The sequence below is a fragment of the Polaribacter sp. 20A6 genome (assembly GCF_011378915.1).
Lineage (GTDB): Bacteria > Bacteroidota > Bacteroidia > Flavobacteriales > Flavobacteriaceae > Polaribacter > Polaribacter sejongensis.
This window is the reverse complement of the sequence record NZ_WTPZ01000003.1, coordinates 403,698-519,040: the sequence shown is the minus strand read 5'-3', so window position 1 is coordinate 519,040 and position 115,343 is coordinate 403,698. Positions and strand designations below refer to the sequence as shown.

111 protein-coding genes and 1 other RNA gene (2 of these 112 cut by a window edge) are annotated in these 115,343 nt (G+C 30.6%); 43 read left to right on the top strand and 69 right to left on the bottom strand.

The window, feature by feature from the left end:
- The 3 genes from GQS57_RS09620 to GQS57_RS09610 form a co-directional block, all read left to right on the top strand.
- Positions 1–402, top strand: partial view of a GNAT family N-acetyltransferase gene (locus tag GQS57_RS09620; RefSeq protein WP_165732631.1) — the 3' portion only. The gene continues 45 nt to the left of window position 1, outside the view; the window shows 402 of its 447 coding nt (coding positions 46–447); its start codon lies beyond the left edge, outside the window; the stop codon is at positions 400–402.
- 157 nt (positions 403–559) lie between these two features.
- Complete coding sequence (locus tag GQS57_RS09615; protein ID WP_165732630.1) at positions 560–1,462, top strand: DMT family transporter; 903 nt, start codon at positions 560–562, stop codon at positions 1,460–1,462.
- Between the two features lie 291 nt (positions 1,463–1,753).
- Positions 1,754–3,136, top strand: coding sequence for an NAD(P)/FAD-dependent oxidoreductase (locus GQS57_RS09610; protein WP_165732629.1), 1,383 nt, complete (start codon positions 1,754–1,756; stop codon positions 3,134–3,136).
- A gap of 159 nt (positions 3,137–3,295) precedes the next feature.
- Here GQS57_RS09610 and GQS57_RS09605 read toward each other — a convergent pair whose 3' ends face one another.
- Entirely contained in the window at positions 3,296–4,795 is a 1,500-nt protein-coding gene (locus GQS57_RS09605; protein WP_165732628.1) for an aminotransferase class V-fold PLP-dependent enzyme, read from the bottom strand.
- A gap of 8 nt (positions 4,796–4,803) precedes the next feature.
- Entirely contained in the window at positions 4,804–6,783 is a 1,980-nt protein-coding gene (locus GQS57_RS09600) for a cytochrome c biogenesis protein CcdA (RefSeq protein WP_165732627.1), read from the bottom strand.
- A gap of 632 nt (positions 6,784–7,415) precedes the next feature.
- On the opposite strand from GQS57_RS09600, the gene GQS57_RS09595 reads away from it, so the two are divergent.
- Positions 7,416–8,657, top strand: a complete 1,242-nt coding sequence (locus tag GQS57_RS09595; RefSeq protein ID WP_165732626.1) for a DEAD/DEAH box helicase — start codon at positions 7,416–7,418, stop codon at positions 8,655–8,657.
- A gap of 105 nt (positions 8,658–8,762) precedes the next feature.
- On the opposite strand, the gene GQS57_RS09590 is transcribed toward GQS57_RS09595, so the two are convergent.
- From GQS57_RS09590 to GQS57_RS09580, 3 genes are all read right to left on the bottom strand, one after another.
- Entirely contained in the window at positions 8,763–9,368 is a 606-nt protein-coding gene (locus GQS57_RS09590; RefSeq protein WP_165732625.1) for a thioredoxin family protein, read from the bottom strand.
- 17 nt (positions 9,369–9,385) lie between these two features.
- Entirely contained in the window at positions 9,386–9,892 is a 507-nt protein-coding gene (locus GQS57_RS09585; RefSeq protein ID WP_165732624.1) for a TlpA disulfide reductase family protein, read from the bottom strand.
- Between the two features lie 110 nt (positions 9,893–10,002).
- Entirely contained in the window at positions 10,003–10,782 is a 780-nt protein-coding gene (locus GQS57_RS09580; protein ID WP_165732623.1) for a S1/P1 nuclease, read from the bottom strand.
- Positions 10,783–10,904: 122 nt separating this feature from the next.
- Between GQS57_RS09580 and GQS57_RS09575 the strand changes: the two genes are divergently transcribed.
- Genes GQS57_RS09575 through GQS57_RS09555 form a run of 5 tightly spaced genes read left to right on the top strand, consistent with a single transcriptional unit; the run spans position 10,905 to position 13,565 of the window.
- Entirely contained in the window at positions 10,905–11,765 is an 861-nt protein-coding gene (locus GQS57_RS09575) for an SPFH domain-containing protein (RefSeq protein ID WP_165732622.1), read from the top strand.
- Between the two features lie 39 nt (positions 11,766–11,804).
- Positions 11,805–11,972, top strand: coding sequence for a DUF4177 domain-containing protein (locus GQS57_RS09570; RefSeq protein ID WP_165732621.1), 168 nt, complete (start codon positions 11,805–11,807; stop codon positions 11,970–11,972).
- A gap of 1 nt (position 11,973) precedes the next feature.
- Positions 11,974–12,474: a hypothetical protein gene (locus GQS57_RS18860; RefSeq protein WP_205860247.1), complete on the top strand. Its 501-nt coding sequence runs from the start codon at positions 11,974–11,976 to the stop codon at positions 12,472–12,474.
- Position 12,475: 1 nt separating this feature from the next.
- Positions 12,476–13,399, top strand: coding sequence for a S9 family peptidase (locus GQS57_RS09560; protein ID WP_165732620.1), 924 nt, complete (start codon positions 12,476–12,478; stop codon positions 13,397–13,399).
- Between the two features lies 1 nt (position 13,400).
- On the top strand, positions 13,401–13,565 hold the full coding sequence (locus tag GQS57_RS09555) for an Arc family DNA binding domain-containing protein (RefSeq protein ID WP_068364181.1): 165 nt from the start codon (positions 13,401–13,403) through the stop codon (positions 13,563–13,565).
- A 107-nt stretch (positions 13,566–13,672) separates the two neighbouring features.
- On the opposite strand, the gene GQS57_RS09550 is transcribed toward GQS57_RS09555, so the two are convergent.
- Together GQS57_RS09550 and GQS57_RS09545 are read right to left on the bottom strand one after the other, a co-directional pair.
- Positions 13,673–14,074, bottom strand: coding sequence for a hypothetical protein (locus tag GQS57_RS09550; protein WP_165732619.1), 402 nt, complete (start codon positions 14,072–14,074; stop codon positions 13,673–13,675).
- 18 nt (positions 14,075–14,092) lie between these two features.
- The gene (locus GQS57_RS09545) at positions 14,093–14,521 is read right to left on the bottom strand and encodes a hypothetical protein (RefSeq protein ID WP_165732618.1); all 429 of its coding nucleotides are present in this window, start codon (positions 14,519–14,521) and stop codon (positions 14,093–14,095) included.
- Positions 14,522–14,974: 453 nt separating this feature from the next.
- Here GQS57_RS09545 and GQS57_RS09540 point away from each other — a divergent pair, with 453 nt between their 5' ends.
- The 3 genes from GQS57_RS09540 to GQS57_RS09530 are packed head-to-tail and all read left to right on the top strand — an operon-like array spanning position 14,975 to position 17,694.
- Positions 14,975–15,649, top strand: coding sequence for a DUF2490 domain-containing protein (locus GQS57_RS09540; protein ID WP_165732617.1), 675 nt, complete (start codon positions 14,975–14,977; stop codon positions 15,647–15,649).
- A gap of 2 nt (positions 15,650–15,651) precedes the next feature.
- Positions 15,652–16,959, top strand: a complete 1,308-nt coding sequence (locus GQS57_RS09535; protein ID WP_165732616.1) for a DUF819 domain-containing protein — start codon at positions 15,652–15,654, stop codon at positions 16,957–16,959.
- Positions 16,960–16,998: 39 nt separating this feature from the next.
- Positions 16,999–17,694 carry a DUF4369 domain-containing protein gene (locus tag GQS57_RS09530; RefSeq protein ID WP_165732615.1) on the top strand — a complete coding sequence of 232 codons (696 nt, stop codon included), beginning with the start codon at positions 16,999–17,001 and terminating at the stop codon, positions 17,692–17,694.
- 169 nt (positions 17,695–17,863) lie between these two features.
- On the opposite strand, the gene GQS57_RS09525 is transcribed toward GQS57_RS09530, so the two are convergent.
- The 36 genes from GQS57_RS09525 to rpsL all read right to left on the bottom strand — a co-directional run bounded on the left by GQS57_RS09525 (position 17,864) and on the right by rpsL (position 40,474).
- Positions 17,864–18,778 (bottom strand): dimethylarginine dimethylaminohydrolase family protein, encoded by a 915-nt coding sequence (locus GQS57_RS09525; RefSeq protein ID WP_165732614.1) that lies wholly within the window; start codon positions 18,776–18,778, stop codon positions 17,864–17,866.
- A 66-nt stretch (positions 18,779–18,844) separates the two neighbouring features.
- Entirely contained in the window at positions 18,845–20,131 is a 1,287-nt protein-coding gene (locus tag GQS57_RS09520) for a citrate synthase (RefSeq protein ID WP_165732613.1), read from the bottom strand.
- Positions 20,132–20,308: 177 nt separating this feature from the next.
- A complete protein-coding gene (eno, locus tag GQS57_RS09515) occupies positions 20,309–21,598 on the bottom strand; it encodes a phosphopyruvate hydratase (RefSeq protein ID WP_165732612.1) in 1,290 nt (429 codons plus the stop codon).
- 127 nt (positions 21,599–21,725) lie between these two features.
- Positions 21,726–22,844 carry a glutamine-hydrolyzing carbamoyl-phosphate synthase small subunit gene (carA, locus tag GQS57_RS09510; protein ID WP_165732611.1) on the bottom strand — a complete coding sequence of 373 codons (1,119 nt, stop codon included), beginning with the start codon at positions 22,842–22,844 and terminating at the stop codon, positions 21,726–21,728.
- A 94-nt stretch (positions 22,845–22,938) separates the two neighbouring features.
- The gene (gene rplQ / locus GQS57_RS09505; protein ID WP_165732610.1) at positions 22,939–23,412 is read right to left on the bottom strand and encodes a 50S ribosomal protein L17; all 474 of its coding nucleotides are present in this window, start codon (positions 23,410–23,412) and stop codon (positions 22,939–22,941) included.
- A gap of 60 nt (positions 23,413–23,472) precedes the next feature.
- Entirely contained in the window at positions 23,473–24,465 is a 993-nt protein-coding gene (locus tag GQS57_RS09500; RefSeq protein ID WP_165732609.1) for a DNA-directed RNA polymerase subunit alpha, read from the bottom strand.
- Between the two features lie 94 nt (positions 24,466–24,559).
- Positions 24,560–25,165, bottom strand: a complete 606-nt coding sequence (gene rpsD, locus GQS57_RS09495; RefSeq protein ID WP_165732608.1) for a 30S ribosomal protein S4 — start codon at positions 25,163–25,165, stop codon at positions 24,560–24,562.
- 83 nt (positions 25,166–25,248) lie between these two features.
- A complete protein-coding gene (gene rpsK / locus GQS57_RS09490; RefSeq protein WP_036825729.1) occupies positions 25,249–25,632 on the bottom strand; it encodes a 30S ribosomal protein S11 in 384 nt (127 codons plus the stop codon).
- Positions 25,633–25,709: 77 nt separating this feature from the next.
- Complete coding sequence (rpsM, locus tag GQS57_RS09485; RefSeq protein ID WP_165732607.1) at positions 25,710–26,075, bottom strand: 30S ribosomal protein S13; 366 nt, start codon at positions 26,073–26,075, stop codon at positions 25,710–25,712.
- Complete coding sequence (gene ykgO, locus GQS57_RS09480; protein ID WP_004568720.1) at positions 26,075–26,191, bottom strand: type B 50S ribosomal protein L36; 117 nt, start codon at positions 26,189–26,191, stop codon at positions 26,075–26,077. Before ykgO ends, rpsM begins: the two co-directional genes overlap by 1 nt.
- Positions 26,192–26,204: 13 nt before the next feature.
- Entirely contained in the window at positions 26,205–26,420 is a 216-nt protein-coding gene (infA, locus tag GQS57_RS09475) for a translation initiation factor IF-1 (RefSeq protein WP_004568721.1), read from the bottom strand.
- 1 nt (position 26,421) lies between these two features.
- Positions 26,422–27,744, bottom strand: a complete 1,323-nt coding sequence (gene secY / locus GQS57_RS09470; RefSeq protein ID WP_165732728.1) for a preprotein translocase subunit SecY — start codon at positions 27,742–27,744, stop codon at positions 26,422–26,424.
- Between the two features lie 13 nt (positions 27,745–27,757).
- Positions 27,758–28,207: a 50S ribosomal protein L15 gene (gene rplO / locus GQS57_RS09465; RefSeq protein WP_165732606.1), complete on the bottom strand. Its 450-nt coding sequence runs from the start codon at positions 28,205–28,207 to the stop codon at positions 27,758–27,760.
- Positions 28,208–28,221: 14 nt separating this feature from the next.
- A complete protein-coding gene (gene rpmD / locus GQS57_RS09460; protein ID WP_036783629.1) occupies positions 28,222–28,404 on the bottom strand; it encodes a 50S ribosomal protein L30 in 183 nt (60 codons plus the stop codon).
- 11 nt (positions 28,405–28,415) lie between these two features.
- Positions 28,416–28,940 carry a 30S ribosomal protein S5 gene (gene rpsE / locus GQS57_RS09455; RefSeq protein WP_165732727.1) on the bottom strand — a complete coding sequence of 175 codons (525 nt, stop codon included), beginning with the start codon at positions 28,938–28,940 and terminating at the stop codon, positions 28,416–28,418.
- 3 nt (positions 28,941–28,943) lie between these two features.
- Complete coding sequence (rplR, locus tag GQS57_RS09450) at positions 28,944–29,294, bottom strand: 50S ribosomal protein L18 (protein WP_165732605.1); 351 nt, start codon at positions 29,292–29,294, stop codon at positions 28,944–28,946.
- A gap of 11 nt (positions 29,295–29,305) precedes the next feature.
- Positions 29,306–29,851: a 50S ribosomal protein L6 gene (rplF, locus tag GQS57_RS09445; protein ID WP_165732604.1), complete on the bottom strand. Its 546-nt coding sequence runs from the start codon at positions 29,849–29,851 to the stop codon at positions 29,306–29,308.
- A gap of 9 nt (positions 29,852–29,860) precedes the next feature.
- The gene (rpsH, locus tag GQS57_RS09440; RefSeq protein WP_068451535.1) at positions 29,861–30,259 is read right to left on the bottom strand and encodes a 30S ribosomal protein S8; all 399 of its coding nucleotides are present in this window, start codon (positions 30,257–30,259) and stop codon (positions 29,861–29,863) included.
- Between the two features lie 164 nt (positions 30,260–30,423).
- Complete coding sequence (rpsN, locus tag GQS57_RS09435) at positions 30,424–30,693, bottom strand: 30S ribosomal protein S14 (protein ID WP_165732603.1); 270 nt, start codon at positions 30,691–30,693, stop codon at positions 30,424–30,426.
- 3 nt (positions 30,694–30,696) lie between these two features.
- Positions 30,697–31,248 (bottom strand): 50S ribosomal protein L5, encoded by a 552-nt coding sequence (gene rplE, locus GQS57_RS09430; RefSeq protein ID WP_165732602.1) that lies wholly within the window; start codon positions 31,246–31,248, stop codon positions 30,697–30,699.
- An 8-nt stretch (positions 31,249–31,256) separates the two neighbouring features.
- Positions 31,257–31,559 (bottom strand): 50S ribosomal protein L24, encoded by a 303-nt coding sequence (gene rplX, locus GQS57_RS09425; RefSeq protein ID WP_068451526.1) that lies wholly within the window; start codon positions 31,557–31,559, stop codon positions 31,257–31,259.
- A gap of 13 nt (positions 31,560–31,572) precedes the next feature.
- Positions 31,573–31,941 (bottom strand): 50S ribosomal protein L14, encoded by a 369-nt coding sequence (gene rplN, locus GQS57_RS09420; RefSeq protein WP_068451523.1) that lies wholly within the window; start codon positions 31,939–31,941, stop codon positions 31,573–31,575.
- A 1-nt stretch (position 31,942) separates the two neighbouring features.
- A complete protein-coding gene (gene rpsQ / locus GQS57_RS09415) occupies positions 31,943–32,200 on the bottom strand; it encodes a 30S ribosomal protein S17 (protein WP_065320234.1) in 258 nt (85 codons plus the stop codon).
- Positions 32,201–32,220: 20 nt separating this feature from the next.
- Positions 32,221–32,412, bottom strand: a complete 192-nt coding sequence (gene rpmC, locus GQS57_RS09410) for a 50S ribosomal protein L29 (RefSeq protein WP_100947456.1) — start codon at positions 32,410–32,412, stop codon at positions 32,221–32,223.
- Positions 32,413–32,423: 11 nt separating this feature from the next.
- Positions 32,424–32,855 carry a 50S ribosomal protein L16 gene (gene rplP, locus GQS57_RS09405; RefSeq protein WP_165732601.1) on the bottom strand — a complete coding sequence of 144 codons (432 nt, stop codon included), beginning with the start codon at positions 32,853–32,855 and terminating at the stop codon, positions 32,424–32,426.
- Positions 32,856–32,877: 22 nt separating this feature from the next.
- Positions 32,878–33,603: a 30S ribosomal protein S3 gene (gene rpsC, locus GQS57_RS09400; protein WP_158841427.1), complete on the bottom strand. Its 726-nt coding sequence runs from the start codon at positions 33,601–33,603 to the stop codon at positions 32,878–32,880.
- Between the two features lie 11 nt (positions 33,604–33,614).
- The gene (rplV, locus tag GQS57_RS09395) at positions 33,615–34,019 is read right to left on the bottom strand and encodes a 50S ribosomal protein L22 (RefSeq protein ID WP_068451511.1); all 405 of its coding nucleotides are present in this window, start codon (positions 34,017–34,019) and stop codon (positions 33,615–33,617) included.
- A gap of 6 nt (positions 34,020–34,025) precedes the next feature.
- A complete protein-coding gene (gene rpsS / locus GQS57_RS09390; protein WP_068451508.1) occupies positions 34,026–34,304 on the bottom strand; it encodes a 30S ribosomal protein S19 in 279 nt (92 codons plus the stop codon).
- A 6-nt stretch (positions 34,305–34,310) separates the two neighbouring features.
- Complete coding sequence (gene rplB / locus GQS57_RS09385) at positions 34,311–35,135, bottom strand: 50S ribosomal protein L2 (protein WP_165732600.1); 825 nt, start codon at positions 35,133–35,135, stop codon at positions 34,311–34,313.
- A gap of 12 nt (positions 35,136–35,147) precedes the next feature.
- Positions 35,148–35,438, bottom strand: coding sequence for a 50S ribosomal protein L23 (rplW, locus tag GQS57_RS09380; protein ID WP_165732599.1), 291 nt, complete (start codon positions 35,436–35,438; stop codon positions 35,148–35,150).
- A 9-nt stretch (positions 35,439–35,447) separates the two neighbouring features.
- Entirely contained in the window at positions 35,448–36,077 is a 630-nt protein-coding gene (gene rplD, locus GQS57_RS09375) for a 50S ribosomal protein L4 (RefSeq protein WP_165732598.1), read from the bottom strand.
- Positions 36,077–36,694 (bottom strand): 50S ribosomal protein L3, encoded by a 618-nt coding sequence (gene rplC, locus GQS57_RS09370; RefSeq protein WP_165732597.1) that lies wholly within the window; start codon positions 36,692–36,694, stop codon positions 36,077–36,079. The genes rplD and rplC overlap by 1 nt, the downstream gene beginning before the upstream one ends.
- Positions 36,695–37,035: 341 nt before the next feature.
- Entirely contained in the window at positions 37,036–37,341 is a 306-nt protein-coding gene (rpsJ, locus tag GQS57_RS09365) for a 30S ribosomal protein S10 (protein ID WP_004568745.1), read from the bottom strand.
- Positions 37,342–37,358: 17 nt separating this feature from the next.
- Positions 37,359–39,476 carry an elongation factor G gene (gene fusA, locus GQS57_RS09360; protein ID WP_165732596.1) on the bottom strand — a complete coding sequence of 706 codons (2,118 nt, stop codon included), beginning with the start codon at positions 39,474–39,476 and terminating at the stop codon, positions 37,359–37,361.
- Positions 39,477–39,481: 5 nt separating this feature from the next.
- Positions 39,482–39,961, bottom strand: a complete 480-nt coding sequence (rpsG, locus tag GQS57_RS09355; protein WP_087522435.1) for a 30S ribosomal protein S7 — start codon at positions 39,959–39,961, stop codon at positions 39,482–39,484.
- A gap of 138 nt (positions 39,962–40,099) precedes the next feature.
- Positions 40,100–40,474: a 30S ribosomal protein S12 gene (gene rpsL, locus GQS57_RS09350; protein ID WP_018943587.1), complete on the bottom strand. Its 375-nt coding sequence runs from the start codon at positions 40,472–40,474 to the stop codon at positions 40,100–40,102.
- Between the two features lie 176 nt (positions 40,475–40,650).
- On the opposite strand from rpsL, the gene GQS57_RS09345 reads away from it, so the two are divergent.
- The 7 genes from GQS57_RS09345 to rlmB all read left to right on the top strand — a co-directional run bounded on the left by GQS57_RS09345 (position 40,651) and on the right by rlmB (position 54,170).
- Complete coding sequence (locus GQS57_RS09345) at positions 40,651–42,315, top strand: ShlB/FhaC/HecB family hemolysin secretion/activation protein (RefSeq protein ID WP_165732595.1); 1,665 nt, start codon at positions 40,651–40,653, stop codon at positions 42,313–42,315.
- A gap of 116 nt (positions 42,316–42,431) precedes the next feature.
- Entirely contained in the window at positions 42,432–45,674 is a 3,243-nt protein-coding gene (locus GQS57_RS09340) for a SusC/RagA family TonB-linked outer membrane protein (protein WP_165732594.1), read from the top strand.
- A gap of 12 nt (positions 45,675–45,686) precedes the next feature.
- Positions 45,687–47,126 carry a SusD/RagB family nutrient-binding outer membrane lipoprotein gene (locus tag GQS57_RS09335; protein ID WP_165732593.1) on the top strand — a complete coding sequence of 480 codons (1,440 nt, stop codon included), beginning with the start codon at positions 45,687–45,689 and terminating at the stop codon, positions 47,124–47,126.
- A gap of 687 nt (positions 47,127–47,813) precedes the next feature.
- A complete protein-coding gene (locus GQS57_RS09330) occupies positions 47,814–51,032 on the top strand; it encodes a SusC/RagA family TonB-linked outer membrane protein (protein ID WP_165732592.1) in 3,219 nt (1,072 codons plus the stop codon).
- A 21-nt stretch (positions 51,033–51,053) separates the two neighbouring features.
- Positions 51,054–52,526 carry a RagB/SusD family nutrient uptake outer membrane protein gene (locus GQS57_RS09325; protein ID WP_165732591.1) on the top strand — a complete coding sequence of 491 codons (1,473 nt, stop codon included), beginning with the start codon at positions 51,054–51,056 and terminating at the stop codon, positions 52,524–52,526.
- 64 nt (positions 52,527–52,590) lie between these two features.
- Positions 52,591–53,325, top strand: a complete 735-nt coding sequence (locus GQS57_RS09320; protein WP_165732590.1) for a hypothetical protein — start codon at positions 52,591–52,593, stop codon at positions 53,323–53,325.
- An 83-nt stretch (positions 53,326–53,408) separates the two neighbouring features.
- Entirely contained in the window at positions 53,409–54,170 is a 762-nt protein-coding gene (gene rlmB / locus GQS57_RS09315; protein ID WP_165732589.1) for a 23S rRNA (guanosine(2251)-2'-O)-methyltransferase RlmB, read from the top strand.
- A gap of 95 nt (positions 54,171–54,265) precedes the next feature.
- On the opposite strand, the gene GQS57_RS09310 is transcribed toward rlmB, so the two are convergent.
- Positions 54,266–54,952 carry a rhomboid family intramembrane serine protease gene (locus GQS57_RS09310; RefSeq protein WP_165732588.1) on the bottom strand — a complete coding sequence of 229 codons (687 nt, stop codon included), beginning with the start codon at positions 54,950–54,952 and terminating at the stop codon, positions 54,266–54,268.
- 76 nt (positions 54,953–55,028) lie between these two features.
- Between GQS57_RS09310 and GQS57_RS09305 the strand changes: the two genes are divergently transcribed.
- Entirely contained in the window at positions 55,029–56,300 is a 1,272-nt protein-coding gene (locus GQS57_RS09305; protein ID WP_165732587.1) for a replication-associated recombination protein A, read from the top strand.
- Between the two features lie 121 nt (positions 56,301–56,421).
- On the opposite strand, the gene GQS57_RS09300 is transcribed toward GQS57_RS09305, so the two are convergent.
- Both GQS57_RS09300 and GQS57_RS09295 read right to left on the bottom strand, forming a co-directional pair.
- On the bottom strand, positions 56,422–57,174 hold the full coding sequence (locus GQS57_RS09300; RefSeq protein ID WP_165732586.1) for a hypothetical protein: 753 nt from the start codon (positions 57,172–57,174) through the stop codon (positions 56,422–56,424).
- Between the two features lie 136 nt (positions 57,175–57,310).
- Positions 57,311–57,994, bottom strand: coding sequence for a YjjG family noncanonical pyrimidine nucleotidase (locus GQS57_RS09295; RefSeq protein ID WP_165732585.1), 684 nt, complete (start codon positions 57,992–57,994; stop codon positions 57,311–57,313).
- Between the two features lie 74 nt (positions 57,995–58,068).
- Between GQS57_RS09295 and GQS57_RS09290 the strand changes: the two genes are divergently transcribed.
- Together GQS57_RS09290 and GQS57_RS09285 are read left to right on the top strand one after the other, a co-directional pair.
- Complete coding sequence (locus GQS57_RS09290) at positions 58,069–59,202, top strand: glycosyltransferase family 4 protein (RefSeq protein WP_165732584.1); 1,134 nt, start codon at positions 58,069–58,071, stop codon at positions 59,200–59,202.
- Between the two features lies 1 nt (position 59,203).
- A complete protein-coding gene (locus GQS57_RS09285; protein WP_165732583.1) occupies positions 59,204–60,457 on the top strand; it encodes an oligosaccharide flippase family protein in 1,254 nt (417 codons plus the stop codon).
- On the opposite strand, the gene GQS57_RS09280 is transcribed toward GQS57_RS09285, so the two are convergent.
- The 6 genes from GQS57_RS09280 to GQS57_RS09255 all read right to left on the bottom strand — a co-directional run bounded on the left by GQS57_RS09280 (position 60,450) and on the right by GQS57_RS09255 (position 67,781).
- Positions 60,450–61,550, bottom strand: a complete 1,101-nt coding sequence (locus tag GQS57_RS09280) for a GNAT family N-acetyltransferase (protein ID WP_165732582.1) — start codon at positions 61,548–61,550, stop codon at positions 60,450–60,452. The two genes, GQS57_RS09285 and GQS57_RS09280, sit on opposite strands and share 8 nt — an antisense overlap.
- On the bottom strand, positions 61,551–62,519 hold the full coding sequence (locus GQS57_RS09275) for a polysaccharide deacetylase family protein (RefSeq protein WP_165732581.1): 969 nt from the start codon (positions 62,517–62,519) through the stop codon (positions 61,551–61,553).
- Between the two features lie 7 nt (positions 62,520–62,526).
- Entirely contained in the window at positions 62,527–63,402 is an 876-nt protein-coding gene (locus GQS57_RS09270) for a hypothetical protein (protein WP_165732580.1), read from the bottom strand.
- A complete protein-coding gene (locus tag GQS57_RS09265) occupies positions 63,402–64,706 on the bottom strand; it encodes a polysaccharide deacetylase family protein (RefSeq protein ID WP_165732579.1) in 1,305 nt (434 codons plus the stop codon). Before GQS57_RS09265 ends, GQS57_RS09270 begins: the two co-directional genes overlap by 1 nt.
- 93 nt (positions 64,707–64,799) lie before the next feature.
- Positions 64,800–65,486, bottom strand: a complete 687-nt coding sequence (gene radC, locus GQS57_RS09260) for a DNA repair protein RadC (RefSeq protein WP_165732578.1) — start codon at positions 65,484–65,486, stop codon at positions 64,800–64,802.
- Between the two features lie 99 nt (positions 65,487–65,585).
- A complete protein-coding gene (locus GQS57_RS09255) occupies positions 65,586–67,781 on the bottom strand; it encodes a tetratricopeptide repeat protein (protein WP_165732577.1) in 2,196 nt (731 codons plus the stop codon).
- A gap of 396 nt (positions 67,782–68,177) precedes the next feature.
- Between GQS57_RS09255 and trkA the strand changes: the two genes are divergently transcribed.
- The 4 genes from trkA (at position 68,178) to GQS57_RS09235 (ending at position 73,345) form a co-directional block, all read left to right on the top strand.
- A complete protein-coding gene (trkA, locus tag GQS57_RS09250; RefSeq protein ID WP_165732576.1) occupies positions 68,178–69,524 on the top strand; it encodes a Trk system potassium transporter TrkA in 1,347 nt (448 codons plus the stop codon).
- A 2-nt stretch (positions 69,525–69,526) separates the two neighbouring features.
- Entirely contained in the window at positions 69,527–71,029 is a 1,503-nt protein-coding gene (locus GQS57_RS09245) for a TrkH family potassium uptake protein (protein WP_165732575.1), read from the top strand.
- A gap of 89 nt (positions 71,030–71,118) precedes the next feature.
- Positions 71,119–72,258 carry a hypothetical protein gene (locus GQS57_RS09240; protein ID WP_165732574.1) on the top strand — a complete coding sequence of 380 codons (1,140 nt, stop codon included), beginning with the start codon at positions 71,119–71,121 and terminating at the stop codon, positions 72,256–72,258.
- Positions 72,248–73,345 carry a nucleotidyltransferase family protein gene (locus GQS57_RS09235; RefSeq protein ID WP_165732573.1) on the top strand — a complete coding sequence of 366 codons (1,098 nt, stop codon included), beginning with the start codon at positions 72,248–72,250 and terminating at the stop codon, positions 73,343–73,345. The genes GQS57_RS09240 and GQS57_RS09235 overlap by 11 nt, the downstream gene beginning before the upstream one ends.
- Here GQS57_RS09235 and murC read toward each other — a convergent pair.
- A complete protein-coding gene (gene murC / locus GQS57_RS09230) occupies positions 73,329–74,681 on the bottom strand; it encodes a UDP-N-acetylmuramate--L-alanine ligase (protein WP_165732572.1) in 1,353 nt (450 codons plus the stop codon). The two genes, GQS57_RS09235 and murC, sit on opposite strands and share 17 nt — an antisense overlap.
- Before the next feature lie 130 nt (positions 74,682–74,811).
- Between murC and GQS57_RS09225 the strand changes: the two genes are divergently transcribed.
- The 4 genes from GQS57_RS09225 to GQS57_RS09210 all read left to right on the top strand — a co-directional run bounded on the left by GQS57_RS09225 (position 74,812) and on the right by GQS57_RS09210 (position 82,896).
- The gene (locus GQS57_RS09225; RefSeq protein WP_165732571.1) at positions 74,812–80,931 is read left to right on the top strand and encodes an alpha-2-macroglobulin; all 6,120 of its coding nucleotides are present in this window, start codon (positions 74,812–74,814) and stop codon (positions 80,929–80,931) included.
- Between the two features lie 95 nt (positions 80,932–81,026).
- Positions 81,027–81,470 (top strand): hypothetical protein, encoded by a 444-nt coding sequence (locus GQS57_RS09220; protein WP_165732570.1) that lies wholly within the window; start codon positions 81,027–81,029, stop codon positions 81,468–81,470.
- A gap of 164 nt (positions 81,471–81,634) precedes the next feature.
- A complete protein-coding gene (locus tag GQS57_RS09215; protein ID WP_165732569.1) occupies positions 81,635–82,081 on the top strand; it encodes a hypothetical protein in 447 nt (148 codons plus the stop codon).
- A 332-nt stretch (positions 82,082–82,413) separates the two neighbouring features.
- Positions 82,414–82,896, top strand: coding sequence for a hypothetical protein (locus tag GQS57_RS09210; RefSeq protein ID WP_165732568.1), 483 nt, complete (start codon positions 82,414–82,416; stop codon positions 82,894–82,896).
- Positions 82,897–82,929: 33 nt separating this feature from the next.
- Here GQS57_RS09210 and GQS57_RS09205 read toward each other — a convergent pair whose 3' ends face one another.
- From GQS57_RS09205 to GQS57_RS09195, 3 genes are read right to left on the bottom strand one after another with little or no spacing between them, the layout of a single operon-like run.
- A complete protein-coding gene (locus GQS57_RS09205; protein ID WP_165732567.1) occupies positions 82,930–83,286 on the bottom strand; it encodes a TfoX/Sxy family protein in 357 nt (118 codons plus the stop codon).
- 8 nt (positions 83,287–83,294) lie between these two features.
- Complete coding sequence (locus tag GQS57_RS09200) at positions 83,295–83,810, bottom strand: DUF4136 domain-containing protein (protein ID WP_165732566.1); 516 nt, start codon at positions 83,808–83,810, stop codon at positions 83,295–83,297.
- A gap of 8 nt (positions 83,811–83,818) precedes the next feature.
- The gene (locus GQS57_RS09195; RefSeq protein ID WP_165732565.1) at positions 83,819–84,808 is read right to left on the bottom strand and encodes a M28 family peptidase; all 990 of its coding nucleotides are present in this window, start codon (positions 84,806–84,808) and stop codon (positions 83,819–83,821) included.
- A 67-nt stretch (positions 84,809–84,875) separates the two neighbouring features.
- On the opposite strand from GQS57_RS09195, the gene kdsA reads away from it, so the two are divergent.
- Positions 84,876–85,694 carry a 3-deoxy-8-phosphooctulonate synthase gene (gene kdsA / locus GQS57_RS09190; RefSeq protein ID WP_165732564.1) on the top strand — a complete coding sequence of 273 codons (819 nt, stop codon included), beginning with the start codon at positions 84,876–84,878 and terminating at the stop codon, positions 85,692–85,694.
- Positions 85,695–85,812: 118 nt separating this feature from the next.
- Here the strand turns inward: kdsA and GQS57_RS09185 are convergent, their stop codons facing one another.
- The gene (locus GQS57_RS09185; RefSeq protein ID WP_165732563.1) at positions 85,813–86,181 is read right to left on the bottom strand and encodes a DUF1801 domain-containing protein; all 369 of its coding nucleotides are present in this window, start codon (positions 86,179–86,181) and stop codon (positions 85,813–85,815) included.
- A gap of 37 nt (positions 86,182–86,218) precedes the next feature.
- Here GQS57_RS09185 and GQS57_RS09180 point away from each other — a divergent pair, with 37 nt between their 5' ends.
- Positions 86,219–86,773: a hypothetical protein gene (locus tag GQS57_RS09180; protein WP_165732562.1), complete on the top strand. Its 555-nt coding sequence runs from the start codon at positions 86,219–86,221 to the stop codon at positions 86,771–86,773.
- Here GQS57_RS09180 and GQS57_RS09175 read toward each other — a convergent pair.
- Positions 86,770–86,991 carry a DUF3820 family protein gene (locus GQS57_RS09175; protein WP_165732561.1) on the bottom strand — a complete coding sequence of 74 codons (222 nt, stop codon included), beginning with the start codon at positions 86,989–86,991 and terminating at the stop codon, positions 86,770–86,772. The genes GQS57_RS09180 and GQS57_RS09175 overlap by 4 nt on opposite strands.
- A complete protein-coding gene (locus GQS57_RS09170) occupies positions 86,991–88,196 on the bottom strand; it encodes an NAD(P)-dependent oxidoreductase (RefSeq protein ID WP_165732560.1) in 1,206 nt (401 codons plus the stop codon). The genes GQS57_RS09175 and GQS57_RS09170 overlap by 1 nt, the downstream gene beginning before the upstream one ends.
- A gap of 223 nt (positions 88,197–88,419) precedes the next feature.
- On the opposite strand from GQS57_RS09170, the gene ssrA reads away from it, so the two are divergent.
- Positions 88,420–88,813, top strand: a transfer-messenger RNA (tmRNA) gene (gene ssrA, locus GQS57_RS09165).
- Between the two features lie 98 nt (positions 88,814–88,911).
- The gene (locus GQS57_RS09160) at positions 88,912–89,703 is read left to right on the top strand and encodes a hypothetical protein (protein WP_165732559.1); all 792 of its coding nucleotides are present in this window, start codon (positions 88,912–88,914) and stop codon (positions 89,701–89,703) included.
- A 153-nt stretch (positions 89,704–89,856) separates the two neighbouring features.
- On the opposite strand, the gene GQS57_RS09155 is transcribed toward GQS57_RS09160, so the two are convergent.
- Positions 89,857–92,613: an outer membrane beta-barrel protein gene (locus GQS57_RS09155; RefSeq protein ID WP_165732558.1), complete on the bottom strand. Its 2,757-nt coding sequence runs from the start codon at positions 92,611–92,613 to the stop codon at positions 89,857–89,859.
- 527 nt (positions 92,614–93,140) lie between these two features.
- Here GQS57_RS09155 and GQS57_RS09150 point away from each other — a divergent pair.
- Entirely contained in the window at positions 93,141–94,226 is a 1,086-nt protein-coding gene (locus GQS57_RS09150; RefSeq protein ID WP_165732557.1) for a glycosyltransferase, read from the top strand.
- On the opposite strand, the gene GQS57_RS09145 is transcribed toward GQS57_RS09150, so the two are convergent.
- Genes GQS57_RS09145 through GQS57_RS09135 form a run of 3 tightly spaced genes read right to left on the bottom strand, consistent with a single transcriptional unit; the run spans position 94,227 to position 96,596 of the window.
- Positions 94,227–95,039: a 2OG-Fe(II) oxygenase gene (locus GQS57_RS09145; protein WP_165732556.1), complete on the bottom strand. Its 813-nt coding sequence runs from the start codon at positions 95,037–95,039 to the stop codon at positions 94,227–94,229.
- Positions 95,032–95,910 carry a glycosyltransferase family 2 protein gene (locus GQS57_RS09140; RefSeq protein WP_165732555.1) on the bottom strand — a complete coding sequence of 293 codons (879 nt, stop codon included), beginning with the start codon at positions 95,908–95,910 and terminating at the stop codon, positions 95,032–95,034. The genes GQS57_RS09145 and GQS57_RS09140 overlap by 8 nt, the downstream gene beginning before the upstream one ends.
- Complete coding sequence (locus GQS57_RS09135; RefSeq protein WP_165732554.1) at positions 95,910–96,596, bottom strand: cell division ATP-binding protein FtsE; 687 nt, start codon at positions 96,594–96,596, stop codon at positions 95,910–95,912. Before GQS57_RS09135 ends, GQS57_RS09140 begins: the two co-directional genes overlap by 1 nt.
- A 164-nt stretch (positions 96,597–96,760) precedes the next feature.
- Between GQS57_RS09135 and GQS57_RS09130 the strand changes: the two genes are divergently transcribed.
- The 7 genes from GQS57_RS09130 to GQS57_RS09100 are packed head-to-tail and all read left to right on the top strand — an operon-like array spanning position 96,761 to position 106,625.
- On the top strand, positions 96,761–99,820 hold the full coding sequence (locus GQS57_RS09130; protein WP_165732553.1) for a tetratricopeptide repeat protein: 3,060 nt from the start codon (positions 96,761–96,763) through the stop codon (positions 99,818–99,820).
- Complete coding sequence (locus GQS57_RS09125; RefSeq protein ID WP_165732552.1) at positions 99,820–101,583, top strand: hypothetical protein; 1,764 nt, start codon at positions 99,820–99,822, stop codon at positions 101,581–101,583. Before GQS57_RS09130 ends, GQS57_RS09125 begins: the two co-directional genes overlap by 1 nt.
- Positions 101,584–101,622: 39 nt before the next feature.
- Positions 101,623–102,339, top strand: coding sequence for a hypothetical protein (locus GQS57_RS09120; RefSeq protein ID WP_165732551.1), 717 nt, complete (start codon positions 101,623–101,625; stop codon positions 102,337–102,339).
- Positions 102,329–103,141, top strand: a complete 813-nt coding sequence (locus GQS57_RS09115) for a hypothetical protein (RefSeq protein WP_165732550.1) — start codon at positions 102,329–102,331, stop codon at positions 103,139–103,141. Before GQS57_RS09120 ends, GQS57_RS09115 begins: the two co-directional genes overlap by 11 nt.
- 49 nt (positions 103,142–103,190) lie before the next feature.
- Positions 103,191–104,624 carry a M20/M25/M40 family metallo-hydrolase gene (locus tag GQS57_RS09110; protein ID WP_165732549.1) on the top strand — a complete coding sequence of 478 codons (1,434 nt, stop codon included), beginning with the start codon at positions 103,191–103,193 and terminating at the stop codon, positions 104,622–104,624.
- Positions 104,625–104,628: 4 nt separating this feature from the next.
- Positions 104,629–104,991, top strand: coding sequence for a MauE/DoxX family redox-associated membrane protein (locus tag GQS57_RS09105; protein WP_165732548.1), 363 nt, complete (start codon positions 104,629–104,631; stop codon positions 104,989–104,991).
- A gap of 17 nt (positions 104,992–105,008) precedes the next feature.
- Positions 105,009–106,625, top strand: coding sequence for an amidohydrolase (locus tag GQS57_RS09100; protein WP_165732547.1), 1,617 nt, complete (start codon positions 105,009–105,011; stop codon positions 106,623–106,625).
- Positions 106,626–106,662: 37 nt separating this feature from the next.
- Here the strand turns inward: GQS57_RS09100 and GQS57_RS09095 are convergent, their stop codons facing one another.
- Positions 106,663–108,879 (bottom strand): FUSC family membrane protein, encoded by a 2,217-nt coding sequence (locus tag GQS57_RS09095; RefSeq protein WP_165732546.1) that lies wholly within the window; start codon positions 108,877–108,879, stop codon positions 106,663–106,665.
- An 85-nt stretch (positions 108,880–108,964) separates the two neighbouring features.
- Positions 108,965–109,198 (bottom strand): CDGSH iron-sulfur domain-containing protein, encoded by a 234-nt coding sequence (locus GQS57_RS09090; protein WP_165732545.1) that lies wholly within the window; start codon positions 109,196–109,198, stop codon positions 108,965–108,967.
- A gap of 114 nt (positions 109,199–109,312) precedes the next feature.
- On the opposite strand from GQS57_RS09090, the gene GQS57_RS19175 reads away from it, so the two are divergent.
- Entirely contained in the window at positions 109,313–110,152 is an 840-nt protein-coding gene (locus GQS57_RS19175; protein ID WP_306771850.1) for an FKBP-type peptidyl-prolyl cis-trans isomerase, read from the top strand.
- Between the two features lie 74 nt (positions 110,153–110,226).
- On the opposite strand, the gene GQS57_RS09080 is transcribed toward GQS57_RS19175, so the two are convergent.
- The 4 genes from GQS57_RS09080 to trpB form a co-directional block, all read right to left on the bottom strand.
- On the bottom strand, positions 110,227–113,394 hold the full coding sequence (locus GQS57_RS09080; RefSeq protein WP_165732544.1) for a S41 family peptidase: 3,168 nt from the start codon (positions 113,392–113,394) through the stop codon (positions 110,227–110,229).
- Between the two features lie 87 nt (positions 113,395–113,481).
- Positions 113,482–114,246: a tryptophan synthase subunit alpha gene (trpA, locus tag GQS57_RS09075; protein WP_165732543.1), complete on the bottom strand. Its 765-nt coding sequence runs from the start codon at positions 114,244–114,246 to the stop codon at positions 113,482–113,484.
- Entirely contained in the window at positions 114,243–115,034 is a 792-nt protein-coding gene (locus GQS57_RS09070; RefSeq protein WP_165732542.1) for a DUF3050 domain-containing protein, read from the bottom strand. The genes trpA and GQS57_RS09070 overlap by 4 nt, the downstream gene beginning before the upstream one ends.
- A protein-coding gene (gene trpB / locus GQS57_RS09065) for a tryptophan synthase subunit beta (protein WP_165732541.1) crosses the window boundary here: on the bottom strand, positions 115,034–115,343 show its final stretch. The gene runs 875 nt beyond the window's last position; only the last 310 of its 1,185 coding nucleotides appear in the window; its start codon lies beyond the right edge, outside the window; the stop codon is at positions 115,034–115,036. The genes GQS57_RS09070 and trpB overlap by 1 nt, the downstream gene beginning before the upstream one ends.

Sequence of the window (115,343 nt, the reverse complement as noted above, 5' to 3'; positions counted from 1 at the left end):
TTAGCACTTGAGCAACTTGTTTTTAATGCAGGTAGTTACCCTGCTTTTGTAATACGTCAATTGTTTGACATTTCTAACAGTTTATTTATAGTAGCCAAAGAAAATAATAAAATTTTAGGCTTTGCAGTAGGTGCATTAAACACGAATAACCAAAAAGCTTGGGTTCTATCATTAGGTGTACATCCAGAAGCTAGAGGTAAACAAATAGGAAAGAAACTAACGAACAAGGTGGTCAACCTTTTAAAGGATGAAAATTGTTTAGAAATATGCTTAACAGTTCATCCTGATAATGCTTCAGCAATTAATATTTATAAAGAGCTAGGTTTTAAAGGCGAAACAATTATAGAAGACTATTTTCTAGAGAATGAAAAAAGAATTATTATGACTCTAAAAAATAGCTAAACCCACAAATTGGATTAAAAAATGATTTAATGTCTATCTATTACAATTAGAAAGATGCAACAGAAATTATTATCAAAACACCTACTATATAGACTTATACAATGTGCTATTTATAAGAAATAGTTATTAGAAAAAACTGCTTTACTACTTTAATATTATGAAAAATTTTGTAAATAATAAATGGTTTTTATTACTTGTAATTGCATTGACATGGGGAAGTTCCTTTATGTTGATAAAAAAATCATTGGTAGTTTTTACACCTTATGAAATTGGAGCAATACGAGTTGTTGGCTCTGGGTTACTATTAGGCGTTATTGGTATTCCTGCACTTTTTAAAATGTCGAAAAAGACAATTTTATGGGTAACAATTGCTGGTTTCTTCGGTAATTTTTTACCGATGTTTTTGTTTCCAATTGCCCAGACTAAAGTAAGTAGTTCTTTGGCCGGTATTTTAGATTCTTTGGTTCCTATTTTTGTGTTGGTTTTTGGCTTTTTGTTATTTGGAATTAAAAGTAAAAAAACACAAATGCTTGGTGCCGTAATTGGTTTTCTAGGAGCTGCAAGTATTATCTATTTTTCTGAAGCAAATGCAGAAGATTCTAACTTTTGGTATGTTATGTTGGTTGTACTTGCCGGTGCTTCTTATGGCGTAAATGCAGTGGTTATAAAAGAAAGAATCCCGAATTTAAATGCTATAAAATTAACTGCTACTGTCTATTCTATTTGGGCAATTCCATCTTTGGTCATTTTATACTTTACTGGTTTTGTTCAAAATTTTGAAATGAAACCAGAATTTACAGAACCTTTAAGTTATTTGGCTTTTTTAACCGTTTTTGGTACCGCAATTGCCATGTTATTATATTTTAAATTAATACAAGACACCTCTGCCGTTTTTGCAAGTACCGTAAGTTATTTGCTGCCAATTGTTGCGGTGATTTGGGGCATTTTAGATGGAGAAAAATTTACTTTTTGGTATGTTTTTGGTGGCGCACTAATTTTAATCGGAATTTACTTAATTAGAGAGAAAAAGAAAGATCCAAAATTAGTTCCTCGTGGGTAAATTTTAAAATCTTTAAGCTGTTTCTACAATCAATAATACAGATCTACCTATTAAGTTAATCAATGCTATTATTAGGGAAAACCTTATAAAAATTGTACCTTTATCACTTCTGGAAAAACAACCTTAATTCCATAGAATAAACAGTTACCTACTGCTTAAATTCAATCTAAAAGGATTCTGAGTTATTTCCAATGCTACAAAAACGTAGCTATTTACTAAATTATAAATTAATAATTCCTTGTACTGTTTCTTGAAACATGTACAAATTAAAAATGTATACATATTATGGATATGAGTAAAAAACGCGTCGCAATTATTGGTGCAGGACCAAGTGGTTTAGCACAATTAAGAGCTTTTGAAGCTGCTAAAAAACAAGGTTTAGAAGTTCCGGAAGTTGTTTGTTTTGAAAAACAAAGTAATTGGGGTGGTATGTGGAATTTTTCATGGAGAACAGGTGTTGGTAAATATGGAGAACCTGCGCATGGAAGTATGTACAAATATTTATGGTCTAACGGCCCAAAAGAGTGTTTAGAGTTTTCTGATTATTCTTTTGATGAGCATTTTAAGAAACCTATTTCATCTTACCCACCAAGACCTGTTTTGTTTGATTACATACAAGGTAGAATCAAAAAAAACAATGTTAGAGATTACATTCGTTTTAATACAACCGTACGTTGGATAAACTATAATGAAGACACTAAAAAGTTTAAAATTGTTTTAGATAATTTAAAGATTGATAAAACATATTCAGAAGAATTTGATTACCTCGTAGTTGCATCTGGGCATTTCTCCACTCCAAATATGCCTTATTTTGCAGGCATAGAAGAATTTACAGGACAAGTTATGCATGCTCATGATTTTAGAGGAGCAGATCCATATAAAGACCAAAACTTATTAATTATTGGTAGTAGTTATTCTGCTGAAGATATTGGTGTACAATGCCATAAACATGGTGCAAAATCGGTAACTTTAAGTTACAGAAGCAAACCTATTGGTGTAAATTGGCCTGAAGGAATTACAGAAGTACCATTGTTAAAATACTTTAAAGGAGATACAGCATTTTTTAAAGACGGTACCTCTCAAAAATTTGATGCCGTTATTATGTGTACCGGCTATCAACATAAATTTCCGTTTTTACCAGATGAATTACGTTTAAAAACAAAAAACAACTTATACCCAGACCACTTATACAAAGGTATTTTCTTTAATGACACTCCTAATTTAATTTATTTAGGAATGCAAGATCAATACTACACCTTTAATATGTTTGATGCACAAGCTTGGGTTGCAAGAGATTTTATAATGGACCGCTATAAAATACCAACTAAAGCAGAAAGACGATTAGATATTAATAAATGGTTAGTAGAAAATGAAAGGTTAAAGTCTAGCCATGATCATGTAGATTTTCAAACTGCCTATATTAAAGAATTATTAGCATTGTCTGATTACCCAGGTTTTGATGTAGATAAAGTTGCAGAAATGTTTAAAGAATGGTTAAAAGATAAAGATGAAAATATTTTAACCTATCGTGATAAAACTTTTAAAAGTGTAGTAACAGGTACTATGGCAGAAACGCATCATACGGAATGGATGGATGAATTAGATGATAGTAAAGAACGTTACCTATTTGAAGACCAAAAAGAAAAAGCTTTAGAAGAAAAAGAGCCCGTTTAGATTTTTTTATAGTGATAAAAAAACACCTCACATATTTCTAATCTGTGAGGTGTTTTTTTTTAAAATATTACTTTAAATTTTCTTGATAAAGTAAATAAGATTAGAAGCAAAAATCAATTTAACAACATCTATTTTAAAGGTTCAATAGCTCCTTAAAATTTATAATGAAAACCATTTTTTAACCAACTCTTTTTCAATAGGAGGAACAGTCTTGTGTAAAAAATCATTTTTTAGATTATCATACTTATAATCTTTAGACCATTCTTCAATATTTTCTGACAGTTCTTTTAAAGAATTACAAATAAAGCTTAACTCTTCTGATGTAATTGTTGGGTGAATTGACAAGCGAATCCAACCTGGTTTATCCGTACTGCAGCCAAGTAAAATTTCATCTTTTATTCTATTAGATGTTGCTTGATCTACATTTAATAAAAAATGTCCGTAAGTTCCTGCACAAGAACAACCTCCTCTAGTTTGAATTCCGAATCTATCATTTAATATTTTTACAACCATATTAAAGTGATGTTTTTCAAAATAAAAAGAAAAAATACTTAGTCGGTCTTTATGGTTTGGTGCTAATATTTTTACTCCCGAAAGGCTTTCTAAAGTTTCAAATACTACTGCATTAATTTCATCTTCCCTTTTCTTAATGTTTACAACGCCCATTTTGTCTTTCAACTGAATAGAAAGCGCAATTTTTATAGCCTGCATAAAACCTGGTGTTCCACCATCTTCTCTTGTTTCTACATCCACAAAATAATCATGCTGCCCCCAAGGATTTGTATAACTTACTGTACCTCCACCTGGGTTATCTGGCACCACGTTTTTATACAATTTTTTATTAAAAACTAAAACTCCAGAAGTTCCTGGACCTCCTAAAAACTTATGAGGAGAAAAGAAAATCGCATCTAACTGTTCATCTTCATTTTCTGGGTGCATATTTATATCTACATAAGGAGCACAACAAGCAAAATCGACAAAACAGAGTCCGTTGTATTTATGTATTAATTTTGCAACTTCATGATATGCCGTTTTAATTCCTGTAACATTAGAACAGGATGTTATAGAAGCAATCTTTATTTTTCTGTGTTCGTATTTCTTAATACACTCTTCAAATTTCTTTACACATAACAGACCTTCATCATCACAAGGAACTACCTCAACATCTGCAATTGTTTCTATCCATGATGTATGGTTAGAGTGATGCTCCATATGAGAAACAAAAACAATAGGTCTAATTTCATCTGGAATATGAGTATGCTCTTTTAAATTTTCTGAAACTTTTAATCCTAAAATTCTTTGAAATTTATTAACAACACCTGTCATTCCTGTACCAGAAGTAATTAAAACATCATTATCATTTGCATTAACATGACGCTTAATAATACTTCTAGCCTCATGATATGCTAAAGTCATAGCAGCACCAGAAGTTGATGTTTCTGTATGTGTATTTGCTATAAACGGTCCAAATTCATTTATTAACTTTTCTTCAATTGGACGGTATAGTCTTCCGCTTGCGGTCCAATCTGTATATATTAATTTTTGCTCCCCATACGGAGATTGAAAAGTCTGGTTAATACCAACGATATTTTTTTTAAACTGATTAAAATAATTTTCTAAATCAGATTTTACTATGTTGTTTTTATTTGCTGAAATCATAATTAAAATTATTTAAATTTTTTAATACCTTCTTTCATCCAGTTATAATAGTCATCGCTATTAGGAGTATATCCTACTGGCGCATTTAAATCTTCTTCATCATGATTCATTAAAACATAAAAAGGTTGCGTATTGGTCTTGTACTTAATGGTTTGCATTTCACTCCATTTCTGACCAATATACTTTAGTTTTTTACCAGGTCTTAATTTGCTTTCTACCACTTCGTCATCCGCTAACTTTCGTTTATCATCAACATATAAAGAAATTAGAATTACGTCATTTTTAAGCATTTTTAAAATATTTGGTTGCACCCAAACATTTTGCTCCATTTTTCTACAATTTACACAAGCATGTCCTGTAAAGTCCATCATTACTGGCTTCCCTACTTTTTTAGCATACGCCAAACCTTTATCATAATCGTTAAATGATAAAATATTATGTGGAGGCATTAAATGTGCTCCATCAGGAATTTCTGTCTGAGAGGCATCTCCAGAACCTAGTTTCATATAACCTACTCCGTAAGGAGATTCGCTATAATGCTGTGGTGGTGGAAAAGCGCTAATTAAATTTAAAGGTGCTCCCCATAAACCTGGTAACATATACAATGTAAAAGTTAATGAAAATAATCCCAAACCTAATCTACCAACAGAAATATGTTTTATCGGAGAATCGTGTGGTAATTGTATTTTTCCGAAAAGATATAAAGTTAACCCTCCAAAAACGGCAATCCAAATAGCAATAAACACTTCTCTTTCTAACCAGTGTAATTGAAGTACTAAATCTGCATTCGATAAGAATTTGAAAGCCAAAGCAAGTTCTAAGAACCCTAAAACTACTTTTACGGTATTTAACCAACCACCAGATTTTGGCAAAGAATTTAACCAACCAGGAAAAGCAGCAAATAATGCAAATGGTAAAGCAATTGCTAAAGAAAAACCTAACATGCCCACTATTGGACCTATTTGACTTCCACCAGCTGCAGCTTCTACTAATAAAGTACCAACAATAGGGCCTGTACAAGAAAAGGATACAATAGCCAATGCTAAAGCCATAAAAAAGATACCTATTAAACCACCTCTATCTGCTTGAGAATCTACTTTATTTGCCCAAGAATTTGGTAACATAATTTCGAAAGCTCCTAAAAAGGACGCTGCAAAAACCAATAATAAAACAAAGAAGATAACGTTAAACCACACATTTGTAGAAAGTGCATTTAATGCATCTGCTCCGAAAAGAAGACTGACTAAAACACCTAATAAAACGTAAATTACAATAATTGAAAGTCCGTAAATAATGGCATTTTTAATTCCTGCAGCCTTTGTTTTACTTTGTTTTGTAAAAAAGCTCACTGTCATTGGTATCATCGGGAATACACAAGGCGTTAACAATGCAGCAAAACCAGATATAAAGGCAATTAAAAAGATTGAAATTAAACCTCTTTGATTATTGTCTTCACTTGGTGTGTTTGTCGTGGTACTTTTTATAACACTTTCTTTTTCTGATGTTATACTTGCAGTTGAAATATCTTTTGTAACAGTTGTATTATTAAAATTAAATTCTAAATCTATATAAGTAGGCGGCAAACATCTGCTATCATCACAAACCATAAACTCTACTTCTCCTATTATTGCAGTAAGTTCTGTACTTGTAATTTTTACTTTTTGCTTAAAAGTTGCACTGTCTTCAAAAAACTTAATAACCATATTAAAAACAGGGTCATCTATCGTATGTCCCTCTTCTTCTACAACATTATCTATTAAAGAATAACCTTCATTTTCTTCAAAAGTAAATGAAGTAGGTATTGGTCCATCTTCTGGCACATTTTGTGAGTATAAATGCCAACCTCTATCTATACTTGCCTTTGCTACAAGATTGTATTCAGTTTCTGATACTTTTTCTACAGAAGTAGTCCATTTTACAGGTTCAAAAACTTGAGCGTATGATGTAAACCCAAGCGTTAATAATAAAATTAAAATTATTTTCTTCATCTGTTTCTATTTGGTATTTAGTATCAGTTTTATTTTTAAAACTTTTAAGTTAAAGGAGAATAATAAGGTCTTACTAATTACGTTTTAGATAAGTAGTGAGTACTTTTTTTTTAAAGCACCAATATTAATATTTCTAAGGAAGTCTACAAAGTATTATAGGTTAATTATATTATAATTTTCCTTATAAAACACTTCTAATAAATCCATATAAAAAAGATTAAAACTAGTCTGCTTCTTATATTCTTTTTAATAATTTGACTTCCTTTTTTTAAAACCTTTTTATGGTAAATTTACCTTGTGTTACTATTCTAATTTCTAGAAGTTAAACAGCTACTAAGATATCAACTTTATCTGAATTAGAATTAAATTGTATGCAAATCTTAGCTTAATAATACCACACATACACTTGGCTAAATTAAGAATAACAACAAGTTAAACTAAAAACACATACATCACTCTAATCAACTTTCTCTCCTAAACATTAAACTTACATTAATATAAACACCTTTAAAATTCGAGTCCGTTTTATGCTTAATCCATTTATATACGTAAATAAAACGTTCATTATTCAAAATTTTATAAATACAAAATGCATTGATACAATTAAACTATCTTTGCATAAAAAATAATCAATGCAGTTTTCTGAATTACCTTTACATAAATCCATCTTAAAAGCAGTTGCTGAAGAGCGATTTCACAGACCAACACAAGTACAAGAAAAAGCAATTCCTTTAGTTTTAGCTAAAAAAAACGTAATTGTTTCTGCACAAACAGGTACTGGAAAAACTGCTGCTTTTGCTTTGCCAATAATTCAGCTTTTATTAGATAAAGAAGTAGAAGAGGATAAAAAAGCTAAAAAGAAGATAAAATCATTAATTATAACACCAACTCGTGAGTTAGCAATACAAATTTTAGAAAATTTTGTGAGCTACAGTAAATACACCGATTTAAAAACTACCGCTGTTTTTGGTGGTGTATCTTTAGAACCTCAAAAAGAAATATTAGGTGAAGGTGTAGATGTTTTGGTTGCAACTCCTGGTAGATTAATTGATTTACAATTACAAGGAAACATCGATTTAAGTGCTATTGAAATTTTTGTATTAGATGAAGCAGATTTAATGTTAGACATGGGCTTTATTGCCGATGTTAAAAAAATAGAAGCATTATGTCCTAAGCAAAAACAAACATTACTTTTCTCTGCGACAATTCCAGAAAAAATAGATGAATTGGCTAAAAGGATTTTAAAAAGTCCTATTAAGATTGAAATAAATCCAGAAGAAACTACGGCAAAAAACATTGGTCAGTTATTGTATTATCTTCCAAAGAAAAACAAAACCGATTTATGCTTGCATTTGCTAAGAAACACCATAAACGGGAAAATAATTATTTTTAGACGTACCAAGTTTGGTGTAGATAAATTAGAGGAATCGCTACTTAAAAATGGCTATAAAGTTACAAGTATTCATGGTGATAAAACCCAAGCAATACGTAACAAAGCTATTGAAGATTTTAAAGATAAAAAAGCAAATATTTTAATTGCGACAGATGTTGCAGCACGTGGAATTGACATTACAAATGTAGATGCCATTATTAATTTTGATATTCCTAACATACCAGAAACGTATATTCATAGAATTGGTAGAACAGGTAGAGCTGGTAAATCTGGAATTGCTTTTTCTTTCTGTTCTCCAGATGAAAATGCTTATATTAAATTAATTGAAACGTTAATTGAAAAAACAATTAAAGTTATTGCAGAACATCCTTATCCTATTGCACCACCAAAACACAGAAAAAAACAGCCAAATACGGAAAGTAAACATAATAAAGGAAGAAAGTCTGAAGCTTCTAAGAAGAATAAAAAACGTTGGTATTAAACTTAGCTCACCTTTTAAAATTATAGCATAAAAAAACCCCAAGTGAAAACTTGGGATTTTTTGTAAATAGAGGAAAAAGTTCAATTAATCTCTAAATCATTTCTCTTATAATACTTTTATTGAACAACCAATTGCTCTAGTGTTTCTTTTTGTAGGCTTTTTTCCAGACAATAAAGCATCTACAACATTTTCTACATATTTTTCAGTTACAGCATCCTCATCTCTAGAACTATTATCTATTGCTCCAATATATTCAACTTTCATACTTGGTTTGCTAACCACAAATACATGCGGTGTTTTAGTTGCTCCAAATTTTGGATATACTTTTTGTTCTTCATCTAATAAATAAGGAAACGTGAATCCTTTCTCTTCTGCCCTAACCTTCATATCTTCTAAACTATCTCCTTTAGAAGCCTTCGGATCATTCGGATTGATAGCAATTACAGGGTAACCTAATTTTTTATATTTTAAATCTAAAGCGATTATTCTATCTTCATTAGCTACAGAATACGGACACGTATTACACGTAAAAATGATAACAAAACCCTTTGCTTCAGAATAATCTGATAGAGAAACCATTTTATCATCAATATTCTTTAACGTGAAATCTTCTATAGTGTTACCTACTTGGTAACCATCTGCCATTTTTATTGTAAAGGCACTTGCCACAAGAACTACAAATAGGACTAAAATCGATTTTGTAAATTTCATATTGTTACTTTGTAAGTTTATAAAATAGTTTTCAATTCAGACTCTAGTTCTTCATAATCGAAAGATTTCTCGTAAAACGTTCTTCCTTTTGCATTGTAAATTAATGTAGCTGGTATGGCTCCAGACCAAGTAGAATCTATGGCTTTAATCCAAACATCTTCATTAATATCATTTAATAAAACAACTTTAGACTGTAAATTATGTTTATTGATAAAAGGAATCAATCTTTTATCTACTTGTTTCGGAAAGTCTAAACTCACCAAAATGACTTCTACATTTTTAGCTGCGTATTCTTTGTTTAATTTTTCAAATGCCGGTAATTCTTTTACACAAGGAGCACACCAAGTTGCCCAAAAATTAACAACGTATGTTTTACCATCATTTTTTTCTAACAAAGGTTTCAATTCATTGTATGTATAAGACTTTACTGAAGTTACTTTTTGTGATTCTTCTTTTACTTCTCCTTTTTTACAGGAAAATAAAAGGGACAAAAATAGCAAAGAATAAAAACCGTTTTTAAACATTTTATAAAATTACAAAGAAGATATCTCACTAAAAAACAATTAACTAATCCTTAACAAAAAAGCCTCATAAAACTAAGTTTATGAGGCTCTAATACTAATCTATTTTTCTGTTAGAAAATTTCGTTTAAAATTTTAGCCAAACGAATTCCTCCTTTTTGTAATTGAGTTCTTACAGTTCCTAAATGATTATAAGAATATCTGTATTTTAAATTCTCACCAACTTTTACAGATTTATAAACTTCTTTTGTAACCTCATGAACTTCATCTACCCAATCTACAACAGTTCCTTTTTCAATTGCTTTAATTTCTGCTTTTGATAAATCTTTGGCGTTTTCAGCCAATTCAATATAACTCATGTTGTATTCTTCTATTATTTTAGAATCCCAAACCGAGTGTAAATTTGTCCCCTTACCAAACCACTGAAGCTGTATAGTATTACCACCTTTGTCTTCTCTTTGTCCAACATGCATTGGTTGGTGTAAATCTCCAACTAAATGTACCAACATTTTTAAATAGAAAACTTTATCTTCTTCAGAACTATTGTCATCCTTTAAAACCTCTATACATTTATAGATACCAGTAACCATATCTCCTGCCGGATTTTTTTCTGCATCTGCATACTTTTCATCTAAGCCCATATTTACATAATGCCAAGAATAAAATTCGTTGTATTTTTTATCAGATTTTATCTCATCACCAAAGGTGGATACAAATGCCAAACTTTGTCCTTTTAACAATTTATCAATTTTTCTTTTGGCTTTGTTTGTTAAATGATTTTCGGCAATTTTCCCCGTAGTTCTATGTCCTGTTGGTCCCCAAAAAACAGTTTCTTCTGCTGAAAAATTTGAGAATAAAAATATCGATAGTATAAAAAGTACTTTAATCTTCATTTTGTGTTTTTAAAATTATGTTTCAACAAATTTATAAAATTATTCTTCACCAAATTTGTAAATCTTAAAAATAATACTATATCTTTACGATATCATTTTAATATCATTATAAAACAACTCATATGAAAGCAGAAAAAATTATTAAACCAGCAAACGGTTATTTAATGTTATTAATCGTACTACTATTATTTATTGGCGGAATTGTATTATCTGCAATGGAAGAAACAATTGTATATATGATTGTTAGTCTAATTGGCTTTATTGGTTTCTTCGGATTTATTCTTGTAAACCCAAATACTTCTAAAGTAATTTTACTGTTTGGTAAATATGTTGGTACTATTAAAGCGAATGGATTGTATTGGGCAAATCCTCTTTATAAGAAAAAAACAATTTCTTTAAGAGCTAGTAATTTCGATTCTGAACGTTTAAAAGTAAACGACAAATTAGGAAATCCAATTATGATTTCTACCATTTTGGTTTGGAGAGTTACAGATACGTATAAAGCTGCTTTTGATGTTGATAATTACGAAAACTTTGTACGTGTGCAAACAGATGCGGCCGTAAGAAAATTGGCAAGTATGTATCCGTACGATAATTTTGCAGATGAAGGTCATGACGAAGATATTACCTTACGTTCTAGTGTTAATGAAGTTTCTGAAGCTTTAGAAAAAGAAATTGACGAACGTTTAACAATTGCAGGTATTGAAGTTTTAGAAGCAAGAATTGGGTATTTAGCCTATGCTAATGAAATTGCTTCTGCCATGTTAAAAAGACAACAAGCAACTGCTATTGTAGCTGCAAGACATAAAATTGTACAAGGTGCTGTGGAAATGGTAGAAATGGCTTTAAACGAATTAAGTAGAAAACAAATTGTTGAGTTAGATGATGAACGAAAAGCTGCAATGGTAGGTAATTTATTGGTTATTTTATGTGGAGATAAAGAAGCGTCTCCTGTTGTAAATGCAGGAACTTTGAGTCATTAAAACACCGTAGATCTAAATAGAATCTCAAAAAAATAACATATGAAAGAGTACAAGTTTTTAAAACAAAAAATAAGTTGGTCTAACAGCCAGAAAAATTTTGAAGACGAAATAAATGACCACGCTAAACAAGGTTGGCGCGTAATTAATGTTTATGCAAATACCAATGGTGGCGTTTATGCCGTTTTAGAAAAAGATAAAAATCGTTAAAATGAAAATTTTTAAAGAAGAACAACACTTTAGACAAACGTGGTTAGTGGTAGTATTAATTATTGCCTCCATTGTACCTGTTACAATGATGATAAAAAAATACTTAAAAGAAGATACAACGTTATCTACTCAAGAGTTTTTAATTACAATTGGGGTTATTATAGTATCAATTTCATTATTTTTTTTCTTTAAATTAACCACTAGAATTGATGAAAAAGGAATCCATTACCAGTTTTTTCCTTTACATTTTAAAGTGAAAACAATTCCTTGGAATACCATTTCTAGAGCATATGTTAGAACGTATTATCCTATAAGCGAATTTGGTGGTTGGGGATTAAGAGGTGGCTTCTTTTTTAATAAAGGAAAAGAAAAAGCAGTAAATGTTTCTGGTGATATTGGCATTCAACTTATATTAAAAAACGGTAAGAAATTATTAATTGGTACTCAAAAAAAAGAAGAAGCTAAAAGAGTTTTAGAAACTTATAATTCAAAAATTAACTAATATGATTCGTTTTATTACTTATTTCATAATCATAACTTTAGGAACCTTAACTTCTTCTGCACAGTTAAAAACTGAAGAAATTTTAATAAAAAATGGAGAGATAGAGCTTCCAGGAACCTTAACTTTTATGGAAGAAAAAACGCCTTTAATAATTTGGATTCATGGTTCTGGACCTATAGACAGAAACGGAAATCAGCCTGCACAAAACGTAAAAGCAAACTATATTAAACAGTTTAGGGATTCTATCAATAAAGAAAATATTGCATTTTTTAGTTATGATAAAAGAACGGCTAACAAGAATAACAGCAAGTTACTAGCACATACAAAAATTACAGATTTCGTACTGGATGCAGAAAAAGTAATTACACATTTTAAAAATGAAAACCGTTTTTCTAAAATTATTTTAGTTGGCCATAGTCAAGGTTCATTAATTGCAATGATGGCTTCTAAAGAGGTCGATAAATATATTTCTATTGCTGGTACAGGAGAACAAATTGATGAAACAATTATAAAACAAATCACAAAAAACAACGCTCCACTAGGTGTTGCAGCCAGAAAACAATTTGATACTTTAAGAGTAAAAGGTAAAATTGAAACTGTACACCCGTTTTTAATGAGCATATTTGGCAAACCAAATCAGGCTTTTTTATACGATTGGATGCAATTGAATCCTAAAACTGAAATTAAGAAACTACATATTCCTATTTTAATTATTAATGGTGATAAAGATATTCAGGTAAGCATAGAAGATGCTAAAATGTTGCATGCTGCAAATACAGATTCAAAATTGGTAATTATAGAAAACATGAATCATGTTTTAAAGGACATTCAAAAAGAAGAAGACAATATAAAATCTTACTATTCTTCGGAATACCAAATCTCAGATAAACTAATAAAAACCATTAGTTTATTTATAAAAAAATAACATGGCAAAGAAAAAAGCATTCGCGTTGCGAGTAAATGAAGACATGATAAAGGCTATTGAAAAATGGGCTGCAGATGAATTTCGTTCTACAAACGGACAGATAGAATGGATGCTTATGCAAGCACTTAAGGAAGCTAAAAGAGAACCTAAGAAAAAAGAAGAGTAAATTAATATCTTTTAAATGCTAAGGACAAACTGGTGTAATAATATCAACTACTCTATTTTATAGTCTACTTATTTTAAAAAAAACATCAAATTCCATAATAATAAATTTCAATTTTTATATTCACCACATAATTTGTGATAAGATATCTCTTTTAGTTTCTCTATTATTTCTTTATCGATTGGAAATACATAATCATCTTGAAACCAAACAATTCTTAATGAAGAAAAATCTTTACCAGCATCTTTTAAGTTTTTATTTGACCGAACTGTAATTCTGCAGGTAACTTTAGGTATTGAATAATTATCTTCTGAAAGATATGAGATATGAGTCTGCTGAGGTTCTATAACATAAATTTCATTAAAGCGTTTGTCTTTGCCTTCTCTATAAATAATCTCAGCATTATAACTTTGATTCGGAAAGCCTTCCAACAAATTACTATAAGTTAAATTTTGATCAATACTACTTATACAAACCTCTAAATCACCATCCACAATTATTTTATCACTCATCTTTTTGAAATTCAATTTTTAATAAGAATATTTATTACACACCAAACTATAAGGTATCTCCTTGATTTTTTTAAGAATCTTATTTTCTATAGGCAATGCAAAATCATCTTGAAACCAAATAATAGTAAGACTAGAAAAATCACAATTATCTATTACCCCATCAAACTTCACATAAGCTCTACAAATAACAGCAGGTAACCTACGTTTGTATATTTTAAAAAACGGTATCTTTATTCTAGGTGGTTCTAATAAATAAGTGCCCTTCCCTCCACCAGATCTATTTTTTTCTAAATTTAGAATATTCGCATTTATTAGCTTATTTGGTTTTTCTGACTTTAACCCACTATATGTTTTTTCTTGATCTAAACTATAAATAAGCACCTCTTTATCTCCTTCAACTATTAGTCTTTTGTTTTTAACTTTAAATATTTCTGTATAAAAATCCATTTTTTAAGTTATTATTTAGCTTTTTGACACCTATATTATTAGTTGTTAATTACTTTGAATTTAAAACTAATAATCTCCCTTACTTACAATACAATCTCAGAAACTACCGCTTAGACACACCATACCACAACTATATATTAGTTTGATATAACCATGAAAATAAAACAAGTTTTGAAACAGAAACATTCTTACCGAAAGCGAATTGCATAGCTTCCCAAATATAAGAAATTAAGGTAACGCTTTAAAAAGAAGTTCATTTGAATTAGAGTATTACCAAATCGATTTAAATTAATCGTCTAATATTACAAAAATAGATAAATTGATTTCCCCAAAAATTAAAACAACATAAACATTAAAAATCAACGCTCAATTTTAATTGAGCGTTTAGTATTTTGTATATTGCCTACTTGATAAAAATCAATTAAAATCTAATTTTTTTGATCTAATTAATTTATGAATAATAAAATACTAATTATCTGTTTAATACTTTACTGTTTTCAAGTAAATGCACAATCTTCCGCTGAAAGCAAATTAGGTACTTGGTATATGTACAATGGTTCTTATAAACTTTCTAAAAACATCAAACTTACCACCAATGCCCATTTTAGGTATTATGAACTAGCATCAGAATATCAACAAGAAATTTATAGGTTGGGAGTCAATTATGCTTTTAATAATAAAATGAACGTTACAGCTGGTAGTGTATATTCCATAACTGACACTTCTTACAAAAAAGATGCTGCAGATTTATATGAATATCGTTTTTATCAAGATTTAAACTATAAAGATAATTGGAATAAAATTAGAGTAAAACATCGTGTACGATTAGCACAAAGATTTAAAAGAAAAAACGCAACAAATGAGGTTGCCCACAGAATACGATATGGCTTATTTTTAAACTATCCAATTTCTAAAAATTGGGAAACTTACACTTTTAGCGAGCTTTTTATAAAATTTGCAACCAAAGCTTATAGTCAAAATAGAACGGGTGCAGGTATTCTTAAAAAAATCGATGATAATCTAAAACTAAAATTAGGTTACTTTTACACAAAATTTTCAAATAGTGATCTTCATAGGTTACAAGTAGGAATAATTTTAAAAACAGACTTTACAAAAAAAACAATTTAAATATGACAACACCCACTTTTACAAATGACGCAATCGTTTTTGGAATCTTAATGTTATCACTCGGTTTCGTTTTCTATACGGAAAATATAAAAAGTGGTTTCTGGCATAAATTTTACAAGATTGTACCAGGTTTATTTATGGCATATTTCATTCCTGCTATTTTTACTACTGCCGGCATCATATCCCCAGAATGGGAAACATTAAGCACGGCAGGAGAAGTTGTAAAAGGAAAATCGCAATTGTATTATATTTCTAGTCGATTTTTATTGCCTGCTGCCTTAGTTTTAATGACACTAAGTATCGATTTAAAAGCTATTTTCAACCTAGGTTCTAAAGCATTAATTATGTTTTTTACGGGAACTGTAGGTATTATTATTGGAGGACCAATAGCTATTTTATTAATTTCAATTTTCTCTCCAGAAACGGTTGGTGGCTCTGACTTTGATGCTGTTTGGCGTGGTCTATCTACACTTGCAGGAAGTTGGATTGGTGGTGGTGCAAACCAAACAGCCATGTTAGAAATTTACAAATACAACCCTGCAAAATATGGAGGAATGGTGTTTGTAGATATTGTAGTTGCTAATGTTTGGATGGCTATTCTATTAATAGGAATTGGTAAAAAAGATAAAATAGACAAATGGTTGGGTGCAGATACTTCTGCCATTGAAGATTTAAAAGATAAAGTTTCTTTATTTGCTAAGAAAGTAAAAAGGAATCCTTCTGTAACAGACTTTATGATAATTCTTGCTATTGCTTTTGGTACTGTTGGTTTTGGTCATTTTACTGCAGCATATTTAAGTTCTTTTTTTAGTGATTTAGTTGCAGGTATAGAGTCTGAAACATGGAGAAACATCTTTACTTTCTTAGGTTCTAGTTTCTTTTGGTTGATTAGCATTTCTACCGTTATTGCAGTAATCTTATCTTTTACAAAAGCAAAAAATTACGAAGGAGCAGGTGCAAGTAAAATTGGAAGTGTATTTATTTACATTTTGGTTGCTACCATTGGGATGAAAATGGATTTAGCAATGATTTTTGACAATGTAGGATTAATTGCTATTGGTCTTGTTTGGATGTCTATTCATGCTGGTTTATTAGTATTAGTAGCTAAATTAATAAAAGCACCTTATTTCTTTTTAGCACTTGGTAGTCAAGCAAATGTTGGTGGTGCAGCTTCTGCCCCAATTGTGGCACAAGCTTTTCACCCTTCTTTAGCAACAGTTGGTGTTTTATTGGCTGTTTTTGGATATGCAATAGGAACAATAGGTGCTATTTTGTGTACCATTTTAATGGAATTATCCGCAACACTTTAAATAAAAATGAGCATATTTGCAGACGAAAATTTTAGATTTATGAAGAAAATTATTACGCTTTTAGTCCTTTCAATTTTAATTACAGCTTGTTCTTCTAAAAAAGAAGGAAATATGACTGTTCAAGGGCAAATTAAAGGTCTTAAAAAAGGGACTTTATACCTTCAAAAAATGAAAGATACATTGTTAGTATCTGTAGACTCTGTTAAATTATTAGGGAGTGATAAATTTACTTTAACCGATAATGTAGAATCTCCTGTACTGTACTATTTAACGTTTGACGGAAATACAAGTAATAAAAGAATTTTATTTTTTGGTGAAAAAGGAATTATTACCATTAATGATAACGTAGAAAATTTTGGATATACTCCAGAAATAATGGGTTCTAAAAATCAAGAGATTTTAGAAAAATTTAATAAAGTTAAAAGTAAGTTTCAAGAGCAGCGATTAGAATTCATCAAGAAAGACTTTGATGCTAAAAAAGCAAACGACCAAGAATTAATTACTCAACTAGAGAAAGACTATCAAAATCTAGTAAAAAGAAGAGTTTTATATACTACCAATTTTGCGCTTACAAATGCAGATTTAGAAGTAGCTCCTTACATTGGTTTAACAGAAATGTATGATGCTAGTTTAAAAATGTTAGATACGGTGAATAATTCTTTATCAGATAATGTAAAAAACTCAGATTACGGAAAACGTTTTCAAGAATACTTAAATTCTATCAAAGAAAAATAGAGAAAATATTTTTCTCCTATAAACAATAAAAACGAGCAATTTGCTCGTTTTTTTGTTTTAATAAAGGCAAGAACACTAATTAAATTATTGTAGAAAAATTCCAGATCTGTTTTAACTATAAAATAATTACATTTTAAGACACTATTATAAACAGCTGAAACATCTATATTTAATCTCTTATTAAAGGCAACGTAGAACATCTAAGCAACCCTTCTTGTTTTGCTATTTCTGAATATGCTACTTCCTCTACGATAAAACCATTTTCTCTAAGCCAAGTGTTTAATCTTGTAAAGTTTTTTTCAGAAATAATAACTTCTTCAGAAATTGAAAAAACATTACTATTCATACTATACATTTCATCTTTAGTTATCTCAAAAATGTTTTCCTTTCCAAAGAAATTTACCAACCATTCATATTCTCTTTCAACTAAAAAACCGTTTTTATGAAGAATAGCCTTGTCTTTTCCTATTGGTTGAAAACAGCAGTCTAAATGCAACGCATTATCTTTAGCGTTCGTATTCGATTTTCTTAACTCAAAAGATTTTACTATTTTTTCAGGAAATAATTCTTGAAGCGCAATTATAGCATCCATATTTGTACGTGCTGTAATATAATCGGCATAATCACTTCCAGAATAGGTACCAACAAAAATATATTCATTCCACGGCATTACATCACCACCTTCTACATGACATTCTTTGGGTAAAACAACCACTTTAGAAGGATCTATTTGTGAGATAACTTTATCTATCGCTTTATATTCTTTTTCTCTGTCTGGTAGAATATTAGCTTCTATAAAAGTGTCTTCTATTACAAAAGCAATATCTCTAGCAAATATTTGATTGTAATTTTCAATTATATCTGGTCTAAATACTTCTACATCATACTTTTTTAAAACTTCCGCAACAGCTTCCATCTCTAAGTTCATTGCAGATTCTTTAGGATATGTACCCGCTAAAACGTGTTCTATACTCTTAGGATCATAACAGTCTTCAACTTTTGGTACTCCTCCATTACTTTTGGCAGTACCTAAAATTACAGCTCTTAATCTAGCTGTTTCGTTTTTTATATTTAGTTCTAACATAGATAATATGGATAAAAAAAAGCTCCATAAAATTATGAAGCTTTGATTTTGTAAATGTAATAAAATTTATCTTTTTTCTAAACCTACAAAAGGTCTTAAATTTTCTCCTGTATAAATTTGACGTGGTCTACCTATTGGTTCTTTTTTAAGACGCATTTCTTTCCATTGAGCAATCCAACCTGGTAAACGTCCTAAAGCAAACATTACCGTAAACATTTCTGTTGGAATTCCCATAGCTCTGTAAATAATACCTGAATAAAAATCTACATTCGGGTATAATTTTCTTTCTACAAAATAAGGATCATTTAAAGCTTCTTGCTCTAAACTTCTTGCGATATCTAAAATAGGATCTTCAACTCCTAAATCATTTAAAACATCATCTGCTGCAGCTTTAATAATTTTAGCTCTAGGATCGAAGTTTTTATAAACTCTATGTCCAAATCCCATTAAACGGAAAGGATCATTTTTATCTTTTGCTTTGGCCATGTACTTTTTAGTATCACCACCATCAGCTCTAATTCCTTCTAACATTTCTAATACCGCCTGGTTTGCTCCACCATGTAATGGCCCCCAAAGTGCAGAAATTCCTGCAGAAAGAGAAGCAAATAAACCAGCGTGAGAAGAACCTACAATTCTTACTGTAGAAGTAGAACAGTTTTGTTCATGATCTGCATGTAAAATCAATAATTTATCTAATGCATCTTTAACAATTGGGTTTATTACAAAATCTTCATTAGGTTGTTTAAACATCATAAACATAAGATTCTCTACATATCCTAAAGATTTTTGTCCATAATTTAAGTGCATTCCTTTTTGCTTACGCATAGTCCAAGCTACTAGAACTGGAAATTTAGCCATAATACGTACAATAGCATTATACATATCTTCACTAGACTCAATGTTTACAGAAGATGGGTTAAATGCCGTTAATGCGCTTGTTAAAGAAGACAAAACTCCCATTGGGTGAGCTGTCTTTGGAAAAGCTTCTAAAATCTTTCTAACATCATCATCAACTAAAGAATGGTCTCTAATATCATTATGAAATTTATCTAATTCCGTTTTTGTAGGTAAGTTACCAAATATTAAAGCATAAGAAACTTCTAAAAAGTCTGCTTTTTCAGCTAACTCTTCAATTGAATAACCTCTATAACGTAAAATTCCTTTTTCTCCATCTAAAAAAGTAATAGCACTTTCACAAGAGCCTGTATTCTTATAACCAGGATCTATAGTTATAACTCCATTAGTTGCACCTCTTAAGGTTTTTATATCTATGGCTAATTCATTCTCTGTTCCTTTTACGATCGGAAACTCATAAGATTTATCCCCAATTTGTAATTTAGCTGTATCTGACATTTAATGATGATTTTTAAGTATTGTTAAGTTTGACGAAGATACCAAATTTTAGAGCATTTTAAAAGGAGCTATTGATAGTTTTTAGATATTTTAAAATAAAGGTAATTTATATAAGAATTAAACAAAAAAAACCTCATAATTTCTTATGAGGTTGTAATATCTATAAAAAAATAATTCTTATAAGTTAAAAGCTTTTTCTCCTGGGAAATAAGCCGTTGCTCCTAATTCTTCTTCAATACGTAATAATTGGTTGTATTTTGCCATTCTATCAGAACGAGAAGCAGAACCAGTTTTAATTTGTCCACAGTTTAATGCTACTGCTAAATCTGCAATAGTATTATCTTCTGTTTCACCAGATCTATGAGACATTACTGAAGTATAACCTGCATTTTTAGCCATATTTACAGCTGCAATAGTTTCAGTTAAACTACCAATTTGGTTTACTTTAATTAAAATTGAGTTTGCAATACCGTTTTCAATTCCTTTAGCCAAACGCTCTACATTTGTTACAAATAAATCATCACCAACTAATTGAACTTTATCCCCAATTAATTCAGTAAGGTATTTTGTACCATCCCAGTCATTTTCATCCATTCCATCTTCAATAGAAATAATAGGATATTTACCAGCTAGTTCAGCTAAATAATCTGCTTGTTCTTTACTAGTTCTAATTTTACCAGTTTCACCTTCAAACTTAGTATAGTCGTATTTTCCATTCACATAAAACTCTGCAGCAGCACAGTCTAAAGCAATTTTAATTTCTTCACCAAAAACATACCCAGCATTTTTAACTGCTAAAGCAATAGTTTCTAAAGCATCTTCAGTACCACCTGCTAAGTTAGGAGCAAATCCTCCTTCATCACCAACAGCAGTAGATAAACCTCTATCGTGTAAAACTTTCTTTAAGTTATGGAAAATTTCAGAACCCATTTTTAAAGCTTCAGTAAAAGTTTTCGCTTTAACTGGCATAATCATAAATTCTTGAAATGCAATCGGAGCATCTGAATGAGAACCACCATTAATGATATTCATCATTGGTAATGGTAAAGTATTAGCAGAAACACCACCTACATATCTATATAAAGGCATACCTAACTCATTAGCAGCAGCTTTAGCGGCAGCTAAAGAAACTCCTAAAATAGCATTTGCTCCTAATTTAGATTTATTTGGTGTACCGTCTAAATCAATCATTAATTGATCTATTGCATTTTGTTCAAATACAGAAGTACCTAATAATTCTGCTGCAATAATGTTATTTACATTAGATACTGCTTTTAAAACACCTTTACCCATGTAATCTTTACCACCATCACGTAATTCTACAGCCTCATGTTCTCCTGTAGAAGCTCCAGATGGAACTGCTGCTCTACCTAAAATTCCGTTTTCTGTAGTTACATCTACTTCTACTGTTGGATTACCTCTTGAATCAAAAATTTGACGTGCGTGAACGCTAATTATTATACTCATTTTATTTATTATTTAATTAATTTATGTCTTTTATTTATACTGCTAATTTACAAAAAACCACTCATAAATGAGTGGTTTTAAATAGTTACTTACGAAAACGTTTTCAGATGAAATAAATTAACAGATGTTAACTTATCACTGCTTTAGCCTTCGTAATATTTTCTATAAATTGATCGAATAAATACTCAGAATCGTGTGGTCCTGGGCTTGCTTCTGGATGATATTGTACAGAAAAAACATTCTTTTCTTTCATACGAATTCCGGCAACAGTATGATCATTCAAATGAACATGTGTAATTTCTACATTGTCATTAGCTTCTGTTTCTTCTCTATTGATGGCAAAACCATGATTTTGTGAAGTAATTTCTCCTTTCCCTGTCAATAGGTTTTTTACAGGATGATTAATCCCTCTATGACCATTGTGCATTTTATAAGTAGAAATTCCGTTAGCCAAAGCAATTACTTGATGCCCTAAACAGATACCAAATAAAGGTAAATTTCTTTTGATGATTTCTTTAGCAACTTCTTGTGCTTCAATTAATGGTTCTGGATCACCAGGTCCATTAGAAATAAAATAACCATCAGGATTAAAAGCTGATAAATCTTCAAATGTAGCATTGTAAGAAAACACTTTTATGTAAGCTCCTCTTTTTGCTAAATTTCTTAAAATATTCTTTTTAATTCCAATATCTAAAGCAGATATTTTAATTTCAGCATTCTCATCACCTACAAAATAAGGTTCTTTTGTAGATACTTTAGAAGCCAACTCTAAACCTTCCATACTAGGGACTGCAGCTAGTTGCTTTTTTAAATCTTCAATATTATCTACATCTGTAGAAATAATAGCATTCATAGCCCCATTATCTCTAATATACGCCACTAAAGCTCTAGTATCAACATCAGAAATAGCTACAAGATTGTGTTTAGTAAACCAATCTTTTAAATTACCATTAGAGTCAACTCTAGAATGCGTAAAACTAAAATTTCTACAAATTAAACCTGAAATTTTTATTCCATCAGATTCAACTTCGTTGTCATTTACCCCATAATTACCAATATGTGCATTTGTTGCAACCATTAATTGACCAAAATAAGAGGGGTCTGTAAAAATTTCTTGATACCCAGTCATACCTGTATTAAAACAGATTTCTCCAGTAGACGTTCCTTCTATTCCTACGGATTTACCATAAAAAATTGTTCCATCTGCTAATAAAACAAGCGCTTTTTTTCGTGTTTGATATTTCATTGATAGTTGTTGTGTTTCTTAATGCAAAAATATAAAAAAAAGGGATAAACGTAAACGCTTATCCCTTTTATATAATTTAAAAAATTTTCATTTTTTATTCTTCAGATTTTTCTTCTGTTGCTGTTCCTTCTACTTGTGGAGCGTCTGCTTTTTTGCTTCTTCCTCTACGTGTAGTTTTCTTAGCTTTTTTACCATTAGGATTGTAAATTTCGTTGTAATCAACTAATTCAACCATTGCCATAGGAGCATTATCCCCTTGACGATTTCCTAATTTAATAATACGAAGATAACCTCCTGGTCTATCTGCTACTTTTACAGAAATTTCTTTAAATAATTCTGTAACTGCATATTTATCACGTAAGTGAGAAAATACAATACGTCTGTTGTGAGTAGTATCACTTTTAGACTTTGTTATTAATGGTTCTGCAAAAACTCTTAATGCTTTTGCTTTAGCCACTGTAGTGTTAATACGTTTATGTTCTATTAAAGAACATGTCATATTAGCTAACATTGCCTTTCTGTGTGAAGTAGTTCTTCCTAAATGATTATGCTTTTTTCCGTGTCTCATGACCTTTGTTTTATAATTTCATCTTGCATCAACTCGTTATGAGGAGCAAATTATGAAAAATTAATCTCTATCTAATTTGTATTTTGTTAAATCCATACCGAAACTTAAACCTTTAACAATCACTAGTTCTTCTAGTTCTGTTAATGATTTTTTACCAAAGTTTCTAAACTTCATTAAATCACTTTTGTTAAAAGAAACTAAATCTCCTAATGTATCTACTTCTGCAGCCTTTAAACAATTTAAAGCTCTAACAGATAAATCCATGTCGATTAATCTAGTTTTTAATAACTGACGCATGTGTAATGATTCCTCATCATACGTTTCTGTTTGTGCAATTTCATCTGCCTCTAAAGTGATACGCTCATCAGAGAATAACATAAAGTGGTGGATTAATATTTTTGCAGCCTCAGTTAATGCATCTTTTGGATTGATTGATCCATCAGTATCGATATCGAAAACTAATTTTTCATAATCCGTTTTTTGCTCTACACGAAAATTTTCGATTGCATACTTTACATTCTTAATTGGTGTGTAGATAGAATCAGTAAAGATTGTTCCTATTGGTGCTGAAGCTTTTTTATTCTCTTCTGCAGGTACAAATCCTCTACCTTTTTCTATAGTAATTTCTGCATTTAACTTTACAGATTTATCCATGTTACAGATTACTAAATCTGGATTCAATACTTGAAAACCAGAGATAAATTTCTGTAAGTCTCCTGCAGTAAACTGTTCTTGACCAGATAATGAAATAGATACAGTTTCTCTATCTGTTTCTTCTATTTGTTTCTTAAAACGTACTTGTTTTAAGTTTAAAATAATTTCTGTAACGTCTTCTACAACTCCAGATACAGTAGAAAATTCGTGCTCTACACCATCAATTCTTAATGATGTAATAGCAAATCCCTCTAAAGAAGATAAAAGAACTCTTCTTAAAGCGTTTCCTATTGTTAAACCAAAACCTGGTTCTAAAGGTCTAAACTCAAATCTACCTGTAAAATCAGTAGATTCAATCATAATAACCTTATCTGGTTTTTGAAAATTTAAAATTGCCATTTTTCTTCGTTTTAATTGTTACTCGGTTGCGCGGTTTATAAACGTGAAGAAATGTTTATAAACCCTTTGGCCGAATTTCAATGTGTTTAATTTATTACTTAGAATATAATTCTACGATTAATTGTTCTTTGATGTTTTCTGGAATTTGTAATCTTTCTGGTGCTTTTACAAAAGTTCCAGATTTAGTATCTGTATTCCAAGTTAACCATTCAAAAACATTGCTGTTAGAAGCTAATGCATTTTCAATAGCACTTAAAGATTTAGATTTCTCTCTTACAGCTACAACATCTCCATCATTTAAACTATAAGAAGGAATGTTAACTATTTCTCCATTAACAGTAATATGTCTGTGAGAAACTAATTGACGAGCTCCACTTCTAGAGTTAGAAACCCCCATTCTGTAAACAACGTTATCTAAACGAGATTCACATAATTGTAATAAGATTTCACCTGTAATCCCAGAAGCAGCTTGTGCTTGTTTAAACAAGTTACTGAATTGACGCTCTAAAATACCATAAGTATATTTCGCTTTTTGCTTCTCCATTAATTGAGTAGCATATTCAGATTTTTTTCCTCTTCTTCTTGCATTACCATGCTGTCCTGGAGGGAAATTTCTTTTTTCGAAGTTTTTATCTTCTCCAAAAATTGCTTCACCAAACTTACGAGCAATTTTAGTTTTTGGTCCTGTATATCTTGCCATTTCTTTTTGTTGTTATAGATAGGGATTATGAATTAAGGCTTACTCCTTCGATAATCTAGATCCTATCAAATTAAAAAATTAAATTATACTCTTCTTCTCTTCGGTGGACGACATCCATTATGAGGAATAGGTGTAACATCAATAATTTCTGTTACTTCGATACCTGCATTATGAATAGACCTAATAGCAGATTCTCTACCATTACCCGGTCCTTTTACATACACTTTTACTTTACGTAAACCTGCTTCTTTTGCAACGTTTGCACAATCTTCTGCTGCTAATTGAGCTGCATATGGAGTATTCTTTTTAGAACCTCTAAAACCCATTTTACCTGCAGATGACCAAGAAATAACGTCACCTTTTTTATTTGTTAAAGAAATAATGATGTTGTTAAAAGATGCAGTTACGTGCGCCTCTCCAATAGCATCAATTATTACTTTACGCTTTTTTGAACTTGCTTTTGCCATAATTTTTCAGTTTTAGTAATTTAGTTTTCTAACTTTATAGTTTACACTATTATTAGATCTTTATTACTTTATCTAACTTATTTTTTCTTGTTAGCTACAGTTTTTCTCTTACCTTTTCTTGTACGAGAGTTATTCTTAGTTCTTTGTCCTCTTAAAGGAAGACCAAGTCTGTGACGAATACCTCTTTGACAACCGATATCCATCAAACGTTTGATGTTAATCTGTACCTCAGAACGTAGTTCACCTTCAATTGTGAAAGATCCTACTTGTTCTCTAATTGCTGCGATTTGATCATCTGTCCAGTCTTGAACTTTAATGCTCTCATCTACTTTTGCTTCTGCTAGAACTTTTTGAGCTCTGCTGCTTCCTATACCAAAGATGTAAGTTAATGCGATAACACCTCTTTTATTCTTTGGAATATCAATACCTGCTATTCTTGCCATTACCCTTGTCTTTGTTTAAATCTAGGATTTTGTTTATTAATCACGTATAATCTACCTTTCCTGCGAACTATTTTGCAGTCGGCACTTCTTTTTTTAACTGATGCTCTAACTTTCATCTGTTTTGTTTTTTTAGTATCTGTAAGTAATTCTTGCCTTTGATAAATCGTACGGACTCATTTCTAATTTCACCTTATCTCCAGGTAATAATTTGATATAATGCATACGCATTTTACCAGAAATGTGTGCCGTAACAATATGTCCATTTTCTAATTCTACACGAAACATTGCATTAGATAATGCTTCTGTAATTGTTCCGTCCTGTTGAATTGCTGATTGTTTAGCCATATTATTTATTCGATTTTCTGTTGCTATTCCCCGCTTTCATTAAACCATCATAATGACGATTTAATAAGTACGAATTAATTTGTTGCAACGTATCAATTGCAACTCCAACCATAATTATTAATGATGTACCACCATAAAACATGGCCCAACTCTGTTGTACTCCAAACTGAACTACAATTGCTGGTAAAATAGATAATGCTGCTAAAAATAACGATCCTGGGAACGTAATTCTAGATAATACAGAATCTAATCTATCTGCTGTGTCTTTTCCTGGTCTAATACCTGGTATAAAACCACCACTTCTTTTTAAATCATCTGCCATTTTATTCGTAGGAATAGTAATCGCAGTATAGAAATAACTAAAGATGACAATTAACAATGCAAAAATAACATTGTACCATAAACCATTCATATCTTGTAAGCTAGCAATTGCTGGAAATCTCTGAGCTAAAGCAACTGGTAAAAACATAATTGCTTGAGCAAAGATAATTGGCATAACACCTGCTGCATTCAACTTCAAAGGGATATAATCTCTTGAACCTGCAACATTTTGTACATTTCCTACAACCGTTCTTCTAGCATACTGCACTGCAATCTTTCGAACAGCAGTAACTAATAGCACAGTTAATAAAATTACTACAAACCAAACAATGATTTCTATTAAAACCATCATAATTCCACCTGCTCCAGCATTTGTTGTTTTAGCAACAAACTCTTGTAAAAAAGCAGCAGGGAAGTTAGCGATAATACCAACAGTAATTAATAATGATATACCATTACCAACACCTTTATCTGTAATACGCTCTCCTAACCACATTGCAAAAATTGTTCCTGCAGTTAAAATGATGATTGATGATATCCAAAAAGTAGCACCACTTACTAAAAACGCTTCTGGTCCTAAACCAAATTGTGTTTTAATAGCAGTAATATACGTAGGTGCTTGCACTAACGTAATACCAATTGTTAACCATCTTGTTATTTGTGTAATTTTTTTTCTTCCACTTTCTCCATCTTTTTGTAGTTTTTGTAAATAAGGAACCGCAATTCCCATTAACTGAACTACAATAGATGCAGAAATATAAGGCATAATACCAAGAGCCATTACTGACGCCCTAGCAAATGCTCCTCCTGTAAATGCATTCAATAAACCTAAAAGACCTCCAGAAGTACTCTCTTTTAAAGCTGAAAGTTGTAATGGATCTATTCCAGGTAATGGAACAGAAGCCATAAAACGATACACAGCAATTAAACCGATTGTAAGAAGAATTTTATTCTTCAACTCTTCAATACTGAAAATCTCTTTTAATCTATTAATAAAATTCATCATTTACGGGATGTTATAAAGTAACAGCTTCTCCTCCAGCTGCTTCGATAGCTGCTTTTGCTGTTGCTGTAAATTTATGTACAGTTATGTTTAATTTAGCCTTTAACTCTCCACTACCTAATATTTTAATTAAGTCGTTTTTTCTTGCCAATCTATTAGCAATTAAAGTCTCTAAAGTAACTGTATCTGTTATCTTTCCACTATCAACTAAAGATTGTAATTTATCGATATTGATACCTTGATATTCAACACGATTAATATTTGTGAAACCAAATTTTGGTACACGTCTCTGAAGTGGCATTTGCCCTCCTTCGAAACCAATCTTTTTAGAATAACCAGAACGAGATTTCTGTCCGTTGTGACCTCTTGTAGCGGTACCACCTTTTCCAGATCCTTCACCCCTTGCAATTCTTTTTCCTTTTTTAATGGAACCTACTGCTGGTGTTAAATTATGTAAACTCATTTTTTCTAAATATCTTATTTAATTTCTTCGAAAGAAACTAAGTGTTTAACTGTATTTACCATACCAACTATAGATGGAGTTGCCTCATGCTCTACAGTTTGGTTCATTTTACGTAAACCTAATGCCTCTAAAGTTCTTTTTTGACTTTGAAGACGTCCGATTTGACTTTTTACTTGTGTAACTTTTATTCTTGCCATCGTTCTTAGGTTTATCCGTTAAATACTTTCTCTAAAGAAATCCCTCTTTGCTTAGCAATACCTGCTGCACTACGTAATTGTAATAAAGCATTAAAAGTTGCTTTAACTACGTTATGAGGATTTGATGATCCTTGAGATTTTGATAATACATCATGAATACCAACTGACTCTAGTACGTGCCTTACAGCACCACCAGCAATAACTCCAGTACCATGAGATGCAGGCTTAAGAAAAACTTTCGCTCCACCAAATTTACCTTTTTGCTCATGAGGTAAAGTTGCATCTAAAATAGGAATTCTAACTAAATTTTTCTTTGCGTCTTCAATTGCTTTTGCAATTGCAGATGCAACATCTTTAGATTTACCTAAACCATGTCCAACAACACCATTACTATCTCCAACAACTACGATTGCAGAGAAACCAAATGCTCTACCACCTTTTGTTACTTTAGTAACACGTTGTACTCCTACTAATCTATCTACAAGATCTAACCCACTAGGTTTTACTCTTTCTACGTTTTTATATCCTTGCATAATTTCTTAAAATTTTAAACCCGCTTCTCTTGCAGCGTCTGCTAATACTTTAACTCTACCGTGATATAAATACCCGTTTCTATCGAAAGCAATAGTTTCAACTCCTGCTTTAGTAGCTTTTTCAGCGATTAATTTACCAACTGCTGTTGCTGCTTCGATTTTAGTACTTGCGTTTATTTCTTTATTTCTAGATGAAACTGAAGCTAATGTTACTCCATTTACATCGTCTACTAATTGAGCGTAGATTTCCTTGTTACTTCTATAAACCGATAATCTTGGTTTAGTAGCAGTACCAGAAACGATTTTTCTAATTCTACGCTTAATTCTAGCTCTTCTTTGTAGCTTTGATAATGCCATAATGCTATATATTATGCAGATTTACCTGCTTTTCTTCTTAATATTTCACCAACAAACTTCACACCTTTTCCTTTATAAGGCTCTGGAGCTCTGAAAGAACGAATCTTTGCAGCAATTTGACCAACTAATTGTTTGTCAAATGAAGATAATTTAATGATCGGGTTTTTCCCTTTCTCAGATATTGTCTCAATTTTAACCTCTGGAGCTAACTCTAAAACGATATTATGAGAGAAACCTAAAGCTAAATCTAGTTTTTGTCCTTGATTAGATGCTCTATAACCAACACCAACCAATTCTAAATCTTTTGTCCAACCTTTACTTACACCTTCAATCATATTATTGATTAAAGCTCTCATTAAACCATGTTGTGCTTTATGGTTTTTACTTTCTGATGTTCTATCTAAAGTGATAATACCATCTTCAATTTCTACTGTAATACCTTCAGAAATAGTTTGAGTTAACTCACCTAATTTTCCTTTTACGGTTACTACATTGTCTTTTACATTAACATCTACACCTTGTGAAATGCTAATAGGATTTTTTCCAATTCTACTCATTTCTATAGATTAATAAACGTAACATAAAACTTCTCCTCCAACATTCTCTTGACGTGCTTTTTTGTTTGTCATTACACCCTTAGATGTAGAAACAATAGCAATTCCAAGTCCGTTTAACACTCTTGGCATCTCTGTAGAGCCAACGTATTTACGTAAACCTGGTGTACTGATTCGTTGAATCTTTCTAATTACTGATTCTTTTGTTTCTCTTTCGTACTTTAAAGCTATCTTAATTGTTCCCTGAACTTTATCGTCATTGAACTGGTAGCTTAAAATATACCCTTGATCAAACAAAATTTTAGTCATTTCCTTCTTCAAGTTTGAAGCTGGAATTTCCACTACTCTGTGTCCTGCTGCGATTGCATTTCTTACTCTAGTAAGAAAATCCGCGATTGGATCTGTATACATATTTATATAAAATTGCGATTACGGTTTTCAAATACCTCTATTTATGCTACAGATTTCTCTGTGATAAATGAACCTATAATCAGTTAAAATTCTTATACTCAAAAAAAATAGAGCGTGCAAAGATACACATTCTATTTTTATATTTGAGCTTTATTTAAAATTTTCTACCAAGATGCTTTTTTCACACCTGGTATCAACCCTTGATTGGCCATTTCTCTAAAAGTAACACGAGATAAACCAAATTGTCTCATATATCCTTTTGGACGACCAGTTAATTTACATCTGTTATGCATTCTAACTGGTGAAGCATTCTTAGGTAATTTTTGTAATGCATCATAGTCTCCAGCTTCTTTTAAAGCTTTTCTCTTTTCAGCATATTTAGCAACAGTTGCTGCTCTCTTACGCTCACGCGCTTTCATTGATTCTTTAGCCATTTCTTAATTTTTTTTGAATGGTAAACCTAATTCTCCTAATAATGATTTAGCTTCTTTATCAGTATCTGCAGATGTTACAAAAGTAATATCCATTCCACTAATTTTTTTAACTTGATCAATATTAATCTCTGGGTAGATGATTTGTTCAGTAATACCTAAATTGTAATTACCTCTTCCATCAAAACCATTAGCTTTTATACCGTTAAAGTCTCTAACACGAGGTAAAGAAGCTGTAACTAATCTATCTAAAAACTCATACATTTTATCTCCACGTAAAGTAACTTTAACACCAATTGGCATCCCTTTACGCAATTTAAATGCAGCGATATCTTTTTTAGATAATGTAGAAACTGCTTTTTGACCTGTAATTTTAGTCAACTCTTCTACAGCATAATCTATTAATTTCTTATCTGCAATTGCAGCACCTACACCTTTAGAAACAACTATTTTTTCTAATTTAGGCACTTGCATTACATTCTTGTAACTGAATTCTTCAGTAAGAGCTTTTATTACTCTTTCTTTGTATTCTGCTTTTAATCTTGGTACGTAACTCATGATTATCCTTATTTTTTAGTTTTTTTAGAGACTCTAGTCTTAGTATCTCCATCAACCTTATAACCTACTCTCACAGCTACACCATCTTCAACTAACATTAAGTTAGAAATGTGAAGTGAAGCTTCTTTCTTTACAATACCACCTTGGGGGTTTTGAGCGCTTGGTTTAGTGTGCTTAGAAACTAAGTTAACACCTTCTACCAAAACTCTATCTTTCTCCTTAATGATCTGTAAAACCTTTCCTTCAGATCCTTTATGATCTCCTGCAATTACTTTTACAGTATCTCCTGATTTTAATTTGAACTTCTTCATCTTATATAATGATTTAAAGCACTTCAGGTGCTAATGATACTATTTTCATGAATTGTTTCTCACGAAGCTCACGTGCAACAGGTCCAAAAACACGAGTTCCTCTCATTTCCTCTGTAGGATTTAAAAGTACACAAGCGTTATCATCAAATCTAATGTATGATCCGTCTTTACGTCTTACTTCTTTTTTCGTTCTTACAACAACTGCTCTAGATACTTGACCTTTTTTTACAGTTCCGTTTGGAGTTGCAGATTTAACAGCTACTACAATCTTGTCTCCAATACTTGCGTAACGTTTTCTTGTTCCTCCTAAAACTCTAATCACTAAAACTTCTTTTGCTCCAGTGTTATCTGCGACTTTTAATCTTGATTCTGTCTGTAACATATTATTTAGCTCTTTCTAGGATTTCTACTAATCTCCAACGTTTAGATTTACTCATAGGTCTTGTTTCCATGATCCTAACAGTATCTCCTTCGTTGCAATCATTCTGTTCGTCGTGTGCAACATACTTCTTCGTCTTTAATACGAATTTACCGTACATTGGGTGCTTTACTCTCTTAGTTTCTGCAACAACAATAGATTTTTCCATTTTGTTACTAGAAACAACACCAATTCTCTCTTTTCTAAGATTTCTTTTTTCCATCTTTAAAACTGACTATAGAATTATTGTAATTCTCTTTTTGTTAATTCTGTTGCAATTCTTGCTACAGTTCTTCTTAAACCTCTCAACTGCAATGGATTCTCCAATGGAGTTATTGCGTGAGCCATTTTAAGATCAGTATAATTCTTTTGCAACGCTCCAAGCTTTTCATTAAGATCAGCTATAGATAATTCTTTTACTTCAGATTGTTTCATTTTATTTAGAATTATGCGTTAATATCAAAATCTCTTGCTACTACAAACTTCGTTTTTACTGGAAGTTTCTGAGCTGCTAAACGTAAAGCTTCTTTTGCTACTTCAATCGATACTCCACCGATTTCAAACAAAATTCTACCTGGTTTAATAACTGCAACAAAATGATCTGGTGCTCCTTTACCCTTACCCATACGTACCTCTAAAGGTTTCTTAGTGATAGGCTTGTCTGGAAATACTTTAATCCATAACTGACCTTCTCTTTTCATATGACGAGTTGCCGCGATACGAGCTGCTTCTATTTGACGAGAAGTTAATAAATTCTGGTCTAGTGATTTGATACCAAACATCCCATTAGAAAGTTGATTTCCTCTACCAGAAATACCAGTCATATTTCCTTTCGACTTCTGTACCTTACGGTATTTTACTCTTTTTGGCTGTAACATTTTTAATTTCTAATTTTAAAAATTATTTTCTTCTACGAGGTTGTTGACGTTTAGATCTATCACCACCACCTTTATTACCACCTTGTTTTTTAGACAAGCCAACTAATGGAGATAATTCTCTTTTACCATAAACCTCACCCTTCATAATCCATACTTTAACACCTAGTCTTCCGTATTGAGTATGAGCTTCTACAAGTGCATAGTCAATATCAGCTCTAAAAGTAGAAAGTGGAATTCTTCCTTCTTTATAATGTTCAGAACGTGCCATTTCAGCTCCGTTTAAACGACCTGAAATTTGAATTTTAATTCCTTCAGCGTTCATACGCATAGTAGCCTGAATAGCCATTTTAGTAGCTCTCTTGTATGAAATTCTATTTTCAATTTGACGAGCAACACTAACTGCAACTAATTTTGCATCTAATTCTGGACGTTTAATTTCAAAAATATTAATTTGAACTTCTTTACCTGTAATTTTTTTAAGCTCCTCTTTTAACTTGTCTACCTCTTGACCTCCTTTACCAATAATGATACCTGGACGTGCCGTAGTGATAGTAACGGTTACAAGTTTTAAAGTACGCTCTATAATTACTCTAGAAACACTTGCTTTAAATAATCTAGCATTTACATACTGTCTTATTTTAAAATCTTCAGCTAATTTATCTCCGTAGTCATTACCACCGTACCAGTTAGATTCCCAACCTCTGATGATTCCTAAACGATTTCCTATTGGATTAGTTTTTTGTCCCATTTCTACTTTAATTAATTGCTTAAATTTTTACTACCTAACTCTAAAGTAACGTGATTAGAACGCTTACGAATTCTATGTGCACGACCTTGTGGAGCTGGTCTTAATCTCTTTAACATTCCTGCGCTATCAACACAAATTGTTTTTACAAATAACTTAGCGTCTTCTATAGATGCTTCTTCATTTTTAGCTTGCCAGTTTGCAATTGCAGACAACAACAATTTCTCTAAATTAATTGAAGCTTCTTTTGGGCTAAATTTTAAGATTTGTAAAGCTTTTTCAACTTCAACTCCTCTTATCTGATCTGCGACTAAACGCATTTTTCTCGGTGATGTAGGACAGTTAGTAAGCTTCGCGAAAGCACGTTGCTTTCTATCTGCTTTTAACTGATCTGCCATGTTTTTTTTACGAACTCCCATATCCTACTATTTTTTTCCTTTATTTTTTGCACCAGCATGTCCTCTAAAAGAACGAGTTGGTGAAAATTCGCCTAATTTATGCCCTACCATGTTTTCTGTAACAAAAACTGGTACAAACTGACGTCCATTATGAACAGCAATAGTTTGTCCTACAAAATCTGGAGTAATCATACTTGCTCTAGACCAAGTTTTAATTACAGTTTTGCTACCAGCCTCTACATTAGCTAACACTTTTTTCTCTAATTTATAGTGAACGTAAGGTCCTTTCTTTAATGATCTTGCCATAACTTATTATTTCTTTCTACGTTCTAAAATGTACTTATTACTAGCTTTAGTCTTAGATCTAGTTTTAAATCCTTTAGCAGGAATACCATTTCTAGATCTTGGATGACCTCCAGAAGCACGACCTTCACCACCACCCATTGGGTGATCGACAGGATTCATTCTTACTGCGTTAACTCTTGGTCTTCTACCTAACCATCTTCTTCTACCTGCTTTACCAGATACTAATAATTGATGATCTGAATTAGATACAACTCCAATAGTTGCCATACATGTTAACAAGATTAATCTTGTTTCACCAGAAGGTAACTTAACTGTTGCATACTTACCATCTCTTGCCATTAATTGAGCAAAAGAACCAGCAGAACGAGCCATAACAGCACCTTGACCAGGACGTAATTCTATACAAGAAATTGCAGTTCCTAAAGGAATTTCACTTAATGCCATTGCGTTTCCAATTTCTGGTGCAATAGCAGAACCTGCTACAATTGTTTGACCTACTGTTAAACCGTTTTGTGCAATCACATAACGCTTTTCTCCATCAGCATAACTAAGTAAAGCAATAAATGCAGTACGATTTGGATCGTACTCTATAGTTTTTACTGTTGCGGGAATACCTGCTTTATCTCTTTTAAAATCGATAATACGATATCTTTGTTTATGACCACCACCTATATTACGTGTTGTCATTCTACCCTGACTGTTTCGACCTCCAGATCGTTTTTTCGGAGCAAGTAAACTTTTCTCCGGCTTATCAGTTGTTATGGTGTCGAACCCATTTACAACTCTAAAACGCTGACCTGGTGTTATTGGTTTTAATTTTCTAACTGACATTTTTGTCTTTTCTTAAAGATTGTTATAAAAATCAATGCTTTCTCCTTCTGCTACTTGAACGATAGCCTTTTTGTATCCACTTTTAATACCAGTAACTAAACCTTTTTTAGTAAACTTAGTATTTCTTTGTATTGGATAGTTTAAAGTCTTAACGCTTAAAATAGAAACTCCGTAAGTTGCTTCTACAGCTCCTTTAATTTCTAATTTGTTAGCTTTTTTATCTACAATAAATGTAAAGCGATTATATACTTCGCTATCATTTGTTGCTTTTTCCGTGATAATAGGTTTTATTAAAATACTCATTATGAATCCCTATTTGGTTAAATTTGTATTAATTCCTTCTAAAGAACCTTCAGTAATAATAATCTTACTTGCGTTTAAAATACCATAAGTATTTAAATCTGCAGCGTTTATTACTGTAGTACCTTTTAAGTTTCTAGAAGATAAATACACATTAGTATTTAATCCGTTCAAAACAAATAAAGATCTTCTAGCATCTAAAGCTAATGCACCTAATAAGTTTGTGAAGTTTTTTGTTTTTGGACTATCAAATTCAAAATCTTCAATAACTACTAAGTTATTATCCGTTGCTTGAATACTTAAAGCAGACTTACGTGCTAAACGCTTTAAGTTTTTATTCAATTTAAAAGAATAACTTCTTGGTCTTGGACCGAACATACGACCTCCACCTCTAAAAACACCAGACTTGATAGAACCTGCTCTTGCAGTACCAGTTCCTTTTTGTTTTTTAATCTTTCTTGTAGAACCAGTAATTTCTGCTCTTTCTTTAGACTTGTGCGTTCCTTGACGTTGGTTAGCCAAATATTGCTTTACATCTAAGTAAATTGCATGATCATTAGGTTCTATTCCAAATACATCTTTAGAAAGCTCAACCTTTCTACCTGTATCTTTTCCTGTAATATCTAAAACTGCTACTTCCATTATTTCTGAATAGTTACAAAAGCATTTTTGTGTCCAGGAATTGCTCCTTTAACAACAAGTAAGTTCTTTTCAGCAACTACTTTTAATACTCTTAAGTTTTGTACTTTCACTTTATCTCCACCCATACGGCCTCCCATTCGCATTCCTTTGAATACTCTTGCAGGATATGACGCAGCACCAATAGAACCTGGAGCTCTTAAACGGTTATGTTGTCCGTGAGTAGCTTGACCTACACCACCGAATCCATGACGCTTAACAACACCTTGAAAACCTTTACCTTTAGATACACCAGATACATCAACGAATTCGCCTTCTTCAAAGTGACCTACAGTAATAGAATCTCCTAATTTAAAACTCTCTTCAAATCCTTGAAATTCAACGACTTTTCTCTTAGCAGTGGTACCAGCTTTTTTAAAGTGGCCATCTAACGCTTTGTTAGAACTTTTTGCTTTTTTGTCATCGAAACCAAGTTGTAACGCACTATAGCCGTCAACCTCTTCGGTTCTGACCTGAGTGACAACGCAAGGACCTGCTTCGATTACAGTACAAGGAATATTCTTCCCGTTCTCATCGAATAAGCTGGTCATCCCAATCTTTCTTCCTATTAACCCAGACATTTAGTTAAAATTTTAGACGATAGATCTATTTATCCAGCGCGTCTATATTAATAATTTATTTTTCGAAACAATTGTTTCATTTTCGTCCTTTAAATTTCGACCAAAAAAAACAGCGCAAACAAATTCAACGCTGATTTTGTTTTTTCCGTTTTTCCTTCGCGAAACGCTCTGGACATGTTACTATTTCTTAATTTTACTCAAAAAATAGCGTCACCCTACTCTATTTCGGGTTGCAAAAGTATAAAAAACTTTCGGTTTAACAAAATTAAACCGAAAGTTAATATAAAATTACTTTTTTTTTAGAGATTCTTACTTTCGTAAGAACTACAATTAAAGTTTAATTAAACTTTAATTTCTACTTCAACACCACTTGGTAACTCAAGTTTCATTAAAGCATCAATAGTTTTCGAAGAAGAACTATAGATGTCTAATAATCTTTTGTAAGAAGCTAATTGAAATTGCTCTCTAGATTTTTTGTTTACGTGTGGAGAACGTAATACAGTAAAAATCTTTTTATGTGTTGGTAATGGTATTGGTCCGTTTACAACAGCTCCAGTACTCTTTACCGTCTTTACAATCTTTTCAGCAGATTTATCTACTAAATTGTAATCGTAAGACTTTAATTTAATTCTAATTTTTTGACTCATCTTATATTATTTAGAGATTAACCTTTAGATTTAGCGATAACTTCTTCAGATACATTAGAAGGAGTTTCTGCATAATGTGAAAATTCCATAGTAGAAGTTGCTCTACCAGAAGACATTGTTCTTAAAGTAGTAACGTAACCAAACATTTCTGATAACGGTACTAAAGCTTTAACAACTTTAGACCCATTACGATCGCTCATGTCATTTACTTGACCTCTTCTTCTATTTAAATCACCAACGATATCTCCCATGTTCTCCTCTGGAGTTAACACTTCTAATTTCATTAATGGTTCCATTATTTTTGCTTTTGCAGATTTTGCTGAAGCTTTATAACCCATTCTTGCAGCTAACTCAAAAGATAAAGCATCAGAATCCACAGCGTGGAAAGAACCATCTCTTAAAGTAACTTTCATTGAATCCATTTCGTACCCTGCTAATGGTCCGTTTTTCATAGCTTCTTTGAATCCTTTCTCTACAGAAGGAACAAATTCTCTAGGTACGTTTCCACCTTTAATTACAGACTCAAATTGTAAACCTTGAACACCTTCATCTGCAGGTCCAATAGTAAATACAATATCAGCAAATTTACCACGTCCACCAGATTGTTTCTTATAAATCTCTCTATGTTCTGCTTCTGCAGTAATAGCCTCTTTATATTCAACTTGAGGTTGACCTTGATTAACTTCTACTTTAAACTCACGTTTTAAACGGTCTACAAGTACATCTAAATGCAACTCACCCATTCCAGAAATAATAGTCTGTCCTGAAGCTTCGTCTGAACGTACTGTAAATGTAGGGTCTTCTTCTGCTAACTTAGCAAGTCCAACACCTAATTTATCTACATCCGCTTTTGTTTTAGGCTCAATAGCAATACCAATTACTGGGTCTGGAAAATCCATAGACTCTAATACAAGAGGGAATTTTTCAGCAGTTAAAGTATCTCCTGTTTTAATAGATTTAAAACCTACAGCAGCACCAATATCTCCAGCTTCAATATAATCAATTGCATTTTGCTTATTCGCATGCATTTGATAGATACGAGAAATACGTTCTTTTTTACCAGAACGGTTATTTAAAACATAAGAACCTGCATCTAAACGACCAGAGTATGCTCTAAAGAAAGCTAAACGACCAACAAAAGGGTCTGTAGCAATCTTAAATGCTAAAGCAGCAAAAGGCTCCTCTACACTTGGCTTACGTAATTCTTTTTCTTCTGTATCTGGATTTACACCTATAATACCTTCCTTATCCATTGGAGAAGGTAAGTAACGACATACAGCATCTAAAAGAAACTGAACACCTTTATTTTTAAATGAAGAACCACAAACCATTGGAATGATAGCCATATCCATAACCGCAGCTCTTAATGCATTGTGCACTTCGTCTTCTGTTATAGAATCTTCATCTTCCATGAATTTTTCTAATAAGTTCTCATCATAACTAGCTACTTCTTCGATTAATAAAGCACGATACTTACGTACTTCATCTTTCATATCTTCTGGAATAGCAACAACATCGAATGTAGCTCCGAAGTTATCATCATGCCATACAATAGCTCTGTTTTTTACTAAATCTACAATACCTTTAAACTCATCCTCATCACCAATATTTAAAACAATTGGCACTGCGTTAGACTTTAACATATCTTTTACCTGTTGGCAAACCTTTAAAAAGTCAGATCCTTGACGGTCCATCTTATTAACGAATCCAATTCTAGGCACTTTATAGTTATCAGCTAATCTCCAGTTAGTTTCAGATTGTGGCTCTACACCATCAACTGCTGAAAATAAGAATACTAATCCATCTAATACACGTAAAGATCTATTTACTTCAACAGTAAAATCTACGTGACCAGGAGTATCAATAATATTAAAATGGTATGCTTGAGTTTCTGGAGTAGGTTGAGCATTTTCTTTTGGAAAATCCCATTCACAAGTAGTTGCAGCAGAAGTAATTGTAATACCTCTTTCCTGCTCTTGCTCCATCCAGTCCATCGTAGCTGCCCCATCATGTACTTCTCCAATCTTATGAGAAACACCTGTATAGAACAAGATACGTTCTGTTGTTGTGGTTTTACCAGCATCAATGTGCGCTGCAATACCAATATTTCTTGTTAATCTTAAATCTCTAGCCATTTCTATTAAAATCTGAAGTGAGAGAAAGCTTTATTAGCCTCTGCCATTTTGTGAGTATCAGTACGTTTTTTTACTGCTGCACCTTCTTCTTTAGCTGCTGCTAAAATCTCTGCTGCTAAACGCTGCGCCATGGTTTTCTCATTTCTCTTACGAGTATATAAAATCATCCATTTAATAGCCATAGAAACCTTACGGTCTGGTCTAATTTGCATTGGTATTTGGAATGTTGCACCACCAACACGACGAGATCTTACTTCTACGTGAGGCATAACATTAGATAAACCATCTTTCCAAATCTCTAAAGCCGATTTCTCTTCGTCTTCTCCTTTTCTTTCTTCTACTAGCTCTAAAGCGTCATAAAACACTTTAAACGCTACAGACTTCTTACCGCTCCACATTAAGTTATTCACAAAACGTGTTACTAACTGATCGTTAAATTTAGGATCCGGTAATAAGACTCTTTTTTTTGCTGCTCTTTTTCTCATGTCTTTTACATTAAAAAAGTTAATTAATTTGTTATTAGCTCTTCGCCATAAAACCTTAAAAACAATAGTTAAAACTCAAGAGAACTCTCAAACAACAACTACTACCCTAAAAATCTTACAACCCTTTACTGATAACTCTTACTTCTTTGGGCGTTTTGCACCATACTTCGAACGTCTTTGGGTTCTACCCTCAACTCCCGCTGTATCTAATGCACCACGTACTACGTGATATTTAACACCTGGTAAATCTTTTACCCTTCCACCTCTAACTAATACTATCGAGTGCTCTTGTAAGTTATGTCCTTCACCTGGGATGTATGCGTTTATCTCATTACCATTTGTCAATCTAACTCTGGCAACTTTACGCATTGCTGAATTAGGTTTCTTTGGTGTTGTAGTATAAACACGAGTACACACTCCACGTCTTTGAGGACAAGACGACAAAGCAGCCGATTTACTCTTCTTAGTTATTTTGGTTCTTCCTTTACGAACTAATTGTTGAATAGTTGGCATACTAAATTATTACTGTTTTTCGTTTATAATTAAACCTTTACTCTTTTTTAAGAGTCCGCAAATGTACAATTATTTTCTAATTATTCAAGTATCAGCAAGTTATTTTTTCTTAATGTTCATTTTTTTGTTAGTTATTGGGATTTTCTTTTACTTTTGATTCTTATATTTCACCCACTTTGAATAAAAAAACTACACCTTATATATATATCCTACTTGCACTGCTTTCTCACACAGGAACCTTTGCACAAGCATTTTCTTTAAAACTTACTTCCTTAAATAAAACAGAAGCAAACATTTTAAATAAAATTAATTATCAAAAAAAACACAAAGACACTATTTTTCTAAACTTGGAAATTAATAGACTTTCTGAACACTTAAAAAATTTAGGTTATTTTACAAATTCAATAGATAGTGTTAAAAACAAGGACAAAGAATACGTTGCTTTTTTTAACCTAGGAAATAAAATAGACAATGCAATTATTAGAACAAGTAAGGAATCTGAAATTTATCTTGAAAAATTTAACACAACAGAAAACACATTTTCTATTCCAATTGAAAAATTACAAACTACACTATTAAAAATATCTACAAATTTAGATTCGGAAGGAAAGTCTTTTTCTAAAGTAAAACTAAAAAATGTTACAATTAAAAACAAAACTCTTTTTGCTGATTTAGTAATTAATCCTTCTAAAAAAAGAACTATAAATAAAGTAATTATTAAAGGATATGACAATTTCCCTAAATCATATCTAAAAAATTACTACAACATAAAATCTACAGACATATTTAATCAAGAAAAAATTTTAGAAATATCCGACGCATCAAAGAACTTAGACTTTGTTAAGGAAATTAAACCTCCTGAAATTTTATTTACTAAAGACTCTACATTATTATATATGTATTTAAAAAAACATAAGAATAATAGTTTTGACGGAATTATAGGTTTTGCTTCAAAAGAAAATGGAGAACTTTTATTTAATGGGAATCTAGAAATACAATTAAATAATATTTTGAATACTGGTGAAAAATTTGGTTTATTCTGGAACAGTATAGGTGAAGAAAAACAAGAATTAAAAATAAACACAACAACACCATACATCTTCAACTCTAGATTTAGCCCAGAATTAACTTTTTCTATCTACAAACAAGACTCTACTTTTCTGAACTCAAAGTTTGATTCTAGGATTGGATACCATATTAATTCTAAAATAAAACTAGCCCTCACCTATAATTCAGAAAAATCCGAAAATCTAAAAGAAAATTTATCCAACAATATTGAAACCTACAGCAACTATTTTTTAGGAGTTCAATTAAAATACAGCGTCCCTAAAAATGATTTTTTCTTAAGCAATAAATTCAAACTAGACATAAACCCAAGTTTTGGTAACAGAAAAACAACTTACAAAACAACAGACCAAATTAAACTAGAAGCATCAATTTCATATTTATGGGATTTAAATTTACGAAGCAGCATTTTTATCAAAAATAAAACAGGATACTTAAACTCTGACTCTTACATTAATAATGAACTCTTTAGAATCGGAGGAGCCAACTCGATAAGAGGGTTTAATGAACAAAGCATATTTACTAATAAGTATACGTTTGTAAACTTAGAATACAGATACCTAACCTCAGAAAAGTCTTATCTATACACCATAACTGATTTAGGACGAATAGACTTGAACTCTAAAAATGAAAACCTAATCGGATTAGGCTTCGGTTATTTATTTAACACCAACAACTCACAAATAAACATGAGTCTTTCTACAGGAAAAACAAACCAACAAAAAACAGACCTTAAGAGCGTGAAACTAACGATAAACTGGAAAAACTACTTTTAATCATCCACAACAACTTAACATTAATTAACTTTATTTTAACGATTTTTATGAAAAATGATTGCACAATTGATAATTAATATTGATATTTGAGTCAAATAATTCAAATTCAAAAAATAATGAAAACAAAGTTTAAAGGATTTTTTACACTACTATTAGTGTTTCTGATGCAAATATCTTTTGCTCAAGAAAAAAAGGTTTCTGGAACCGTATCAGACTCATCTGGTACATTACCCGGGGTAAGTGTAGCAATTAAAGGAACAAACAATGGAACTCAAACTGATTTTAATGGAAAATACTCCATTAGTGTTAAACAAGGCGATGTCTTAAGCTTTAGTTACGTTGGCTACAAAACTATTCAAAAAACTGTTGGAAATTCCCCAACTATTGACATTACAATGATTGAAGACGCTAGCGTTTTAGATGAGATTGTTGTAACTGCCCTAGGTATCAAAAGAGAAAAGAAATCTCTAGGTTATGCTTCTCAAGAAGTTAAAGGAGATGAAGTAAGCGCAATTAAAGACGTAAACTTCGCAAACTCTCTATCTGGTAAAGTTGCAGGTATAGATGTTTCTGGAAGTGGAACAATGGGTGGGTCTACCAACGTTGTAATCCGTGGTTACTCTTCTTTATACGGTTCTAACCAAGCACTATTTGTAGTAGACGGTGTTCCAATTAGTAACAAAAACTCAAACTCTTCTGGTCAACAATCAGGTGGAGCTGGATATGATTATGGAAATGCTGCTGCAGATATTAACCCAGACAACATTGAGTCTATAAACATCCTTAAAGGTGGTGCTGCAACTGCTCTTTACGGGTCTCAAGCTGCAAATGGAGTTATTGTTATAACTACTAAGAAAGGTAGAGACACAGACGGATCTATTGGAGTTACAGTGAACTCATCAATAACATTTAATAAATATAATGCAGATACTTTTGCAACTTATCAAGATGAATATGGTGCAGGATATTGGGTTGGTAATTATCATGACGATTTTTACACAAAAAACGGAGAGAACTATACTTTAGCTGACTGGGACGGATCTTACGGAGCCAAATTTGACCCAAATACATTAGTACGTCAGTGGGATTCTTTTTATCCTTCATTAGATGGTTATGGAATAGCTACTCCTTGGCAAGCTGCAAAAAATGATCCTTCTTCTGTATTTGAAACAGGAACAACCGTATTTAACAGTGTCTTTTTAGATGGAGGTAGCGACAAAGGTACTTTTAAACTAGGCTATTCAAAAGCGAGTATTAAAGGAATAATGCCTAATAGTGAGATAGTAAGAGATAATGTTGATTTTTCTGCATCATACAAACTAACAGAAAAACTTACAGCTGCAGCTAGTGTTTCTTACAATAAAACAACTGGTAAAGGACGTTATGGTACAGGATATGATTCTCAAAATTTCATGCAAACAGCTAGACAATGGTGGCAAACAAATGTAGATGTAAAAGATCAAAAAGCAGCCTACCTTGCAACCGGAGAGAACGTAACATGGAATACAAGTTATATTGATGAAGATTTACATGCTATATACCACGATAACGTTTATTGGATGCGTAATAACAATTACGAAACAGATGTAAGAGATAGAGTTATTGGTAACGTTAATTTAAACTATGAAATTAACGATTATTTAAATGTATTTGCTAGAGCTTCCATAGACACTTATTCTGGAAATCAAGAAGAGCGTATTAATAACGGTAGTACTAGCCTACCTTCTTCTTATGGTATTTTTACTGAATCATACACACAAAATACTTATGATTTACAAATTCATTTTGATAAAGATCTTACAGAAGACTTAAATTTAAAAGCTATCTTAGGAACAAACATTCAAAGAAATCATTACTCTTATGTTGATGCAGAAACTAACGGAGGAATTAATATTGATGGACTTTGGTCTTTATCAAACTCTGTTAATGCTTTAGTAGCACCAGGACAATACGAATATAAATCTGGAGTTGATGGATATTTTGCAAATGTATCTTTAGGATATCAAGATTTCCTATTCGTTGAAGGATCTTACAGGCTAGATATAGCCTCTACTCTACCTACAGATGATAATCAATACGATTATTATGGTTTCTCAGGAAGTTTCTTATTCTCTGAACTAGTAGAATCTAACTTTATGAACTTAGGTAAATTAAGAGTTGGATATGCAAAAACAGGTAACGCTGCATCTCCATTGTCTTTATATAACACCTTCGGACTAAACACTCCTGTACAAGGACAAGCATCCGCTTCTTTACCATCAACAAATAATAATTCTAACCTAAAGAACGAAGAGTCTACAGAAACAGAAATAGGATTAGAAATGATGTTTGCAAAAAGAAGATTAGGTTTTGACTTCTCTTTATATAACAAAACATCAAAAGATTTACTTACACCAATATCTGTTACTCCTGCAATAGGATATACCGGACAATGGTTAAATGCTGGAGAAATAGAAAATAAAGGTGTTGAATTATCTTTATATGGTTCTCCAATAAAAACGGAAGACTTTGAATGGAGAGTTGATTTAAACTGGGGGAAAAACGTAAGTAAAGTAATAGCACTTCCTGCAGGTTTAAAAAACCTTCAATTAGCTAGCTTACAAGGTGGAGTATCTATCAACGCAACAGTAGGTGACACTTACGGTATGATTAGAGGTACTAATTTTGTATTTGACGACAACGGTAATAAAATTATAGACGCAACATCAGGTGCTTACGCTGTAAGTCAAAGTTCTGATGAAAACCTTGGTTCTTTTCAACCAGATTGGAAAGGTGGTATAAATAACTCATTTACCTATAAAAACTTCTCTTTAAGTTTTTTAATTGATATTAAAAAAGGAGGTAACGTATTTTCTTTAGATACTTGGTACGGTATGGCTACTGGATTATATCCTGAAACAGCTGGACTTAATGAATTAGGTAACCCAAAAAGAGATGCTTTAACATCTGGTAATGATAGTGGAGGTATTGTTTTACCAGGAGTAATACAAACTGGTACAGATTCAGACGGAAATGCAACTTCTGACGGAACCGTTAATACATTAAGAACAGATATGAGTAATTTTGACAATGCCTTGGGTTACAAGAGAGCACCAAATGCACTTCATGTATATGATGCTGGTTTTGTTAAATTAAGAGAACTATCTGTATCTTATTCTCTTACACAGGAGCAATTAGGTAATTCATTTTTTAAAGGAGCTACTTTTTCATTAATCGGTAGAAACTTATGGATTATTGACAAAAGTTTACCATATGCAGACCCTGAAGCAGGTTTAAGCTCAGGTAATGTACAAGGTTATCAATCTGGTGTTTATCCAACAACAAAAGATTATGGATTTAGTGTTAAACTTCAATTTTAAAAAAAACAAAAGATGAAAAAAATATTTTTAATAGTATTATTGATAGGAATCACATTTTCTTCATGTGAAGATTTTGAAGGATGGAATGTCGATGATAAAAACCCAAGCCAAGTACCGGCATCATACTTAGTAACAAGTACACAAAAAGATTTATTCTATAGAATGTCTAGTCCAAATGTGAACTATAACATATTTAAGTTTTTCGCTCAATATTGGACAGAAACACAATATACAGACGAAGTAAACTACGATATTAGAGGAAGAGATATAAGCGGTACCTTTTCTACTTATTTATATAGAGACGTATTAATTGACTTACAAGCAGCAAGAGATATTATTAATGCTGACGAATTCTTAGATGCAGGGACAAAATCTGCTCAATTAGGAGTTATTGGACTTATGGAGGTTTATACTTGGAGTGTTTTAGTAGATGTATATGGAGATATCCCTTACACAGAAGCTTTAATGGGAGTAGACAACATTACACCTGTATATGATAATGATGAAGATATTTACACAGATTTATTTTCTCGTTTAGATGCAAGTTTAACAAACTTAAACGCAGGTACAGAAACTTTTGGTGATTCTGATATCGTTTATGGAGGATCAACTGCAAAGTGGAAAAAATTTGGTAATTCTTTAAAGTTAAGAATGGCACTTAGAATTGCAGATTACGATAATGCCCAAGCAAGTACAATAGCTTCTGCCGCAGTTGCAGGTGGTTTATTTACATCTAATGATGATAATTTTACTTTTGCTTTTGAAACAACAAGTCCAAATACAAATTCAATTTGGGTAGACTTAGTACAATCTGGTCGTGATGATTATTTAGTGGCTGATACATTTGTAGATCTAATAAATCCATTAAACGATCCAAGAGCTTCAACTTATTTAGCTGATAACAAAACTCCATATATAGGAGCTCCTTACGGAGTGGGAAGTTCTTACACAGATTTTACTCATATTGGTGACGCATGGCATGAACCAGACTTAGAAGGGGTACTTTTAAGTTATGATGAAGTTCAGTTTTTATTAGCAGAAGCAGTAGAAAGAAATCTAATTACTGGTAGTGCTGAAACGTATTACAATGCAGCTATTTCCGCTTCTATTATATATTGGGGAGGAACACAAGCAGAAGCTGATACATATTTAGCACAAACTACTGTTGCTTACACAACTGCTGCCTCTAGTTGGAAAGAAGTTATTGGTAATCAAAAATACATAGCACTTTACGGTAGAGGATTTGAAGCTTGGACTTCTTGGAGATTATTAGACTATCCTAATACTTTTACCCGTCCTTCAATTTCTAACGAAGCTGTACCAAGAAGGTACTTGTACGGAAACGACGATAAAGATCTTAACCCAGATAATTATGCTGCTGCAAGCAGTGCAATGGGAGGTGATGATAAATCTTCTCGCGTATTTTGGGACGTTACAGGCGTAGGAAACTAAACAAAAAAAACATATTAAAACAAAAAGGCTATCTGAAAAGATAGTCTTTTTGTTTTAATATAATTATCCAGAATAAACTCTATAAAAAAACACTTTATCTCAAAACAACATACATTTTCTTAGCAATAATAAAAAACTTAAAATTCTTATATTAAATTAAGTTAAAATAAAACACCTACGAACAGATATAAATTATTTAATAACAGCATCTCCCAAATTCATAAAGTTAAAGTATTTTTAATCTTATAAAACACCTCAATTGAGGTGGTTTTATTTTGAAATAACAATTTAAAATAATACAATATTCCACATCACTTGATAATAAAACCAGAGAACCAATTAAAGATAATTCAATGATAAAGAATAATTGATATATATCACATTACAGAAACAGAAAATCACCCAATTATTCTCAAAACAGAATCGTATTAAATAAAAAAATAAATTTATTTTATATTTAGTAAACATCCGTTTATGAAAAGAGTGTAATTGATTAAAAAAAATAGAAACACCTAGATTAGAACCTATTAATTAAATAATATTTTAACAAAAGGACGTTAAACACCCAAAAATCAGCTAAAATCAATGCCATTCTTGCACTATACAAAAAAACTATTTGTGTTAAAAAATTGTTTTATTAAGATTAATTTAAGACTTTTGGATTTAATTAATTCAAATAATTATACAATGAAGACAAAGTTTAATGGATTTTTAACGCTACTCTTAGCGTTAATCGTGCAAATTTCATTTGCACAAGACAAAACTGTTTCCGGTACAGTTACAGAAAATTCGGGACCTTTACCTGGAGTTAGTATATCAGTAAAAGGGACCAATAAAGGTACAGAAACTGATTTTGATGGAAAGTATTCTATACTAGCAAAAAGCGGAGATGTTTTAGTTTTTAGATACTTAGGTTTTACGCCGGTTGAAAAAACAATAGGAGCATCTAATACTATTAATGCGAGTATGAAAGTTGACGAAAACAATGTTTTAGACGAGGTTGTAGTTGTTGGTTACGGTACTAGTACAAAGCAAGCCTTTACGGGTACTGCAACTGTAGTTAGTGCAGAAAACTTACAAGCTAAATCTGTTTCTAATATTTCACAAGCATTGGCTGGTGAGGTTGCTGGTGTAACTGTAGTAAATACTTCTGGACAACCAGGTAGTGCTGCAACAATTAGAATTAGGGGTTTTGGTACTATTAATGGTAACAGTGCTCCTTTATATGTAGTTGATGGTGTACCATACCTAAACAGTATTAGTAACATTAACCCAGCAGATATTGAATCTACGACTATATTAAAAGATGCAACAGCAACTTCTATTTATGGTTCTAGGGGTGCAAATGGTGTAATTGTAATTACAACTAAAAAAGGTAAAGATGGTGCTTCTAACATTAATGTAGAAGTTAAGACAGGTGTAAACATGAGACTTTTACCATCTTATGATTTAATAAGCTCTCCAGATGAGTACATGGGACTTTCATGGCAAGCTTTAAGAAACACTGGTGGTAAATTAGGTGTTGCTGATGCAGCCGCATACGCAAATGATGTTTTATTCGATGATGAAAGAGGTGGTATAAACTCAGATTATAATATGTATAACGCCACTAATGGTGCTGATATAATTGATCCTACAACAGGTACAGTTATACCTGGAATATCTAGAAGATATACTCCTGAAAACTGGTCTGATTATGGGTTTCAATCGTCTACAAGAACTGAAGCTAACTTAAGTATGAGTGGTGGTAATGACACTACAACCTACTTTTCTTCTTTTGGTTATTTAAATGATAAAGGATATGTTGAAAACTCTGATTATAAAAGATATTCAACAAGATTAAATGTAACTCACAAACCAACAAAATGGTTAGAGGCAAATGCTAATATTGATTATACTTTTGCACAAACAACAGACAATGGTCAATCGGAAGATTCTGGATCTGTTTTTTGGTTTACTGACAACATCCCATCAATTTACCCTTTATTTTTACGTGATGCCTCAGGAGCAATAGTTGAAGATCCTTTTTATGGAGGTAATCAATATGATTATGGTACAAACAGAGGTTTTGGAGGATTAACAAATGCTGTTGCAGATGCACAATATGACATAAGTGAAGACATGCGTCATTCTATAAACGGTAACTTTTCTTTTAAAGTTAATTTTACTGAAGATTTCTCATTTACTACCAAGTATGGTGCAAACTATTATAGTTTAATAGACAACAGCATAAATAACCCCTTTTATGGATCTGCTGCAGAGCAAGGAGGTAGTTTATTTAAGGAACAAAGACAAGCCATAACACAGAACTTTTTACAAATGTTTAACTACGATAAAAGTTTTGGAGACCACAATGTTTCTGCCTTACTAGCACATGAAACAAATCAATGGGAACGTGAACGTACTTATATTAGTAAAAATAAAGTAGTAAACTTAATGAATGGATTAGACAGTCCAAATAATTATGTTAATTTAAGTAGTAACCCTTCTGGTTATACTGAAGAATCTGCTATAGATAGTTATTTTGCTCAAGTAAACTATAACTATTTAAGCAAATATTTCCTTTCTGGTACTGTAAGAAGAGATGGGAGTTCTCGATTTGCAACAGAGAAATGGGGTACTTTTTGGTCTGCAGGTGCATCTTGGATTGTTAGTAAAGAAGACTTTTTTAGCAACGTAGATTTTGTAAACAACTTAAAAGTAAAAGCTAGTTACGGTATTCAAGGAGATCAAGGTGGGGTAGATTACTATTCTGGACAAAACGGATATGACATCGATAATTTCGACGGAGAGATTTCACTAATTTTAAGAGCGAGAGAAAATGCAAGTTTAACTTGGGAAACAAGTAAAATGTATCAAATAGGTACAGAATTTAGGTTATTTAATAATGTAATCGATGGTTCTGTAGATTATTATGTAAAAGATACAGATGGACTTATCTTTAGTGTACGTACAGCAATTTCTACGGGTGATGCTCTTGATACTAAAAACGATGGTGGACTAGTTAATAGAGGTTTAGAGTTTGACTTAACAGGACATATTATTAATAAAGAAAACTTTAAGTTAGATTTATCTGTAAATGGAGAAGTTTTAGATAATGAAATTACTAAAATGCCATATGATGAGCCAGAAGGTAGAAATAAAATTATTGATATTCTTGGCAACTTCGGTAGAGCAGAAGGACACAGTAGATATGATTACTACATGCCAGTATGGGTAGGTGTAAATGCAGCTAATGGAGACCCTCTTTGGGAAACTTATTATGTAGATGCAAATGCAAATGGTGCTTTTGATTCTGGAGAACATATTGCTGAATTACACGAATATTCAATAAAAAACCCTGACACAGAAATTAAAAAATCTGTAACAAATAATTATACAGAAGCTACAAATCAATTTATTGGGAAATCTGCAATACCTAAGATTAGAGGTGCTTTTAGACTATCTGCTCAATTACATAACTTTGATTTAAGTACACAGTTTGCTTATAGTTTAGGTGGATATGGGTATGATAGTAATTACGCAAATGTTTTAGGTAATGGGCAAGTTGGTTCTAACAACTACCATGTAGATATTAGAGATGCATGGCAAGCTCCTGGAGATATTACCAATATTCCAAAATTATACAGTAATCAAAATGTAAACGTAAACAGACAATCTACACGTTTTTTAACAAAATCTGATTACTTAGCATTAAATAACGTAAGATTAGGCTATAGTGTACCATCTAAATCTTTAGCAAACACAGGAATGTCTGGTTTAAGTTTCTGGGTAGCTGGAGACAACTTATTCTTATTAAGTTCTAGAAAAGGATTTAACCCATCTTCATCTTTAATAGGTGAATCTGAGAGATACCAATACAGCCCTTTATCTACATTTACACTTGGTGTGAGAGTACAACTATAATTAACTTAAAAACAAAAAATAATGAAATATAATATTTTAAAAACGGTATTTACTCTTGCAGTAATTACATCATTTTTAAGTTGTGGTGATGACTTTTTGGAAAAGAGTCCAACAGAATTTATAAGTGCAGAAGACGCTGGTTTAACAGGTGAATTAAACCCTGATATTTCAGAAGCAACCCTTAGTGGTATATACTCTATGATGATTAATACCGAAACGGGAGGAACAACTGCTCATGAAGATTTTGGTCAAAAAGGATATGATATCTTTACAGATTTTCTTTCTGGAGATTTAGCACTTACCGCTAATAATTATAACAGATATGCAAATTTTGTAAACTTAATATCTACAGTAGATTATGCAGACAATAACAATTATACTCCTTGGAGGTATTACTACAGAGTAATAAGATCTGCTAATTTAGTAGTAAACTCATTAGGTGGTAATGATGATATACCAGAATCAGAGGCAGCAAAGCATGCACTAGGCCAAGCTAAAGCATTAAGAGCATATGGTTACTTTTACTTATCTCAATTATTTCAAAAAGAGTATAATGCTACGGAAGCAATTTTACCTTTATACACTAGTCCTTTTGACCCAGTACTTGCACAATCTCCAATGAGTGATGTGTATGACTTTATGATTAAAGACTTAACTTCTGCTGCTTCACTTTTAGAAGGTTTTGCAAGATCTAACAAAACGGGAATAAACCAAGATGTTGCTAGAGTTTTATTAGCGTATGTTTATGCAGCTAAAGGAGACAGTGCTTCTAACTTATTAGCAAAAGGATTAGCTGACCAAGTTATTGCTGCAGGATATCCTTTAATGACAAGTAGTGAAGTAGTAGGCGGATTTAACAACGTAGCTACACCTGCTTGGATTTGGGGATTTGACCTTACTTTAGCAAATGGATTAGATTTAGCTTCATGGTGGGGCCAAATGGATGTATTTACTTACAGTTACCAATGGGCTGGAGATAGAAAAGGTATTGATGATGTTTTATTTTCTAAAATAAAAGATACTGATATTAGAAAAACACAATTTGATGTTGATAATTCATTACAACCACGTAATAAGTTTTATAATGCTGCTAGAGTAATTGGTGGTCAGAGAAACATTGAAGATGATTACATTTATATGAGAGTTGCAGAAATGTATTTATTATCTGCAGAAATGGCAGCCAAAGAAGGTCAAGATGGTGCTGCTAGAACTAGATTAAATGAATTGTTATCTAACAGATTTACAGATTCTGCAGACTATGCATATGTAAACGGATTATCTGGTAATGCTTTATTAAATGAAGTAATTCTACAAACTAGAATAGAATTATGGGGAGAAGGAAAAAGTTATTTATCTATGAAGAGAAATAAACAAACCATGACAAGAGGTACAAACCACGTATTCCACTCTGGTTTATCTATTCCTCATACAGATGACAGATTAACTTTTGAAATCCCGCAAGCAGAGGTTCAAAACAATCCATTTATTAACTAGATATTTTACAATGAGTAAGTTTATTTTTGATAGGCTTACTCATTCTAAATCAAAAACATAAATTATGAAAAAATATATTTATTTATTTTTAGCTTCAGTAGCTATTACATCTTTCTCTTCTTGTAAAGATAGCTCTCTAGATGCTTTAGATACTTCTTACGCATCATTTACATCAACGACTATGGATATTGGTCTATTACCAGAGACTGAAGTATCTAGAGATATAAACATTTATACTACAAACATTACAAACTCAGATAGAACTATTCCTTTAAATGTAGTAGAAAGTACTACTGCAGATGCAGGTGCTTACACAGTTCCATCATCTGTTGTTATTCCTGCTGGAACAAACGTTGGTACTATTACAGTTGGAGTTAAAGATGTAGGTTTAACTATTGCTGAAGACAAGTCTTTAGTTCTAAGACTAGAAGCTTCTGAAGAAACAAGTGCAGGAGAGGCCCTAACGATAGCCTTATCTCTTATTTGTCCTGATAATGGTGTTAAACTAAGTGTTAACATAACTTTAGATTCATATCCTGAAGAAGGAGCTTGGAGAATTAGAGACGCCGAAGGGAACGAAGTTATGGCAAGTGCAAGTCCATTTGGTTATGGAGCTTATGCTGGTATGACTGGTACCATTACCATTAAGGAATGTTTACCTTCTGGTACTTACACCATTCAAATCTATGATCAATATGGTGATGCTGGTACAGGGTATACTGTATCTGCCAACGGTATTAATTTATTTACTGATTCTGGAGACTACGAAGGTGGAGAAGAAGCATCATTTACAATATAAATTATTTAATTTACAAGAACCACCTCTTAAAGAGGTGGTTTTTTTTTGCCTAATAATTTCAATAATTAACATACCTTTGCTGCATGACAACAGAAAGTACACCAACAACCAATATTTTTGGTATTAGAGCAATAATTGAAGCCATAGAAAGTGGTTCTTCAATAAACAAAATATACTTACAAAAAGGATTAAGAGGAGAATTGTTTTATGAACTAAACAAGTTAATTAAAACAAACAACCTTACTACTAGCATGGTGCCTGTAGAGAAGTTAGATAGATTATCTAAAAACAGTAATCATCAAGGTGCTGTTGCTCAAATATCTCCTGTAGAATTTTACGATTTAGAAGAATTGATAGAAAAAACAGTAGAAAGTGATAAAACACCTTTATTTTTATTGTTAGATCAAGTATCTGATGTACGTAATTTTGGAGCCATCATTAGAACAGCAGAATGTTCTGGAGTTAACGGAATTATCATTCAGAAAAACGGAAGTGCTCCCGTTAATGCTGAAACTATAAAAACATCTGCCGGTGCAGCTTTTAAAATTCCTATTTGTAAAGTAGATCACATTAAGGATGCCTTATTTTTATTACAAGCATCAGACATTAAAACGGTAGCAGCTACAGAAAAAACAGAAGACTCTGTATATGACATCGATTTTAAGCAACCAATTGCTATAATTATGGGTTCTGAGCATAGAGGTGTAAATCCTTCTATATTAAAAATGGTAGATTATAAGGCCAAATTACCTTTGTTAGGTGAAATAGCTTCTTTAAATGTATCTGTTGCATGTGGTGTTTTATTATATGAAGCAGTAAGACAAAGAATTGTAGTAAGCAGTTAAAGAGATTAAAAAAGTATATATTTAAACAAAGCTGTATGTAAGAAATTATGTACAGCTTTTTCTATTACTACTTTATTTAGAAAAGGTAAGTAGGACTAAAACTTCTCTTCTAGTTTTTCATCATCGAACTCCTCCTCTACTTTTGGCGGGGCAAAATTACCATGTTCATCAAACAAAGCATCAAACTCTGTTTCTATAAATTGATGTTCTTCTCTTACAATTCCTCTATTTCTAAAAATAACTGCAAAAATAAGACCTACTACAAAACCAGATAAATGACCTTCCCAAGAAATACCATCTTTTATAGGCAACACATACCATATCATACCTCCGTATAAAAAGATGATAATTAAAGACAATGCGACCAAGCGAAAGTGTCTTTTTATAATTCCACTAAAAAAAACAAAACTAAAAAGCAAGTACACAATTCCACTTGCACCTATGTGGTAAGACTCTCTAGCAATACACCAAGTTATTAAACCTGTAAAAAAACCACCAAGAAGCAAAACTTTATAAGCAACATCTCTATAAAAATAAAAAAGACTGCTTAAAAGCACAAATAAAGGAATGGAATTATTAAAAAGGTGACTTACATTACTATGTATAAAATGAGTCAAGAAAACACCTCTAAAACCAACAAAAGTTCTTGGAAAAACACCATATTTATTAAAATTGAAATCAAATTGTATTTCAACCCAATAAATAAACCATATTGCAACAATGTATACAACTGGAATTAAGAAAATAGATTTTGATATTTGTAAGTGATTCTCCTCTTTCATCATTATAAAAATAACAAAAATAGAACCAATCCCGATTTTTACAATTTCTGTCAGAAATCTTTATTATTTTTACGGAATGAATGAACCTTTGGCAGAAAGAATTAGACCTAAAACTTTAGAAGACTATATCAGTCAGCAACATTTAGTGGGTAAAACGGGTGTTTTAACCAATTTAATCAAAAAAGGAATCATTCCTTCATTAATTTTATGGGGACCTCCAGGAATTGGAAAAACAACGCTTGCCAATATTATTGCAACAGAATCTAAACGTCCTTTCTACACATTGAGCGCTATTAGTTCTGGGGTAAAAGATGTACGAGAGGTTATAGAAAAAGCTAAAAAAAGTGGTGGGTTATTTACGGTTAAAAATCCTATTTTATTTATTGATGAAATTCATAGATTTAGTAAATCTCAGCAAGATTCACTTTTAGGAGCCGTAGAAAAAGGATGGGTAACATTAATTGGTGCAACTACAGAAAACCCTAGTTTCGAAGTTATTCCTGCCCTACTCTCTCGTTGCCAAGTCTATATTTTAAATTCTTTTGATAAAACTGATCTCGTGGCTCTTTTACATAGAGCTATGGAGAAAGACGCACTTTTATCAACCAAAAAAATTACTTTAAAAGAAACGGATGCATTGTTACAAGTATCCGGAGGAGACGCTAGAAAGCTTCTAAATATATTTGAATTATTAGTCTCTGAAGAAGATGAAATTGAAATTACCAATGATTTAGTACTTGCTAAAATTCAGAAAAACACTGTTAGATATGATAAAACAGGGGAACAACATTATGACATTATATCTGCTTTTATAAAATCGATTAGAGGTAGTGATCCTAATGGCGCTGTTTATTGGTTAGCTAGAATGATTGAAGGTGGTGAAGATGTAAAATTTATTGCCAGAAGGCTACTTATTTCTGCTTCCGAAGATATTGGAAACGCAAACCCTACAGCATTAATATTGGCCAACAACACATTCCAAGCAGTATCTGTTGTAGGGTACCCAGAATCTAGAATTATATTAAGTCAATGTGCTATTTATTTGGCTAACTCCGCCAAAAGTAATGCTTCATATATGGCCATTAATGATGCTCAGAATTTAGTGCAGAAAACGGGAGACTTATCTATTCCTATTCATTTAAGAAATGCACCAACTAAATTAATGAAAGATTTAGACTATGGTAAAAACTATAAATACTCACACAATTATCCAAATAACTTTGTAGAACAAGAATTTTTGCCTGATGAAATATCTGGAACAAAATTGTATGAACCAGGTAATAATGCAAGAGAAAATCAGTTTAAAGAAATCTTAAAAAATAGATGGAAAAACAACTATGATTATTAATCACTATAGTAGAAATACAAACGAAAAGAGGTCACTCAGAAATGAATTCTAAATGACCTCTTTTTTTATATTAAAATAGAATTCTAAAATAAAGTTAGACTCCTATTTTTATGATTAATTACTAAAATTTTATTTGATACACCTCTTTTACTAACTGATCATTTTTATAGTATTCTGCAACCCAATTTTCTCCATTTTTATAAAGGGTTCCGTCTTTTCCTTTAATTACATAAACATCCTTCTTATTTGTATTTAAAATTACAAAAACAACTTCTGGTTTTAAATTTACTAATTGGAATCCATTATCCTTTTGCTGTGCATATAAAACATTAGTAGCATTAGATTCAGTGTTAATTTCATTTACACTTGTTTTAACGGCAACAACAGGTTCTTTTATAGTTACTTTTTCTGGTTTCACCTTTTCTTTAACAGCTATAGAAGTATTATAATTATACTCTAAATCTTCCATTGTTTCGTAAGCTCTTCTTATAGCCTCTTGATACCCTTTTTTATATTCCTTAAGTTTACTCTTACCAACTTCTGAAGTGTATAATACATTATTATTACAGTCTTGTAATTTAATTACACTTTTAATGGTAAACATACTAGAATCATCTACAACTATTGCTGTTAACGCTTTACATCTATTTAACTTTAAATCTTCTGGTAATTTTTCATTGCTTAGAAAAACTTCAAATCCTTTTTTTTCTAAAAGAAACTTAGTTAAAGAACTCGTTTGGTATTGATCTGAACTCTTTAAAAACTCGAATCGATCTGGTACAATTACATATTTGTAGTTATTAATATCTAGTTCTTGACTAAATGCTGATATTGTTATTAAAAACAAAAAACTAAATGCTATTTTTTTAATCATTTTAATTGAATATTTATTGAATTTCAAATTATACAGTATTATTATTTGCTAATGCAATATCGCAAAATTGTGCGATACCATCTAGAATTCTAGATAAATTAACTTTTATTTATTTAAATATAAAACGCTCAATCAGTTATAAATATTGCTTTATTTCTAATAGAGAACTTACAGATACTAAATTACTTTTATGATGTGAAACATTGTCAAAATTACAATGAATAGCTTGCATACCAACGCTCAATGCTCCTTCTATATCTGCCTCAATATTATCACCAATCATAATAGAATTGTCTTTATTTGCTTTTGCGATATCTAAAGCGTACGTAAATACTTTAGGATTTGGTTTTTTAACACCAACAGATTCTGAGGTAATAATTTTATCAAAATAATGATAAATATTAGAACTCACCATTTTCTTGTTCTGTACTTCTTCAAAACCATTGGTAATAATGTGCAATTGATACTTCTCTTTTAAGTAATCTAAAATTTCAAAAGTACCATCAAACAGATAATTAAAATCTGGCAAAAATGTTAAATAATCTACAGACATTTTATTTATAACCTCATCTGAAACAGTATAATTTAAAGCATCGAAACTATTTTTTAATCTACCGTATCTTAAAGCTTCTTTAGTTACCTTTTCTTCTCTAAACAATTTCCAAAACTCAAAATTTATAGGCTTATAAACTTCTAAGAAAGCGTTTAAATCAACTTTTAAATTATTGGCACTAAAAACCTTTTCGAAGGTTAAATCAGAATTTTTATCGAAATCCCATAAAGTGTGATCTAAATCAAAAAAGACGTGTTGTATATTCATGTGTTAAAAGTATAAATTATTAATAATATATAAGGCAATTGTACGTTATATTTGTAACTACCAAACTATCTTTCTTGAGCAATAAACTAAACGTATTATTTTTATGTGGTTGGTACCCTTCTAAAGTTTTACCAACCAATGGAGATTTTATTCAAAGACATGCAGAAGCTGTTTCTTTAAATCATAATGTAACCGTTATTCATATTATTACTGATAAAGAAAGTAAACAGAACATACGTTACGCAAGTGAAGTTGTTAACGGTATAGAAACACAAATAGCATATATTAAAGAAACTAAAAACCCAATTAAGAAAGTATATTTATTTATTAAAGCTTTTTTCCTTTTAATTGATAAGGTGGGTACTTTTGATGTTGTTCACCTTAACGAGTTATTTCCTTTCGGTGTTTTTAGTTTGTACTTAAAGGGGGGGTATAAAACCCCTTTTATAATATCAGAACATTCTACAAATTATTTAAATGCTTCTAACAATAAAATTAATTTTTTTGAAAAAATAATTTCAAAAATTATAATAAGAAATGCTTTTGCAATTTGTCCTGTTAGCAACTACCTTTCTTTAAGTATGCAAAAAATGGGTTTAGAAGGAAACTATGTAACTGTACCTAATGTTATAGATACTCAATTATTTACTTCTAAAAAGAAAGAAAACTCATTTTTAAAACTTGTACACGTATCTTCTTTAAAAGATGACCATAAAAATATAAAAGGTATGTTGCGTGTAGCAAAACTTTTAAGTGAAAAATTACAGTATTTTGAATGGAACTTTATTGGAAACAACGGTAATCAATACATCGATTTTATAAACAAACTAGATATAAAAAATGCTAAAATCTCATTTCTAGAACACATAAATCATTCAGAAATTGTTAGGGAATTACAAAATGCTACTATTTGTATTTCTTTTAGTAATTATGAAACTTTTGGAATTGTAATTCCAGAAGCAATTGCAAGTGGAACTCCTGTAATTTCTACAGATACCGGAATTTCATCCAGTTTTAAAGAATCTAATTTTTGTAAAGTAATACCTATAAAAAGTGAACAATTATTATTTGAATCAATTTTAAATCATAAAACCATTTTTGCTGATTTAGATTTTCAAAAAATGAATACATTCATTAAACAAAAGTTTAGTAAAGAAATAATTTCAAATGAGTTTTCATCACTTTATTATAAATCATTAAAAAGATAATTTGAATTTAATTAGATCCTATATTTCAAGTTTTCTTAGTCGTAAAGGAAGTTATGTTTTTTTAGCAACTGCATTTGCTAGAATTTTATCTTTTATTGCTTCTTGGCTTGCTTTAAAATTAATTCCGAACAAAGAGTTAGGTGTTGTATTATTTGCATATAATATAATAACATTTCTTATCCCTATAAGTGGTTTTGGTTTACACCAAAGTTTAATAAGGTATGGAGCTTTAATTAAAACTACGGAAGAAAAAAACAGTCTTTTTTTATATGTATTAAAAAAAGGTTTATTAGCATCTTTAGTATTAGTACTAATAATTATTAGTGTTAGTTATTTTATCGATTTTAAATTCGAAAATACTTTTACTTATATAATAATTTTATCTTTTATTATACTGCCTTCTTTCTTATATAATATTATTAGAAATCAATTTAGACTACAACACGACAACCAAACATATGCTTACATAGATGCAGTACATAGTGTTATATTTTTATTAAGCGTTTTTACTTTAAGTTACTTCTTTCAAGAAATTGGTTATGCAATAGCTCTTATAGTACCTCCTCTATTAACATCAATATTATTTATAAAGAAGTTAAATATTGACTTTTCATCAAAAATAAAATTATCTATTACAAATTTTTCTTTTTGGAAGTATGGTTTTTTTGCAAGTTTATCTAATGTTTTAACACAATTACTCTTTGTAATTGATATTCTATTAATCGGTTACATATTAGAAGACACTGAATTGGTTACAAATTATAGGTATATTTCGTTGATTCCTTTTAGTTTACTTTTTTTACCTAGATTGTTTATTGCTACAGACTTTGTAACTTTTACAGAGAATATTTTTGATAAGAAATATACGCTAAACTATATAAAAAGTTATATGTTATTTTTCTTCATTATTAGTTCATTTATTCTGTTATTTAGTTTTCTTTTTGCAAAACAAATTTTAACTATTTTAGATCCTAATTTTACAATTTATGTAGATACTTTTTTAATACTAATGGTAGGTATTACAGGTATATATATATTTAGGGGTATTTTTGGAAACCTACTCTCCTCAATAGGAAAGGCACATGTAAATTATTACATTGCAAGCTTAGCCTTGGTAATAAATATTATTGCTAATTTTTTTCTAATTCCTCTATACGGAATAAAAGGAGCTGCTATTACGTCTGCCATTTTAATGTGGCTTACTGGGATTGGGTCTTTAATTTGGTTTAAAATATTATATAAAAAAATTAAGTAAAAACCACATCACCATCTCCTGTTTGAATCGAAATGGTATTCTTTAAAATTGAGCTGCTCAATTTATTTGTTACAAAGTACTTTTGATTAAACGTCTTTCTCTTTATAAATAGTAGCTTTTGGTTTAATTCTCTCTCCAATTCACGATTGTAAACAACAATTGTTTTTACCTTTTTCTGGAGACAAATATCAACAATAAAGCTTGAAATTTCATTCATATATTCATTTGTAGAATATGAATAGGGAATTTTTAAATGACCATCTTTTATTGTAATCATCAAACATGAAATCAATTTCTGATCTTTATTATAAATTGTGTAAAAATCAGATTCAAATTGATTTGCATAACAAGAAAAAAAATAACTCTTATTTTCTTGTTTTACTTCTTCACTCGTTAAAATCCAAGGAAAATTTTGAATCCATTGAAATTCATTTTCTTTTCTCTTAAATAAATTATTATTAAAATTCTCAAGAAAAACTACAATATCTTCATTCCAAACTTCATTAACCTTTACTTGAATATTTTTATTATTAGTTTGATTTTTAAAAGTAAATCGAAGATCAAAAATGAAATTTAAAACCTCATCAACAAAATACCAAAACCTTTTTGTTAAATCGAATATCTTTCTTTTTGGGGGTAAAATATCAGCAAGACTAAATCTAATATAATATCTTGTTCCTGTTAAACTGTGTAACAATTTAAATTGCGTTGTTTTATCATACAATAACTTAGAGGTTTCAGAGTAATTTGTGTACATTAATTTGTAATCCCAATCTTTTAAAACTTCATTAAAAATGAGTGTTGAAATTCCTTTTCTACGAAACTCTGGATGTACCCAACTTCCACTTAACCAACCAAAAGACACTTTTTTTTCTTGATTATAAAATATATCTGCCCAAACAGTTCTATATCCAATAATTTGGTGCTCTTTAAAAGCCATAAACAACACAATATCATTTTTATGAGCTCTAGGATTATTTATATACGATCTTACCCTAGCTTTTGATATTGGCTTGTTTTGTAAGTTGATAAACTCCTTAGAATTTACATAGCTATCCAATTCTTGAAGCGAAATTTTTTTGATAGTAACCATTTAATTTCTATGTATCTTATTTTTTTTAAAAGGAATCTTCAAAAAATACTTCATATATTCTTTGAATAAATAGTCTTCTGCTTTTCTATTTCCAATTTCAAAAGGTATTCTTTGAAAATTAGTTTTAATATCATCTTTTTTAATTCCTGATGTACCAAAACTAATATCTATTATTTTTTCTTCTGATAGTTTAGTAAAAAACTCTTTAGAAACATCTAAATCTGTAAACGGAAAGGAAAAAAAACGATCTTCTAAATTAAACTCTCTAACCAACCAATCCATACTTTCTTTAGTTTGGGTAACTTGTTCCTTAAAACTAATATCTGCATATAGAGCATGGCTCTTAGAATGTGCCCCAATAGTAAACCCCATATCTATCAATTCATTAATTTGAATAGAAGATAAGTACGGTTTCTCCGTTTCTAGATATTCCTCAAAACTATAATTAACAGCATTTGCTAATTCATCTAAAATATGTTTATTGTTATAATTAATTGCAAACAAAATTTCTTCTATAGCTTCTTTACCTTCAAAAAAATCATGAAATACTTTTTTACATTTTACGGATGATTTTTCATAAACTTGAAATAATAAACTAGCTTTATATCTAAAGAAAAGCGCTTTATTATCAACAAAATCTGAGTTTACAAAAACAGTTGCAGGTATATTTCTTTCTTTTAAAATTGGAGCTACTGTTTTGTAGAAGTTAGAAAGACCATCATCAAAAGTTAAGTGAAAATAATTCTGATTTAATTGAACCTTAGACTTAGAAATTTCTATAAATTCTTTCATAGAAATAGGATTGAAATAATTACTTAAAACTTCAATATCATTTTTAAAGTCTGCAATTTTTCTAGATGGATATAAACTTTTTTCAAAGGTTGGTTTTTCATCAGAAACTTTGTGATAAAATGGTACAATTACCCTTTGATTAGATACTGCAATAAGTTTTTTTAAAATAGGATTCATTACTTCATTATATATTAAAAAAAGTATTTAATGCATTAGAGTTTAAATAATAGTAACGTTCATTTTCGGCTCCAAAACTCTTAAAAAAAGAACCAATATCAGGTAAGTTACTCCCCTCAAAATCTAATGTAAAATTAGAGTTTTGATATTCTTTAATAACATTATTTATTAAAAAACTCGATGCATTTAATTTTCTTGCTTCATTATTATAAGCCGAAAACAAGTAAATAATTCTATTATTAGATTTTAAAAATAACGAGCCTCCTAATAAAATACCATCCTTAAAAACACCTAAAATAAATCCTTTATCGTTATTTATGATATAATCTGCTAATTTTTTAATCAAGTTTTCAGGAAAACTGATATGCTTATAGAACTCCTTTTTAACTTTGATTAAATCTGATATAGAACTACTTTCTATAAGTAAATTATTTTTTTCTCCTGCTTTTACAGAACGTTTTCTTCTTTTTGAAAAAGATTTAAAAATAGTATCATAATTATGATTTAATCCTAAGGTATAATTAATTCTACAACTCATTTTCTCGATCAGATAATTATCTGAATTAAATTGTAAATTAATTTTCACAAAGGTTTTTGGTAGCGCTCTCAAAAAATCCGAAAATAAATCTTCAGTTATATTTTCTATAGAAAAAACCCCCAATTGCTGACAAAAAAAAGGTTGTGTAATGTATTTTATAAAATATTTTTGTTTCCATGGCAGTGGCATCACTGCTTTATAATCACCTAAAACTAAAACATCCCAATTATCTGCAACAATATCTAAATACCAAGAAAAAGCATAAATTCTAGATTGAATAGAATTTTCTATACAAGCATCATATTTTTCTACATCTATATCTCTTCTTTGAACATATTGAATCATTATGAAATAGCTATTTTAATCATAGATTCATACAGTCTTTTCCAGCCTTTCCAACGTAAATAATCACTTAAACTCTCGTTATGAAATAAGGTTATAAAAGTTCCGTTAACCGCTTTTACCTCATTTTTAATGTCTCTTATTCTCCCTAAAGATTGTTTAGGTGTTAGCTTCATATAATCATTTAAAGTAGTGTCCATTAATGCAAATGGAAACACCTTTAACGGAGTTTGAATTTCGAAATCTAAATCGTAAAAATAAAAAGGGGTACACGTACTTGCTCTAAAACCTACGTTGCTTGCATAGCCCATAGAGTAATCTTCTTCTACTTCTAAATCTATTAAATGTTGATACGTTTCTGGCAAACTAAATCGCAAATAATGTTGCCTAGACCTCTGAATTGGAGAATTAATAATATTCTCTAATCTCAGTTTTTCCTTTTTTAATAAAGCAGTATTGTGCATGGTAAAATAAGAAGGATGTAAACCCACTTTTGCATAATCTACCATTTCTTTAATAAGTAGTTTGTACTTACTTTTTGAAGCAGAAACATTGGTATCAAAAGTAGTATAATCGCCAATTAAAAAGAAAAAGATGGTTTTAATTTTATATTCCTTTTTAATCTCTAAAATTTTCTGAAAAGTATCAAAAGGATCTTTTTTTAGATTGAACGTAACTGCAAATCGATTCCAAACATCTAACACTCTAAAATGAAGTAAATCATTAATAAAACCACCTACACTTCTTATCAAGCTCTTATACTTATAAGCATACGCATTATCAATATCAACCGTAGAAATAAACTCATACTTACGATTTTTGTAATCATAATCTGGAAACTTTTCTTTTAAAGCATCTAATAATTTATAAGCCCAAATATCTACTACTGGTTTTTCTAAAAAACGTTTTTTATAAGCCAAGCTCTGGTCTGCAGTATAACGACCATGAATATCTTTTACGTGTGGTAAATATTCTTCATATCTAGTAATAAGATAAAAGCTGGCCGCAAAAACATCAAAAGGAATAGAAGATTTTGGTCCGGTTTTAAAGAAACATGGAGTTTCATCCCATTTTTGCATAGAAATCTCCATATCATTAACACCTTGCTCAAACAATAAATTGTTACTTTTCACAAAAAACTCATTCCCTAAGGGTGTTTTTGTGTAGGTCATTTTAGGACCATTAAAAGCTACAAATTCTTCTACTTTAGAAGTAAAATCTACCGGAATTAATAAAGTTCTTGTAAGAATATGTTTAAAAATATAACGAACTCTTGGTGTAATTTTATGTGTGTAAACTAGTATCATGTATTCAGTTTTCAGTCTCAGTTTTCAGTCTCAGTATTCAGTTATAATTTCAAGTACTCTTTTTAAATGATTACTAAAATCGATAACTGCAAACTAAAGCAACCCTTCATCTGCAAAGCTAAAATACGCTTTTTCGGTAATAATTAAATGATCTAGCAGCTTTATATCTAAAGTGTTTCCTGCTTCTTTAATTTTTTGAGTAAGTTGTTTATCGGCATTACTAGGTTGTAATTTACCTGAAGGATGGTTATGGCAAACAATCATTGCAACAGATGCCAATTCTAAGGCTCTTTTAAACAGCAACCTAACATCTACAACCGTGGCAGTTAAACCTCCTTTACTAATCTGACTTTTTGCCAAAACTTTGTTAGAATTATTTAAAAACAAAACCCAAAATTCTTCATGCTCTAAATCCCCAATAACAGGTTGCATTAAATTAAAACCATCTTTACTACTGGTAATCTTTGGTTTTTCTAATGCAATTTCTAATTGTCGTCTTTTACCAATTTCTAAGGCGGTAATAATAGCAATTGCCTTTGCTTCTCCAATTCCCTTAAAAGTGGTTAATTTTTCTACGGATAATTTTGCAAGTTCATTTATGTTACCATCTACCTCTTGCAAAATTCGTTTAGATAATGCTACAGCACTTTCTTGTCTATTGCCAGATCCAATAAGAATTGCAATTAATTCAGCATCAGAAAGTGCCGTTTTTCCTTTTGCTAACAGCTTTTCTCTTGGCCTATCATCTAAAGCCCAAGACTTAATCGTTAACTTTTCCATTTTCTTTTTTTATAAAAATACAAAAATGAAAATTAACTATTTTACCTTTTTTAACCTGTTAAACGAAACCTTTTATAAAGGTTACCTACTACAAAGTGATTATAATTGATTTAAAAAATTTCTATATTGTTGGTTATTTGGATACAAATCAACCAATCTTTGTACAATATTTTTCGCTTTTGGTTTTTGATCAGATTTAGAATATAAATAAGCCAACGCATACAATAAACCTTCATTTTGTGCATCCACTTTTAGACCTTTGACCAATGCTTTCTCACTATTTTTAAAGTCTTGTTTTTTATCGTACAACAACCCTAAATTATAATAAACACGAATATTGTCTGGCATTTTTACCATCGCTATTTTAAGTTGCTCAATTGCCTCATCTTCTCTATTTAATTCTGCATACATTAAAGCTAAAGAGTAATAAACAGGTCCATATTCTGGCTCTTGTTCAATTACTGTTTTAAAAGCTGCTTCAGCCTTTTCATATTCTTTAATATTATAATATAACGTTGCTAAATTTATTCGTATTTGATTGTTGATAACATCAATAGATTGTGCACTTTCAAAATTTTCTATTGCTTTTTCTATATTCCCTTGTTTTAAAAAGTAATCTCCTTTTTTCATTCTTACCCCTACAAAATCTGAATTTGTATCGATATGTAACCAAAATTCTTTTTTTACCTTTTGATAACTTTCTTTATAAACTTCAGGCACATCTGTTTCAGCCAAACCTCCTAAACCATAGAAAGCCTTTACCCTAACACTTCTTTTTGGGTCTTCTAATAAAGGTAAAAAATAAGCATTATAATCCGTGGTATTTATACCACCTAAAACATCTACACTTGCTCCTCTAACCAAAGCAGAATCATCATTTAAAAGTGAAATATAATCTTCCACAAAATTCTGTGCATTGTAATTAGCCAACACCTTTGTTGCAGACGCTCTTACTATTTCTGGTTGATGCGTATCGTGCATCAAATCAATTAAACCTTCATGACCATTTGGTTGCATGGTTATTCCTGGTGCTAATTTTTCTGAATAATGAATAGAATCTACCTCTCCAAATAATTTTGTAAAATTTTCGGCAGCCCAAACATCATCTTTATCTGTGTGACAACCAGAACAGGCATTTGGATTTCCATATTTTACACTTAAATCTGGTCTTGGCACTCTAAAACTATGATCTCTTCTAAAGTCATTTCCCATATAAAATCTTCCGGTCATGTGGCAGTTAATACATTTTGCCCCATCGGTATTTTGTTCATGAAAATGATGTGTAGGAGTATCATATTTTTCTGGAACATGACATTGAGCACACAATTTATTTCCATCAAATTTTAGTTTTAAGGAATGTGCATCATGGCAATCTGTACAAGTTACATCATTTTGATACATTTTACTCTGCGTAAACGAACCATATACATAATCTTCATCTAAAATTTGTCCGTCTGCCTGATATAAAGGAGATTCTAGTAACTGTGGATAATAGTGGTCTAACATTGTACCTTCAAAATTAAAGGCTCCAGAAAACTGCTCTCTTCGCATGTGGCAACGTGCACATTGATCTACCAATTCTTTAGGCCCCGTCTCTATTGTCATTTGAAAAGTTCCACTATCCATATAATCTTCACCAAGTTTATCTACATCGGCAACATGTTCTTTTCCTGGACCATGACACGCTTCACAATTCACATTAATAATTGCAAACTCGGTATTATAACTATGTGTTTCTACATCATAATTTTTACGAACATTTGTGGAGTGACAATCAGAACACATATTATTCCAATTTAAACCACCTCTAGACCAATGCAACCATTCAGAATGCACTACTTTAAAATTTGGATATAAATCGAACCATTTATTCTCTACAGAATCCCAAGCAGTTCTTAAACATTGGTAATGTCCGTCAGGAAATTGAACAATATATTGCTGTAAAGGAGTAATACCAAACGTATATATTATTTTATAATCGTGATTTTCACCATCTGGTCCTTCCGTATTTACATAAAAATCATTGTCTTTTTTATAAAAAAGAGAAGTCACACCCTGACTTGTAAATTTCTGATTGTTAAAATCACCTAAAATAGAAACACTATCGGCCATTTCCATCGCTTTATCATGATGAGAACCTTCCCAACTTTTAAATTGATCTTGATGGCATTCCTTACACTTCTGATCTCCTAAAAAATGATCATCAGGAATAATTTTTCCCGAAAGAAAAACACTACTATCAGCGACCACAGCCTTATAATCTTGTTTTTTATCACAAGAAAAAAAAGACATCATAAACAAAGAAAAGATTAAAAATAAGTTTATTTTTAAAAAGACGGATGAGCGTAAGTTGGTTAATTTCACGAATGCTATGATTTATAAATTGTAGCAGTAAATCTAAAATATCTATTTAATAGAAAATAAGATATTTATCATTTTTTATAGAAAAAACATATTTTTATTGAAACAAAAAAAGAATAGCAATTGTTTTTACTCCACGAAAAGCAATAAAATATTTCTGATCATTTTATTTATATGCTGATAATATTTTACACTGATTACCCAGATATCTACTATTATCTTTACAAATACGCAAAATAACCGATACATACTTAAAATTGAAAAAATCTATTTATTTCACTTTCCCATGAAAACTCTTTATATCTTTGCCAACACATACTACTTTAAATTATGAAAATTATAATAGCTGGTGCTGGAGACGTTGGTTTTCACTTAGCTAAACTTCTTTCTTACGAATCTCAAGACACCTATATCATAGACTTTGATGGTGAAAAGTTAGAATATCTAAATAGCCATTTAGATGTAATTACTAAAAAAGGAGATGCTACATCCATAAAATTATTAAAAGAAATTGGAATTGAATCTGCAGATTTGTTAATTGCGGTTACCGATAGTCAGAATACCAACTTTACTATTTCTGTAATTGGAAAATCTTTAGGGGCTAAAAAAACAATTGCAAGAATAGACAATCCTGAGTTTCTAAATAATTGTGAAGTAGATTTTAAACAATTTGGTTTAGACTTTATGATTTCGCCTCAAGAATTAGCGGCTAATGAAATAAAAATGCTGTTAAATCAATCTTCATTTAATGATACTGTAGCATTTGAAAGCGGTATTTTTAATGTGTTGGGTACTCCATTAACCTATAAATCTCCCATTGTAGATTTAACCGTTAAAGATGCAAAACAAAAGTTTGCTGATGTAGATTTTATTACAATTGCAATTAAAAGACAAGGTGAATCTCAAACAATTATTCCTAGAGGAGATGTTGTTTATGAAATAGGAGACCAAGTTTACTTTTGTGTTCCTAATTATAGTATGAATGATCTTTACCCTATTACAGGTAGAAAACGACTAAAGATTAAGAATGTAATGATTCTTGGTGGTGGTAGTATTGGAGAAAAAACGGCAAGAAAACTTTGTAAAGATAATTTTAGAGTAAAACTTATAGAAAAGAAAAAGGATAAAGCAGAGTTTCTTGCAGAAGAACTAAGCGACACTTTGGTTATTAATGGTGATGGTAGAGATTTAGAACTACTAGAAGAAGAAAACATTAGAGAAACAGACGCTTTTATTGCTGTTACAGGAAACTCTGAAACCAATATTATGTCTTGTTTAGTGGCAAAATCTAAAGGAGTTAAAAAAACGGTTGCCTTGGTTGAAAATATGGATTATATCGATATTTCTCAAACTATTGGAATTCAATCTTTAATTAATAAAAAACTACTTGCAGCAAGTAATATTTTCAGACACATAAGAAAGGGTGAAATTTTAGACCTCGCCAACTTACATAACGTAGATGCAGAAATTTTTGAATTTGAAGTTATGGAAGGTGCTAAAGTATCAGAATATCCTATTAAAGATATACGCATTCCTAGAGAAGCTATTTTTGGTGGTATTATTAGAGATAAAAAAGCAATTATGCCTCACGGAAATGTGCAAATTAAAACGGGTGATAAAGTAATTGTTTTCTGTTTACCAGAAGCTATAAGTGACGTAGAACGCCTATTTAAATAAATATGACGAGTACTTTAAACACCAAAATAATATTTCGATTTTTAGGTATTACAGCAATATTAAACGGATTCTTTATGTTTATTGCATATCCGTTTAGTGTGTATCACAAAGAAGATGCTAAATGGGGAATTTTAAATGCAGGAATTGTAACAGTAATTACAGGACTGTTACTTTACTTTCTAAACAAACCTAAAAGCACCAATATCAAAAAGAAAGACGGTTACTTAATTGTTACCTTAGGTTGGTTGATTCTCTCCTTAACAGGAATGCTTCCTTATTTGTTTTCTGGTACAATACCAAGCGTTGCAGATGCTTTCTTTGAAACTATATCTGGCTACTCTACCACAGGTTCCTCCATATTAACCGACATAGAATCCATGCCAAAAGGAATTTTATTTTGGCGAAGCGCAACCCATTGGATTGGAGGAATGGGAATAATTGTTCTTACCATTGCTATTTTGCCTCTTTTAGGTATTGGAGGAATGCAACTTTTTATGGCAGAAGCCCCAGGACCATCTGCAGATAAATTACATCCTAGAATTACAGATACTGCAAAACGCTTGTATTTAATTTATATATCGCTAACGTTTGCTCAATTCTTTCTACTAAAAGTTGCTGGTATGACTTGGTTTGATGCCATTAATCATGCTATGGCAACAATGAGTACAGGTGGTTTTTCTACAAAGAATAGTAGCGTCGCTTTTTATAACAACTTACCTCTTGTACAATATATTATTATCTTTTTTATGTTTGTGGCAGGTACTAACTTTGTAATTACTTATTTTGCTTTAAAAGGGAAGATTCGTAAAATTTTTGAAAGTGAAGAGTTTAAATATTACTTTGTTGGAATTATAGGTGTTTCTGCATTAATTGCTATTTTAATCATCTTTTTTCAAGATCCTAATTTACAAACAACCATTCAGCACCCTATGCTTTACGGTGAAGTAGAAAGCGCTATTAGACATTCATTATTTATGGTGATTTCTGTGGTAACTACAACTGGTTTTGTAAGTGCAGATTTTACCATGTGGAATTTCTTTGCAACAGGTATTTTCTTTGCATTGTTTTTCACAGGAGGTTCCGCAGGTTCTACAAGTGGTGGAATTAAAATAGTTAGGCATATTGTAATGCTTAAAAACAGCTTTTTAGAATTTAAAAAAGCCTTACATCCAAACGCTATTATACCAGTGCGATTAGACGGAAAATCGATACCTCCAACTATTGTATTTAATATACTATCATTTTTTATTATTTACATGCTTATCTTTATTTTAGCCTCTGTAATACTAACACTTTTAGGCTTAGATTTTATGTCTGCTTTAGGTGCTGCTGCTTCCTCTTTAGGAAACATAGGACCCGCAATAGGTAGTGTTAGTCCGGTAGATAGTTATGCACATTTATCTGATGCAGCTAAATGGTTTTGCTCTTTTTTAATGCTAATTGGTCGTTTAGAACTTTTTACAGTACTTATTTTATTTACTCCATTTTTTTGGCGAAAAAATTAAATCTATCATTCATTATTAAATAGTATACCTCTCAAGTTTTAGGCGTTTTTTGTTTTTTATAAATAATAAAAAAGTTACTTTTATTATTTATGAAAAAACAATCGAATTTCTTGTATAAAACTGTTGAAGACAAAACTATTGTTTGGTTTGAGAATAGTAATGAATATTTAGTTTTAGAAAATACCACCGCAGATATTTTAAAAAGGTTAAGCAAAGGGATTCCAGTAAAAGAAATTGCTGAAGCTTTATCTAAAAAGTTGGCAGTTCCTATAGACAGAACTATAGATTTTATAATAGACTTAGAAAAAAAGTTTTACACGCCTAAAAGCAATAAAGAATCTGAAATCATTAATGATTATAGAGATATTGAAAAACCAAAATCTTATGAGTTTATAAAGTACTACAAAGTTAACAATGTTGTTTTTAAAGTTTCATATTTAAGTGAAAAAGAACTGTCTCTAGTGCATCCAAAATTTGCACATTTAATGATAAGCGACACCACTAAATTTGACTATGAATTTGATGTTTTTATAAATAATAATTTTATTTTCCTTATTGTTGATAAGCAACTGATAGGCGCTTGGAGCCGTAACGATATTCATTATTTTCAAGGAAAGTTTTCGATGCAATTTATTCAGAAAATTCATCAGAAAGAAGAAAACGAATGGATGGGTGTTTTTCATGCATCCGCTGTAAGCGATGAAAAAAAATCAATCTTATTTTTAGGTGATTCCGGCAATGGAAAAAGTACTTCTTTAGCACTTTTACAAGCAAGTGGTTTTACTTGTTTAGCAGATGATTTTGTACCGATGGATGTAGAAAAAAGAGAAGTATATAGTTTTCCTGCATCTATATCGATTAAAAAAAACAGCTTAGAAACGTTGCTTCCTATTTATCCAGAATTAGAAACAACCGCAGAATATAATTTTACGAGATTAAATAAAATTGTACGCTATTTAAAGCCCAATAACACCAATTATTTCAATCATTTACCTTGTAATGATTTGGTTTTTATAAAGTATGAAAAAGATGCTGATTTAACTTGTGAGAAAATTTCTAAAGTAACTGCTTTCCAGCAATTAATACCAGATTCTTGGATATCACCAAAGAAAGAAAATGCAGAAATATTTTTAGATTGGTTTAGTACTTTAAACTGTTACCAACTAACCTACTCTAATAATGAAGAAATGATAGCAGCTGTTTCTAAAATATTTAATAATGACTTATAAAGAAACGCTTTTTTTTATTGCCAAGTGTTTAACAATTTCTTCGGAAGAAAAAAACAAACAAGAAATTGAAAATCAGTTAAAAACTACAGAAATAGATTGGGAAGCTGTTGTAAAAGTAAGCACAGGTCATTTTGTATTTCCTGCTTTGTATTGCAATCTTAAAAGAGCCAATTTCTTACATTACTTACCGGAAGAATTAGTAAATTATATGATTCACATTACTGATTTAAATAGAGATAGAAATCAGGATATTATTGACCAAGCTATAGAAATAAATACTCTTTTATTTGCTGATAATATTACTCCTATTTTCTTAAAAGGAACAGGTAATCTCCTTGAAGGTTTGTACGAAGATATCGGCGAAAGAATGGTGGGTGATATAGATATAATTGTTTCTAATACCGATTTTGAAAAAGCTATTCAGCTTTTAAAAGATCAAAAGTATTCCGCTAAAAATGAGGTTTACATGAACTTTCATTGGCATTATCCTAAAATGGTAAAAGAGAACCGTATTGCTGCTGTAGAAGTGCATAACAAAGTTTTAAAAAAACCATACACTCAGTATTTAGATTACCAAACTCTAAAAAAAGATTCTTTTAGTGTAAATAAAATTACAGTTGCTTCTTTTGAAAATCAATCTTTAATTACCGTTTTACAAAAACAGATTAATGATAATCTCTATTTTTCTAAAACTATTACTTTAAGAAACGTCTATGACAGCTATTTATTAGCTAACAAAACAACCTCAAAAAAGAGAGTTTTAAATAATAAAAAATTAGAAAAATATCTTAATAATTATGCAATTGTTGCATCAGAAATTTTGAATCATCCTAAGAGTTTAACTTTTATCAAAAATGAAGAAGCTTCTAAATATTTAAAATCTTACCTTTTAATTTTAGAAAACTCCCAAGCAGAAATCAAAAAAATTAATCGAATTAATTCTTATATAAAATTAAAAGATAAGCTGAAAATTCTACAATATTCTTTTACTGATAAAGAGTATCGTACCTATACATTTAGGCGTTTTAAAAGTGTTCCATTTTATCTAAAACAATTTGGTTTCATAAAAACTAAACCAAATTCTTAACCTCTTCAAAATCTAAACCTCCATAATTACCAGAACTCATTAAAACCACTGCTGATTTCGCTAAATCTTGACTAAATAAAAAGGCCTTAAATTCATCTGGATTTGTATAAATAGTTAAATCGTCTCTTTCAAACGCGTTAGCAATTTGTTCTGCAGTAACTGCTGATAATTGTTTAATCTTTACAGCATGTGGAGAATAAAACACCACTGCTTTATCGGCTGCATCTAAGGCTCCTTTATATTCTGCTAAAAATTCTGCATTTAAACTAGAATAGGTATGCAACTCTAAACAAGCCAAAACAGTTCTATCAGAATACTGCTCTTTAACCGCTTTTGTAGTTGCCGCTACTTTACTTGGTGAATGTGCAAAGTCTTTAAAAATTACTGTTGATGGAGTTTCAATAATCTTTTCTAATCGTTTACTTGCACCTGCAAAACTAGCAATGGCTTCGTAAAAATCATCCTCATCAATTCCCATGTGTTGACAAATCCACTTTGCTCCTGCTAAATTCTGAAGATTGTGTTTTCCAAAAACTTCTAAAGGTAAGTTTCCTTCTGCTGTTTCTAAATAGGTAATTCCGTTTTCTATAAAATGTTCTGGTGTTGTGTAAGGATATTTTTTAATATGATTTTCTGATGATTCTACAACGTCTTTTACAATGGCATCTTCTTCATTATACACCATACTTCCTCCATTTACCATAGAGTCTGTAAAGATTTTAAACTGCTCTACATATCCTTCAAATGTTGGAAAAACATTAATATGATCCCAAGCAATTCCGCTTAATAACGCAATATTTGGTTTATATAAATGAAACTTTGGTCTCATATCTATTGGCGAACTCAAATACTCATCACCTTCTAAAACAATAAAATCGTTCTCTTCAGTTAAATGTACCATGGTTTCAAAACCATCTAATTGTGCACCAACCATGTAGTCTACTTCTTTTTCATGATAATTCAACACATGTAAAATCATAGAAGTTATGGTTGTTTTACCATGAGAACCACCAATAACAACTCGCGTTTTATCTTTAGATTGTTCATATAAAAACTCAGGATAAGAATAAATCTTCAGACCTAATTCTTGGGCTTTTAATAATTCTGGATTATCTTTTTTAGCATGCATTCCCAAAATAATCACATCTAATTCCGATGTTATTTTCTCTGGAAACCAGCCAAATACTTCTGGCAAAAGCCCGTATTTTTCTAATCGAGATTTAGAAGGATTGTGAATTGTATCATCAGATCCAGAAATTTGGTATCCTTTTTGGTATAAAGCAATTGCAAGGTTGTGCATGGCACTTCCGCCAATAGCAATAAAATGAATTTTCATCGAACAAAATTTAAAAAAGTAAAAATACAAAAGCTTACTACAATATAAAGTATCTTTAGACGTAAACTCTTATAAAATTTGATTTACAAGCTAATTTATAGGTGCTTTAAAAGCATAAAATAAATTGATTATGAAAAAACTGACAACAACACTAATAATGATTATAGCTTTCTCTTCTTTTTCTAATGCTCAAGACGCTTTTAAAGACCTTTGGTTACAAGTAGATAGGTTTGAAAAAGACAATTTACCTAAATCTGCTTTAAAAATTGTAGAAGATATTTACGCTAAAGCGGATAAACAAAACAATGCTGCCCAATTGATAAAAACACTTTTTTATAAAAGTAAATATTCCTTAACATTAGAAGAAGATGCGCAATTAATCATCATAGATAATTTTAAAAAACACATTGCTAAAAGCGAATTTCCAACAAGAAACGTATTAGAAAACGTATTAGGGAATTTATATTGGCAATATTTTAATGAAAATAGATACAAATTTTACAACCGAACAAAAATAGCCTCTTCGACAAGCTCTGAGTTTAAAAAAGGTGATTTTAGAACTTGGGATTTAGAAACCCTTTTTAAAGAAATTCACTGTCATTTTGAAGCTTCTTTAGAAAATAAAGAACTATTACAGAAAACAGATATTTATGACTATTCAGATATTTTACAAATCTCTAAAGAGTCTAAAACATACAGACCTACTTTATATGATTTTTTAGCAAATAATGCTTTAGATTTCTATAAATCATCAGAAACGAGTATTACAAGATCGTCTTATAAATTTGTGCTGGATAATTCTACTTTTTTAGCTGATTACAAAAACTTTTCTGACTTAAAAGTTGAAACTGAAGATCATTTATCATTACAATTTAATGCACTAAAAATTTATCAGAATTTAATTCAGTTTCATGCAAAAGAAAATAATTTAGATGCTTTAGTTGATGTTGATATTCATCGTTTAAACTTTATTAAGGAACATGCTACTTTTAGTGATAAACAGAAATTTTATCTAAACACATTAAATAAAACGAAACAATATTTAATTAAAAATGAAGCAAGTGCTTTATATACTTTTCAAATAGCGAAATACCATAGAGAACAGGACAATTATAGACTTGCTTTTTCTATTTGTAATGAGGTAATTAATGAGTTTCCAAAAAGTATGGGAGCACAAAAATGTGCGGTTCTTAAAAGCCAAATTTTAGAAAAATCACTTTCTATTACTGCTGAGCAATTTGTGCCAATTAACACCAATTCCAGAGCATTAATCAATTATAAAAATATTTATAACATCTATTTTACAGCGTATAAAATAACAGACTCGGAAATAGAAAACTTCAATAAAACATATAACACAGTTGATAAAATAAAATTTCTAAATACGTTAAAGAAGAACAAAAACTGGAACAATAAACTAAGAAATGAACACGATTATTTACAGCACAGTACAGAAGTAATACTTCCAAAATTTGACAATGGGAATTATTTAATTGTTTCTTCGGAAGATGAAATTATTGTTGAAAAGTCCATTTTTGGAACAGCCACAATTCAAGCAACCAATTTAACTTTAATTGAAAACAATTTTGATGACAAATACAATTATCAAATTGTAGATAGAAATACTGGAAAACCTGTTAAAAATGCAGAAGTATCTCTATCTAACAATAAACCTAGAAGAGGTGCGAGTATCAATAAAACATTAACGACAGATAAAAGCGGATTTGCTTCTTTTAAAAGTGACGATTATTATGCTGATGTAATTATTAAAGTAAAAACAAAAGATGATGTTGCCACTTTTGGAAATCATTATTTATATAAAACCAATGGAAGACAACCAAATGAAGTAAATGAAAGTTTACAGTCTTTTATTTTTACGGATAGAAGTATTTATAGACCAGGACAAACAGTTTATTTTAAGTCGATTGTTATTAAAAAACAAGGAGAAGAATCTACTGTGTTTACTGATGATTTTATAGAAATTAATTTAAAGGATGTAAACAATCAAACAGTAAGTACACTTGAATTAAAATTGAATGAATTTGGCTCCGTTGCTGGTGAATTTATCTTACCAAACAATGGTTTAACGGGTCAATATTCCATTGAAGTAAAACAAAGTTCGAAAAGCAAAAACACCATTCGTTTAAATACGAATCGTTCTTATATTTCTGTTGAAGAATATAAAAGACCAAAGTTTGAAACGGAATTTAAACCCATTACAGAAAGTTATAAAATTAACGATGCAATTACCATAAACGCATTTGCAAAAGCTTTTTCTGGCGCAAATATTACCGATGCCCAAGTAGTGTATCGTGTATACCGAAAAGTGCAATTCCCTAGTTGGTATTATTGGAGAAGACCAAACCTAACTTCGAGTTCACAAGAAATTATAAACGGAGAAACTAATACAGATGAAAATGGCGCGTTTAAAATAGTCTTTAATGCCATTCCGGATGAAAGTGTTGATAAAGAAAATCTGCCTATTTTTAATTATGAAATCACTGCAGATGTTACCGATATAAACGGAGAAACGCGCAGTGCAACTAGCATTGTAAAGGTTGGTTATCATGCTTTAGTTGCAACTATTCTATCAGAAAGCAACATCGATAAAAACAATAAAGAAACTATTTTAAACATTGATACAAAAAACTTAAATGGCGAGTTTATTCCTGCTAAAGGAAATATCAAAATATATAAATTAGAAGCGCCCAAAAACCCATTAAGAAAAAGACCTTGGGCATCGCCAGATTATCAAGATATTTCTGAAAGTGAATTTAGAAAACTATTTCCTAATGATGCGTATTCAGAAAATGAAATGGATGCCACTAATTGGGAAAAAGGAACACTTGTTTTTAACGAAGAGTTTAATACTAAAATTAGTAAAGAACTTCTTTTAAAAAACACCAAGAACTGGCTTTCTGGTAAATATAAAATAGTTTTAGAAAGTAAGGATAAATTCAATCAGAAGGTAAAAGACGAAAAAATAGTTACATTTTTTGCAACCAAAGAAAAACAAGTTGCAGACAATAACTTGTTTGTAATTCATGCTGATAAACCTTCTTATCAAGTTGATGATATGGTTAAAATCCAAATAGGTTCTGCATCTAAAGATATTACCGTAATTGTACAGATTGAAAAAAATCATACAATTATAGAAACTCATTTAATTAAATTAAACAACGATACAAAAACGATAAAAATACCGGTTAACAAAGAAGATCTTGGTGGTTTTGCTGTAAAATATCACTTTGTAAATTATAATTATTTTAAAAGTGGAAACTTATTAATTAATGTAACTGAAGAAAGAGAAAGCATAGAGATTGAGACCAATATATTTAGAGACAAGTTATTACCAGGACAAGATGAAACTTGGAGTTTTACTATTAAAAATGATAAAAACGACCAACTTGCTGCAGAAGTTTTAGCTTCTATGTACGATGTTTCTTTAGATGAATTTAAAGCGCATAATTGGAGTTTTAATCCGATAGCTTCAAAGCCAAAATATTATTCTTATACACATAGTAATGCTAATAATAGTTTTAGTAATACTTATTTTAAGATCATTAATACTCAAAGAAATCTATCAGGTTACCCAACAATTTCTTATGATACTTATAATTGGTTTGGGTTTCGTTTTGGAACGAATAGAAATCTTCATTTAAGACGTAAAATGTCAAAAATGAGTGCTGATAGCCCTAATATGATGATGAGTATTGAAGACGAAAGCGAAATTGAAGAAACTATTATTGAAACGACAGAAACCGAAGAAACTGAAGTGGTTAATGATGTTTCATTCGTTAAAGAGGAAGAAGAAAAAATTGACTTACAGGGAATTCAAATCAGAAAAAACTTTAATGAAACTGCTTTCTTTTTACCACAATTAAGAACCGATAAAAACGGACAAGTAAGTTTCTCTTTTACAATGCCAGAAGCATTGACCAAATGGAAACTGCAATTATTAGCACATACAAAATCATTAAAATCTGCAACCAAAACATTAGAAACGGTTACTCAAAAAGAATTAATGATTGTGCCAAATGCGCCAAGATTTTTACGCGAAGGGGATGAAATTACTTTAAGTGCAAAAGTAACCAACTTAACAAATAACCAATTAAGTGGTTTTGCTAAGTTGATTTTAACAGATGCTATTACAGGAAAGGAAATTGATACTGAATTAGAAAATCTAAACGCTAACAAAAATTTTACGGTTGATAAAGACGGTAACACCAATGTTTCTTGGAGTTTATCAATTCCGGAAACTGTACAAGCTGTTCAGTATAAAATTGTAGCTAAAGCAGGTAATTTCTCTGATGGTGAACAAAATGTTTTACCAGTTTTATCTAACAGAATGTTAGTTACAGAAACTTTACCAATGTGGGTGAGATCTAACGAAACAAAAACTTTTACCTTAAATAAATTAAAGAATAATACTTCTTCTACTTTGAAAAACCATAAGTTGACTTTAGAAATGACATCAAACCCAGTTTGGTATGCAATTCAATCTTTACCTTATTTAATGGAATATCCTTATGAATGCGCAGAGCAAGTTTTCTCTAGATATTACGCAAATACTTTGGCAAGTTTTGTAGCAAATTCGAATCCGAGAATTCAAGAAGTATTTAATGCTTGGAAATCTTCGGATGCGCTTTTATCTAATTTAGAGAAGAATGAGGAATTGAAATCATTGATAATTCAAGAAACTCCTTGGTTAAGAGATGCGCAATCTGAAACCGAACAAAAAAAGAGAATTGCTTTATTATTCGACTTGAATAAGATGAAGAATGAGCAAGAAAAAACCATCAATAAATTAGAAGATATTCAGATGAATTCTGGTGGTTTTCCTTGGTTTAAAGGTAGTAGAAATGAAAGCAATTTTATAACACAACATATTGCAACTGGTTTTGGTCATCTGCAAAAATTGGGCGTTACAGATTTAAATGCTTCAACAAAAAAAATGATTGAAAAAGCTGTACAGTTCTTAGATGAAGAATTGGATAATCAATATAAGAAGTTATTAGACAACGCAGAACAAATCAAACAAAAAGCAAAAACAGAAAAGAAAGGTAAAGAAGCTTATGAGGATTATTTAGCTAAAAATAATTTGAACTATTTTACCATTCAGTATTTGTATATGCGTAGTTTTTACAGCAACATTTCTATGGATAACAACTTGCAAAAAGCGATTGATTATTACAGAAATCAAACTGTTACCTATTGGAATGATTATAATTTATATGCAAAAGGACAAATTGCTTTATCACTTTTTAGAAACGATGAAAAAACAACTGCTAATCAGATTTTAAAATCATTAAAAGAAAATTCAATTACTTCTGATGAATTAGGAATGTATTGGAAAGAAAACGCTTCTGGTTACTATTATTATCAAGCTCCTATAGAAACTCAAGCATTAATGATAGAGGTTTTCTCTGAAGTTGGTGTCATTCCGAATGAGCCTGAAAAAGCGAAGAGGAATCTAAATGATATTGATAACCTAAAAATCTGGTTGCTAAAAAACAAGCAAACCAATAGTTGGAAAACTACAAAAGCAACTTCTGAAGCCGTATATGCGTTACTATTAAATGGAAGTGATTGGATTTCGGTAACTGAAATGGTAGATATAAAAGTTGGTGACAAAGAGATTAATCCAACAAAGTTGGAAAACGTACAAGTAGAAGCCGGAACTGGTTATTTTAAAACTTCATGGGATGGAAATGAAATCACACCAAAAATGGCAGAAATTACTATCACAAAAAAAGGAAACGGCATTGCTTGGGGAGGTTTGTATTGGCAATATTTTGAAGATTTAGACAAAATTACTTCTGCAGAAACTCCGTTAAAATTAGATAAGAAATTATTCTTAAAAGTAAATTCAGACACAGGAAAAGAGTTACAGGAAATAACAAAAAACACACAGTTAAAAATTGGCGATTTAATTACAGTTAGAATTGAGTTAAGAAGTGACAGAGACATGGAATTCATTCACATGAAAGACATGAGAGCTTCTGGGGTAGAGCCAATAAATGTTTTATCTAGCTATAAATGGCAAGACAGTTTAGGATATTACGAAAGTACTAAAGACGCAGCTACTAACTTCTTTTTTGATCGTTTACCAAAAGGAGTTTATGTTTTTGAGTATGATGTAAGAGTTAATAATGCTGGAAATTTTAGCAACGGAATTACAACAATCCAAAGCATGTATGCTCCAGAATTTAGCAGTCATTCTAAAGGCATAAGAATTAAAGTGTTATAAATTTAAGCATATTACCTAGCTAAATAGTTTCTATTATATTTTGAATGAATAACTGAAAGGTTGTAATTTTGGGGAAACCCCCAATTTGACATAAGATGAAGAAAATATTATTAGCCCTCAGTTTAATATTTGCAGTAAGTTCAACAGTAAAAGCCCAAAATATATCAGACCATGCAATTGGTGTACGTATAGCTGGCGGAAATGGTACCGGCGGAGAAATCTCCTACCAAAAACATTTAGAAAAAAACAACCGTTTAGAAGTAGATTTAGGCATAGCCAGCGAAATGAACGACTTTAAATTAACGGGTACATACCAATGGCTGTGGAGCATCGAAAAACAATTTAACTGGTATGCCGGAGTTGGTGGTGGAGTTGTTTCTGCTAGTAATTTTGGTATTTATGGAGCCGGAGTTATAGGACTTGAGTATAACTTTGAAGCTCCAATAGTAGCTTCCTTAGATTATAGGCCAGAACTTGGTTTCTCTGGGGCTTTTGGTTTTATTTCCAATATAGGTATCGCCGTAAGGTATCAATTTTAAAAAAACTTAACCTTGTATAAACCCGTCTGTTTTAAAAATAGACGGTTTTTTTGTGTGCTAAATTGTTGTTAAAAATCCCTATGGATTAATTTTTAAATGGACAAAGTTTATTTAGATGAAATAATAAATATAACTTTGTTCTTTAATAAAAAACACACAAAATTATGAAAAAAACACTTTTAATTATCGGCCTATTAGTAGCTGGAGCATTTTCTGTAAATGCACAAAGTATTTCTGAAAACGCAATTGGTTTAAGATTTAGTGGAGGAAATGGAGTTGGAGGAGAAATCTCTTATCAAAGAGCATTAGGAGAGAACAACCGTTTAGAAGTAGATTTAGGTTTAGCAAACGAGTTTTCTGATTTTAAAGCAACAGGTTTGTACCAATGGGTTTGGAATTTAGAAGATAGATTTAATTGGTATGCTGGTGTTGGTGGAGGAATTGTTTCTGCTGGTGGAACAGGAATTTATGGAGCTGGTGTTGTAGGTATTGAATATGATTTTAATGCACCAATTTTACTTTCTTTAGATTACAGACCTGAAGTAGGTATTGCTGGAGGATTAAGTGGTGTAAACTCTGATATTTCTTTAGCTGTAAGATATCAATTCTAAATAGAATACTTAACATAATAAAAGATCCTCTAAATTAATTTTTAGAGGATTTTATTTTTTACTCGCTTTAGCAAGCTGATTAAAATCTAAGGCTAATTACAATCAATAATTTAAATCTATTGCTCCAAATCATAAAGTAGAAGTTTACTTTATAAATAACTCTAGTGGTTTAATTTATTCTGTTGCCTTAAAATTACACAACCTTTCCCCTCCCTTTTACTGTATTAAAATTTCTATAAAAAAACCTTTTGAATCAATAATTGATTGGATAAAGATCATTTAAATGCGATAATACATCTAACTTTGACATATAATAAAAAACACACTTAATTATGAAAAAAACACTTTTAATTATCGGTCTATTAGTAGCAGGAGCATTTTCTGTAAACGCACAAAGTATTTCTGAAAATGCAATAGGTTTGCGTTTAGGAGATAATGATGGTTTTGGAGGAGAAATCTCTTACCAAAGAGCTTTAGGAGATAACAATAGATTAGAAATTGATTTAGGTATAAGAAACAACACAAACTACGACGGTTTTAAGGCTGCAGGTATTTACCAATGGGTCTGGAATATTGAAGGTGGTTTTAACTGGTACGCAGGTGTTGGTGGAGGTTTAGGAAACTATAGTGGAAAAAACAACAACGATGATTTTTCTGAAACATTTGCTTTTGCAGCTGGTGATATTGGAATTGAGTATAATTTTACAGACGCACCGATATTACTTTCTTTAGATTTAAGACCAGAATTTGGTTTTGGAAATACATATAATGATTTTGATAATGACATAGCATTCGGTATCAGATACCAATTCTAGATAATAAAATATTATATAAAAAAATCCTCTAAATTAATTTTTAGAGGATTTTCTTTTTTTACTCGCTTTTGCTAGCGGATTAAAGTCTAAAGCTAATTGTAACCAATAATTTAGATCTTCGTCTAAATCTATGGCTTCATCAGATAAAAAAACAAAACCTTTCATTGGTTTGCCTGTAAAATTCATTTTATTGCACCCTTCTTTTTCTAAAGAAACCTCATAAACATCGGGGTTAATACGTGCCATAATTTCTTCTTTCATTACAGCAACATACATTTTATCGTCTACCATAAACAATAAACCTCCCATCATTTTTTTAGTGATAAAAGCAACACTTTTTTCAGTTAAAAACTGAGAAACTCTATCTGCTAAATATTCACTATAAGCCATTATTATTTTTATTTAAGCGGATAACTTTGTAATATTTTATGGAAAACTTCTTTAAAATAAAGTATTCTTTTTTCTGGAGTTCTTTTCTCTTTTATGGTTGATGTTAAAACTCCTTCCCAAAAAAGTTCGTTGGTTTTGGTATCTACAAATTCTACCATTATTTCTTCATCGAGTTTTTTTCCTCCAATTGGTATTCCGCCAGAAACTCCAATTCCACCATTTCTACCTCCACTTCCTAAACCAATGGCAATAGTATTAGTAACTTTAGGTGCTGATGTTTTTGACTTAAAATTGATATAAAAATCTGGTTTTTCTACCTCATTGAATCCTAATTCTCCCATTTCTTCAAATAGCGCATCTGCTGCCCTATCTACATCAAATTCATTTAAACCTGCACCAATGTCATCAAAAAAAGCATAGGTTTTATATTCCTTAAAGTTGGTATTCTCATCATAATCTGTAATTACTTTAGATGTTGAGCAACTCATTAATAAGAGTAAAATGAAGTATTGGACTTTTTTCATCAGAAATATTATTTATTTTCTTTAATTACAACTCTTGTTGGTGTATCTTTTCCACTAATAATACTCTCGGTACCTTTAGCAACCGCCTTAATTGTTTCTGTAATTACCGTCATATTTAACGTTTCTACCTCATCAGATACTTGATGATAATCTTTATCAACATCTATTGGTGTAGTAGAAAAAGTATGAGAAGGCACACCCAATCTTGCCAAAGAAGCATTGTCTGATCTAAAAAATAAATTAAACTTTTTATACGGATCTGCGAATAATTGATAGCCGGTACCTTTTAAATTCTTCTGAATAATTTTCCCGAAATCAGATCTTTCAAAACCTGTTAACCAAGCAGTATTTGGACCAAAACTTGGGACTTTACCAATCATTTCTAAATTGATACCAGCAACAAATTTACTAGCATCAATTCCTTTTCCAAAATGCGTAGAACCAATTAATCCCATTTCTTCAGCTGTAAAAGCTACAAAAAGAATCGTTCTTTCATTGTTTGCTTTCACTTTAAAGTATTCGGCCAATGCTAAAATTCCTGTCACTCCAGAAGCATCATCATTTGCACCATTATAAATACTATCTAATTGCCCTTCTTTTTTACTGATTCCTAAATGATCATAATGTGCAGAAATAACTACAATTTCGTTCTTCTTAGATTTCCCTTCTAAAATACCGATAATATTACTGGTTGTAATTTCTTTTTTAGATCTTTTATCGGTAAACGTAAACGTTTGTCTGTAATTTTTTAGAGTATCATAAGTGGTTAAACCAATTCTTTTAAATTCATTTTCTATGTATTTAGCTGCTTTTTCAATTCCTGGTGTTCCAGATTTTCTACCTTCCATATCATCAGAAGCCAATGTATAAAGGTGTTTTTTTACGGTAATAGAATCTATTGTTGCTGTCTTTTTTTTACTTTTAATAACTTTAGAGCTTTCTTTACAAGAAAAAATAATTGCAAATAAAAAGATATAAACTAAGTTGATTTTCTTCATTATAATTGATTTTTAAAAGGTTAAATATAGCTAATTTTATTTCGTATTTTTGCTGAAAATATATAAAATGGATTTATCTCTTATACCAAACATAAAACACTTAAACTCAAATAACTTTTTTTTACTTGCAGGTCCTTGTGCCATAGAAAGTGAAGAGATGGCTATGAGAATTGCTGAAAAAGTAATTACAATTACAGACAAATTAGAAATTCCTTATATTTTTAAGGGGAGTTTTAAAAAAGCTAATAGAAGTAGAATTGATAGCTTTACAGGAATTGGAGATGAAAAAGCATTGAAAATTTTACGTAAAGTTTCAGAAACTTTTAATGTACCAACTGTTACAGATATTCATGAAGTTTCAGATGCTATTAAAGCCGCTGAATACGTTGATGTGTTACAGATTCCTGCTTTTTTAGTGCGCCAAACAGATTTAGTAGTAGCCGCGGCACAAACGGGTAAGGTTGTCAATTTAAAAAAAGGACAATTTATGAGTCCTGGTGCTATGAAACACGCAGTACAAAAAGTAAAGGATGCCGGTTCTGAAAAAGCGTGGATTACAGATAGAGGTACTATGTTTGGTTACCAAGACATGATTGTAGATTTTAGAGGAATTCCAGAAATGCGAAAGTTTGCTCCTACAATTTTAGATGTTACCCATTCTTTACAACAACCAAATCAAGAAGCTGGTGTTACTGGTGGAAGACCAGATATGATTGAAACCATAGCTAGAGCGGGTATTGTAAATAATGTAGATGGATTATTTATAGAAACTCATTTTGACCCTGCAAACGCAAAATCTGATGGCGCAAACATGTTACATTTAGACAACTTAGAAGGTTTATTAACCAACTTAGTTGCTATTAGAAAAACGATCAATAGTTTATAAAAAACTATTGATCTATAATTTAACCTCTTTAAAGTTTCTAAAATTTTAAAGAGGTTTTCTTTTGTAATACTTCTAAAAGTAGTTTTTGTTTGATAAAATTAAGTATAAAGCAATCTAACTACTTCCCGAAAAAACCTTTAGTTGTTTGACTATATGCTTCTTGCAAAACAGATATTAAAACCTCTGCATTAACTTCTTTTACAGATTTGTAACGTAAAGACTTTACTACTTTTCTGTTATCAGAAATTACAAATTCATTAAATTTTAGCAATTCAGAATTTGTATAAAAACCAACATCTACATATCCTTTTTTCTTTGCAGGATTTAAATAACAAAATGGCTTTTCATGTAAATAATAAAAAGGCATTTTCCATTTAAACTGTAAATCTACTTCAGGAAAATTAGTTTCAATTACTATTTGTAAATCCAATAAAATAGATTTGAAGGGTTCAGGTTGCTTTAAAATGTATTCTTCTGCAGGTTTCATTGTTGTATATTCGCGAAAGTTAAAAAATAACAGTTACATGAATGATAATTATCAAATTAATTTCTCTTTAAAAGGATTTACAAGTATTTTAATTGGTGCTTACTTTTTTATTGCAGGCTTTTTTATAGAAACCATAGTAAAAGGTTCTCTAGCGGAAGAAACTTCTTTAGATTTACCTTCTAAAACTACAGAAATATTAATTATTACAGCGGTTCTACTCGTTTTTCTTTTTTCTTCTTTGACTTTATTTTTTAACGGAAAAAAAAATGCGAAGAAATTACAACACCAACTTTGGAATGATAATAACAAACTAGCTTTTAAAAAATATATACTTGCATTTGTAGTCATTTTCACCTCATTACTAATTTTAATGAATCTTGGTTTTATAACCTACCTTACTCCCACTTTCCTTATTTTATACGGACTTTTATTATTCATATTTAAAAATAAAGAACGTAAAAACCTATTAATATTATCTGGTTTAAGTTTGCTTTTAGCCGTTATGTGTTTTTTAATACCAAGCTATTGGGCCTCTTCTATTTCTATTTTAGGAATTGCACATGTTGCTTATGGCGTTGTGGTAAAAAACTAAAATTGTCGTCTAATTTTTCTAATTATATCTTCTAAACCATTTAATTGAAGCTCATACACCAGCTCCATTTGTTTACCTAATTTTCCTGCAGGAAACCCCTTGTTTTTATACCAAACAATATAATGCTCGGGTAAATCTATAAGAAACTTGCCTTTGTATTTACCAAAAGGCATTTTCATGTGTGCTAAATCTATTAGAAATTGTCTGTCTTGTAACATTATTCTTTTCCGTCTATATAATCTTGTAAATATGAAAAACGTTCTGTCAACTTTCCGTTTTCTGTCATTTTTGCTCGTGCTAAAACTCCATCTTTATCATTATTGAAAAAAGCAGGAATTACATTTTCTAAAAACATTTCTCCAAAACCTTCACTTGCATCTTTTGGCAATTCACAAGGTAAATTATCTACAGCCATTACCACAATAGCGCCTTTGTCTTTATAATTTACTTCAGATTCTGTTTGTGGATTATATCCATAAATAGGATCTGCAATGGTAGATGCTTTTATGGTTGATGCTACTGGTCCATCTACATCACAAGAAATATCTGCCACAAATTTTATATTGAAATCTTTAGCTTTTGCATCTTCTCTTGTAAATAAATAAGGTGCTCCGTTGCCATAAAAATGTCCTGCAATAAAGAAATCAGATACTTTTGCAAATCGTATAAAATCTGATTCATACTTTTCGGGATGATCGTAAAAATCAAAATTACCTAGTGTTTGTCCGTCTTTGCGTTTGTTATAATCCAATACATCTGCTAAACAATATACTGGCTCGCTAAAAGAATTATTTAAATATTCATCTACAGAAACTTCTTTAATGCTCATAGCATCTAACATTTCTTTTGCTCCGTAGGCAACTTTTCCGTTTCCAGTTAAAAGGATTTTTATGTTTGGTAATTTTATTTTTTTTAGTTCTGTAATCAATTCTTTTTGACTGTCTAAACTTTCTGCTTTTGGTAAATTAAACGTTTCGTTTGTTAAACCAATGGCTCTAAAACCGTTGTAAGCACCAACAATACCTGCATAACGTCCAAAACCAATTAAACGCAATCCGTTTTCTCTTACAATCGTTTCATGATCATACAATTCTATGTTCTTCTCTAAAATTGCCAATAACAACTTTCTATTGTAAGGTTGTTTTTTAATAGTATGACTAAAGAAAAAATATTTTTTATTGTTGATTAATGCATTAACTGGCACTTCTTTTACGCCAAACAAAACATCGCAATCTGACACATTTTCAGTAACTTCTAATCCGGCAGCTTTATAAGCTGCATCAGAGAATACTCTAATATCTGAAGACTCTACTTTAATAGCGGCTTCTGGATACTTTTCTTTGAATTCTTGAAGCTTTTCTGGAGAAAAAACAACTCTTCTATCTGGTGGATTTTTGCGCTCTTTGATAATGCCAAATTTCATAATATTAGTGTTTTTAGACCTACTAAAACTGGTTTAGCAGAATTGGTATAATATTTGCTCGAAGATATTAGAATTTATGGTGATAAACAATAGTATTTTTTATACTTTTGCAAACCGCGTTAAGGATTGAAGTGACATCCTTTTTTAATTTTTTCAATTAAAAAAGATATAACGGAAAGCCTGACCACACTTTTTTGTGTGGTAACGCCCAAACTATTAAAACGGGGACGACTGGTTTTGACAGCGAGGACAGTGGATTTGTAAGCATACCGAGTTATGAAATAACACTCGTTAAACCTAATTTCAACTTTTTAAACGGCGAAGATAACTACGCTTTAGCTGCTTAATCCGAATCACAGTAGGATTAGCCTCGGCACACTAGGTGTGCAAGCTTTATGTCCACGGAAAGCCCTGATTTACGGCGTTTCACTTTTGGATATCGTAAAAGTAAATATAGAAAACTTGGTACTTCGACGGGTTTTTGAAACTAAAGAAGATAAGCTAAAAGCAGATTGTTCTTAATCAGCTTTTAGTCGAAAACTAAGAAAGAACTAAGTATGTAGAAAGCTTTTTGGCTGCTCGTTTGGACCCGAGTTCGATTCTCGGCGTCTCCACAAAATACCCTTATAAACCCAGTGTTTGTGAGGGTTTTTTATTTGCGTTGATAATAACGTTGAATTTTGTAGAATAATAAAATAATTAAAACACTTAAAAAATGAAGAAGTTAAGTAAAATCTTATGTGTAATTTTTGCCATAACATGTATAACCGGATGTAGTAGTAATGAAAATGACACTATAGATACACCAGTCAACACAACTATTAATGCTAAATGGACCGTTAGTAATTCTACCGAATATAAATCATTCGAATTTAATGATAGCGGTAATTATATTATAACAAAAAATGCTGCTGACGCAAAAACAAACACCGCTACTACTGAAACTAAAACCATCTTTTTTGGAACTTATATTTTTATTGATGATAATACTTTAGAGCTTTCAGATTTTGGAACACTAACCATAGATAATATGGATGAAAACGCTATATATTTTACACTAAAATTAAACAACAATACAAATACGGAAACTTTTATTGAAGCCGACAGAGAAGAAGAAATAACAAACTCTACAAATACTGAGTTACTATGTAGAACTTGGCAATTAATAAGTATTGACGGACAAAATGTACTTGGAACAGATGAAGAGCTTACTGTTTTATTTTCTAGAGCTGGTACATATTTTGTTACCAATAATAACCCTTTAGAAGAAGGTGGTTTAGCTGAATGGAATTGGACAGACAGCACACAAACATTTCTTGAATATTCTTGGAATAAAGGCCTAGGTAGTGATGGTATTGTAGAAGTTAGTAATTTAACTTCTACCTCTCTAACAATTACTGAAGATGGAGAAATATTTATTTTAGAACCTATTTCTAATAAGAAAACAAGTAAAACTGATACAAAAAAATATAATGGAGTTGTAAAATCTGGTATCTTTAAAAGATAAAAAATATAGGAAATAATACTTTAGCATAAACCTCAAAAAATTAATTTTTATTTTTTTGAGGTTTATTTTTAGCCAACTATTAGTCAACATCTTTTACAAAACATCAAAATTAGCCTTTTACTTTTTTAACAAAGTTCTCTTTAAAGCATTTCATTAATTCCTTCCAGAACCTCCTCTAGATCCTCCACCACCTCTGTTTTTTCCCTTAACATTCATTTTCTGGCCAGCAAAACTACCAAACTTATACACAAAGTTGAGCATAAAATATTGTTCTAGAATTTTATTTTCTACATCTTGAATATAGGTTTCTGTAACAGATCTTCTATACCCATTATTCTTACCAAGCATATCATAAGCCACCAAAGAAAGTGTTGCTTGGTTGTCCCAAAGCTCTACTCCTAAACCTGCATTCCAAAAAACGGCATCACCATCAAATTCATCTCCTACACTACTATTGTAACGATACGAAACTCTATTAGATAAAAACGCATTTTTAAGAAAGAACACATTAGAGTTTACATCTACATTCTGAACAAAATAATTAATATCATTAAACGCATCGGTATCATAAACGCTATTATTTTTAGAGTAACTATAGGTTGTAGTTACATCAATCTTACTATCATATGCGTAACTAACAGAAAATAAAGGTTTTAAAACAGTTGTTTTTGCAGTAAATTCAACAGCATTCTGTATAGACAAACTGTTCTTATAACTCGCATTAAAACGGGCATTTAAATTAATATTTGTTTTTCTATTAAAGTAAGATTTAGAAACCGCTACATTTCCACTATACGAGTAATCACCATCAATATTATCATAAGTAGTATATTTATTTAAATCTGCATCTGTAATTGTTGAATTGATTATTTTATCTTGAACAAATTGCGCTTTAAGGTTTCCAGAAATATTGATATTATTATACGCCAAATTGTTTTGATATTGAAAACGTGCATTATGACTAATTGCTGGTTTTAAAAGCGGATTCCCAACAACTATATGCGTAATATTACTTACATCCTCCAAAGGTTGTAGTTGCCCTACGGATGGTAAATCTACATTCTGATTATACTGCAAAGTAATATTCTTATACCCATTTTCATCTTTATAACGAATTCTACCCGAATAGGTTAAATATTCAAAATCTGCCTTAAAATCTCTTTCTGTTACCAATTTATCTTTATAATCTCTATAAGTATTTGTAAAAGCTCCTTCTACTTCAAAACGAAAGTCTTTATATTGATATCTTAATTTTAAGGCAGGTCTTAATGTTGTGGTAACATACTTACTCTCTGAACTAAGCAGCTCATTAAAATCACTATATTCTTCTGATCTTTCATCGAAATCATAGATATATTTTTCGCTGTTTTTAGTATTAACTGTAGCCATGTATCTTGGCATCAACCTGAAATTTGTAAATAATTCCTTACTCCAAAAGGCATTAAAATTAATATCACTACTATTACTACCTGTTGTATTAATTTGATCTTGAATTATTGTCTGACCTTTATTAACTAAAACGTTTTTAGAATATTTTTGACTATCGGAATCTGATTTATTAAAATCTGTCCCCAAACTTACATTTAAATAATCTGCTTTATTATTTAAAACAGGTGTAACCGAAAATTCATTTTTAAATTCACTGCTAGAAGAGCTAGACTCGCTATTAGAAGTATAATCACTTACTAAATCGCCATTATCATAATAAGACTTACTTTTTACTGTTCCACCAGATTCTTGACTAGAACTTTTAAAATCTGTTTTATTAGATAAACGGACTTTCTTATTGGAAGAATTATTTTTTGGTTTTAGAATAAATTTTAAATCTGCTCCGGCTGTATGACTGTCCGAATCTGAAAAACTATTACTTTTAGAGTCTGTAATATAATTTAAGTCGGGTAAAAAAGTTTCCTTATAACTTATTTTATCGTAGTCTCTATTCTGTGCACTATATCTATAATTTCCATTTATACTGGTTTCATTCCACTTCCCCTTTGTATAATTTGCTCCAACAAAATCAGACTTAATATCGCCATTACTAGTATCTGTATCTGGCAAAGAATTAAAACCTTTAGATAAATTTATATTATTAGTACCACCAATAATTCCTAATTGTTTGCCATCAATTAATTTAAAAACATTGGCATTTGCCTGATATTTTTCATCGGTACCATAACCGAGTTTAACATCTCCAAAAGTAGCTCTGTTTTTCCCTTTTTTAATTTTAAAATTGATTTCCTTTGTACCTGAATCAGATTCTTCACCTGTAAATTTTTGATTATCCGTTTTATAATCTGTCACCTGTACTTTACTAATAACGTTACTTGGCAGGTTTTTTAAGGCGATATCTCCTTTTTGCTCACCAAAAAAACGCATTCCATCTACATTTATCGCCTCTACTTCTATTCCGTTTACGGTAATAATACCATCTAAATCTATTTCTACTCCTGGTAGTTTTTTTAATAAATCTTCGGCTTTGTCATTCGGTAAGGTTTTAAAACTATCTGCATTGTATTCTACCGTATCTTTTTTAATTAAAACAGGTGGAGCACGAGCAATTATTGTGATAACATCTAATTCTTCTATTTCATTATTTAAAACTAAATACCCCATATTTAATGTACCGTTCTGTGGAACATTAACAATTTTTATATAAGGTTCATAACCTAAGGATGCTATATTAAAAATTACTTTAGAATCCTCTCCAGCATTTACTCGCAAAGAATATTCACCATTCTTATTTGTAATACCATAAGCTATCGGAACACTATCTTTTGCACTCTGCACATAAACTGTTGCTCCATTTAAAACAATAGAATCTTGATCTTTAAGCACACCTTCTAACGTAAATTTTTGTGAGAATAATGTAGAAGAAATAAGTAGCAAAAATAATAGTAGTGTTGTTTTCAATGTATGCAGATTTAGGTTCAAATCTTTGACACAGAAAAAGGTATAAGGTTTAAATAAGAAACAACAAAAAACATCCTACCTTAAATTACCATAGTAATAAAAATCAGCAGTTTTAACCTTATAAAGTAAAGCTCTCTCTAACTTTTAAAAGATAAAGTAATCAGTTTATACTTTGAAAATCTTCTTTTCATTTAAACCTTTTTAATACGATGGATTTATAAAAATAAGGAACTTTTAAAAATCTAGTTTTACAATTATGACAACTATAAAATTTTGAATTGGGAATTAATCTTAAAACCAAACTCCTAGCGAGTCTTTTTCTAAAACTAGAGTTACATGATGGGCATTTAGGCATTTGGGGGAAAGGATTAATGATAGTTAATTTACTGATAATCTACATAGTAGTTAAACAAAACTACATTTAATTTTCTAAAAAGGTAATTGATAAAAAAGGAATTGATATAACGGCTCGCATTTTTATGATTTTGATAATTAAAACCATATTTTTGCTTGATACTGCAAAAAAATTGAAAAAAATAATCGTTTCTGTCACAAATGATTTATCAACAGACCAACGTGTTGATAAGGTTTGCTATACATTACATAAAAACGGCTTTGAAGTTGTTTTAATAGGTAGAAGATTAGAAAACAGCGCTCAGTTAAACAGACCTTACACCACCAAAAGAATTCCTTTAATATGCAACAAAGGCTTTTTGTTTTATGCGGAATACAATTTGCGTTTATTTTTTATCTTACTTTTTTCTAAAAAAGATATTTTACTGTCTAATGATTTAGATACATTGTTGCCTAATTTTTTAGTGAGTTGGCTACAAGGGAAAAAAATAGTTTATGACAGTCATGAGTTGTTTCCAGAAATACCTGAATTGGTACACAAACCTTTTGTTAAAAAATGCTGGTCTCATTTAGAAGCTTGGATACTTCCTAAACTTAAAAACAACTACACAGTTTGTAAAAGTATTGCAGCGTATTATCATAAAAAATACCATACGGACTTTAAAACAATTATGAATTTACCTAGAGAAAAAGAAATTCAGTTAGGTACGTTTCCTTTTAATAATAAAGGCCAAAAAATCATTCTATACCAAGGTGCAGTAAATTTAGGAAGAGGCTTAGAATTAATTATAGACACCATGCCTTTTTTAGAAAATACACTTTTAGTAATTATTGGTTATGGTGATATTATTGACAACCTGAAACAGCAAGTAAATGAAAAACATTTAAATAACAACATTTATTTTTTAGGTAAAATCACTCCAGTAGAATTACACAAACTTACCCCTTTAGCCAATTTAGGAATAAGTGTAGAAGAAGATCTAGGATTAAATTACAGATATGCTTTACCAAACAAAATATTCGATTATATACAAGCCGAAGTCCCTATTTTAGTTTCTGATTTACCCGAAATGAAACAAATTGCACTAAATTATAAGGTAGGTGAAATCGTTAAAAATAGAACCCCAAAAGAACTTGCTGCACAAATAAAAAAAGTACTTGAAAAAGATTTTTCTACAGAGTTAAAGAAAGCAAAAAAAGAATTGATTTGGGAGCATCAAGAAGAAAAGCTATTATCAATCTTTAATCATTTAAAATAGCTATTTTTTGTATTGATGCGGGTTTTCTCTAATGCCTTTTTTAAATAATTTACGTACACTAGATCGCAAAGTATTATCTATTCTTAAAAAAACATCTTTTACTTTTTCTGAAGATCTTCCTCTAAATGTTGTTACATGAAAAGTATCTGAAACTAAAATAGGTGTGTTAGAAAAATAGTAATTAGACACACAACATCTAACCGCGTCCTTTTCTACTTTACTTACAGAATGCCATGAGTTTTGATGTGTTGTCATAACAACCAACCTGTTAAATTTACTTACTATAGTAGTTGCTTTTTTTTGTAATCCTTCTGGCCAAATTTCTAAATTACCTCCATTGTCTGCAGTCCAATCAGGACTTACATAATACAAAAGATTTAAAACGCGCCATCTATTTCTATCCTTATCATGAGAATTATCTAAGTGCGGGTTTAAAAAATTATCTTTTTCCATTAAAGACAGTCCGCCAGCATACAGGTTTTCATCGCTATACACTTCCTTTAATTCACAAATTTCTGAAACTAAACCCACTACTCTTTTGTCTTGAAATGCATAAATAACTTCTTCTAAAAGTGTGTTGTAATTATCCATTTGGTAGGCTGTAAATTTAAACTCTCTTAAGTTCTTTTTTCTAACAGCTTCCTTTGTTGTAGGAAATTTATTGTAAATTTCTGTAGCCAACTCTTTAGGCAAAAAATCATCTATAAAAAAATAACCAATCGTATCTTTCGATTCTAAAAACTGACTTTTTAAAGCTTCTTTATTTGAAGTTAATTTAGCGCAAATTAAACGGGCTATTTCAGTTCTATTCATGTTTTAATTTTAAGTGGCACATATAACTTACTTTCATACAATTTAAGAAAAAAACTGAAGATTTTTTGATAGCTAACTTTTCAAAGAAAAGATGAAATACACCAACTATTCTTGTCATTTTTAGGATTGATATTTTTCTCACCAATTCTAATAAAGGCATTTCTTTTGTATCAATTAAACTTTGTTTATCAATAAAAATAAGGTTTTCCATCGCTTTTTTTGTTTTAGAAACAAACAAATCATTTTTATCTAAACCTAAATGATAAACCTCATTACTTATATGTTCTATTATAAATCCTTTCTTTATCAACTCTAAAGAAAATAACAAATCTTCTCTACCGTACTGTGTTAATTTTTGCTCGAAAATCACATCATCAAAAATTGCTTTTTGAATTAAAAAATTAGAGGTAAAAAAAAACTTTTCAGGATTTTCTATACGTTTTTCTACAGAAATTTCTTCGTGCTTTTTTCCGAATTTATAACGTAGTAATCTGAAATTTTCTTTTTTATCTTCATATAACAAGCCTCCACAAAAAACAGTTTTATCTTTTTTGAAACAATGTATATAGTTTCTTATAAAATTAGATTTTACAGGAATAACATCAGCATCTAAAAACAACAACCAATTATATATTGCTTTTTTTGCTAGTAAGTTTCTAATGGCACTTCTACCAATATTATTTTCTAAGCTTTTAAAACTAGAGAAAGAAAGTTTATTTATCTCCTTATTTTTTTTATTTAAAGGTGACTTAGAGCCATCATCCAAACAAATAATTTCAAATTGTATGTCTTCTAAAATTAATTGTTGATGTATTTCTTTAACTAAAAAAAAAGTATTGTAATTATATGTTGGTATAAGAACAGATAGCATTAAGTAGTTGCTTTTTGGGCTACTTCAAACAACTCTCCTCCCTCACACTTTAATGTTTTTTGCTTAAATTTTACAATTAACTGATAATCGTGCGTTGCCATTAAAATGGTTTTTCCACTTTTATGAATTTCATTTAAAAGTTCCATCACTTCTAAAGAAGTTTTTGGATCTAGATTACCTGTTGGCTCATCTGCTAAAATTAATTCCGGATCATTTAACAACGCTCTTGCAATAGCAATTCTTTGTTGTTCTCCTCCAGAAAGCTCGTATGTTTTTTTGTAAGCTTGAGATTTCATCCCTACTTTATCTAAAACCTCGTCAATTTTTTCTTTAATTTTAACTTTATCTTTCCAACCAGTAGCTTTTAAAACAAACTCTAGATTACCAAAAATAGTTCTATCGCTTAATAATTTAAAATCTTGAAAAACAATTCCTATTTTTCGTCTTAAAAAAGGAATCTCTTTTTCTTTTATTTTCTTTAAATCGAAGTCAACAATACTCCCCGCGCCTTTTTGTAATTTTAAATCCCCGTATAGAGTTTTCATTAAACTACTTTTTCCACTTCCTGTTTTACCAATTAAATAATAAAACTCTCCTTTTTGTATTGATAAATTTACATTAGACAACACCAAATTTTCTCTTTGATAAATATCTGCGTTCTCTAAAAATAAGACTGGTTTTTCCATAAAAAACTTGTTTTTACAAACTTAAAAGTTTTGAACGATTTTATACCATGAATTATAAACAATTCTTATTTTTGAATTAAAATATTTTTTCATATTTTTTTCTTCTAACATCAAACAAAATTAAAATAAGTTCGTTATTCATTCTAGGTATCAAAATTAATTATATGAAGTTTGTTTTTATAAAAAAACGTTTTATTACTTGTTTCTTATTGCTAACTGTTTTTGTTGGCTATAGTCAGCAAACAATTGTAGAAACTAATATTTTCACAAAATACAACAATGCTATAAAATTGTTTAATAATAAAGCTTATGCTGCGGCACAAACAAGTTTTATGGCAATAAACGAGACGGCTACTCTTGGCTCTAATTTAAAAGCAGATGCTGCTTATTATGATGCCATGTGTGCTGTACGATTAAAACAGCCAGACGCAGATAAAAAAGTGCTTACTTTTATAGAAGAAAATCCTAATAGTAGTAAAAAAAATACTGCAGTTTTTACAGTTGCAAATTATTACTTTGCTAATAAAAAAGCGGCTTATGCACTTAAATGGTACCAAAAAGTAGATGCTACTTACCTTTCTAAGGAGGATAAAAAGGAACTCGATTTTAAAATGGGGTATTCTTATGTAATTAGCAACAATTTGCCTTTAGCCAAAGAAAAATTTCTTCCATTAATTAATGATGCTAAATACGGAAATGATGCTAGGTATTATTATGGTTACATTGCGTATAAATTAGAAGATTATGGCATTGCTGAATCTACGTTTAAAGAAATTGCAGACAACGAAACCTACCGTGTAGAAATTTCTTATTATTTATTAGACATTAGTTTTCAAGCTGGTAAATTTGAACGTTGTATTAAAGTTGGTAAAGAACTAATTAACACCTTTCCTAAAAAAGATAGATCGGAGATTTCTAAAATAATTGGAGAGAGCTATTTCAATTTAGAAAAATACAGTGAAGCAATTCCGTATTTAAAAGCATATACCGGTAAAAAAGGAAAATGGAACAACACCGATTTTTATCAATTAGGATATGCATATTACAAACAAAACGATTTTGAAAATGCGATTAGTAATTTTAATAAAATTATAGATGAGAAAAACTTTATTTCTCAAAACGCGTATTATCATTTAGGTGAATGTTACCTTAATTTAGAGAAAAAGACAGAGGCTTTAAATGCGTTTAAAACTGCTTCTGAAATGGATTTTGATAGAAAAATTAAAGAAGATGCTGCTTTAAATTACGCCAAATTGAGTTATGAAGCAGGAAACCCTTTTAAAAGTGTTGCAGAAGTTTTACAAGAGTATTTAAAAGAATATCCAAAATCTACAGCTTATGAAGAAATTAACGACTTAGTAGTTTCTTCTTTCTTACATCAACAAGATTTTAAAGGTGCTTTAGTCTTTCTGAACGAAAAGAAAACTGAAAAAAATAATTCATTAATTTCTGAAGTTTCATTGTACAGAGGTATTCAATTATTTAATGATCAAAAATTACAAGAAGCATTGCCTTTGTTTGTTACAGGTAAAAAAGCAACAGACGTATCTATTAGAGAAAAATCTAAATATTGGGAAGCAGAAACTTTGTACCAATTAGACAACCCAAAAGAAGCACTTTCCAAATTTACTGCTTTAAAAAAGGAGTTGAAATCAAAAGATGAAGATTTTAAACTAATTGATTACAATATAGGATACAGTAATTTTACACTAAAAAATTATGCAAATGCAGCCGTATCTTTCGAGAACTTCTTAAAAGATGGTTCTCTAGAAAAAGACATTAAAGACGATGCATACATTCGTTTAGGTGATAGTTACTTTGCCATTAGAAATTACAGAAGCGCCATTGATGCTTACACTACGGTTGTTAATACCTATGGTGCAGAAGCAGATTATGCGCAGTATCAAATTGGAATGAGTTATGGTTTTATAGAAGACAATCAAGCTAAAATTACAGCGCTTACCAATGTGGTAAATAAATACCAGATTTCTAACTTAAAAGATGATGCTTTATTTCAACTTGCAAATACATATACTGTAATAAAAGAGAATAACAATGCACATAATGCTTACAACAGATTGATAGAAAAACATCCAAATAGTATTTTTCTACCAAAAGCATTAGTACGTCAAGGTCTATTGTATTATAGTGAAAATGATAGTAAAAAAGCATTAGAAAAGTTTAAACAAACAACCAGACAGTTCCCAAATTCTCCAGATGCTTTTGAAGCAGTTGCGAATGCTAGAAATGTTTATATTGACAATGGCAATTTAAACGAGTATGTAGATTGGATATCTGGCTTAAAATTTATCAATGTTACAGATTCAGATTTAGACAATACAACCTTTGCTGTGGCGGAGAAAAAATACTTTGAAGCAAAAGATGGTAGTGAAATTATTAGAGCACTTTCTAAATACACCATTTCTTTTCCTGAAGGAATTCACAAGTTAAAGGCAAATTATTATTTGGCAGACATCCTTTTTAAAGAAAAAGAATTTAACAAGGCTATTGCCTATTATCAAAATGTTTTAGAAGAAGGACAAAATGAATATAGTGAAGATTCTCTAGCCAAATTAGCTCAAATATTTCTTGAAAGAGATGAATTTGAGAATGCAATACAAATATTAGATCGATTAGAACTAGAAGCTTATTCTACCGAGAATGTATTATTTGCACAGAGTAATCTAATGAAAGGTTATTATGAAACCGAAGCTTATGACCAAGCTATTACATACGCTAAAAAAATTCTTGCAAAAGAGAAGTTGAATAGCCAATTAGAAAATGATGCCAAAATAATTATTGCACGTGCTTCTTTTAAAACCGAAGATTTTTATACTGCTGAAGAATATTATACAGAAGTAGAACGTAAAGCTACCGGAGAATTAAAAGCAGAGGCCTTATTTTATAATGCTTTCTTTAAAAATCAACAAGAAGAATACTTAGACTCTAATAAAACGGTTCAGAATTTAATAGCAAATTACTCTTCTTATAAATATTGGGCTGTAAAAAGTTATATAATAATGGGTAAAAATTATTATGGTTTGCAAGATGTGTATCAGGCTACTTTTGTGTTAGAAAACATCATTAAAAACTTTACACAATTTGAAGACATTGTAGAAGAAGCTAAAAAAGAGCTAAAAACAATAAAAGAAAACGAAGCCAAAACTAATAACTCAGTAACTCCTATTAAAGAGGACAACACAATTAAAAACAATAAAAAATAATGAAAAAAGGTTTCACATTATTTCTAGTCTATTTTTCATTTTTAAGTTTAAACGCTCAAAAAAAGGATCAGGCTAAAGACACCGTAAAAACAGAAATTGTAAATATTGTAACAAAATACAATCCTAAAATTTCTGATGCCAAAAAAATTAATAAAAACCCTAAAATAGAATTGCTTAAAAACAGCGAAAAGAAAAAACTAGAATATACTATTTTTTCTGCTCCAGTTGCCTCTACTTTTATTCCTAAAAGTGGTGTTGTAAAAGGCATTGATGTAGGCGTTAAAGAAAGGGTCTACAAGAACTATTTAGCCGCAGGTATCGGGAATTATACAACTCCATATTTAGAAACGTATCTAACCCATAGTACTAATTACGAAAACGAGTTTGGTTTTAATGCAAAGTATTTAGCATCTCTAGACAATGTTAAAAACTCAGTACTTAACAGTAATTTTTCTAATTTTAATATTGGAGCATTTTACAAACAACAGGAACGTTATTTCGATTGGAAAGTAACTTTAAATTCTGAAAGAAATCTTTATAATTGGTACGGTTTACCAGATATTACTTTTACAGAGCCAACTATATCAGCAATAAATGAAGAGCAAGTATTTAATTATTTTGATTTAATTGGGGAATTCAATTTTGAAGATTCTTATATTCAATCAGGAAAAGTAAACTTTGCAAACTATACAGATGGCCATGAAAGTAGCGAAACCTTGGCTAAATTTGAAGCAAAATTAAACTTGCCTTTAGATTATTTACTGCCTAATTTAAATGATATCTCTGTAGCAACCAGTATCGAGTTTTTAAAAGGAGAATTTAAAAACGATTACAGCAATTCTAATCCTTTAAAATACGGTACCTCTACCATCAACATAAACCCTCAATATAAAATGGAGTATGAAGGTTTTTCTATAAAACCTGGACTTAAATTAATTGCCTCTTTTGATTCAGAAAACAGCGCTAACAACTTTTTTATACTGCCAGATGTTTTTGTTGAAGGACCAATTATAGAAGAATATTTAAATGTGTATGCAGGTATTACGGGTGACTTACATACCAATACTTACAAAAACTTTACAGAGGAAAATCCTTACGTATCGCCAACACTTTTTATAACGCAAACTTTAGAAAAATCGAACCTCTTTTTAGGTTTTAAAGGTCTGATTGTAGACGATTTAAGTTTTAATGTAAAAGCAAGTTTTAAGTCTGAAGAAGACAAACCAATGTTTATAAGAAACAATTCTAAGTCTGACGGAACCAATACTACTTATAATAGCATGGATTTGAAAGGGTATGAATATGGAAATTCTTTTGATGTTCGTTATGATGATGTAAAAACCAACACCTTCTTTACAGAACTAGAATATGAATATTCTAAAAACTTATCATTCGGATTGCAAGGAATATACAATAGTTACACATTAGAAAATGAAGTAGAAGCTTGGAACTTACCTTCTGTAGAAGGAAGTATTTCTGCGAAATACAAAACAAATAAATGGTTTGCAGGTGCTAATATTTTCTATGTTAGCGAAAGAAAAGATGCGCTTTACACAAGCCAATATCCAACTGCCCAAAATGGTTCAGAAAACGTAGCATCTTTTACCGATGTAAACTTAAACGGAGGGTATCATTTTAACGATAAGTTTTCGGCTTTTCTAAAGTTAAACAATGTTTTAAACACAGAGTACCAACGTTTTGCAAACTTTAATACGCAAGGAGCTCAAATACTTGGTGGTTTAACCTATAAGTTCGATTTTTAAAAACCTGTTTAAAAGCAACCTTTTTACCAAATTAATTTTATGTTATATTACTTAATTATTGGACTTCAAATTTATTGTGCATACCATGTCTATAAGAATAGAAACAATATGTATTGGTATTTTATCATATTCTTTATTCCGGTAATTGGTTGTATTATTTATCTTTTAACACAAGTAATAAACAAAACAGATGTTACACAGATAACAGAGGAAATTACAACTATAATTAATCCTACCAAGAAGATTAAAGAATTAGAGACAGCTCTAAAATTCTCTAACACATTTCAAAACAAGATTAATTTAGCCGATGCGTATGCACAAAACAAAGAGTATCAAAACGCAATTGAACACTATGAAAATGCGCTAGAAAGTAACTTTAAAGACGATCCACACACTATAAACAAACTTATTATTTGTTATTATAACATTCAAGATTACGATAAGGTTATTGCATATGCTCCCAAAATAGACCTTCAAAAAAACTTTAAAGAAACACTCTTTTTTTACGGCTTAGCGTTAGAGCAGAAAGGAGAACTAGAGTTGGCAGAAATTCAATTGAGAAAAATTGATATCCGTTACTCTCATTACAATGAAAGACTTGAACTCTCTAAATTCTTAATTAGGAATAACAAAAAAGAGGCAGCTAAAGAGATTTTAACTGAAGTTATTACAGAAATAAACGCAATGACCAACGCAAATGCAAGAAAAAATAGAAACATACTTTCTGAGGCTCGTAAAATTCTAAATGAGAAGTAACTATTTTTTTAAAGGAATTCTACATGTATTAATTTTCATAATTCTAACTGTAGCAACTCAAATTGGAGGCATTTTATATGTAATTACATTTTTGTTGATTTCTAATAAAGTATCAAAATATAAAGTAAAGAGAACATTCTTTTTCATCTCTTTATATATATTAACAACCTTTTTAATTGTTCCAAAAGTTGCACCGTTGTTTGGACGTGTTAAAATTGAAAACAATAAAAACTTAGAAGCTCATAATTTTCTAACCAAACTCTTTAATAGAAATTATGTAACGCCTAAAATGCAAGCAGTATTAACAAGTATTTCTTTAAAAATGAATAAAGAATCGCCTTCATTAAAAGTGGTGTATTTAGATGCTAATTTTCCTTTTTTTGATGGATTTCCGCTACTTCCTCATTTAAGTCATAATGATGGTAAAAAGATTGACATATCATTTATATATCAAACCGAAAAAGGTGTAAATACAAATACGAAACCTTCTAATAGTGGTTACGGAGTCTTTGTTGCTCCAAAAAAAAGCGAAACCAACCAAACCAATATTTGTAAGAAAAAAGGGTTTTGGCAATATGACTTTACTAAGTATTTTACATTAGGTAGCTTTCACTCAGATTTAAAAATATCAGAAAAAGCAACCAAAAACCTTATTATACAAATCTTAAAAGAAGATGCGATTAGTAAAATTTTTATAGAACCTCATCTTAAAAACAGGTTAAACCTCCGTAATTCTAAAATTAGATTTCATGGTTGTGGTGCCGTTAGACATGATGATCATATTCATTTTCAAATTAAATAAATAGTCATTTCATTTTTGTAGCTTTATAGAATCAAATAAACTACCCAACATGAAAAAGTTATTACTCTTATTCTTATCATCAATCTTACTAATTTCTTGTAATCAAAAACAAGAAAAACCAATAGACAACAACCAATTTTCTGCAGAAGAAAAAATTGATTCCACTAAAATAAAAACACTATTCAACACTGCTTTAACAGAAGGTAAATCTTATGAATGGTTGCGAGTTTTAACTCAGAATATTGGTGGTCGCTTGTCAGGTTCTCCAGAAGCTGAAAAAGCCGTTATTTGGGGAGAAAAATTAATGAATGAAGTCGGTTTAGATTCTGTTTGGCTACAACCTGTTATGGTACCTCATTGGGTTCGTGGCGAAAAAGAAGTTGCTAATTATGCAATAAACGGCGTTCAAAAAAATGTACCCATTTGTGCTTTAGGCTTTTCTATTGCAACGTCTAAAGAAGGTGTTTTAGCAGAAGTTATAGAAGTAAAAAGTTTAGAAGAAGCAACTGCTTTAGGCGATAAAATGAAAGATAAAATCATTTTTTTTAATCGTCCGTTTGATAATACTTTAATAAAAACTTTTGAAGCATATGGAGGTTGCGTAGACCAACGAGTTAAAGGAGCTTCAGTTTGTGGAAACTTTGGTGCAAAAGGTGTAATTGTACGTTCTATGACCAATGCTGTTGATGATTATCCGCATACGGGAACCATGAGTTATGGAGATTTACCTAAAGAAAAACACATACCAACTGCTGCAATAAGCTCTAGAGCTGCAAATATTTTAAGTGATGATTTAAAAGCAAATCCTAATTTAAAATTCTACTTTAAACAAAGTTGTGAAACTTTACCAGACGCTCCTTCTTTTAATGTTGTTGGAGAAATTAAAGGTTCTGAAACTCCAGAAAATGTTTTTGTTGTTGGTGGGCATTTAGATTCTTGGGATTTAGCGGAAGGCGCACATGATGATGGTACAGGAATTGTACAATCTTTAGAAGTTGCTTACTTATTTAAAAAAAAAAATATTAAGCCTAAAAACACCTTACGAGTTGTCTTTTTTATGAATGAAGAAAACGGAACAAAAGGTGCAAAAAAATATGCTGAACTGGCAAAACTAAACAAAGAAAACCATATTGGAGCTTTAGAATCTGATGGTGGCGGACATACACCTAGAGGTTTTTCTATTGATGCAAATACTGTTAATACAAAATTGTTACAAAGCTGGAAAAAACTATTGTCTCCTTATGGTTTACACGATTTAGACAAAGGTGGTTCAGGTGCAGATATTAGTCCGCTTAAGGCAGAAAACGTAACCTTGGTTGGTTACAGACCCGATTCTCAACGCTATTTTGATTATCACCATACAAGTACAGATACTTTTGACAAAGTAAACAAACGCGAGTTAGAGTTAGGGAGCGCCTCAATGGCAAGCATTATTTATCTAATGGATAAATATTTATATAACAATACTCCGGTAAAACCGTAATTCCATGGACATTTTCATGCTGATTTTAAAAATATTTTTTGGTATTTTATTCTGCTTCGCAGGAATTATGCACGTTATAAAACCCAATATTTTTAAACACTTTATACCCAATTTTTTACCGAAGCGATTGGTAAATTATGTTGCAGGGGTTATTGAGTTTATATTAGGCTTAGGGTTATTTTTTCCATCTACAGTAAAAAATGCTGCCATTGGTATTTTTATGCTGATGGTTCTTTTTCTACCCATTCATATTTGGGATGTTACCAAAGAAAGACCAGCCGTTGGCTCTAAAAAAATAGCCATTATTAGAATTCCGTTACAATTTTTATTGATGTATTTATTATATCTTATTTACTTAAATTCATAAAATTAAAATTACCTTAAATGAAAAAACTTATTTTCTTATTCACCATAATAAGTGTATTAACTTCTTATAATAAAAAACAAAAAGCAGATGTAATTGTCATCAATTCTAATACCTATACAGTAAATAATCAATTTGAAAAAGCAGAAGCTTTTGCTATAAAAGACGGAAAGTTTATTGCTGTAGGAACTTCGAAAGAAATTCAAGAAAAATATCAATCTGAAAATATAGTTGACGCAAAAAATCAAACAATTGTACCCGGTTTGATTGATGCTCATTGTCATTTTTTCAGAATGGGATTACAGCAACAAAAAGTATCTCTAGAAGGCACTAAAAGTTACGACGAAGTTTTAGATAAAATTGTTGCTTTTCAAAAAGAAAAAAACGTCACTTTTATTACGGGTCGTGGATGGGATCAGAATGATTGGGAAGTAAAAGAATTTCCTACTAAAGAAAAATTAGATCAATTATTTCCAACAACTCCTGTTGCTGTTGGTAGAGTTGATGGTCATGCTTTGTTGGTAAATCAAGCAGCAATTGATTTATCAGAAATAACAAAAGACACCAAAGTTTCTGGAGGAGAAATTATTTTGAAAGATGGGGAATTAACTGGAGTCTTAATTGATGCTGCCATGGATTTTATCAAGTTTCCAGAAACTACAAAAGAAGAAGCAATTCAAGGGTTATTAGATGCACAACAAATTTCTTTTTCTTACGGTTTAACCACGGTGGATGATGCAGGAATCAACAAAAAAACAATTGAATTAATTGATAGTTTACAACAAAAAGGAAATTTAAAAATGCGTATTTATGCAATGGTTTCTGGCGATAATCAACAAGAAATAGACTATTATATTAACAACGGCATTGTAAAAACCGACAGATTAAACGTGCGTTCTTTTAAAGTGTATGGAGATGGCGCTTTGGGTTCTAGAGGAGCTGCGATGCGCAAACCATATTCTGATAGAGACAACCATTTTGGAGCCTTAATTTATAGCCCAGAGAGATATCAAGAAATTGCAAGGCAAATTGCTGCATCCAATTTTCAAATGAATACGCACGCTATTGGAGATTCTGCAAATACGTGGCTTTTAAAAACCTATAAAGAAGTTTTAAAAAACGAAAAAGACAGACGTTGGAGAATAGAACATGCACAAATTATTGCTCCTGATGATTTTAAAAACTTTGATAATATATTACCTTCTGTGCAACCAACGCATGCAACTTCAGATATGTATTGGGCAGAAGAAAGAATTGGCAAAGAGCGAATGAAAGGTGCTTATGCTTTTAAAGACTTATTAAATACATATGGAAAAATTGCTTTGGGTACCGATTTTCCGGTAGAGCAAGTAAATCCGTTTTTAACGTTTTACGCAGCTACTATTAGAAAAGACCTTAACAATTATCCTAAAAATGGTTTTCAGATGGAAAATGCCTTAACCAGAGAAGAAACTTTAAAAGGAATGACCATTTGGGCAGCTTATTCTAATTTTGAAGAAGACGAAAAAGGTTCTATTGAAGTTGGTAAATTTGCAGATTTTGTAATTTTAAACCAAGATATTATGAAAGTTAAAGGCAATAATATACCGAAAACAAAAGCTGTTTCTACTTTCTTAAATGGTGAAAAAGTTTATTAAAAACACTTTCTAAATTGAATACAAGTTTGATAAAAAACTAAATTTTCTTAATGTTTTTTATCAAACTTTCAGACAAACTTAACAACCATCTAACTTGTTCAGAGACCATTTGTGTTTCATGTAATTGAGATCTCATTTCTTTTGTAATGGGCAATCCCTTTTCTATTTCTTTGTCTCTTTGGTTTGATAAACTTTGAAAATAATCATCATAGTTCTTGGCAGCAATACCTAACTCTTCTGTTTCCAAACAAATAGTAGATTCCGAATTGTTTAAGAGTTCCATTGCCTTTTCTAAATTCGATAAAATGTGCTTTATATAAACTTCAAATTGTTCTGGTACCTTACCTGTTTCATTCGTTCTAATATACATCCCTAAAGAAGAAAGAGAAGACAAATACGTATTAATAATCGTTATAAGCTCATAGAATACTGCAATATTTTCTTGTCTAGATTTTGGTTCTTGAGCCAATCTTTGATATGCTGCATTTAAGTTTCCTACTTGTAAAAAAGCTTCTTTTCTAGCCAAAGCATATACTGTAGGTACTTCTCCTTTCTCGTGATAAAAAACTGCTATTTGTTTTAAAAACTCAGAAAAACCTTCAATTGATTTAGATAAAACTTCTTTAATATTTTTAGCTTCCCAAGCAGGCCAAAAAAGATAATTTGCAACGTATGCTAACATAGAACCAATAAGAGTATCAATAACCCTAAACTGAATAACGGTTAAAATATTAGGGTGAATTAAAGCATACATAAAAATGACATATAGCGTAATAAAAGCTGCTGCATTTCTATAATTTTCCTTCACTAAAGAAAAACCTATTATTAAAGAAACGGCAGCAATTACAGCATAAATGACTGGATTTTGAGTTAAAAAAATAATTCCAACTCCTACAGCTGCTCCTATTAACGTACCTACTACCCTATTCTTTGTTCTTTCTTTGGTTAAACCATAACTCGGTCTCATTATAACGACTATCGTTAACAAAATCCAATAAGATTGTTGCATTTCTATAACAAAACCAATAGCAAAACCAATAAGCATGGTAAGTGTTAATCGTAAAGAATGTCTAAAGATAGGTGACTTAAAAGTGAAATTTGCTTTTAGCTTTTTAACATCATAATCTTGAGGCGTTAAAAACTGTTCTGCATCTTTAATAGCTCTAATTTTATCGTTTTTAGAATAGTTATCTAAAATTCTAACGATATCCATTAGGTTACTAATTTGCTTTTCTTGATACGCTTTATAATTTAATAGAAAAATGACTCCTTCTCTAGATTCTGGCAAGCCAATATCTACCTTATAAATTTGAATATGATTTTCTATTTTTTTAATTAAAACTTTAAAATTATTTTTATACGTAAGCTTTTCTTCCTTTAAAATAACTTTTGAAATATGATTTAGTTTATCTGAAACTTCAAAAATGAGAAGTTTAAATTCATCTACTTTCTCGTGGTGCTCTTTAAATAAAGTATCGAATTTTTCATAATCAATGGCATTTGAAATAGCAAGCTCATAGATTTCAATAATTTTAGAAAAAATTAATTGCTGACGTCTTGTTCTATTACTAAACCCGGAATTGAATCTTTTTTCTAAAACAACTTCCCGAATATTCTCTTGAAGTTCATTAATAGCTGTTTGCAATTTAAAGTTTTCCTCTAAAAGACTTGTTCTGTCATTTTCTTCCGCTAACAGTTTTCCTCTTATTTTTATAAATTCTGCTGTTTTCTCTAACAATTCAACAAACAAATAGTCTGCTTGAACTCTAGGTAATAATAGTTGTGTTGAAATTGCTAAAATTAAATACCAAACACCTCCTAAAACAATAAATAATGAATGTTCAAAAATACTAATCTCTGTACTCTGATGTCCAAAAGCCAAAACCAAGGCTATTAAACCGGATAAGGAAATTAAAGAAGCTCTAAAACCAAATACAGATATATAGGAAATTAAAAAGACTAAAATGATTAATAAAGGAACTAAAACAGGAAGGTAATTATTAAAATAACCAATTAAAAATGTGATAGAAAAGGCTAAAATTATAGAAGCTAGCATTCCATAAAACTTATGCTTTACACTACCTGAAACATCTGATGGTGCACATAAAATAGCGCCTAAAGCAACACTAAACCCTACATCAAAACTATCGAAAAAATATACGGAGACAATTACAGCAATTACCATTGCCAAAGCAACTAAAAATGCTTTAATAAAATAAATGCCCTTAAAATATCTAATTAAATTTTTAATCATAAATCAAATTAATAGTCAAATTTAAGAAGATTTTTAAGGAAGTCTATTAATTAATGGTAATTATACTTTAAAAAATAAAATATCTTTATTTGTGAGAACCATCACAAAAAGGCCCGCTTTTAGTTGCTTTACAAGCGCATAAATTTCTTGTTTCTGTTTTCTCTGCTGTAAAGACATTCGGGCTCATACCTGTTCCTCTATGTTTCCCATCGCATAAAGGTTGGTTTTCTGACAAACCACAAGTACACCATGCATAGTTTTTTCCTTCTTCTAATTCTATTGCTAGAGATCTATTTCCTGCTCTTTTTGGTAATTCCATATTTTTATTATTTTAAGTTAATAATATAACAAAATTTTAGGAATAGTTTATATAATTTAAATTTATAATCATTTGTAATTATTTTATATTAGCGCCAAATCTTAAAAATATAGAATGAAATCCTACTTAACACTTTTTTTATCAGTAATTCTTTTCACCTCTTGTATTAGCGATGATGAAGTTACTTGCACACCTCAAACAGACGAAGACATTATTGAATATATTGAGAGTAATGACTTAGTAACTACAAAAACAGCATCTGGCTTATATTATTCAGTAAACAATGAAGGTACAGGAGAAACTCCAACTGAAAATTCTATTGTAGATCTTAAATATAAAACCTATTTTTTAGATGGAACTAATACTAGCGAAACAGAATCTATTACACTTAACTTAAGCACCTTAATCCCAGGATTAAGTGAAGGAATTCAACTATTTAAAGAAGGTGGAAGTGGTACTTTAATTATTCCTTCCGAATTAGCTTTTGGAGAATCAGGAAACGCTACTGGATCTATTCCTTGTGGAACTGTTTTAGTTTTTGAAATAGAAGTTTTAGCTGTTTATGATAACTATGAAGAACAAAATGAAGCTGCAATTTTACAATATATTGAAGACAATAATTTAACTGCCACAAAAACTGAATCTGGTTTGTATTATGTCGTGAATAACGAAGGGACCGGAACACAACCAACAAGCAGCTCTAATGTTACTGTTGCTTACAAAGGAACTTTTTTAAATGGAACTATCTTTGATGAAAGTAGTGTTAGTGGTGTCGCATTTAATTTAAATGGAGTAATTGAAGGATGGACAGAAGGAATTCCTTACTTTAAAGAAGGTGGAGAAGGTATTCTTTTAGTTCCTTATACTTTAGGTTACGGAGAAAATGGATATAATACGATCCCTGGTTACACTCCTTTAGCTTTCGATATAAAATTAATTAGCGTTAATAACTAAACTAGTTTTTAAACTACAAAAAAAAAGCGAAACTTATTAAGTTTCGCTTTTTTTTTATGCTTATTATTAATTATTTAATTTAAATCTTGTAATAAAACCTCTACAGCTTTCTTTAACTGATCATCTTCTCCCCTTGCTTTCCATCCCGGTTTATTTTGTACTAAAATATCTGGTACTGCAGGTCCGTTTTCCATATTCATACCAGATTCTTTAACATACCAAGCTCTATAAGGCATTCTAATAGAACCATCTTGCAATCTTTGAGAACCTGTAGAAATTACAGCTCCAAAGGTTGGTTGCCCTACTACTTTACCTAACTTAAAACTTTTAAATGCGTGTGCAAAAATTTCTGCATTAGAATAACTGCTTTCATTTGTTAAAGCAACTAAAGGCTTTGTATTTACAGCCAATAAAGCTCTTTCGTTAAAAGGATAATTACCTGAGAAATTTTTGTTATCTCTTTGTAAATTATCAGTTGCGCCTCTTGGTACAGTATAAGAATGTTGTTGCACTGTTAAAACAGCCATTAAACGATCTGTAGTCCAACCACCACCATTATTTCTAACATCTATTACAATTCCTTTTTTACCATAACCACTTGCTTTTAACTCTCTTTCAAAACGCTCAAAACTTGGTAAATTCATTCCTTGTATATGAATATAACCTAGTTGTCCGTTAGAATACTCATCAACTAACTTTTTTCTAGAGTTTATCCATTCTTCATAACGTAAATCTCTTATAGTACCTGTAGATTCTGTTCTTACTACAACTTCTCTTTTATCTGATAAAGTTAATAAGATTTCGTTTTCAGAAGTGTTTTTTAATAAACTATAAAAGTTGGTATTTTCTTTAATCTCTTTTCCGTTTACATTTGTAATAACATCTCCTTTTTGCAAAGAAACTGTTGTTTTTGTTGCAGCAGAATTAGGTAAAATAAAGTTAATTTTAACTCCTTTTTTTACATTAGAAACATCTAAGCCTAATAGCCCAATATTATCATTAGAAACTTTTTCTGGCGTTTTACCTCTATATCCCATATGACTTGCATTTAATTGCCCTAACATATTGTTAAACATAAAAGAATAGTCATGTTTACTTTGGGCAGCCAAAACCATTGGTCGGTATCTTTCTACAATTTTATCCCAATTATATCCATGAAACTTAGGATCATAAAAACCTGCAGTAATTGCTCTAACACCTTCTTCAAAAACTTGTTCATTTAGTTTACTAAAGTTAGTTGTATAGGTAGCTGAATGAGAAAAAGATAAAACTTTATCAGATTTTAAGTTTAAAGATTTTAACTTTCCTGTTGCTGCATAATATAAGTTATCCTTATGTAAACTATAACCACGTAAACTACCAACCCCTTTAACTAATTTTGGTTTGCCTCCTTTTAAGTCTAATTTATACAAACCATTTTCACCTGTTGTTGCATCTAAAGCTGCAATATAAATACTCTTGCTATCTGCACTAAAAAATCTTCCGCTTTCATTACCTGCCCAATTTGTTAACTGTACAAGTCTGTCGTAAATTTTATCTTCATCAATTTTTACAGCAACTACTTTCTTTTCATCCTTGCTTTTAACATCTTCATTAGAACTGTAATAATCTCCTTCTTCAAAATCTGTTTTGGTTTTTTCCCAATCAGATTTTTGTAACCAAATCATCCAAGTATCATAATTAATACCACCTCTATCTCCTGCTCTATTAGAAACAAAAGAAAGTTTTTTTCCGTCTGGACTCCAAGCCGGAGAAGAATCTGATCTAGGATGCATAGAAACATTTATCTTTTTAGATGGATTTTCTATAGACTGAATATAAATTTCACTATCAAAATTTAAATCATCTTGAGAATATGCAATGTATTTACTATCTGGACTCCAAGAAACTCCTTCTGCTGCTGCCCAAGTATCAGAATAACTTTTAACGTTAACTATTTTACCCTCTTTTAAATCTGCAATTACCAATTGTCCTCTACCAATTCTATAAGAAATTTTCTTTCCGTTTGGCGAAACTAATGGTTCAAAAACATCAATTTTACTTTTTGTTAGTTTTGTAACTTTCGTTTTTAAACTTCTACTTAAATTTACTTTATCATCTGTAGAAACAACTTTATACAACTCATTTTGACCATTTCTATCTGATAAAAAACCTAATGTATTATCGTCTATCCAAAAAGGATTATCTTCTTTAAAAGGGTTATTACTAACATTATTTGTTTTCTTTTTATCCTTATTATTTTCTTTTACAAAAATTTCTCCGTTAATACTTAACGCTATTAATTTTCCGTTTGGCGAAACACATAGATCTTTAATGCCGTTAGAAACAGTTTCCGTTTCTTCTAACTCAAATCTATTATCTGTTGCTAAGTTTAGGTTTATTTTTGATGTTGATCCGTTTTCTATTTTAAAAACATCTAATCCGCTGTTATAAATAATAGTACCATTGTTACTTACAGAATAAGATAAAACACCATTAACTTTTAAATCTGTTAACTTATTTTCTGTACTACTTTTACTACCGTTTGTATTTAATACAGTTTTGTAAATATTATATCTACCGCTTTCTGCACCTATATAATACAAATTGCTTTGCGCATCCCAAAACGGAGAATGATCGTTTTTGTTACTTGTAGTAATTTGATGATATTCTTGGGTCTTTATATTATAAATCCAAATATCTCTTTGTGCAGGACCGTTATAATCTTCTCTAGAAATTCTACAAGTTCCTTTTACAAAAGCAACTAAATTACCGTTAGGCGATATAGAAGCCTGACTCCCTAAAGCAGTCATAAAACGATTAGGAGTTTCTCCGTTTTCGTTAATTTTATAAATTGATGTTTCTCTTTCTGTTCCTTTATAAATTCTATTACTAGAAAATATAATTTCTCCATCAGCATTCCACTGACTCGGTGTATCTGTTGTAGGGTAATAGGTTAATTGTTTAGGAATTCCTCCATTTAAACCTGTTTTAAAAATATTTGTATTTCCTCTTCTATTAGAAGTAAAAACTAACTGATTACTTTCTGAGTTCCATGTAGGATTGGTCTCATAAGCCTGATGAATTGTTAGCCTTTTAGGCTGATTTGTTTTTAAATCGAGTACCCAAATATCACCATCAAAACTAAATGCCATCTTAGAAGCGTCTGGGCTTATAGATGGCATTCTTATTAAGGTGCTTTGAGCAATTAAAACAGTTGTACTAAATAGAACTGCATAAAAAAATAAAGTCTTTTTAATCATTATTACTGAGGTTTTAATGACCAAATTAAACTTTATTAAGCTTATAACGTTTTTTTAAATACTCTTTAAGAAATATTTAAGAGTTTCTTAACTTATTATAGGTTTTATAAAATTATCAATTTTATCAATACCATTTTCTCCTAAGTTCTTTATAAATGCAGAACCAATAATTGTTCCGTTGGCGTATTTACAAGCAGTAGTAAAAGTTTCTTTATCAGAAATACCAAAACCAACAATTAAATTACTTTGCAAGTTCATGTTTTTAATTCTTTCAAAATATGCAATTTGTTGATTAGAGATATCGCCTTTTGCACCGGTAATAGAAGCGGAAGCAACTACATAAATAAACGCTTTAGAATACGCATCTATTTTTCTAATTCTTTCTTCGGATGTATGCGGAGTAATTAAAAACACGCTCGTAATTCCGTATTTCTCAAATAATGCTTTATAATGATTTTCAAACTCAACCATTGGTAAATCTGGAAGAATTACAGTTTCTATACCACAATCTACTACTTTCTGACAAAATTTATCCTCACCATATTTAATCATCTGATTCAAATATCCCATTAAAACTAAAGGTGTTTTATTGGTTTCTTTAATGGTCATTAACTGATCGAAAATAATGTCTAAATTAATTCCGTTTTCTAATGCTTTTTGGCTACTATCTTGTATCGTAGGTCCGTCTGCTAAAGGATCTGAATACGGCAAACCAACCTCTATAAAGTCTACTCCACTTTTTTCTAAAGCAGTAATTACTTTGGTAGTATCATCTAATTTAGGATAACCACAAGTAAAATAAATTGATAATAAATTTTTCTTTTCTTGAAAGATTGTTTCTAATTTTTTCATGCTAAAACTGGTTCGTTTTTACTTTTTAATTCTTCTTCAACAGCACTCCACAAATTGATTCTTACTTGTAAAGATTCTTTGGCAACCTCTAAAACTTCTTGCCATTTTTTATCATCATCTCCACATAATTCCTCAATCATTTGTAATGATAAAGGTCCGTGTTCATCTCCATCTAACTCAATATGTCTTTCTAAGTAATAAATAAAATTATCAAACTTTTTATTACTTTTTAAAGTCGTTTCACCAACAATTTTTAAAAACATATCAGGTATAATATCTTCTCTACCAAATGTAAAAGCTGACGCTATTTTATGATCTTCATTTGTATCAATTATCTTAAAAGTATAAGAAACAAAATCCTTTATACTTTTATGAATTGATAATTTCTCAATCGATTTTACAACGTCTTCACCTTTAGAAATCTCATCTATAAAACCAGCTATTTTAGAGCAATCTGCATTCATTTCTTGCATTGCATCTAAATACATCTCGTAATGACTTTTTAAAACGCCGTCTTTATTAACATCGCTTTCTTCTGCCAACGTAATTTCGTTGATAAAACGAACTAAGTTAGTGTTCTTCTTCGGAATCCAAGGAATTGAAACCGTTGTTAAGTTGATTTGCAATGCCTTTAAAAGCGACATAAAATCCCAAACTGCAAAAACATGTGCTTCCATAAATGTTTTAATATCATCTACAGTGTTTAGTTTTTTGTACAATTCGTGATTCTTTAAATCATCTCTTAAAGACACCAACTCACTTTCTATATGTGCTATTTTAGAGTTCATTAGTCTTCTAAATGATTGATATACGTTTCTAAATCTTTATCTCCTCTACCCGATAAATTAACCACCACAACCTGGTCTTTTTTAAACTTAATTTTTGGTAAAACGGCCAAAGCATGTGCACTTTCTAAGGCAGGAATGATCCCTTCAATTCTAGTTAACTCGTAAGCTGCTGCCAACGCTTCACTATCTGTTGCATCCATAAACTTCGCTCTTTTACTTTCGTATAAAAATGCGTGTAAAGGACCAACTCCAGGATAATCTAAACCTGCAGAAATAGAATAAGGCTCAATAATCTGTCCGTATTCATCT

What these genes read in the sequence shown, in the direction of transcription:
- GQS57_RS09615 (WP_165732630.1), top strand. Translation starts at nt 560, where the DNA reads ATGAAAAATTTTGTAAATAATAAATGGTTTTTATTACTTGTAATTGCA.
- GQS57_RS09610 (WP_165732629.1), top strand. Translation starts at nt 1,754, where the DNA reads ATGAGTAAAAAACGCGTCGCAATTATTGGTGCAGGACCAAGTGGTTTA.
- GQS57_RS09605 (WP_165732628.1), bottom strand. Translation starts at nt 4,795, where the DNA reads ATGATTTCAGCAAATAAAAACAACATAGTAAAATCTGATTTAGAAAAT.
- GQS57_RS09600 (WP_165732627.1), bottom strand. Translation starts at nt 6,783, where the DNA reads ATGAAGAAAATAATTTTAATTTTATTATTAACGCTTGGGTTTACATCA.
- GQS57_RS09595 (WP_165732626.1), top strand. Translation starts at nt 7,416, where the DNA reads ATGCAGTTTTCTGAATTACCTTTACATAAATCCATCTTAAAAGCAGTT.
- GQS57_RS09590 (WP_165732625.1), bottom strand. Translation starts at nt 9,368, where the DNA reads ATGAAATTTACAAAATCGATTTTAGTCCTATTTGTAGTTCTTGTGGCA.
- GQS57_RS09585 (WP_165732624.1), bottom strand. Translation starts at nt 9,892, where the DNA reads ATGTTTAAAAACGGTTTTTATTCTTTGCTATTTTTGTCCCTTTTATTT.
- GQS57_RS09580 (WP_165732623.1), bottom strand. Translation starts at nt 10,782, where the DNA reads ATGAAGATTAAAGTACTTTTTATACTATCGATATTTTTATTCTCAAAT.
- GQS57_RS09575 (WP_165732622.1), top strand. Translation starts at nt 10,905, where the DNA reads ATGAAAGCAGAAAAAATTATTAAACCAGCAAACGGTTATTTAATGTTA.
- GQS57_RS09570 (WP_165732621.1), top strand. Translation starts at nt 11,805, where the DNA reads ATGAAAGAGTACAAGTTTTTAAAACAAAAAATAAGTTGGTCTAACAGC.
- GQS57_RS18860 (WP_205860247.1), top strand. Translation starts at nt 11,974, where the DNA reads ATGAAAATTTTTAAAGAAGAACAACACTTTAGACAAACGTGGTTAGTG.
- GQS57_RS09560 (WP_165732620.1), top strand. Translation starts at nt 12,476, where the DNA reads ATGATTCGTTTTATTACTTATTTCATAATCATAACTTTAGGAACCTTA.
- GQS57_RS09555 (WP_068364181.1), top strand. Translation starts at nt 13,401, where the DNA reads ATGGCAAAGAAAAAAGCATTCGCGTTGCGAGTAAATGAAGACATGATA.
- GQS57_RS09550 (WP_165732619.1), bottom strand. Translation starts at nt 14,074, where the DNA reads ATGAGTGATAAAATAATTGTGGATGGTGATTTAGAGGTTTGTATAAGT.
- GQS57_RS09545 (WP_165732618.1), bottom strand. Translation starts at nt 14,521, where the DNA reads ATGGATTTTTATACAGAAATATTTAAAGTTAAAAACAAAAGACTAATA.
- GQS57_RS09540 (WP_165732617.1), top strand. Translation starts at nt 14,975, where the DNA reads ATGAATAATAAAATACTAATTATCTGTTTAATACTTTACTGTTTTCAA.
- GQS57_RS09535 (WP_165732616.1), top strand. Translation starts at nt 15,652, where the DNA reads ATGACAACACCCACTTTTACAAATGACGCAATCGTTTTTGGAATCTTA.
- GQS57_RS09530 (WP_165732615.1), top strand. Translation starts at nt 16,999, where the DNA reads ATGAAGAAAATTATTACGCTTTTAGTCCTTTCAATTTTAATTACAGCT.
- GQS57_RS09525 (WP_165732614.1), bottom strand. Translation starts at nt 18,778, where the DNA reads ATGTTAGAACTAAATATAAAAAACGAAACAGCTAGATTAAGAGCTGTA.
- GQS57_RS09520 (WP_165732613.1), bottom strand. Translation starts at nt 20,131, where the DNA reads ATGTCAGATACAGCTAAATTACAAATTGGGGATAAATCTTATGAGTTT.
- eno (WP_165732612.1), bottom strand. Translation starts at nt 21,598, where the DNA reads ATGAGTATAATAATTAGCGTTCACGCACGTCAAATTTTTGATTCAAGA.
- carA (WP_165732611.1), bottom strand. Translation starts at nt 22,844, where the DNA reads ATGAAATATCAAACACGAAAAAAAGCGCTTGTTTTATTAGCAGATGGA.
- rplQ (WP_165732610.1), bottom strand. Translation starts at nt 23,412, where the DNA reads ATGAGACACGGAAAAAAGCATAATCATTTAGGAAGAACTACTTCACAC.
- GQS57_RS09500 (WP_165732609.1), bottom strand. Translation starts at nt 24,465, where the DNA reads ATGGCAATTTTAAATTTTCAAAAACCAGATAAGGTTATTATGATTGAA.
- rpsD (WP_165732608.1), bottom strand. Translation starts at nt 25,165, where the DNA reads ATGGCAAGATATACAGGACCAAAAACTAAAATTGCTCGTAAGTTTGGT.
- rpsK (WP_036825729.1), bottom strand. Translation starts at nt 25,632, where the DNA reads ATGGCAAAAGCAAGTTCAAAAAAGCGTAAAGTAATAATTGATGCTATT.
- rpsM (WP_165732607.1), bottom strand. Translation starts at nt 26,075, where the DNA reads ATGGCAAGAATAGCAGGTATTGATATTCCAAAGAATAAAAGAGGTGTT.
- ykgO (WP_004568720.1), bottom strand. Translation starts at nt 26,191, where the DNA reads ATGAAAGTTAGAGCATCAGTTAAAAAAAGAAGTGCCGACTGCAAAATA.
- infA (WP_004568721.1), bottom strand. Translation starts at nt 26,420, where the DNA reads ATGGCTAAACAATCAGCAATTCAACAGGACGGAACAATTACAGAAGCA.
- secY (WP_165732728.1), bottom strand. Translation starts at nt 27,744, where the DNA reads ATGAATTTTATTAATAGATTAAAAGAGATTTTCAGTATTGAAGAGTTG.
- rplO (WP_165732606.1), bottom strand. Translation starts at nt 28,207, where the DNA reads ATGAGTTTACATAATTTAACACCAGCAGTAGGTTCCATTAAAAAAGGA.
- rpmD (WP_036783629.1), bottom strand. Translation starts at nt 28,404, where the DNA reads ATGGCAAGAATAAAAGTTACACAAGTAAAAAGTCAAATCGGACGTCTT.
- rplR (WP_165732605.1), bottom strand. Translation starts at nt 29,294, where the DNA reads ATGGCATTATCAAAGCTACAAAGAAGAGCTAGAATTAAGCGTAGAATT.
- rplF (WP_165732604.1), bottom strand. Translation starts at nt 29,851, where the DNA reads ATGAGTAGAATTGGAAAAAATCCTATTAGCATTTCACAAGGTGTAGAT.
- rpsH (WP_068451535.1), bottom strand. Translation starts at nt 30,259, where the DNA reads ATGTATACAGATCCAATCGCGGATTTTCTTACTAGAGTAAGAAATGCA.
- rpsN (WP_165732603.1), bottom strand. Translation starts at nt 30,693, where the DNA reads ATGGCTAAAGAATCAATGAAAGCGCGTGAGCGTAAGAGAGCAGCAACT.
- rplE (WP_165732602.1), bottom strand. Translation starts at nt 31,248, where the DNA reads ATGAGTTACGTACCAAGATTAAAAGCAGAATACAAAGAAAGAGTAATA.
- rplX (WP_068451526.1), bottom strand. Translation starts at nt 31,559, where the DNA reads ATGAAGAAGTTCAAATTAAAATCAGGAGATACTGTAAAAGTAATTGCA.
- rplN (WP_068451523.1), bottom strand. Translation starts at nt 31,941, where the DNA reads ATGTTACAGACAGAATCAAGATTAAAAGTCGCAGATAACACTGGAGCA.
- rpsQ (WP_065320234.1), bottom strand. Translation starts at nt 32,200, where the DNA reads ATGGAAAAAAGAAATCTTAGAAAAGAGAGAATTGGTGTTGTTTCTAGT.
- rpmC (WP_100947456.1), bottom strand. Translation starts at nt 32,412, where the DNA reads ATGAAACAATCTGAAGTAAAAGAATTATCTATAGCTGATCTTAATGAA.
- rplP (WP_165732601.1), bottom strand. Translation starts at nt 32,855, where the DNA reads ATGTTACAGCCAAAAAGAGTAAAATACCGTAAGGTACAGAAGTCGAAA.
- rpsC (WP_158841427.1), bottom strand. Translation starts at nt 33,603, where the DNA reads ATGGGACAAAAAACTAATCCAATAGGAAATCGTTTAGGAATCATCAGA.
- rplV (WP_068451511.1), bottom strand. Translation starts at nt 34,019, where the DNA reads ATGGGAGTTCGTAAAAAAAACATGGCAGATCAGTTAAAAGCAGATAGA.
- rpsS (WP_068451508.1), bottom strand. Translation starts at nt 34,304, where the DNA reads ATGGCAAGATCATTAAAGAAAGGACCTTACGTTCACTATAAATTAGAG.
- rplB (WP_165732600.1), bottom strand. Translation starts at nt 35,135, where the DNA reads ATGTCAGTTAGAAAATTAAAACCAATAACACCAGGTCAGCGTTTTAGA.
- rplW (WP_165732599.1), bottom strand. Translation starts at nt 35,438, where the DNA reads ATGAGTATTTTAATAAAACCTATTATCACGGAAAAAGCAACAAATGAT.
- rplD (WP_165732598.1), bottom strand. Translation starts at nt 36,077, where the DNA reads ATGGAAGTAGCAGTTTTAGATATTACAGGAAAAGATACAGGTAGAAAG.
- rplC (WP_165732597.1), bottom strand. Translation starts at nt 36,694, where the DNA reads ATGTCTGGGTTAATAGGAAGAAAGATTGGGATGACCAGCTTATTCGAT.
- rpsJ (WP_004568745.1), bottom strand. Translation starts at nt 37,341, where the DNA reads ATGAGTCAAAAAATTAGAATTAAATTAAAGTCTTACGATTACAATTTA.
- fusA (WP_165732596.1), bottom strand. Translation starts at nt 39,476, where the DNA reads ATGGCTAGAGATTTAAGATTAACAAGAAATATTGGTATTGCAGCGCAC.
- rpsG (WP_087522435.1), bottom strand. Translation starts at nt 39,961, where the DNA reads ATGAGAAAAAGAGCAGCAAAAAAAAGAGTCTTATTACCGGATCCTAAA.
- rpsL (WP_018943587.1), bottom strand. Translation starts at nt 40,474, where the DNA reads ATGCCAACTATTCAACAATTAGTTCGTAAAGGAAGAACCAAAATAACT.
- GQS57_RS09340 (WP_165732594.1), top strand. Translation starts at nt 42,432, where the DNA reads ATGAAAACAAAGTTTAAAGGATTTTTTACACTACTATTAGTGTTTCTG.
- GQS57_RS09335 (WP_165732593.1), top strand. Translation starts at nt 45,687, where the DNA reads ATGAAAAAAATATTTTTAATAGTATTATTGATAGGAATCACATTTTCT.
- GQS57_RS09330 (WP_165732592.1), top strand. Translation starts at nt 47,814, where the DNA reads ATGAAGACAAAGTTTAATGGATTTTTAACGCTACTCTTAGCGTTAATC.
- GQS57_RS09325 (WP_165732591.1), top strand. Translation starts at nt 51,054, where the DNA reads ATGAAATATAATATTTTAAAAACGGTATTTACTCTTGCAGTAATTACA.
- GQS57_RS09320 (WP_165732590.1), top strand. Translation starts at nt 52,591, where the DNA reads ATGAAAAAATATATTTATTTATTTTTAGCTTCAGTAGCTATTACATCT.
- rlmB (WP_165732589.1), top strand. Translation starts at nt 53,409, where the DNA reads ATGACAACAGAAAGTACACCAACAACCAATATTTTTGGTATTAGAGCA.
- GQS57_RS09310 (WP_165732588.1), bottom strand. Translation starts at nt 54,952, where the DNA reads ATGAAAGAGGAGAATCACTTACAAATATCAAAATCTATTTTCTTAATT.
- GQS57_RS09305 (WP_165732587.1), top strand. Translation starts at nt 55,029, where the DNA reads ATGAATGAACCTTTGGCAGAAAGAATTAGACCTAAAACTTTAGAAGAC.
- GQS57_RS09300 (WP_165732586.1), bottom strand. Translation starts at nt 57,174, where the DNA reads ATGATTAAAAAAATAGCATTTAGTTTTTTGTTTTTAATAACAATATCA.
- GQS57_RS09295 (WP_165732585.1), bottom strand. Translation starts at nt 57,994, where the DNA reads ATGAATATACAACACGTCTTTTTTGATTTAGATCACACTTTATGGGAT.
- GQS57_RS09280 (WP_165732582.1), bottom strand. Translation starts at nt 61,550, where the DNA reads ATGGTTACTATCAAAAAAATTTCGCTTCAAGAATTGGATAGCTATGTA.
- GQS57_RS09275 (WP_165732581.1), bottom strand. Translation starts at nt 62,519, where the DNA reads ATGAATCCTATTTTAAAAAAACTTATTGCAGTATCTAATCAAAGGGTA.
- GQS57_RS09270 (WP_165732580.1), bottom strand. Translation starts at nt 63,402, where the DNA reads ATGATTCAATATGTTCAAAGAAGAGATATAGATGTAGAAAAATATGAT.
- GQS57_RS09265 (WP_165732579.1), bottom strand. Translation starts at nt 64,706, where the DNA reads ATGATACTAGTTTACACACATAAAATTACACCAAGAGTTCGTTATATT.
- radC (WP_165732578.1), bottom strand. Translation starts at nt 65,486, where the DNA reads ATGGAAAAGTTAACGATTAAGTCTTGGGCTTTAGATGATAGGCCAAGA.
- GQS57_RS09255 (WP_165732577.1), bottom strand. Translation starts at nt 67,781, where the DNA reads ATGATGTCTTTTTTTTCTTGTGATAAAAAACAAGATTATAAGGCTGTG.
- trkA (WP_165732576.1), top strand. Translation starts at nt 68,178, where the DNA reads ATGAAAATTATAATAGCTGGTGCTGGAGACGTTGGTTTTCACTTAGCT.
- GQS57_RS09245 (WP_165732575.1), top strand. Translation starts at nt 69,527, where the DNA reads ATGACGAGTACTTTAAACACCAAAATAATATTTCGATTTTTAGGTATT.
- GQS57_RS09240 (WP_165732574.1), top strand. Translation starts at nt 71,119, where the DNA reads ATGAAAAAACAATCGAATTTCTTGTATAAAACTGTTGAAGACAAAACT.
- GQS57_RS09235 (WP_165732573.1), top strand. Translation starts at nt 72,248, where the DNA reads ATGACTTATAAAGAAACGCTTTTTTTTATTGCCAAGTGTTTAACAATT.
- murC (WP_165732572.1), bottom strand. Translation starts at nt 74,681, where the DNA reads ATGAAAATTCATTTTATTGCTATTGGCGGAAGTGCCATGCACAACCTT.
- GQS57_RS09225 (WP_165732571.1), top strand. Translation starts at nt 74,812, where the DNA reads ATGAAAAAACTGACAACAACACTAATAATGATTATAGCTTTCTCTTCT.
- GQS57_RS09220 (WP_165732570.1), top strand. Translation starts at nt 81,027, where the DNA reads ATGAAGAAAATATTATTAGCCCTCAGTTTAATATTTGCAGTAAGTTCA.
- GQS57_RS09215 (WP_165732569.1), top strand. Translation starts at nt 81,635, where the DNA reads ATGAAAAAAACACTTTTAATTATCGGCCTATTAGTAGCTGGAGCATTT.
- GQS57_RS09210 (WP_165732568.1), top strand. Translation starts at nt 82,414, where the DNA reads ATGAAAAAAACACTTTTAATTATCGGTCTATTAGTAGCAGGAGCATTT.
- GQS57_RS09205 (WP_165732567.1), bottom strand. Translation starts at nt 83,286, where the DNA reads ATGGCTTATAGTGAATATTTAGCAGATAGAGTTTCTCAGTTTTTAACT.
- GQS57_RS09200 (WP_165732566.1), bottom strand. Translation starts at nt 83,810, where the DNA reads ATGAAAAAAGTCCAATACTTCATTTTACTCTTATTAATGAGTTGCTCA.
- GQS57_RS09195 (WP_165732565.1), bottom strand. Translation starts at nt 84,808, where the DNA reads ATGAAGAAAATCAACTTAGTTTATATCTTTTTATTTGCAATTATTTTT.
- kdsA (WP_165732564.1), top strand. Translation starts at nt 84,876, where the DNA reads ATGGATTTATCTCTTATACCAAACATAAAACACTTAAACTCAAATAAC.
- GQS57_RS09185 (WP_165732563.1), bottom strand. Translation starts at nt 86,181, where the DNA reads ATGAAACCTGCAGAAGAATACATTTTAAAGCAACCTGAACCCTTCAAA.
- GQS57_RS09180 (WP_165732562.1), top strand. Translation starts at nt 86,219, where the DNA reads ATGAATGATAATTATCAAATTAATTTCTCTTTAAAAGGATTTACAAGT.
- GQS57_RS09175 (WP_165732561.1), bottom strand. Translation starts at nt 86,991, where the DNA reads ATGTTACAAGACAGACAATTTCTAATAGATTTAGCACACATGAAAATG.
- GQS57_RS09170 (WP_165732560.1), bottom strand. Translation starts at nt 88,196, where the DNA reads ATGAAATTTGGCATTATCAAAGAGCGCAAAAATCCACCAGATAGAAGA.
- GQS57_RS09160 (WP_165732559.1), top strand. Translation starts at nt 88,912, where the DNA reads ATGAAGAAGTTAAGTAAAATCTTATGTGTAATTTTTGCCATAACATGT.
- GQS57_RS09145 (WP_165732556.1), bottom strand. Translation starts at nt 95,039, where the DNA reads ATGAATAGAACTGAAATAGCCCGTTTAATTTGCGCTAAATTAACTTCA.
- GQS57_RS09140 (WP_165732555.1), bottom strand. Translation starts at nt 95,910, where the DNA reads ATGCTATCTGTTCTTATACCAACATATAATTACAATACTTTTTTTTTA.
- GQS57_RS09135 (WP_165732554.1), bottom strand. Translation starts at nt 96,596, where the DNA reads ATGGAAAAACCAGTCTTATTTTTAGAGAACGCAGATATTTATCAAAGA.
- GQS57_RS09130 (WP_165732553.1), top strand. Translation starts at nt 96,761, where the DNA reads ATGAAGTTTGTTTTTATAAAAAAACGTTTTATTACTTGTTTCTTATTG.
- GQS57_RS09125 (WP_165732552.1), top strand. Translation starts at nt 99,820, where the DNA reads ATGAAAAAAGGTTTCACATTATTTCTAGTCTATTTTTCATTTTTAAGT.
- GQS57_RS09120 (WP_165732551.1), top strand. Translation starts at nt 101,623, where the DNA reads ATGTTATATTACTTAATTATTGGACTTCAAATTTATTGTGCATACCAT.
- GQS57_RS09115 (WP_165732550.1), top strand. Translation starts at nt 102,329, where the DNA reads ATGAGAAGTAACTATTTTTTTAAAGGAATTCTACATGTATTAATTTTC.
- GQS57_RS09110 (WP_165732549.1), top strand. Translation starts at nt 103,191, where the DNA reads ATGAAAAAGTTATTACTCTTATTCTTATCATCAATCTTACTAATTTCT.
- GQS57_RS09105 (WP_165732548.1), top strand. Translation starts at nt 104,629, where the DNA reads ATGGACATTTTCATGCTGATTTTAAAAATATTTTTTGGTATTTTATTC.
- GQS57_RS09100 (WP_165732547.1), top strand. Translation starts at nt 105,009, where the DNA reads ATGAAAAAACTTATTTTCTTATTCACCATAATAAGTGTATTAACTTCT.
- GQS57_RS09095 (WP_165732546.1), bottom strand. Translation starts at nt 108,879, where the DNA reads ATGATTAAAAATTTAATTAGATATTTTAAGGGCATTTATTTTATTAAA.
- GQS57_RS09090 (WP_165732545.1), bottom strand. Translation starts at nt 109,198, where the DNA reads ATGGAATTACCAAAAAGAGCAGGAAATAGATCTCTAGCAATAGAATTA.
- GQS57_RS19175 (WP_306771850.1), top strand. Translation starts at nt 109,313, where the DNA reads ATGAAATCCTACTTAACACTTTTTTTATCAGTAATTCTTTTCACCTCT.
- GQS57_RS09080 (WP_165732544.1), bottom strand. Translation starts at nt 113,394, where the DNA reads ATGATTAAAAAGACTTTATTTTTTTATGCAGTTCTATTTAGTACAACT.
- trpA (WP_165732543.1), bottom strand. Translation starts at nt 114,246, where the DNA reads ATGAAAAAATTAGAAACAATCTTTCAAGAAAAGAAAAATTTATTATCA.
- GQS57_RS09070 (WP_165732542.1), bottom strand. Translation starts at nt 115,034, where the DNA reads ATGAACTCTAAAATAGCACATATAGAAAGTGAGTTGGTGTCTTTAAGA.